119 protein-coding genes (2 of these 119 running past the window's edge) are annotated in these 110477 nt (G+C 64.4%); 65 read left to right on the top strand and 54 right to left on the bottom strand.

What is annotated here, in order from left to right:
* The 3 genes from K1X15_RS18180 to K1X15_RS18170 form a co-directional block, all read right to left on the bottom strand.
* Positions 1 to 88, bottom strand: partial view of an SDR family oxidoreductase gene (locus K1X15_RS18180; RefSeq protein WP_220304986.1) — the 5' portion only. It extends 842 nt beyond the left edge of the window; 88 of the gene's 930 nt are visible here — the first part of the coding sequence; it begins with the start codon at positions 86 to 88; its stop codon lies beyond the left edge, outside the window.
* Between the two features lie 70 nt (positions 89 to 158).
* Positions 159 to 752 carry a class I SAM-dependent methyltransferase gene (locus K1X15_RS18175; RefSeq protein WP_220304985.1) on the bottom strand — a complete coding sequence of 198 codons (594 nt, stop codon included), beginning with the start codon at positions 750 to 752 and terminating at the stop codon, positions 159 to 161.
* A 69-nt stretch (positions 753 to 821) separates the two neighbouring features.
* Positions 822 to 2012 carry an ABC transporter substrate-binding protein gene (locus tag K1X15_RS18170; protein ID WP_220304984.1) on the bottom strand — a complete coding sequence of 397 codons (1191 nt, stop codon included), beginning with the start codon at positions 2010 to 2012 and terminating at the stop codon, positions 822 to 824.
* Positions 2013 to 2248: 236 nt separating this feature from the next.
* Here K1X15_RS18170 and K1X15_RS18165 point away from each other — a divergent pair, with 236 nt between their 5' ends.
* The 7 genes from K1X15_RS18165 to pyc all read left to right on the top strand — a co-directional run bounded on the left by K1X15_RS18165 (position 2249) and on the right by pyc (position 12430).
* Positions 2249 to 3289, top strand: coding sequence for a glycine betaine ABC transporter substrate-binding protein (locus K1X15_RS18165; RefSeq protein WP_220304983.1), 1041 nt, complete (start codon positions 2249 to 2251; stop codon positions 3287 to 3289).
* Positions 3290 to 3524: 235 nt separating this feature from the next.
* The gene (locus tag K1X15_RS18160) at positions 3525 to 4553 is read left to right on the top strand and encodes an ABC transporter substrate-binding protein (RefSeq protein ID WP_220304982.1); all 1029 of its coding nucleotides are present in this window, start codon (positions 3525 to 3527) and stop codon (positions 4551 to 4553) included.
* A gap of 133 nt (positions 4554 to 4686) precedes the next feature.
* Entirely contained in the window at positions 4687 to 5556 is an 870-nt protein-coding gene (locus tag K1X15_RS18155; RefSeq protein WP_220304981.1) for an ABC transporter permease, read from the top strand.
* 1 nt (position 5557) lies between these two features.
* Complete coding sequence (locus tag K1X15_RS18150) at positions 5558 to 6610, top strand: quaternary amine ABC transporter ATP-binding protein (RefSeq protein ID WP_240549552.1); 1053 nt, start codon at positions 5558 to 5560, stop codon at positions 6608 to 6610.
* Positions 6611 to 6764: 154 nt separating this feature from the next.
* Positions 6765 to 8303 (top strand): putative bifunctional diguanylate cyclase/phosphodiesterase, encoded by a 1539-nt coding sequence (locus K1X15_RS18145; protein WP_220304980.1) that lies wholly within the window; start codon positions 6765 to 6767, stop codon positions 8301 to 8303.
* A 167-nt stretch (positions 8304 to 8470) separates the two neighbouring features.
* The gene (locus tag K1X15_RS18140; protein WP_220304979.1) at positions 8471 to 8887 is read left to right on the top strand and encodes a protein tyrosine phosphatase family protein; all 417 of its coding nucleotides are present in this window, start codon (positions 8471 to 8473) and stop codon (positions 8885 to 8887) included.
* 102 nt (positions 8888 to 8989) lie between these two features.
* Positions 8990 to 12430, top strand: coding sequence for a pyruvate carboxylase (gene pyc / locus K1X15_RS18135; protein ID WP_220304978.1), 3441 nt, complete (start codon positions 8990 to 8992; stop codon positions 12428 to 12430).
* A 448-nt stretch (positions 12431 to 12878) separates the two neighbouring features.
* Here pyc and K1X15_RS18130 read toward each other — a convergent pair whose 3' ends face one another.
* Together K1X15_RS18130 and K1X15_RS18125 are read right to left on the bottom strand one after the other, a co-directional pair.
* Entirely contained in the window at positions 12879 to 13172 is a 294-nt protein-coding gene (locus K1X15_RS18130) for a YkvA family protein (protein ID WP_220304977.1), read from the bottom strand.
* A gap of 73 nt (positions 13173 to 13245) precedes the next feature.
* Positions 13246 to 13644 (bottom strand): iron chaperone, encoded by a 399-nt coding sequence (locus K1X15_RS18125; RefSeq protein WP_220304976.1) that lies wholly within the window; start codon positions 13642 to 13644, stop codon positions 13246 to 13248.
* Between the two features lie 96 nt (positions 13645 to 13740).
* Between K1X15_RS18125 and ispG the strand changes: the two genes are divergently transcribed.
* Both ispG and K1X15_RS18115 read left to right on the top strand, forming a co-directional pair.
* Positions 13741 to 14982, top strand: coding sequence for a flavodoxin-dependent (E)-4-hydroxy-3-methylbut-2-enyl-diphosphate synthase (ispG, locus tag K1X15_RS18120; RefSeq protein WP_220304975.1), 1242 nt, complete (start codon positions 13741 to 13743; stop codon positions 14980 to 14982).
* A 132-nt stretch (positions 14983 to 15114) separates the two neighbouring features.
* Positions 15115 to 15951 carry an SH3 domain-containing protein gene (locus K1X15_RS18115; protein ID WP_220304974.1) on the top strand — a complete coding sequence of 279 codons (837 nt, stop codon included), beginning with the start codon at positions 15115 to 15117 and terminating at the stop codon, positions 15949 to 15951.
* Positions 15952 to 16034: 83 nt separating this feature from the next.
* On the opposite strand, the gene K1X15_RS18110 is transcribed toward K1X15_RS18115, so the two are convergent.
* From K1X15_RS18110 to K1X15_RS18085, 6 genes are all read right to left on the bottom strand, one after another.
* Positions 16035 to 17213, bottom strand: coding sequence for a GGDEF domain-containing protein (locus K1X15_RS18110; RefSeq protein WP_220304973.1), 1179 nt, complete (start codon positions 17211 to 17213; stop codon positions 16035 to 16037).
* A gap of 126 nt (positions 17214 to 17339) precedes the next feature.
* On the bottom strand, positions 17340 to 17777 hold the full coding sequence (locus K1X15_RS18105; protein WP_220304972.1) for a PACE efflux transporter: 438 nt from the start codon (positions 17775 to 17777) through the stop codon (positions 17340 to 17342).
* A gap of 128 nt (positions 17778 to 17905) precedes the next feature.
* Positions 17906 to 18544 (bottom strand): class I SAM-dependent methyltransferase, encoded by a 639-nt coding sequence (locus K1X15_RS18100; protein ID WP_240549551.1) that lies wholly within the window; start codon positions 18542 to 18544, stop codon positions 17906 to 17908.
* On the bottom strand, positions 18526 to 18993 hold the full coding sequence (locus K1X15_RS18095) for a YbaK/EbsC family protein (RefSeq protein ID WP_220304970.1): 468 nt from the start codon (positions 18991 to 18993) through the stop codon (positions 18526 to 18528). Before K1X15_RS18095 ends, K1X15_RS18100 begins: the two co-directional genes overlap by 19 nt.
* Positions 18994 to 19063: 70 nt before the next feature.
* On the bottom strand, positions 19064 to 19705 hold the full coding sequence (locus K1X15_RS18090) for an MOSC domain-containing protein (RefSeq protein WP_220304969.1): 642 nt from the start codon (positions 19703 to 19705) through the stop codon (positions 19064 to 19066).
* A 3-nt stretch (positions 19706 to 19708) separates the two neighbouring features.
* On the bottom strand, positions 19709 to 20611 hold the full coding sequence (locus tag K1X15_RS18085; RefSeq protein WP_220304968.1) for a polyprenyl synthetase family protein: 903 nt from the start codon (positions 20609 to 20611) through the stop codon (positions 19709 to 19711).
* 193 nt (positions 20612 to 20804) lie between these two features.
* Here K1X15_RS18085 and K1X15_RS18080 point away from each other — a divergent pair, with 193 nt between their 5' ends.
* The 4 genes from K1X15_RS18080 (at position 20805) to K1X15_RS18065 (ending at position 24090) form a co-directional block, all read left to right on the top strand.
* Positions 20805 to 21515 (top strand): biosynthetic peptidoglycan transglycosylase, encoded by a 711-nt coding sequence (locus K1X15_RS18080; protein ID WP_220304967.1) that lies wholly within the window; start codon positions 20805 to 20807, stop codon positions 21513 to 21515.
* A 138-nt stretch (positions 21516 to 21653) separates the two neighbouring features.
* Complete coding sequence (gene rpmF / locus K1X15_RS18075) at positions 21654 to 21833, top strand: 50S ribosomal protein L32 (protein WP_220304966.1); 180 nt, start codon at positions 21654 to 21656, stop codon at positions 21831 to 21833.
* A gap of 122 nt (positions 21834 to 21955) precedes the next feature.
* Positions 21956 to 23356 carry a class II fumarate hydratase gene (fumC, locus tag K1X15_RS18070; RefSeq protein WP_220304965.1) on the top strand — a complete coding sequence of 467 codons (1401 nt, stop codon included), beginning with the start codon at positions 21956 to 21958 and terminating at the stop codon, positions 23354 to 23356.
* A 2-nt stretch (positions 23357 to 23358) separates the two neighbouring features.
* On the top strand, positions 23359 to 24090 hold the full coding sequence (locus K1X15_RS18065; protein ID WP_220304964.1) for a phosphotransferase enzyme family protein: 732 nt from the start codon (positions 23359 to 23361) through the stop codon (positions 24088 to 24090).
* Between the two features lie 25 nt (positions 24091 to 24115).
* Here the strand turns inward: K1X15_RS18065 and K1X15_RS18060 are convergent, their stop codons facing one another.
* Complete coding sequence (locus K1X15_RS18060) at positions 24116 to 24595, bottom strand: VOC family protein (RefSeq protein ID WP_220304963.1); 480 nt, start codon at positions 24593 to 24595, stop codon at positions 24116 to 24118.
* Between the two features lie 189 nt (positions 24596 to 24784).
* Here K1X15_RS18060 and K1X15_RS18055 point away from each other — a divergent pair, with 189 nt between their 5' ends.
* Positions 24785 to 25237 carry a hypothetical protein gene (locus K1X15_RS18055; protein ID WP_240549550.1) on the top strand — a complete coding sequence of 151 codons (453 nt, stop codon included), beginning with the start codon at positions 24785 to 24787 and terminating at the stop codon, positions 25235 to 25237.
* A 21-nt stretch (positions 25238 to 25258) separates the two neighbouring features.
* Here K1X15_RS18055 and K1X15_RS18050 read toward each other — a convergent pair whose 3' ends face one another.
* Complete coding sequence (locus K1X15_RS18050) at positions 25259 to 25516, bottom strand: hypothetical protein (RefSeq protein ID WP_220304962.1); 258 nt, start codon at positions 25514 to 25516, stop codon at positions 25259 to 25261.
* Positions 25517 to 25720: 204 nt separating this feature from the next.
* Complete coding sequence (gloB, locus tag K1X15_RS18045; RefSeq protein ID WP_220304961.1) at positions 25721 to 26488, bottom strand: hydroxyacylglutathione hydrolase; 768 nt, start codon at positions 26486 to 26488, stop codon at positions 25721 to 25723.
* Between the two features lie 101 nt (positions 26489 to 26589).
* Between gloB and K1X15_RS18040 the strand changes: the two genes are divergently transcribed.
* Positions 26590 to 27321 (top strand): class I SAM-dependent methyltransferase, encoded by a 732-nt coding sequence (locus K1X15_RS18040; protein WP_220304960.1) that lies wholly within the window; start codon positions 26590 to 26592, stop codon positions 27319 to 27321.
* Between the two features lie 64 nt (positions 27322 to 27385).
* Here K1X15_RS18040 and K1X15_RS18035 read toward each other — a convergent pair whose 3' ends face one another.
* Positions 27386 to 28048 carry a TlpA family protein disulfide reductase gene (locus tag K1X15_RS18035; protein WP_220304959.1) on the bottom strand — a complete coding sequence of 221 codons (663 nt, stop codon included), beginning with the start codon at positions 28046 to 28048 and terminating at the stop codon, positions 27386 to 27388.
* A gap of 19 nt (positions 28049 to 28067) precedes the next feature.
* On the opposite strand from K1X15_RS18035, the gene argH reads away from it, so the two are divergent.
* The 3 genes from argH (at position 28068) to lysA (ending at position 31627) form a co-directional block, all read left to right on the top strand.
* The gene (gene argH, locus K1X15_RS18030) at positions 28068 to 29516 is read left to right on the top strand and encodes an argininosuccinate lyase (RefSeq protein ID WP_220307604.1); all 1449 of its coding nucleotides are present in this window, start codon (positions 28068 to 28070) and stop codon (positions 29514 to 29516) included.
* A 71-nt stretch (positions 29517 to 29587) separates the two neighbouring features.
* A complete protein-coding gene (locus K1X15_RS18025) occupies positions 29588 to 30307 on the top strand; it encodes a gamma-glutamylcyclotransferase (protein WP_220304958.1) in 720 nt (239 codons plus the stop codon).
* A gap of 60 nt (positions 30308 to 30367) precedes the next feature.
* The gene (gene lysA, locus K1X15_RS18020; RefSeq protein ID WP_220304957.1) at positions 30368 to 31627 is read left to right on the top strand and encodes a diaminopimelate decarboxylase; all 1260 of its coding nucleotides are present in this window, start codon (positions 30368 to 30370) and stop codon (positions 31625 to 31627) included.
* 3 nt (positions 31628 to 31630) lie between these two features.
* Here the strand turns inward: lysA and K1X15_RS18015 are convergent, their stop codons facing one another.
* Together K1X15_RS18015 and K1X15_RS18010 are read right to left on the bottom strand one after the other, a co-directional pair.
* The gene (locus K1X15_RS18015; RefSeq protein WP_220304956.1) at positions 31631 to 32041 is read right to left on the bottom strand and encodes a response regulator; all 411 of its coding nucleotides are present in this window, start codon (positions 32039 to 32041) and stop codon (positions 31631 to 31633) included.
* Positions 32042 to 32051: 10 nt separating this feature from the next.
* The gene (locus tag K1X15_RS18010; RefSeq protein WP_220304955.1) at positions 32052 to 33035 is read right to left on the bottom strand and encodes a DUF3426 domain-containing protein; all 984 of its coding nucleotides are present in this window, start codon (positions 33033 to 33035) and stop codon (positions 32052 to 32054) included.
* A 211-nt stretch (positions 33036 to 33246) separates the two neighbouring features.
* Between K1X15_RS18010 and K1X15_RS18005 the strand changes: the two genes are divergently transcribed.
* From K1X15_RS18005 to K1X15_RS17990, 4 genes are all read left to right on the top strand, one after another.
* Positions 33247 to 33909, top strand: a complete 663-nt coding sequence (locus tag K1X15_RS18005) for a cell division ATP-binding protein FtsE (protein WP_220304954.1) — start codon at positions 33247 to 33249, stop codon at positions 33907 to 33909.
* Positions 33902 to 34831 carry a cell division protein FtsX gene (locus tag K1X15_RS18000; RefSeq protein WP_240549549.1) on the top strand — a complete coding sequence of 310 codons (930 nt, stop codon included), beginning with the start codon at positions 33902 to 33904 and terminating at the stop codon, positions 34829 to 34831. Before K1X15_RS18005 ends, K1X15_RS18000 begins: the two co-directional genes overlap by 8 nt.
* 69 nt (positions 34832 to 34900) lie before the next feature.
* A complete protein-coding gene (locus tag K1X15_RS17995; protein WP_220304953.1) occupies positions 34901 to 35704 on the top strand; it encodes a lysophospholipid acyltransferase family protein in 804 nt (267 codons plus the stop codon).
* A gap of 127 nt (positions 35705 to 35831) precedes the next feature.
* Entirely contained in the window at positions 35832 to 36173 is a 342-nt protein-coding gene (locus K1X15_RS17990; protein ID WP_220304952.1) for a hypothetical protein, read from the top strand.
* Here K1X15_RS17990 and K1X15_RS17985 read toward each other — a convergent pair.
* The 10 genes from K1X15_RS17985 to K1X15_RS17940 all read right to left on the bottom strand — a co-directional run bounded on the left by K1X15_RS17985 (position 36161) and on the right by K1X15_RS17940 (position 43226).
* A complete protein-coding gene (locus K1X15_RS17985) occupies positions 36161 to 36745 on the bottom strand; it encodes a gamma-glutamylcyclotransferase (RefSeq protein WP_220304951.1) in 585 nt (194 codons plus the stop codon). The genes K1X15_RS17990 and K1X15_RS17985 overlap by 13 nt on opposite strands.
* 136 nt (positions 36746 to 36881) lie before the next feature.
* A complete protein-coding gene (locus tag K1X15_RS17980; protein WP_220304950.1) occupies positions 36882 to 37853 on the bottom strand; it encodes a DUF2125 domain-containing protein in 972 nt (323 codons plus the stop codon).
* A 180-nt stretch (positions 37854 to 38033) separates the two neighbouring features.
* The gene (locus K1X15_RS17975; protein ID WP_220304949.1) at positions 38034 to 39005 is read right to left on the bottom strand and encodes a prephenate/arogenate dehydrogenase family protein; all 972 of its coding nucleotides are present in this window, start codon (positions 39003 to 39005) and stop codon (positions 38034 to 38036) included.
* Positions 39002 to 40096: a histidinol-phosphate transaminase gene (gene hisC / locus K1X15_RS17970; RefSeq protein ID WP_220304948.1), complete on the bottom strand. Its 1095-nt coding sequence runs from the start codon at positions 40094 to 40096 to the stop codon at positions 39002 to 39004. Before hisC ends, K1X15_RS17975 begins: the two co-directional genes overlap by 4 nt.
* Before the next feature lie 149 nt (positions 40097 to 40245).
* Positions 40246 to 40461 (bottom strand): hypothetical protein, encoded by a 216-nt coding sequence (locus K1X15_RS17965; RefSeq protein ID WP_220304947.1) that lies wholly within the window; start codon positions 40459 to 40461, stop codon positions 40246 to 40248.
* 4 nt (positions 40462 to 40465) lie between these two features.
* A complete protein-coding gene (locus K1X15_RS17960) occupies positions 40466 to 40648 on the bottom strand; it encodes a putative motility protein (protein ID WP_220304946.1) in 183 nt (60 codons plus the stop codon).
* 95 nt (positions 40649 to 40743) lie between these two features.
* Positions 40744 to 41427, bottom strand: coding sequence for a rhomboid family intramembrane serine protease (locus tag K1X15_RS17955; protein WP_220304945.1), 684 nt, complete (start codon positions 41425 to 41427; stop codon positions 40744 to 40746).
* Between the two features lie 38 nt (positions 41428 to 41465).
* Positions 41466 to 42062 carry a cob(I)yrinic acid a,c-diamide adenosyltransferase gene (locus K1X15_RS17950; protein WP_220304944.1) on the bottom strand — a complete coding sequence of 199 codons (597 nt, stop codon included), beginning with the start codon at positions 42060 to 42062 and terminating at the stop codon, positions 41466 to 41468.
* A 41-nt stretch (positions 42063 to 42103) separates the two neighbouring features.
* Positions 42104 to 42304, bottom strand: a complete 201-nt coding sequence (locus tag K1X15_RS17945; protein ID WP_220304943.1) for a twin transmembrane helix small protein — start codon at positions 42302 to 42304, stop codon at positions 42104 to 42106.
* A gap of 7 nt (positions 42305 to 42311) precedes the next feature.
* Positions 42312 to 43226, bottom strand: a complete 915-nt coding sequence (locus K1X15_RS17940; RefSeq protein ID WP_220304942.1) for a LysR family transcriptional regulator — start codon at positions 43224 to 43226, stop codon at positions 42312 to 42314.
* Positions 43227 to 43349: 123 nt separating this feature from the next.
* Between K1X15_RS17940 and K1X15_RS17935 the strand changes: the two genes are divergently transcribed.
* Both K1X15_RS17935 and K1X15_RS17930 read left to right on the top strand, forming a co-directional pair.
* Positions 43350 to 44312 carry an NAD-dependent epimerase/dehydratase family protein gene (locus K1X15_RS17935; protein WP_220304941.1) on the top strand — a complete coding sequence of 321 codons (963 nt, stop codon included), beginning with the start codon at positions 43350 to 43352 and terminating at the stop codon, positions 44310 to 44312.
* Between the two features lie 14 nt (positions 44313 to 44326).
* Complete coding sequence (locus K1X15_RS17930) at positions 44327 to 44698, top strand: DUF4260 domain-containing protein (RefSeq protein ID WP_220304940.1); 372 nt, start codon at positions 44327 to 44329, stop codon at positions 44696 to 44698.
* A gap of 79 nt (positions 44699 to 44777) precedes the next feature.
* Here K1X15_RS17930 and gluQRS read toward each other — a convergent pair whose 3' ends face one another.
* The gene (gluQRS, locus tag K1X15_RS17925; protein WP_220304939.1) at positions 44778 to 45644 is read right to left on the bottom strand and encodes a tRNA glutamyl-Q(34) synthetase GluQRS; all 867 of its coding nucleotides are present in this window, start codon (positions 45642 to 45644) and stop codon (positions 44778 to 44780) included.
* A 20-nt stretch (positions 45645 to 45664) separates the two neighbouring features.
* Here gluQRS and K1X15_RS17920 point away from each other — a divergent pair, with 20 nt between their 5' ends.
* The 5 genes from K1X15_RS17920 (at position 45665) to K1X15_RS17900 (ending at position 48271) form a co-directional block, all read left to right on the top strand.
* On the top strand, positions 45665 to 46339 hold the full coding sequence (locus K1X15_RS17920; RefSeq protein ID WP_240549548.1) for a DNA-3-methyladenine glycosylase family protein: 675 nt from the start codon (positions 45665 to 45667) through the stop codon (positions 46337 to 46339).
* Positions 46336 to 46998, top strand: a complete 663-nt coding sequence (locus K1X15_RS17915) for an alpha/beta hydrolase (RefSeq protein WP_220304938.1) — start codon at positions 46336 to 46338, stop codon at positions 46996 to 46998. Before K1X15_RS17920 ends, K1X15_RS17915 begins: the two co-directional genes overlap by 4 nt.
* Before the next feature lie 89 nt (positions 46999 to 47087).
* A complete protein-coding gene (locus K1X15_RS17910) occupies positions 47088 to 47645 on the top strand; it encodes an HNH endonuclease (protein ID WP_220304937.1) in 558 nt (185 codons plus the stop codon).
* Positions 47646 to 47729: 84 nt separating this feature from the next.
* A complete protein-coding gene (locus K1X15_RS17905; protein WP_220304936.1) occupies positions 47730 to 47987 on the top strand; it encodes a type II toxin-antitoxin system ParD family antitoxin in 258 nt (85 codons plus the stop codon).
* Positions 47987 to 48271: a type II toxin-antitoxin system RelE/ParE family toxin gene (locus tag K1X15_RS17900; RefSeq protein WP_220304935.1), complete on the top strand. Its 285-nt coding sequence runs from the start codon at positions 47987 to 47989 to the stop codon at positions 48269 to 48271. The genes K1X15_RS17905 and K1X15_RS17900 overlap by 1 nt, the downstream gene beginning before the upstream one ends.
* Here the strand turns inward: K1X15_RS17900 and K1X15_RS17895 are convergent.
* Together K1X15_RS17895 and K1X15_RS17890 are read right to left on the bottom strand one after the other, a co-directional pair.
* Complete coding sequence (locus K1X15_RS17895) at positions 48268 to 48765, bottom strand: disulfide bond formation protein B (RefSeq protein ID WP_220304934.1); 498 nt, start codon at positions 48763 to 48765, stop codon at positions 48268 to 48270. The genes K1X15_RS17900 and K1X15_RS17895 overlap by 4 nt on opposite strands.
* 83 nt (positions 48766 to 48848) lie before the next feature.
* Positions 48849 to 49679: a DUF72 domain-containing protein gene (locus K1X15_RS17890; protein WP_220304933.1), complete on the bottom strand. Its 831-nt coding sequence runs from the start codon at positions 49677 to 49679 to the stop codon at positions 48849 to 48851.
* A 133-nt stretch (positions 49680 to 49812) separates the two neighbouring features.
* Here K1X15_RS17890 and K1X15_RS17885 point away from each other — a divergent pair, with 133 nt between their 5' ends.
* Positions 49813 to 50625 carry a thermonuclease family protein gene (locus tag K1X15_RS17885; RefSeq protein WP_240549547.1) on the top strand — a complete coding sequence of 271 codons (813 nt, stop codon included), beginning with the start codon at positions 49813 to 49815 and terminating at the stop codon, positions 50623 to 50625.
* Positions 50622 to 52100: a M48 family metalloprotease gene (locus K1X15_RS17880; RefSeq protein ID WP_220304931.1), complete on the top strand. Its 1479-nt coding sequence runs from the start codon at positions 50622 to 50624 to the stop codon at positions 52098 to 52100. The genes K1X15_RS17885 and K1X15_RS17880 overlap by 4 nt, the downstream gene beginning before the upstream one ends.
* A 116-nt stretch (positions 52101 to 52216) precedes the next feature.
* Here K1X15_RS17880 and K1X15_RS17875 read toward each other — a convergent pair whose 3' ends face one another.
* The 6 genes from K1X15_RS17875 to K1X15_RS17850 form a co-directional block, all read right to left on the bottom strand.
* On the bottom strand, positions 52217 to 52414 hold the full coding sequence (locus K1X15_RS17875) for a Flp family type IVb pilin (RefSeq protein WP_220304930.1): 198 nt from the start codon (positions 52412 to 52414) through the stop codon (positions 52217 to 52219).
* 44 nt (positions 52415 to 52458) lie between these two features.
* Positions 52459 to 52866: a (deoxy)nucleoside triphosphate pyrophosphohydrolase gene (locus K1X15_RS17870; protein WP_220304929.1), complete on the bottom strand. Its 408-nt coding sequence runs from the start codon at positions 52864 to 52866 to the stop codon at positions 52459 to 52461.
* Positions 52863 to 53612 (bottom strand): GNAT family N-acetyltransferase, encoded by a 750-nt coding sequence (locus K1X15_RS17865; protein WP_220304928.1) that lies wholly within the window; start codon positions 53610 to 53612, stop codon positions 52863 to 52865. The genes K1X15_RS17870 and K1X15_RS17865 overlap by 4 nt, the downstream gene beginning before the upstream one ends.
* Before the next feature lies 1 nt (position 53613).
* Positions 53614 to 54849 carry a bifunctional glutamate N-acetyltransferase/amino-acid acetyltransferase ArgJ gene (gene argJ, locus K1X15_RS17860; RefSeq protein WP_220304927.1) on the bottom strand — a complete coding sequence of 412 codons (1236 nt, stop codon included), beginning with the start codon at positions 54847 to 54849 and terminating at the stop codon, positions 53614 to 53616.
* Positions 54850 to 54926: 77 nt separating this feature from the next.
* A complete protein-coding gene (locus K1X15_RS17855; protein WP_220304926.1) occupies positions 54927 to 56918 on the bottom strand; it encodes a BCCT family transporter in 1992 nt (663 codons plus the stop codon).
* A gap of 117 nt (positions 56919 to 57035) precedes the next feature.
* Complete coding sequence (locus tag K1X15_RS17850; protein WP_220304925.1) at positions 57036 to 57266, bottom strand: putative antibiotic biosynthesis monooxygenase; 231 nt, start codon at positions 57264 to 57266, stop codon at positions 57036 to 57038.
* A gap of 99 nt (positions 57267 to 57365) precedes the next feature.
* Here K1X15_RS17850 and K1X15_RS17845 point away from each other — a divergent pair, with 99 nt between their 5' ends.
* Positions 57366 to 57992, top strand: coding sequence for a TetR/AcrR family transcriptional regulator (locus tag K1X15_RS17845; RefSeq protein ID WP_240549546.1), 627 nt, complete (start codon positions 57366 to 57368; stop codon positions 57990 to 57992).
* Between the two features lie 94 nt (positions 57993 to 58086).
* On the opposite strand, the gene K1X15_RS17840 is transcribed toward K1X15_RS17845, so the two are convergent.
* Entirely contained in the window at positions 58087 to 59019 is a 933-nt protein-coding gene (locus tag K1X15_RS17840) for a peptidylprolyl isomerase (protein ID WP_220304924.1), read from the bottom strand.
* Positions 59020 to 59431: 412 nt separating this feature from the next.
* On the opposite strand from K1X15_RS17840, the gene secA reads away from it, so the two are divergent.
* Positions 59432 to 62134, top strand: a complete 2703-nt coding sequence (gene secA, locus K1X15_RS17835; RefSeq protein ID WP_220304923.1) for a preprotein translocase subunit SecA — start codon at positions 59432 to 59434, stop codon at positions 62132 to 62134.
* A 12-nt stretch (positions 62135 to 62146) separates the two neighbouring features.
* Positions 62147 to 62788 carry a DNA methyltransferase gene (locus K1X15_RS17830; protein ID WP_220304922.1) on the top strand — a complete coding sequence of 214 codons (642 nt, stop codon included), beginning with the start codon at positions 62147 to 62149 and terminating at the stop codon, positions 62786 to 62788.
* 6 nt (positions 62789 to 62794) lie between these two features.
* On the opposite strand, the gene K1X15_RS17825 is transcribed toward K1X15_RS17830, so the two are convergent.
* The 5 genes from K1X15_RS17825 to K1X15_RS21660 form a co-directional block, all read right to left on the bottom strand.
* On the bottom strand, positions 62795 to 63517 hold the full coding sequence (locus K1X15_RS17825; protein WP_220304921.1) for a hypothetical protein: 723 nt from the start codon (positions 63515 to 63517) through the stop codon (positions 62795 to 62797).
* Between the two features lie 109 nt (positions 63518 to 63626).
* Positions 63627 to 64649: a L,D-transpeptidase family protein gene (locus tag K1X15_RS17820; protein ID WP_220304920.1), complete on the bottom strand. Its 1023-nt coding sequence runs from the start codon at positions 64647 to 64649 to the stop codon at positions 63627 to 63629.
* A gap of 166 nt (positions 64650 to 64815) precedes the next feature.
* Entirely contained in the window at positions 64816 to 65769 is a 954-nt protein-coding gene (locus tag K1X15_RS17815; RefSeq protein WP_220304919.1) for an acetyl-CoA carboxylase carboxyltransferase subunit alpha, read from the bottom strand.
* 156 nt (positions 65770 to 65925) lie between these two features.
* The gene (locus tag K1X15_RS17810) at positions 65926 to 66834 is read right to left on the bottom strand and encodes a site-specific tyrosine recombinase XerD (RefSeq protein ID WP_220304918.1); all 909 of its coding nucleotides are present in this window, start codon (positions 66832 to 66834) and stop codon (positions 65926 to 65928) included.
* Entirely contained in the window at positions 66831 to 67046 is a 216-nt protein-coding gene (locus K1X15_RS21660) for a hypothetical protein (RefSeq protein WP_420828346.1), read from the bottom strand. The genes K1X15_RS17810 and K1X15_RS21660 overlap by 4 nt, the downstream gene beginning before the upstream one ends.
* Positions 67047 to 67214: 168 nt before the next feature.
* Between K1X15_RS21660 and K1X15_RS17800 the strand changes: the two genes are divergently transcribed.
* From K1X15_RS17800 to K1X15_RS17790, 3 genes are read left to right on the top strand one after another with little or no spacing between them, the layout of a single operon-like run.
* A complete protein-coding gene (locus tag K1X15_RS17800) occupies positions 67215 to 67793 on the top strand; it encodes a shikimate kinase (protein ID WP_220304917.1) in 579 nt (192 codons plus the stop codon).
* Between the two features lie 11 nt (positions 67794 to 67804).
* A complete protein-coding gene (gene aroB / locus K1X15_RS17795; protein ID WP_220304916.1) occupies positions 67805 to 68920 on the top strand; it encodes a 3-dehydroquinate synthase in 1116 nt (371 codons plus the stop codon).
* A complete protein-coding gene (locus tag K1X15_RS17790; RefSeq protein ID WP_220304915.1) occupies positions 68917 to 70215 on the top strand; it encodes an HlyC/CorC family transporter in 1299 nt (432 codons plus the stop codon). Before aroB ends, K1X15_RS17790 begins: the two co-directional genes overlap by 4 nt.
* Here the strand turns inward: K1X15_RS17790 and K1X15_RS17785 are convergent, their stop codons facing one another.
* Positions 70216 to 70485 (bottom strand): BolA family protein, encoded by a 270-nt coding sequence (locus K1X15_RS17785; RefSeq protein WP_220304914.1) that lies wholly within the window; start codon positions 70483 to 70485, stop codon positions 70216 to 70218. It abuts the gene before it with no gap.
* Positions 70486 to 70526: 41 nt separating this feature from the next.
* On the opposite strand from K1X15_RS17785, the gene K1X15_RS17780 reads away from it, so the two are divergent.
* The 5 genes from K1X15_RS17780 (at position 70527) to K1X15_RS17760 (ending at position 75864) form a co-directional block, all read left to right on the top strand.
* The gene (locus K1X15_RS17780) at positions 70527 to 71150 is read left to right on the top strand and encodes a J domain-containing protein (RefSeq protein WP_220304913.1); all 624 of its coding nucleotides are present in this window, start codon (positions 70527 to 70529) and stop codon (positions 71148 to 71150) included.
* A gap of 230 nt (positions 71151 to 71380) precedes the next feature.
* Positions 71381 to 72364, top strand: a complete 984-nt coding sequence (cobS, locus tag K1X15_RS17775) for a cobaltochelatase subunit CobS (RefSeq protein ID WP_220304912.1) — start codon at positions 71381 to 71383, stop codon at positions 72362 to 72364.
* A gap of 170 nt (positions 72365 to 72534) precedes the next feature.
* Positions 72535 to 74424, top strand: coding sequence for a cobaltochelatase subunit CobT (gene cobT, locus K1X15_RS17770; RefSeq protein WP_220304911.1), 1890 nt, complete (start codon positions 72535 to 72537; stop codon positions 74422 to 74424).
* Positions 74421 to 75410, top strand: coding sequence for an esterase-like activity of phytase family protein (locus tag K1X15_RS17765; RefSeq protein ID WP_220304910.1), 990 nt, complete (start codon positions 74421 to 74423; stop codon positions 75408 to 75410). The genes cobT and K1X15_RS17765 overlap by 4 nt, the downstream gene beginning before the upstream one ends.
* Positions 75411 to 75477: 67 nt before the next feature.
* Positions 75478 to 75864, top strand: a complete 387-nt coding sequence (locus K1X15_RS17760) for a VOC family protein (RefSeq protein ID WP_220304909.1) — start codon at positions 75478 to 75480, stop codon at positions 75862 to 75864.
* A 56-nt stretch (positions 75865 to 75920) separates the two neighbouring features.
* Here K1X15_RS17760 and K1X15_RS17755 read toward each other — a convergent pair whose 3' ends face one another.
* Together K1X15_RS17755 and rpmB are read right to left on the bottom strand one after the other, a co-directional pair.
* Positions 75921 to 76607, bottom strand: a complete 687-nt coding sequence (locus tag K1X15_RS17755) for a queuosine precursor transporter (RefSeq protein WP_220304908.1) — start codon at positions 76605 to 76607, stop codon at positions 75921 to 75923.
* Between the two features lie 196 nt (positions 76608 to 76803).
* Positions 76804 to 77088: a 50S ribosomal protein L28 gene (rpmB, locus tag K1X15_RS17750; protein ID WP_220304907.1), complete on the bottom strand. Its 285-nt coding sequence runs from the start codon at positions 77086 to 77088 to the stop codon at positions 76804 to 76806.
* Between the two features lie 240 nt (positions 77089 to 77328).
* Here rpmB and K1X15_RS17745 point away from each other — a divergent pair, with 240 nt between their 5' ends.
* Entirely contained in the window at positions 77329 to 78111 is a 783-nt protein-coding gene (locus K1X15_RS17745; protein WP_220304906.1) for a DUF3108 domain-containing protein, read from the top strand.
* 368 nt (positions 78112 to 78479) lie between these two features.
* On the opposite strand, the gene K1X15_RS17740 is transcribed toward K1X15_RS17745, so the two are convergent.
* Positions 78480 to 78812, bottom strand: a complete 333-nt coding sequence (locus K1X15_RS17740) for a nuclear transport factor 2 family protein (protein WP_220304905.1) — start codon at positions 78810 to 78812, stop codon at positions 78480 to 78482.
* Between the two features lie 505 nt (positions 78813 to 79317).
* On the opposite strand from K1X15_RS17740, the gene K1X15_RS17735 reads away from it, so the two are divergent.
* From K1X15_RS17735 to K1X15_RS17715, 5 genes are all read left to right on the top strand, one after another.
* Positions 79318 to 82284, top strand: a complete 2967-nt coding sequence (locus tag K1X15_RS17735; protein ID WP_220304904.1) for a helicase-related protein — start codon at positions 79318 to 79320, stop codon at positions 82282 to 82284.
* A gap of 2 nt (positions 82285 to 82286) precedes the next feature.
* Positions 82287 to 82697, top strand: a complete 411-nt coding sequence (locus K1X15_RS17730; RefSeq protein WP_240549545.1) for an RNA-binding S4 domain-containing protein — start codon at positions 82287 to 82289, stop codon at positions 82695 to 82697.
* Positions 82698 to 82851: 154 nt separating this feature from the next.
* A complete protein-coding gene (gene fdxA, locus K1X15_RS17725) occupies positions 82852 to 83190 on the top strand; it encodes a ferredoxin FdxA (protein WP_220304903.1) in 339 nt (112 codons plus the stop codon).
* 367 nt (positions 83191 to 83557) lie between these two features.
* Complete coding sequence (locus K1X15_RS17720; protein WP_220304902.1) at positions 83558 to 84124, top strand: CarD family transcriptional regulator; 567 nt, start codon at positions 83558 to 83560, stop codon at positions 84122 to 84124.
* A 117-nt stretch (positions 84125 to 84241) separates the two neighbouring features.
* Positions 84242 to 84574 (top strand): DMT family transporter, encoded by a 333-nt coding sequence (locus K1X15_RS17715; protein WP_220304901.1) that lies wholly within the window; start codon positions 84242 to 84244, stop codon positions 84572 to 84574.
* Here the strand turns inward: K1X15_RS17715 and K1X15_RS17710 are convergent.
* From K1X15_RS17710 to K1X15_RS17700, 3 genes are read right to left on the bottom strand one after another with little or no spacing between them, the layout of a single operon-like run.
* Positions 84543 to 85118, bottom strand: coding sequence for an AAA family ATPase (locus K1X15_RS17710; protein WP_220304900.1), 576 nt, complete (start codon positions 85116 to 85118; stop codon positions 84543 to 84545). The genes K1X15_RS17715 and K1X15_RS17710 overlap by 32 nt on opposite strands.
* On the bottom strand, positions 85115 to 85762 hold the full coding sequence (locus K1X15_RS17705; protein WP_220304899.1) for a glutathione S-transferase family protein: 648 nt from the start codon (positions 85760 to 85762) through the stop codon (positions 85115 to 85117). Before K1X15_RS17705 ends, K1X15_RS17710 begins: the two co-directional genes overlap by 4 nt.
* Positions 85759 to 86592 (bottom strand): methyltransferase domain-containing protein, encoded by an 834-nt coding sequence (locus K1X15_RS17700; protein ID WP_220304898.1) that lies wholly within the window; start codon positions 86590 to 86592, stop codon positions 85759 to 85761. The genes K1X15_RS17705 and K1X15_RS17700 overlap by 4 nt, the downstream gene beginning before the upstream one ends.
* Before the next feature lie 45 nt (positions 86593 to 86637).
* Here K1X15_RS17700 and K1X15_RS17695 point away from each other — a divergent pair, with 45 nt between their 5' ends.
* The 6 genes from K1X15_RS17695 (at position 86638) to K1X15_RS17670 (ending at position 90369) form a co-directional block, all read left to right on the top strand.
* Positions 86638 to 87453, top strand: a complete 816-nt coding sequence (locus K1X15_RS17695) for a ComF family protein (RefSeq protein ID WP_240549544.1) — start codon at positions 86638 to 86640, stop codon at positions 87451 to 87453.
* Between the two features lie 38 nt (positions 87454 to 87491).
* On the top strand, positions 87492 to 87746 hold the full coding sequence (gene grxC / locus K1X15_RS17690; protein WP_220304897.1) for a glutaredoxin 3: 255 nt from the start codon (positions 87492 to 87494) through the stop codon (positions 87744 to 87746).
* A 6-nt stretch (positions 87747 to 87752) separates the two neighbouring features.
* Complete coding sequence (locus tag K1X15_RS17685) at positions 87753 to 88580, top strand: carbon-nitrogen hydrolase family protein (RefSeq protein WP_220304896.1); 828 nt, start codon at positions 87753 to 87755, stop codon at positions 88578 to 88580.
* A 67-nt stretch (positions 88581 to 88647) separates the two neighbouring features.
* Positions 88648 to 89070 carry a DUF1178 family protein gene (locus K1X15_RS17680; RefSeq protein WP_220304895.1) on the top strand — a complete coding sequence of 141 codons (423 nt, stop codon included), beginning with the start codon at positions 88648 to 88650 and terminating at the stop codon, positions 89068 to 89070.
* Positions 89067 to 89420 (top strand): MmcQ/YjbR family DNA-binding protein, encoded by a 354-nt coding sequence (locus K1X15_RS17675; RefSeq protein WP_220304894.1) that lies wholly within the window; start codon positions 89067 to 89069, stop codon positions 89418 to 89420. Before K1X15_RS17680 ends, K1X15_RS17675 begins: the two co-directional genes overlap by 4 nt.
* 85 nt (positions 89421 to 89505) lie before the next feature.
* Entirely contained in the window at positions 89506 to 90369 is an 864-nt protein-coding gene (locus K1X15_RS17670) for an aldo/keto reductase (RefSeq protein WP_220304893.1), read from the top strand.
* 272 nt (positions 90370 to 90641) lie between these two features.
* Here K1X15_RS17670 and ilvD read toward each other — a convergent pair whose 3' ends face one another.
* Entirely contained in the window at positions 90642 to 92495 is a 1854-nt protein-coding gene (ilvD, locus tag K1X15_RS17665) for a dihydroxy-acid dehydratase (RefSeq protein WP_220304892.1), read from the bottom strand.
* A 627-nt stretch (positions 92496 to 93122) separates the two neighbouring features.
* Positions 93123 to 93620 carry a hypothetical protein gene (locus K1X15_RS17660; RefSeq protein WP_220304891.1) on the bottom strand — a complete coding sequence of 166 codons (498 nt, stop codon included), beginning with the start codon at positions 93618 to 93620 and terminating at the stop codon, positions 93123 to 93125.
* A 384-nt stretch (positions 93621 to 94004) separates the two neighbouring features.
* Between K1X15_RS17660 and K1X15_RS17655 the strand changes: the two genes are divergently transcribed.
* On the top strand, positions 94005 to 94541 hold the full coding sequence (locus K1X15_RS17655) for a dihydrofolate reductase family protein (protein WP_220304890.1): 537 nt from the start codon (positions 94005 to 94007) through the stop codon (positions 94539 to 94541).
* A 672-nt stretch (positions 94542 to 95213) separates the two neighbouring features.
* Here the strand turns inward: K1X15_RS17655 and K1X15_RS17650 are convergent.
* A complete protein-coding gene (locus K1X15_RS17650) occupies positions 95214 to 95819 on the bottom strand; it encodes a hypothetical protein (RefSeq protein ID WP_220304889.1) in 606 nt (201 codons plus the stop codon).
* Between the two features lie 168 nt (positions 95820 to 95987).
* Here K1X15_RS17650 and K1X15_RS17645 point away from each other — a divergent pair, with 168 nt between their 5' ends.
* Positions 95988 to 96359 (top strand): hypothetical protein, encoded by a 372-nt coding sequence (locus K1X15_RS17645; protein WP_220304888.1) that lies wholly within the window; start codon positions 95988 to 95990, stop codon positions 96357 to 96359.
* 207 nt (positions 96360 to 96566) lie between these two features.
* Positions 96567 to 97403, top strand: coding sequence for a hypothetical protein (locus K1X15_RS17640; protein WP_220304887.1), 837 nt, complete (start codon positions 96567 to 96569; stop codon positions 97401 to 97403).
* A 61-nt stretch (positions 97404 to 97464) separates the two neighbouring features.
* Here the strand turns inward: K1X15_RS17640 and ubiG are convergent, their stop codons facing one another.
* On the bottom strand, positions 97465 to 98202 hold the full coding sequence (ubiG, locus tag K1X15_RS17635) for a bifunctional 2-polyprenyl-6-hydroxyphenol methylase/3-demethylubiquinol 3-O-methyltransferase UbiG (RefSeq protein ID WP_220304886.1): 738 nt from the start codon (positions 98200 to 98202) through the stop codon (positions 97465 to 97467).
* A gap of 182 nt (positions 98203 to 98384) precedes the next feature.
* Here ubiG and K1X15_RS17630 point away from each other — a divergent pair, with 182 nt between their 5' ends.
* The 8 genes from K1X15_RS17630 to K1X15_RS17595 all read left to right on the top strand — a co-directional run bounded on the left by K1X15_RS17630 (position 98385) and on the right by K1X15_RS17595 (position 110025).
* Positions 98385 to 99650, top strand: a complete 1266-nt coding sequence (locus K1X15_RS17630) for an aspartate kinase (RefSeq protein WP_220304885.1) — start codon at positions 98385 to 98387, stop codon at positions 99648 to 99650.
* A gap of 72 nt (positions 99651 to 99722) precedes the next feature.
* A complete protein-coding gene (gene ptsP, locus K1X15_RS17625) occupies positions 99723 to 101993 on the top strand; it encodes a phosphoenolpyruvate--protein phosphotransferase (RefSeq protein WP_220304884.1) in 2271 nt (756 codons plus the stop codon).
* A 443-nt stretch (positions 101994 to 102436) separates the two neighbouring features.
* On the top strand, positions 102437 to 103513 hold the full coding sequence (prfA, locus tag K1X15_RS17620; RefSeq protein WP_220304883.1) for a peptide chain release factor 1: 1077 nt from the start codon (positions 102437 to 102439) through the stop codon (positions 103511 to 103513).
* On the top strand, positions 103447 to 104394 hold the full coding sequence (gene prmC / locus K1X15_RS17615; RefSeq protein WP_338033499.1) for a peptide chain release factor N(5)-glutamine methyltransferase: 948 nt from the start codon (positions 103447 to 103449) through the stop codon (positions 104392 to 104394). The genes prfA and prmC overlap by 67 nt, the downstream gene beginning before the upstream one ends.
* A 346-nt stretch (positions 104395 to 104740) precedes the next feature.
* On the top strand, positions 104741 to 105331 hold the full coding sequence (locus tag K1X15_RS17610; protein ID WP_220304882.1) for a DUF4167 domain-containing protein: 591 nt from the start codon (positions 104741 to 104743) through the stop codon (positions 105329 to 105331).
* A 131-nt stretch (positions 105332 to 105462) separates the two neighbouring features.
* Entirely contained in the window at positions 105463 to 106614 is a 1152-nt protein-coding gene (locus K1X15_RS17605) for a glycosyltransferase family 87 protein (RefSeq protein WP_220304881.1), read from the top strand.
* A 179-nt stretch (positions 106615 to 106793) separates the two neighbouring features.
* On the top strand, positions 106794 to 109409 hold the full coding sequence (gene clpB / locus K1X15_RS17600) for an ATP-dependent chaperone ClpB (protein WP_220304880.1): 2616 nt from the start codon (positions 106794 to 106796) through the stop codon (positions 109407 to 109409).
* 274 nt (positions 109410 to 109683) lie between these two features.
* Positions 109684 to 110025 (top strand): VOC family protein, encoded by a 342-nt coding sequence (locus K1X15_RS17595; protein WP_220304879.1) that lies wholly within the window; start codon positions 109684 to 109686, stop codon positions 110023 to 110025.
* Positions 110026 to 110027: 2 nt separating this feature from the next.
* Here the strand turns inward: K1X15_RS17595 and K1X15_RS17590 are convergent, their stop codons facing one another.
* Positions 110028 to 110477 carry the 3' end of a M23 family metallopeptidase gene (locus K1X15_RS17590; protein ID WP_220304878.1) on the bottom strand. Its footprint extends 1515 nt past the window's final position, so the window shows 450 of its 1965 coding nt (coding positions 1516-1965); its start codon lies beyond the right edge, outside the window; the stop codon is at positions 110028 to 110030.

Here is a 110477-nt window from a genome sequence, read left to right as displayed (position 1 = left end):
CGGTCTCGTAGCCGAGGCCACCGGTGGCTCCGGTAACGACGGCAGTCTTGCCGGAAAGGCTGGGTATGTCGTGTTCTGAATAGGCCATCGCACAAGTCCTCAATAAGAAACCAGTGGTCTCTAATTAGGAGAACGATGGTCTTCTGTCAAGTGTGCGGCTAGGCGGGCCTGCGCGACTGCACCCAATACCAGCCTGTCGGCACATTGTCGTAGCCGGTGCCGTCCCGTTCGGTGATGGACAGCTCGGACCAATCCGCTGCCGCCGCGTAGTGCGCCAGCAGTTCGTCACGATCTGGGTAGTTGTAGTAACGACCAAGGCCGTCGCGGCCTTCGCCGCTGCCTGCCTTGAAGCTGGCGACCAGCCAGCCGCCGGGTTTGAGCGCGCGGAAGATGCGGGCGAGATCGTCAGTCAGTTCGGCACGTGGTGCATGCAGCAGGCAGGCACAGGCCCAGACGCCGTCATAGGCCGCGACATCGTCCAGTTCGTGAAAGGCCATGATTTTTACTGCTACGCCCAGCCGCCGTTCGGCCTCGATCGCCAGTTGCGGCGATGCGTCCGAGGCCGTCACGGCAAAGCCGGCAGCCAGCATGGCCGCCGCATCCCGCCCATTGCCTGTGCCCAATTCCAGCACGGAGCCGCCTGGGGGCAAGAGCGCCATGAATCCCGCCAACTGTGGCGTCGCGCCTTGCGCATGCTGCGCATAGGTCGCGGCGTTGTCGGCGTAGAACTTGAGGGTTTCTGGATCGGGCATGCTGTCCTCCAAACAAAAAGCCCGGGATTGCTCCCGGGCCTCTGCATTCAGTTCAGCACTGGATCCAGCTTACTGAATCAGGCCCTTTTCGACGAACGAACCACCTTCAACGGCCAGTTCGACGATGATGCCGTCGACGTCGCCGGCTTCGTCGAAGTCCAGCGCGCCACCGGCGCCTTCATAGTTGATGTCGGTGCCAGCCGCGATCAGTTCCTTGGCCTTGGCCCATTCACCCGGACGGATGATCTCGCCGGGAGCCGAGGCGACATCGCGCAGCGCAGCCGAGAGGCCTTCGCGCGAGGCCGAACCGTTTTTCTCGATGGCAAGGGCCATCAGGAAGGCGGCGTCATAGGCCTGGGGTGCATAGGTGGCATTGGCCTCGAAGCCTTCGCCGCCAAAGCCGTTGTAGATATCGACCGATTCACCGCTCGGGGCGCCAGCGCGGGTGGCGATCAGGCCTTCGACAGCCGAGGCGTCGATGCCGTTGAGGAGGTCGTCGCCGACCATGCCGTCACCGCCCACATAGGTGGTGAAATTGCCGCTCTCGACAGCCTGGCGCAGGATGGTGTTACCCGAAGCATTGGCATAGGCGAGGATGACGAGGTTCTGGCTGGCAACCAGGTTGCCCAGCTCGGCGCGGTAGTCGGCCTTGCCTTCTTCATGGGCGAGGTTGGCAGCAACGGTGCCGCCGCCGGCTTCATAGGCCGCGGCCAGCGCGTCGGCAAAGCCCTTGCCGTAGTCGTTGTTGACATAGGTGATGGCAATGTCGTTGACGCCCTTGGCGAGCAGCAGATTGGCCATCTTCACGCCCTGCAGGGCGTCGGACGGAGTGGTGCGGTAAACGAGGTCGTTGTCTTCCAGCGTGGTCAGGGCCGGGGCCGAGGAGGCCGGGGAGATGAAGACCACGCCACCCGAGAGACCCGAGCCGTTGAAGGCGCCAATGGTTTCGCCGGTGCAGAGCGCGCCGACCACGCCGGTGACGTTGTCGGTGTTGATCAGGCGGTCGGCGGCAGCGGCAGCGGCCGTGGCATCGCAGGCGCCGTCAGCGGAGAGGATCTTGAGCTCACCGCCCAGGACGCCGCCCTGCTCATTGACCTGCTTCACGACCAGCTCGGCGCCGGCAAAGATCGGCGGGGTCAGGGATTCGATCGGGCCGGTGAAGCCGCCGATGAAACCGATGGTGGCGCCGCTGTCCTGGGCCAGGGCGGCGATGGTCAGGGTGGTGGCGGCGACCGCCAGGGTCAGGGTTTTCTTGAACATGGATGTCCCTCTGTTTTCTCGTTGCGCGCCGGGTGGTCTTGCTGACCTCCTTCTTGCGGCGCGGCAACTGGCAAGGGGGCACGATGCGCGCCCCGCTGGAGGGGACTGTTGCATAATCGGGGCGGCGATGTCACCGGGATTTGCGCGCCAATTCTTCCTGTCGTTGCGGTTGCTTAACGTCAGGGGGTTGGGCATAGACTCGCACCCGGTCCGGCGGGGACCGGCAAGGGGCCGAGATGAAGACAGTTCGCCACCTCATCGCTGCACTCTCACTGGTGGCGCTGGCGCAGCCGGCGCTGGGGCAGATCACCGTGCTCGACACCGCCCAGGACAGCCAGCCGGACAGCACGGCCACCGAACAGGCCGACACTTCGGCAGTCCAGCCACCCTGCGGCCGGCGGCCCATCAGCATTGCGCGGATGAGCTGGCCCTCCGCGGCGCTGCTGGCGGAAATCCACGCGCGCCTGCTGACGGCGGAATTCGACTGCGAAGTCAGGGTGGTGCAGGGCGATCTGGCGGCAACCGCCTCCTCGATGGGTTCGACCGGACAGCCCCAGGTGGCGCCGGAAATGTGGATCAACCGCATTGCCGATCTGTGGAACGGGGCCATGGAAGGCCAGCAGCTGCGCAGCGCCGCCCCCACCTATACCGAAAGCCAGTTCGAGGGCTGGTATATGCCCGCCACGCTGGCTGCCACGCTGACGGCGACCCCGACCGCGGCCGGGCTGGCCGAACTGCTGCCGCAGGTGCAGGCCGGGGCGCGGGTGCGATTCATTTCCTGTCCTATCGACTGGGCCTGCTCGGTGATCAACCGCAATTTGATCGCCGCCCATGGACTGACCGCTCTGGTCGAGCTGATCGAACCGGCGAACCGGCTGGAAATGGACCGGCTGATTGCCGAGGGGCTCAACCGGCGCGAGCCGTTCCTCTTCTACTATTGGCAACCCAATGCCATCCTCGCCCAGCTCGATTTCACCCCCATCGACATGGGTGCCTATGACGAAGCGGCCGCGCAGTGCCTTGCCGACCGCAGCTGCGCCGATCCCCAACCCTCGGCCTTTCCGCCCGACAGCGTGGTCATTGCCCTGGCGGAGCGCCTGTTTGTCGATACCCCGGTGATCGCGGCCTATTTCCAGCGGGCCAGCCTGCCGCTCGGCGAAATGGATGCGCTTCTGGCCCGGCTCAACGAACCGGGTGCAACGGTGGAGACCGTTGCGGACCATTTCGTGTCCGAGCGCGCGGACCTCTGGCAGGGCTGGGTGGCGGCGCCGTTCTGATCCGGAGCAGAATTCCGGACATTTTTTCGACTTGCAGCCAGTCGATTTTGTATATGCGCGCTTCTTGAGCAGTCAAGACGTTGGGTTGTGTCGATTTCCCTCGCAAGTTTTCCAGTCAGACGGGCGAAGAAAAGTGCGCCGACAATTTCTGTTATTGGTCAAATATTGCCAGATTTGACACACAATTCTGCCATCTTTAAGGTCCGCGGCATCCACAACCGCAGGAGTTGACCTGATGATTTTGAAATCCGGTGGCATTGCCGCCGCGATGGCTGTTGCCTTTTTGTCGGCCGGCAGCCTTCCCGCCCTTGCCCAGGATGCAGATGCCGCCCAGTGCGGTACCGATCGCACCATCGACATCGCCGAGATGACCTGGCCCTCCGCTGCAGCCCTGGCGCATATTCATGCGACGATCCTGGAAAAAGGATATGGCTGCGACGTCGAGATCGTGGCCGGTGACACGGTGCCGACCTCGTCCTCGATGATGAGCCGCGGCACCCCGGCCGTTGCACCAGAACTCTGGACCAGCGCCATCGAGGATGCCTGGGCCGACGCCATTGCCGAAGGCACCGTGGTGGAGCTGTCCGACGCCATCACCGATGGGACCGTCGAGGGCTGGTTCATCCCCGAATATACCCAGGAAGCCAATCCGGAGCTGACCTCGGCCAAAGCCGTGATCGCCCATCCCGAGCTTTTCCCCGATCCGGAAGAGCCCGATCAGGGGCGCCTCTATTCGTGCCCGCCGGGCTGGGCCTGCGAACTCTCGACCTCGGCGCTGTTCGAAGCCTTCGACATGGAAGAGAACTGGAACCTGTTCTCGCCCGGTTCGGGCGGTGCGCTCGATGCCTCGATCGCCCGTGCCTTCACCCGCGAAGAGCCGATCCTGTTCTACTATTGGGGTCCCACCGCCATTCTGGGCAAGTACCCGGCCGTGCAGCTCGATATCGGTGAGACGGACATGGACGTCTATCAGTGCAACACCGATCCGGAATGCGATGAGCCGGCCGGCGTGACGGCCTATCCGTCCAGCCCCGCCGTCGTTGGTGCTGCCGCCTGGATCCAGGAAGAAGCGCCCGTGGTGGCTCAGTACTTCTCGAAGGTCGGCCTCACCAATGCGCAGATCTCCGAACTGCTGGTCTATGGCGACGAGAACCAGGCTGATGCCGAGGCGACCGCCGAAAACTTCCTCAAGACCAAGCAGGATGTGTGGACCCAGTGGGTCCCGGCCGAAGTTGCCGACAAGGTGCTGGCCGCGCTCGGTTAATTCCGCGTTCAGCTTTCCTCACGGCGGCCGGGTTCCGACCCGGCCGCTTTGCGCGTCCGATCCCCAAACCAACCCTTGCTGGCTTCGGGATCGCACGCTGCTTCCGGTTCTCTTTTCCGTAGAAAGAGCAAAGATGTTTCCAGAACTGATCGATACCCGCCCCTGGCGCCGCGCCATCGATGATGGCCTCAACTGGGTCGTGCGCAATTGGGGCGACGAATTCGAGGCCGCGGCCTATCCGCTGCTGATGCTGCTCAAATCCATCGAAGACCTGCTGATCGCGACGCCCTGGTGGCTGATCATGGCGATCCTGGTGGGCATTGCCTGGCTGGCCACCCGCCGCTGGCAATTGCCGGTCATCGTCCTTCTGTCGCTGGTGTTCCTGGGGGTCATGGACCTTTGGGAGGACGCCATGACCACCATGGCGCTGATGATCGCGGCGACGTTGACCGCCATCGTCATCTCCATCCCGATCGGGGTGTGGATGAGCCGGTCGGCCCGGGTGCGGCAGGTGATCACGCCGCTGCTCGACCTGATGCAGACCCTGCCCAGCTTCGTCTATCTCATCCCCACGGTGATGATCTTCGGCCCGGGCAAGATCCCGGCGCTGATCGCCACCATCGTCTATGCGGCGCCGCCACTGGTGCGCCTCTCCGATCTGGGGCTGCGCTCGGTCGATCCGGCGGTGATGGAAGCCAGCCGGGCCTTCGGCACCACGCCCCGGCAACGCCTGCTGGGGGTGCAGATTCCGCTGGCGCTGCCGACCATCCTGGCGGGGATCAACCAGACCACGATGATGGCGCTCTCCATGGTGGTGATCGCCTCGATGATCGGGGCCGGTGGCCTGGGTTACCAGGTGCTGCAGGGCATTGGCCGGCTGGAAGTCAGCCGCGGGCTGTTTGCCGGCCTCGGCATCGTGGTCCTCGCCATCATCTTCGATCGCATCACCCAGAGTTTCGGCAAGCAGTTGCAGGCCCGTATCGGCCTGGCGGAGGCGCGCTAACATGCATGACATGAAACAGGATACCGGCCTCGCCATCCGCATGCGCGGGGTCACCAAGATCTTCGGGGACAATCCCGAGGCGGCGCTCGAACTGCTCCGTCAGGGCAAATCCAAGACCGAGGTGCAGGCCGAGACCAATCATGTGGTGGGGCTGGACGATGTGTCGCTCGACATTGCGCGGGGCCAGATCTTCGTGGTCATGGGCCTGTCGGGCTCGGGCAAGTCGACGCTGATCCGCCACGTCAACCGGCTCATCGACCCGACCGCGGGCGAGATCATTGTCGAAGGCAATGACGTGCTCAAGATGAGCCTTCCAGAGCTCAGGACCTACAGGCGCAACACCGTGGCCATGGTGTTCCAGAAGTTCGGCCTCTTGCCGCATCGCTCGGTGATCGACAATGTCGCCTATGGGCTGGAAGTGCGCGGCGTTGCCAAGGCCGAGCGCATGGAAAAGGCCGCCAAGTGGATCGAGACGGTGGGCCTTGCCGGCTATGAGCAGAGCCGGCCGCGTCAGCTTTCGGGCGGACAGCAGCAGCGGGTGGGCCTCGCCCGCGCGCTGGCGCTGGACACTGACATCATCCTAATGGACGAGGCGTTTTCTGCGCTCGATCCGCTGATCCGCTCGGGCATGCAGGACCAGTTGATCGAGCTGCAGAAAAGCCTGGGCAAGACCATCCTGTTCATCACCCACGATTTCGACGAGGCGCTCAAGATCGCCGATCGCATTGCCGTGCTCAAGGACGGGGCCGTGCAGCAGGAGGGCAAGCCCGAGGATATCGTGCTCAAGCCCGCCAATGAGCATATCGAGGAATTCGTGCGCGAGGTGAACAAGGCCCGCGCCATTCATGTGCGCACCATCATGGAGCGGGGCGACTTCGAGGACTGCGAATACAAGGTGCCGGCCGATGCCCGCTGCGAGGACGTGCTGCCCTATTTCGCCGAGCATCAATGGGTGGGTGTCACCAATGATGCGGGCAAGCAGATCGGCCGGGTGACGGCCAAGCGCATCATCACGGCCCTGGCCCGCTACACGCCGGGGGTCGGCGAGGGCTGAGGCGGAAACGCTTCGTCAACCGTGAAGGCAAGGGGCGCCCGCGCTGTCATCGCATTGTCGCATGCAATGCATAGCGTGGCGCCCCTCCGCCGGGGCCATGGCTAATTTCTCCTAGAATTTCAGTCGTTTAGCATTGATTCAGACTTGTTCTGGCATGGTGCGCGAAAGCGTCGATCATCCAGGCTATCCCATGCAGGTCCGTCCCATCTTCGCGCTCGTCAACCAGGCCTATGGGTGGCTGCGTCTGACCATAGGCATCCTGGCGGCCCTGCTGTTCGCCCTGAGCCTTGCCCTGGTGTTCGGCCTGGGAAGCCAGGGGGCTATCGCCTGGACCATGGCGGGGCTCGCCATTGCCCTTCCCGTCGTGCTGCTGGCCGCGCAGAACCTGATGCGGCAGCGCATGGCCGAGGCGCAGCTGGCCGTGACCGAGGCGCTGGCGTCGGCCCATCGCGACGCGCTGACCGGCACCTTCACGCGCTCCTATTTTCTGGATGAGCTCAATCGCTTCGCCCGTCAGGGTACGTTGTCGGCGCTGGGCTATCTGCAGATCGATATGGACAATCTCAAGGTGCTCAACGACAGCGCCGGGCATGGCGCGGGCGACGCGGCGCTGGTGGCCCTGGTGCGCGACATGCGGGCCCTGATGCCCGGCGCCATCATCGGGCGGCTGGGTGGCGACGAATTCGGCGTCCTCATTCCCGGGCATGACAACAAGCCGGCGCTGTGCCGGCTGGGAGAACGGCTGCTGCGCCAGCTGGGCGAGCCGCACAATATCGCCGGCCGCATGACGCGCCTGTCGGCCACGATCGGGGTGGCGCTGGCCCCGCTCGACAGCGACGATCCCAATGAGCTGATCGCCATTGCCGATCTCGCCCTCTACAAGGGCAAGCAGGGAGGACGCGGCTGCGTGGTGCCGTTTGACCCGGACATGCTGGGCGACGAGCGCCATCGGCGCTTCGTCGAGCGCGAACTGCGCGCCGCCATCCTGATGGACGAGCTGGAGCTGCATTACCAGCCGGTGTTTGACAGCAAGACGCTGGAGGTGCGCTCGCACGAGGCGCTGGTGCGCTGGCGTCATCGGGTGCGGGGGACCATCGCGCCGGGCCAGTTCATCGGCGTGGCCGAACAGAGCAATCTCATCGACCGGCTGGGGGAATGGGTGCTGCGCCGGGCCTGCGCCGACCTGCCGCGGCTCAAGGGCCCGGTTGCCGTCAACGTCTCGCCGGTGCAGTTGCGGCGGCCCGACTTTGTCGAGAGCTTTTCCGACATCCTGCTCGAAACCGGCACATCGCCCGCCAGCATCATCGTCGAGATCACCGAGAATGCGCCGCTGGCGGCCGGCAGCATGGAGATGGACAATCTCGCAGCGCTGCGGGCCATGGGCATCCGCGTCGCCGTCGACGATTTCGGGGCCGGGCATGCCAGCTTGCATTATCTGCGCGATTTCGCCTTCGACATCATCAAGATCGACCGCACCTATGTCGCCGATTTCTCGGCCAATCCGGTCAATGCCATGATCGTTTCGGCCGTGTGTGACATTGCCCGGTCGCTCTCGCTCGAGGTGGTGGCCGAGGGGATCGAAACCGAGGAGCAGATGCAGATGCTGATCGCGGCCGGCTGCACGGCGCTGCAGGGCTATCACCTGGGGCGTCCGGGCCCACTGGCCGTTCACAAGGTGACCTGCGCTGCCTGAGAGGCTGCGACAGTTCCATGACAGGTTTGCGCCGCTGCCAGTTGCGTCCGGCGCAACGCCGTGGCTATAACGGGCCAATGCGTGCCGGCGCCAGGCCTGTGGCGAGACGCCGGATGTGAGCACCACGTCCGGGGACGGGCCGCAAGGGTTTATGGGAGTGACAAGCCTTGGAATTGAAGCGGATCAACGATCACGTCAGCGTCTCGGGACAAATCCAGCCGGATGACGTGAAAACGCTCAAGGACCTGGGCTTTGTCGCCATCGTCAACAACCGGCCGGACGGCGAGTCGCCGGACCAGCCGGCTGGCGCGGAAATAGAAGCGGCCGCCAGGGCCGCCGGGCTGACCTATCATGCCATTCCGCTGGGACGGGACGGGGTCAATCCCGATCTCGTCAATGCCACCAAGGCCGTGCTTGAGGGGAGCGACGGCAAGGTATTCTGTTTCTGCCGGTCGGGCACGCGCTCGACCACGCTGTGGGCGCTGAGCCAGGCGGGGGACGCCCCGGCCGACCAGATCATCGCCCAGGCGGCTGAAGCGGGATACGACATGAGTCACCTGGCCGGCTATCTCGGTCAGAACTGATATCACGCTTTCGACGGTTGGACGGGCAACCGTCCGTTCCGTCGGCTTTTGCTGAGCCGGACCCAAGCGGTCCTTGCCCCCTCCTGCTCGGAACGGACATCGATGCCCATCAAGAAAATTCTCGTCGCCAATCGCAGCGAAATCGCCATTCGCGTCTTCCGCGCCGCCAATGAACTTGGCCTCAAGACCGTGGCGGCCTATGCCGAAGAAGACAAGCTGGCCCTGCACCGGTTCAAGGCCGACGAGGCCTATCTGATCGGCAAGGGCAAGGGCCCGGTCGAAGCCTATCTCCAGATCGACGAATATATCCGCATCGCACGCATCTCGGGCGCCGATGCCATCCATCCCGGCTATGGCCTGCTCTCGGAAAGCCCGGAATTCGTCGATGCCTGCGAGGATGCCGGCATCATCTTCATCGGCCCGCGGGCCCAGACCATGCGCGATCTTGGCAACAAGGTTGCCGCGCGCAACATGGCCATTGCCTCGAACGTGCCGGTGGTCCCCGCCACCGAAGCGCTGCCCGACGACATGGACGCGGTCAAGAAGATGGCCGCCGAGATCGGCTATCCGCTCATGCTCAAGGCCAGCTGGGGCGGCGGCGGGCGCGGCATGCGCCGGATCATGGATGAATCGACGCTGGTTCACGAAGTCAGCGAAGGCAAGCGCGAGGCCAAGGCGGCCTTCGGCAAGGACGAGATGTATCTCGAAAAGCTGATCGAGCGCGCCCGGCATGTGGAAGTGCAGCTGATCGGCGACGATCACGGCAACCTCGTGCATCTGTTCGAGCGCGACTGTTCGGTGCAGCGCCGCAACCAGAAGGTGGTGGAGCGCGCGCCTGCACCCTATCTCAGCGACAAGGTCCGCAAGGATCTGACCGACGCCGCGGTGCGCCTCGGGCAGGCGGCGAACTATCGCGGTGCCGGCACGGTCGAATTCCTCATGGATGCCGATACCGACAAGTTCTACTTCATCGAAGTGAACCCGCGCATCCAGGTGGAACATACCGTCACCGAGGAAGTGACGGGCATCGACATCGTCAAGGCGCAGATTCACCTGCTCGACGGCGCCGTGATCGGCACGCCGGAATCGGGCGTGCCGAGGCAGGAAGACATCAAGCTCAACGGCAATGCCATCCAGTGCCGGGTGACCACCGAGGACCCGGAACAGAATTTCATTCCCGACTATGGCCGCATCACCGCCTATCGCGGGGCCACCGGCTTCGGTGTGCGCCTCGATGGCGGTACGGCCTATTCTGGCGCGGTCATCACCCGCTATTATGATCCGTTGCTGGAAAAGGTCACCTGCTGGGCGCCCTCGGCTGACGAGGCCATTGCCCGCATGCATCGCGCCCTGCGCGAGTTCCGTATTCGCGGCGTGGCGACCAATCTGGCCTTCCTCGAAAACATCATCACCCATCCCGACTTCCTCGAGAACCGCTACACCACGCGCTTCATCGACACGACGCCTGATCTCTTCAACTTCAAGCCGCGCAAGGACCGCGCGACCAAGCTTCTGAGCTACATCGCCGACGTGACCGTGAACGGGCATCCGGAGGTCCGCGACCGGCCGCGCCCGCCCGCCGATGCCGCCGCACCGATCGTGCCGGAATTCCCGCCGCTCGCGGTGGTCGAGGGCAGCCGCCAGGTGCTCGATCGTGACGGCCCGGCCGGGCTGGCGAAATGGATGAAGGACCAGAATCGCGTCCTATTCACCGACACCACCATGCGCGACGCGCACCAGTCGCTGCTGGCCACGCGCATGCGTTCGTTCGACATCACCCGCATTGCCCAGGCCTATAGCCGCGGGTTGCCGAACCTCTTCAGCCTCGAATGCTGGGGTGGGGCGACCTTCGACGTTTCCATGCGCTTCCTCAACGAGGACCCGTGGGAGCGCCTCGCCAAGGTGCGCGCCGGGGCGCCCAATATCCTCACCCAGATGCTGCTGCGCGGCTCCAATGGGGTGGGCTACACCAATTACCCGGACAATGTGGTCAAGTTCTTCGTCGCCCAGGCGGCCAAGGGCGGCGTCGACATCTTCCGGGTCTTTGACTGCCTCAACTGGGTCGAGAACATGCGCGTCTCGATGGACGCGGTGATCGAGGCCAACAAGGTCTGCGAGGGCGTGGTCTGCTATACCGGCGACATGCTGGACCCTGACCGGTCCAAATATGACCTCAAATATTATGTTGCCCTGGCCCGCGAGCTGGAAGAAGCCGGCGCCCATGTGCTGGGCATCAAGGATATGGCGGGCCTGCTGAAGCCTGCCGCGGCCAAGAAGCTGATTTCGACGCTCAAGCAGGAAATCGGCCTGCCGATCCACCTGCATACCCACGACACTTCGGGGGCTGCTGCGGCGACCGTGCTGGCGGCGGTCGATGCCGGGGTCGATGCGGTGGACGCGGCGATGGATGCGCTCTCGGGCACCACCTCGCAGCCGACGCTGGGTTCCTTGGTTGCGGCCATGGCCGATACCGATCGCGATCCGGAACTCGACGCCAAGGCGATCCGCCAGATTTCCTTCTATTGGGAGGCCGTGCGCACCCAGTACCGGGCCTTTGAGAGCGATCTCAAGGGCGGTGCTTCGGAAGTCTATCTGCACGAAATGCCGGGCGGGCAGTTCACCAATCTCAAGGAGCAGGCGCGCTCGCTGGGTCTGGAGACCCGCTGGCACGAGGTCGCGCAGACCTATGCCGACGTCAACCAGATGTTCGGCGATATCGTCAAGGTGACGCCCTCGTCCAAGGTGGTCGGCGACATGGCCCTGGCCATGGTCTCGGCCGGCATTACCCGCGCCGATGTCGAGAATCCGGACAAGGACATTGCCTTCCCCGACTCGGTGGTGGGTTTCTTTGCCGGCGATCTCGGCCAGCCGCCGGGCGGCTTCCCGCAGGCGCTGCAGAAGAAGGTGCTCAAGGGCAAGCAGGCGCTGACCGAGCGGCCCGGCTCCTATTTGAAGGATGTCGACCTCGAGGCCGAGCGCAAGAAGATCGCCGAAGAGGTGGGGCAGCCGGTCGATGATTACCGGCTCGCGTCATACCTCATGTATCCAAAGGTCTATTCGGATTTCGAAAAGACCCAGGATCGCTATGGCCCCACCGAAGTGCTGCCTACGCCGGTCTATTTCTATGGGCTCAATGAAGGCGATGAACTGCTGGTCGATATCGAAAAGGGCAAGACGCTGGTCGTCACCTATCAGGGCCGCGCGCCGACCAATGAAAAGGGCGAGGTGCGCTGCTTCTTTGATCTCAACGGGCAGCCGCGCACCATCGTGGTGCCGGATCGGCTCAAGGCCGGCGACGTCAAGGTCCGCGCGAAGGCGGCTGCGGGCGATCCGAAACAGGTCGGCGCCCCCATGCCGGGCGTCATCTCGACCCTGGCGGTCAAGGAGGGCCAGGTGGTCAAGGCCGGCGACGTGCTCTGCTCGATTGAAGCCATGAAGATGGAAACCGCCATCCATGCCGAAGCCGATGGCACGGTGGCGGAACTGCTGATCAAGCCGGGCGACCAGATCGACGCCAAGGACCTGCTAGTGCGGCTGGAGTAGAGGGGTTCTGGGTGACCTTCTACCCGGTCGATCCACGCGTGAGGGTTGCGGAGGTTTCTGACCTTCCGACCCCCTCGGGGGGTGATGCTGCGTTGCGCCTGGTCTGCGATAGTAGCGGCACGGAGCTTGCGTACAACGCGGACGGAGGCACGGACCGGGCGACTGTCACATTCAAAGGTTGTTTGCTTCATCATTTGGGGTGGCCGAATGACGAAGCTCGGCAGGCCCATCCACTAATGGATCATGGCTTGGGGTACTGTGGCGTTTTTGAAGTGAGCAATTCGGGTTGGCTACGATCGGTGGTCGAGGGGAATTCAATCCATCCTGGCCACGGGTCAGCCAATTATGAACGCTTTCGCCACTTCATCTTTGCCTTTGCTGACCAAACATTCGAGTGCCTAGCGGAAAGCTACGATTGTTCAGTCGATCGGGGCGCGGCGCTTTAGCCTCAGCGGCGGCGGGCCTTGCCGTCCACCGTCTTGCCCCGCTGGCCGGCATAGGCCGGCACCGGCAGCCGGCTGACGATCCAGCTCACCATCAGCGGCACCAGCACGATGTCGTCCACCCAGCCGAGAAGCGGGATGAAGTCGGGCAGCACGTCGAACGGGTTCACCAGATAGAAGGCGACAAACAGCGTTGCGGCCTTCAAGTGGACAGGCGTCTCCGGTGCCCAGAAGGCTTTCCAGAGCTGAACGACTTCCTTGCGGAAAAGGACGAGGCGGGAGAGGAGCATGGTCATCATGATCCATAGATGGCCCCGGCCTAGCCTGGTTCAAGATTGGCGGGATCACATTTGTGAGGCCGGCCTTGCCGCCTCACGTCTTGCGCCTTGCGGCCTTGCGCGCTTCGGCCTTGGCCAGGTTCTCGGCCAGCCGCGCCTTAACGATGCGGGCGATCAGGTCGTCCGGGGGCAGGGCGTCGGGCGGAAACTGCAGCGTGCCCTTGGAGGTGCGCCAGGGTGCGATCTCCTCTTCCATGCCTGTGAAGACGGCATTGCCCATGGGAAAGAGCGAACAGTGCTTCTTGAAGGCGCAATAGCTCACCACCGGGCCATGGAAGCCGATGCCCGGCATACCATAGGTGATGATCTCCTCGGCCTCGAGGGCGGCGGCGCGGATGGTCTGGCGCAGATGCGCGATCGCATCCTGGAAGGGCGGTGACAGGCCCGCAATATAGGCGTCGATACTAGCGCTGGCCTGGTCTTGTTCGGGCATGGGCGTCCTCCTTACCCAGGGCGTCACGCTATTGTTCAGTTGCCAGCGTCAAATGGAAGTCCTATCTCGGGGGCACTGGAACAAAGAGGTTTGCACATGGCGGGTCCTTCAGCGCGCAGGCAATCGGTGGGCGTCAATGTGGGCGGCGTCATGGTGGGCGGCGGCGCCCCCGTGGTCGTGCAGTCCATGACCAATACCGACACCGCCGATATCGACGCGACCGTCCGCCAGGTCATGCAACTGGCCCGGGCCGGCTCGGAAATCGTGCGCATCACCGTCGACCGCGACGAGAGCGCCGCTGCGGTGCCGATCATCCGCGACCGCCTGTTGAGCATGGGCTATGACGTGCCGCTGGTGGGCGATTTCCACTATATCGGCCACAAGCTCCTCACCGACCATCCGGCCTGCGCCGAGGCGCTGGCGAAATACCGCATCAATCCGGGCAATGTCGGCTTCAAGGCCAAGCGGGACACCCAGTTCACCACGTTGATCGAGCTGGCGCTGAAATATGACAAGCCGGTGCGCATCGGGGTCAATTGGGGATCGCTCGACGAAGAACTGCTGACGCGGCTGATGGACGAGAACGCGGCTTCGGATGCGCCGATCTCGGCGGCGGCGGTGCAGCGCGAGGCGATCATCCAGTCGGCCCTGCTCTCGGCGGCCCGCGCCGAGGAGATCGGCTTGCCGCGCAACAAGATCCTGCTTTCGACCAAGGTCAGCGACGTTCAGCACCTGATCGCGGTCTATCAGGACCTGGCCGCGCGCTGCGACTATGCCCTGCATCTGGGATTGACCGAGGCGGGCATGGGCTCGAAGGGCATTGTCGCCTCGTCGGCGGCGCTGGGCATCCTCCTGCAGCAGGGCATCGGCGACACGATCCGCATTTCGCTCACCCCTGAGCCGGGCGGCGATCGCACGACGGAGGTCAAGGTCGCGCAGGAATTGCTCCAGACAATGGGTTTCCGCCAGTTCCTGCCGGTGGTGGCAGCGTGCCCCGGTTGCGGACGCACCACCTCCACCACCTTCCAGACGCTGGCCAAGGACATCCAGGACCATCTCAACACCTCCATGCCCGAATGGCGCGAGCGCTATCCAGGCGTCGAGACGCTGTCGGTGGCGGTCATGGGCTGCATCGTCAACGGGCCGGGCGAATCCAAGCATGCCAATATCGGCATCTCGCTGCCCGGCACCGGCGAGACCCCGGCCGCCCCGGTCTTTGTCGACGGCGAAAAGGTCGCGACCCTGCGCGGCGCCGATGTCGCGGAGCAGTTCAAGGTCATGGTCGCCGACTATATCGAGGCCAAGTTCGGCGCAGGGAAGCAGAGCGCGGCGGAATAATTCTGGCGCGAAAGCAGCGCAACTCCTGACCTGCAGACGCCGACAGGCCGCTCACGGTCTGGTGAGGCAGGAACCCTTCTGGACGCGAGGGATTGGCCCTTCACGGGGCGGATCAATCCAGGAGGAAAAAACATGAACCTCGCCAAAACCCTTTGCATCGCGCTGGGCGCAAGCCTGGTCGGGATTATGGCCGCTCAGGCCGCCCAGTCCACAGCCGCCCTCAATGTGCGTTCTGGACCCGGCACCAATTATCGTGTCGTGGATGCGCTCTATGAGGGCGAGAGTGTCGATGTCGAACGCTGCCAGTCCGGCTGGTGTCGCGTCAGCCATAACGGTCCGGACGGTTGGGTTTCAGCGCGCTATCTCACCGATCGTGGCGCCGGAGGCGGCCAGCAGAATTCCAATTCCGGAGCGAGCGTCTCGGGTAATGCAAGCGCAACCGTAGCTCTGAATGTGCGCTCGGGCCCGGGCACCGGCTATCGGGCGGTCGACGTGCTCGATCGGGGTGAACGGGTGCAGGTCGAGCGCTGCCAGTCCGGCTGGTGCCGCATCAGTCACAGCGGCCCCGATGGCTGGGTGTCGGCCCGCTATCTCAGCAATGCCGGTGGCAGCAATGATAGCCGGAATGACGAGCCGGACATCAATTTCAGCTTCAACGTGCCGGGCTTTTCGTTCTCGATCGGCAATGGCGGCGATTTCCGTCCGCGTCCGGGCCGGCCCAGCGGCGAAGTCTGCTTCTATGAGGACGACAATTATCGCGGCGCCAGCTTCTGTGCCCGTCCGGGGCAGCGCGATGCGAGCCTCGGCAATTTCAATGACCGCATCTCGTCCATCCGCGTCCGCGGAGACGCGCAGGTGCAGGTGTGTGAAGACTATAACTTCAACGGGCGCTGCGCCGTGCTGGACCGCAGCCGGTCGAGCCTTGGTGGACGGAACAACGACATCATATCGTCCTATCGCATCCGCTGATCGTAGCGATCCTCAAGAAAGCCAGCCGCACGCGGCTGGCTTTTCTGTGCGCGGTCGAAGGCTTTGGAGTGGGGAGGACGTTGTCAGCCCAGGGTGAGCTTGTCGCGTCCCTCGCGCTTGCTGGCATAGAGCAGGGCGTCGGCGCGGGCATAGAGCCCCTCGAGGTCTTCGCCGTCATTGCAGGTCGTGGCCCCGATGCTGATGGTGACGCTGCCGTCGGCGGCGAGAACGATGTCGCCGATGCGCCGCCGCATGGTCTCGAGAATGGGCCCGGCCTGGTCAAGATCGGTTCCGTAGAGCAGCAGCGCGAATTCCTCGCCGCCCAGGCGGGCCGCCATATCCATGGGGCGGCGGGCGGCATCGCCGATCACCTCGGCCACCAGTCGGAGGGCTTCGTCCCCGGCGGTGTGGCCGAAGCGGTCGTTGAAGGCCTTGAAGTGATCGATATCGACCACCGCCAGCACCAGCCCGTCGCCGGTGCGGCCGGCATGGGCCAGGGCCGCGCTGGCGTGGCGCTGGAACAGGCGCCGGTTGGCCAGGTCGGTCAGCGGGTCGAACTGGGCCTGGTGCTGCAGGATGGCGCCGAGCAGGAACTGGCGGCGGTCGGCATGCTCGCGCAAATAACTGCCCACCGCGCCCACCGGCACGGCCATGGCCATCACGGCCAGCAATGCCGCCTGTCCCTGCCACAGGGATTGGGGAAGGATCGCAAGTCCGGCCAGGGCGGTGAAGCCAACCATGGCGAGGCTGCCCGCCAGCGCCTGGTAGAAGCGCATGCCAAGGGGCAGGAAGGCCGCCATGACCACCACGATCTGCGCCGTCTCGGCCGCTGCTATGCCATTGGCCTTGTAGATCGCCGAGGTCAGCGCCACGCCAAGGCAGAGCAGCAGATAGACCCCCAGCGCCTTCCACTCGAGCAGGTCATGCGCCCGCATCTGCGGCAGGAGACAGCATACCAGCAGCCCCAGCACCACCCAGCGGGCGCCCAGCAGGACCCAGATGTCGGCGGCGGGCGGCCAGCGTCCGTAAAGATCGAGCCGGACGAAATCGAAAACGGCAAAGACCGACCAGATGGTGAGCGCTGCCACCACGATGACCAGCACCGGTCGCCGGGCCTGGGTGATCACCTGTTGCCGGTAGAGTTCCTCGAGTTCGGGCTCGAAGCGCAGCCAGCGAAAGCCGCGCTGCATCTGCCGCTCACAGGCTTCTCCGCCCGCCGTGCCGGAGCCGGTATAGGGCGCTGCTGCGTGGGTGTTGAGCACGGTTCGAGGGCCTCGTAGCGGCCGGACCGGCCACATTCATGGCGCCAACATATCAGCGGGAGCGTTGCGAACGCGTAAAGGCGGCGGCGACGGCCTGCGCCCGGCCCGCCCACGCGGGCGCAGCCGCTATCGCGCGGCGTCCTGCGCCTGCCACTCGGGCAGGGGGAACACCCGGTCATAGGCCCAGTTGAAGAGCAGCGCATAGCCCATGTAGAAAAGCGCGAAGGCCAGGTCCATCAGCAGCGCCTCCCAGAGCGTGATGCCCAGATAGAGCGCGATCAGCGGCATCAGCATCAGCAGGAGGCCGATTTCGAACAGCACCGCATGGGCGATGCGCCAGGGCAGGGACTTGAGCGTCGTGCCGGTCATCGCCTTGAGAGCATGGTCGAAGCCGAGATTATAGACATAGTTCCAGGCCATGGCGACGCTGGCGCTGCCGATGACGATGACGGCGCTGTCGCCGGCATGCAGGTGAAAGACCAGGGCGCCCAAGGGTGTCGCCAGAAGGATGCCGATGACCTCGAAGGCAATGGCGTGGCGGATACGGTCGACAGGGGTGCGCATGGAAGGCTCCATCAGTTCCGGGCCGTCCCGAACGCTGATCCCGTAATGGGGGAGGTCGTCCTCGCTTGCCGGGAAGATATAGAGCTGCCCGCCGGGCCGGGCAAGCGCCTGCCGGCATATCCGCCTTTCTAGGGATGCAGGACAAACACGCCGGAGCGGACGGGCTCCCTGCCGCCCATGTCGGGCACGGCATATTCGGCCAGCAGCGTCAGCCGATCACGCGGCAGGCTGCGCCGGAACGGGTCGCCCACCAGCACCTTGGCGCCACGCCGGGCCGTCTCTGCCAGAATGGGCAGCGTATGGGCGACGACCGCGGCGTCGTAAAAGATGTCGCCGGCCAGGACCACGTCGCTCTCGGGTTGACCCGGTCCATCCCAGAGCGCGATCTCGGCGTGATTGGCGGCCGCATTGAGCTCGAGGGCAATTTGGGCCACCGGGTCGGTGTCGATGGCCCAGACCCGCGCTGCGCCCGCCCGGCTGGCGGCGATGCCGACAAGGCCCGACCCGGCCCCGAAATCGAGCACCGATTGCCCTTTCACCAGTTCGGGATGGTCGCGCAGATACATGGCCAGCACGGCGCCGCCGCCCCAGGCATAGGCCCAATAGGGCGGGGTGTCCTCCAACCCTTCGCTGGCAAGCCAGCCATGCAGGCCGCTCTGCGGGCTGGGCATGTGCAGGGCGATCTCGGGAAAGAAGGGCAGCGGTGTCAATGGCAGGCGCTCGCCGATAAAGGCCCGGGCCCGACCGCTCAGTCCGGTATCTGGCACGCATCCACCCATCTGTTGCCGCAGAGCTGGGACAGGCGCTCGACCGTGAGTTTCACCGAGGAATGGGTGTCGCCGGCAGCCGGTATGACCAGATCATAGATCTTGAGCGAGGCGTCGAGATAGATCGGCAAGGGCGCGGGCAGACCGAAGGGGCAGACCCCGCCCACCTGGTGGCTGGTCAGGCGCAGCACGTCCTCGGCGCCGAGCATGCGTGGCCGGCCGCCAAAGGCGGATTTCGATTTCTGGTTGTCCAGCCGGGCGTCGCCGCGCGTGACCAGGAGGATCTCTTCGCCGTTCACCCGGATGCAGAGGGTCTTGGCAATCTGCCCCGGCTCGACGCTATGAACCGAAGCGGCCAGTTGCACGGTGGCGGTGGAATCGCTGGTGACGATCACCTCCAGGTCGGGCGCGCGGGCGGCAAGGTCGGTGCGGACGGTCTCGAGGCTCATCAGGAAAGTCTTTCGGCAATTGCTTTCAGCACAGGCAGGGCAGGGTGCTTTTTGGCGAGGACGCGGTCACTCACAACAGTTTGGCCAGCCGCTGTTCATAGTCGGCGCGCATCTTGTAGTGCACAGGGGTCTTGAGGACGCGCTGCATCAGTTCGGGCTCGATCTCCCGCTCGCCCTCCAGCGCCAGCAACTGGCTGACGGTGATCCGGTCGCCATCGAAGGGAATGTGCAGCACCGGTTCGCCGGTGCGCACGGTGCCCGGCTCGATGACGCGGCAATAGGCGCCCGGCCGGCCGGCCTTGAAGAACTGCTTCACCCAGGCCGGATTGCCCATGCGGGCGGCAAAGACGCTGCAGGGGGTGCGGTGGGAGGTGACTTCGAGCACGACCTCATCGATCTCGAAGCGGTCGCCGACGCAGACGCTGCGGCCTTCGACGCCGCCAATGGTGAGGTTCTCGCCAAAAGTGCCGGGCACCATCTCGCGCTCAAGGGCCGTGGCCCAATAGTCGTAGTCGTCGGCGAAATAGACATAGACTGCCTGATCGACGCCGCCATGGTGCTTGCGATTGATGATGGCGTCGCCCTCCAGGCCCTGCCTGGTGATGGCCACTTCCACCGCGTCGGGCACGGGTTCCTTGTAGATGCCGGTCATGGTCGACTTGGCAGGGACGGGCCGGGGCTCGCCGATATTGACGCTTTGCAGAATGGCCATGGCCTATTTCTCCCGGCTGGCAAAGAAACGCGCGGTGGCGCGCAGGCCGTCGGCCCGGGGTCCAAACGTGCGAAGGGCCGAAAGGGCTTCATTGACAATTGCGTCGAGCATGGCGCGAGCTCCCTCGATCCCCAGCCGGCCTACGATGGTCTGCTTGCCAAGGGCCGCATCCTTGCCGGTCGCTTTGCCCATGGCCTCGGGGGTAGCGGTGACGTCGAGAATGTCGTCGGCCAGCTGGAAGGCGCGGCCGGCCGCCTCGGCATAGGCGGTGAGCGCGGACAAGGCCCGCGGATCGGCGCCGCCCAGAATCGCGCCCAGGCGCACCGAGGCGCGGATCAGCGCGCCGGTCTTCATGGCCTGCATGGTGGCAATGTCGCCCTCGGAAAAACCGCCCAACTCGCCCTCGATATCGCGCATCTGTCCGCCCACCATGCCGCCGGCGCCGCTGCCGGCTGCCAGCTCGGCCACCAGGCGTATCCGCGTTTCGGCATTGGGGTGGCAGGCAGGGTCGGCCAGCACGGCAAAGGCATGGGTCAGCAGCGCATCGCCCGCGAGGATAGCGGTGGCCTCGTCATAGGCCTTGTGCACGGTCGGGCGACCGCGCCGGAGATCGTCGTCGTCCATGGCGGGCAGATCGTCATGGATCAGCGAGTAGCAATGCACCATTTCGACGGCCAGCCCGGCATTGAGGGCGGCTTCCCGGGGCACCGAAAAGATCGCCGCGGCCTGACGCACCAAGAGGGGGCGCAGGCGCTTGCCGCCTTCCAGACTGCCATGCCGCATGGCGGCGACCACGCGCTCGGCCGCCGGGCCGGGGCCAGAGAGCCGCGCGCCGGAGAGATAGTCGGACAGCCCGGCCTCGATGGCCCGGGCGCAATCGGCGCTGTCTGCGGAAAAGTCATACATGGGCCTGTTGCTAGCCCGGCGACGAGGGCGGAGCAATACCTCATTCCGCCCTGGATCACCCCACCCTCATTCCCCATCAAGGGGAGGGAGGCGCAGGAGCGGGCACCGGTGTTCACCGTCTCCCTCCCCCTTGTGGGGAGGAACCAAGGGTGGGGGTCTTGGCCTTGTCCAAGCTTGCCGTTACACACCCGGCATGGCCCGGCGCAAGAAAACCCTATGGCGGTATGTCCGCATTCCCCTCGGTATCCTCGCCGTATTGATCGCCATTCCGCTGGTGCTGACGCCGCTCTACCTCGTCGTCCAACCGGTCTCGGTGCCCATGCTGGCGCGCCTGCTCACCGGCCAGACGGTCACGCGGGAGTGGCGCGACATCGATGCGATTTCCGATCGCTTGAAGGCGTCGGTGATCCTTTCCGAAGACGGCCAGTTCTGCCGCCACTGGGGTGTCGATCTGGCGGCGCTGAAGGACGAGGTCGAAAACTATCTTGCCGGGCGCGAGACACGGGGTGCCTCGACCCTTACCATGCAGGTGACGCGCAACCTGTTTCTGTGGAACCAGCAGAGCGTGGTGCGCAAGGCGCTCGAAGTGCCCCTGGCCTTCTATATCGACCTGGTCCTGCCCAAGAAGCGGATCATGGAAATCTATCTCAACATTGCCGAATGGGGGCCCGCGGGCGAGTTCGGCGTTGCCGCCGGGTCGCTGCGCGCCTTTGGCCGCGAACCGCAAAATCTCGACTGGCAGACGGCAAGCCTTCTCGCCGTCACCCTGCCCAATCCCGTGGTCCGCAACCCGGCGCGGCCAACTGCCGGTCTGCTGCGCGTCGCGGCAATCGTGGAGAACCGGGCCCGCCAATATGGCGAGCGGGCCAATTGCGTGGGCACCAATGGACAATTGGCGCTCTAGGAAGGATAGAACCGAAATCCGAGCAAGAATCCCCTAGCCAATCCTTTCGTTCTCCTCTATAGACCCCACCAATCCTGACAGAGACGTGTCTCTGGCCGCTTTCGGCGGCGCAACGATTTTGAATTCGGAGTACCGACCATGGCAGTGCCAAAACGCAAGACCTCGCCGATGAAGCGCGGCTTCCGCCGTTCGGCCGACGCAATCGCCAACCCGACCTATGTCGAAGACAAGGATTCGGGTGAGCTGCGCCGTCCGCATCACGTTGATCTCAAGACCGGCATGTATCGCGGTCGCCAGATCCTCGCGGCAAAGAAGTAAGCCGAAAGGCGAGCGGGCGCTGATGCGCTTTTTCTGATATTTCGACGGCCGGCCCCCAAAAGGGTCGGCCGTTTTGTTTTTCCCGCCGCCACGAGAAGCGGCCAACCGGAGCAGAGGCACAGATGAGCACGCGCGTCGAATCGGACACCATGGGCACGATCGAGGTTCCGAACGATAAATATTATGGCGCGCAGACCGCCCGGAGCCTCATGAATTTCGATATCGGCGGGGAGAAGATGCCCACCGAGATCATCACCGCCTTCGGTATCCTCAAGAAGGCGGCGGCGCTGGCCAATCACAAGCTCGGGCTCATGGATGAAAAGACAAGGGACCTGGTGGTTGCGGCCGCCGACGAGGTGATCGCGGGCAAGCTCAGCGATCACTTCCCGCTGGTGGTCTGGCAGACCGGCTCGGGCACCCAGTCCAACATGAATGTCAACGAGGTCATTTCCAACCGCGCCATTGAAATGGCCGGCGGCACCATGGGCTCGAAAAAGCCCGTGCATCCCAATGACCACGTCAATATGAGCCAGAGCTCCAACGACACCTATCCCACCGCCATGCATATTGCGGCGGTCGAGGCGGTGGAGGGCTATCTCTACGAGCGCGTGATGCTGCTGCGCGATACGCTCAACGCCAAGTCCGAAGAATTCATGGATGTGGTCAAGATCGGCCGCACGCATCTGCAGGATGCGACGCCGTTGACCCTGGGCCAGGAGATTTCGGGCTGGGTGGCGCAGATTGACTATGCGCTGGCCGCCATCAAGGCCACCATGCCGCAATTGAAGGAACTGGCGCTGGGCGGCACCGCCGTCGGCACCGGGCTCAACGCGCATCCCGACTATGCCGTCACGGTTGCCGCCGAGATTGCTGCGCTCACCGGTCGCGATTTCAAGAGCGGGCCGAACAAGTTCGCGCTGCTCGCCGGGCACGACGCCTTTGTCGGTACTTCGGGCGCGCTCAAGCAGCTTGCCGTGGCCTTCATGAAGATTGCCAATGACGTGCGCTGGCTGGCCTCGGGTCCGCGGTCGGGCCTCGGGGAAATCACCATTCCGGAAAACGAGCCGGGGAGCTCGATCATGCCGGGCAAGGTCAACCCGACCCAGTCCGAAGCCATGACCATGGTCGTCGCCCAGGTCATGGGCAATGACGCCGCGATTGGTTTTGCGGCAAGCCAGGGCAATTTCGAGCTCAACGTCTTCAAGCCTGTCATTGCCTACAACTTCCTGCAGTCGGTGCGCCTGCTGGCCGATGCGGCAAAGTCGTTCAACGACAATTGCGCCATTGGCATCGAGCCCGATCGCAAGCGTATCAAGCAGCTGGTCGACCAGTCGCTGATGCTGGTGACCGCGCTCAACCGCAAGATTGGCTACGACAATGCCGCCAAGATCGCCAAGACGGCCCACAAGAACGGTTCGACCCTGAAAGAAACCGCCATTGCGCTGGGCCTGCTGACGGCGGAAGAATTCGATGCCGAAGTGAAGCCGGAGCAGATGGTCGGGCCGCTCAAGCTCAAGAAGTAGCGATGGGCTGGGAGGCGCTGGCGCATTGGGGCGACGATGCCGAGCGCGTCGAGCGTCTCAGCGGCGGCGTTGCCAATGATGTGTGGCGCCTGCGCGTCAATGGGCAAATGGCCGTTGGACGCCTGGGGAGACGAAGCGACGCCGATCTCGCCTGGGAAACTACCCTCATGCTGCATCTCGACCGGCACGGGCTAAGTGTGCCGGTCCCCTTGCCCACCCTGGACGGCCGGCTGTTTGTCGGCGGGCTGGTGGTGATGCGCTATGTCGTGGGCGAGCCGCCTGAGACCGAGGCCGACTGGCATAGGGTCGCCGAAACGCTGCGCCAGCTTCACGCGCTGACGACCGACTGGCCGCAGCGCCCCGGCTGGAAATCATCCATTGACCTGCTCACGAGCGATAAAGGCACCAGGATCGATCTCAATGCCATGCCTGCCGAAGGGGTGGCTCGCTGTCGGGGCGCCTGGGCCCGCCTTGCCGGACGGCCCACGGCCGTGGTTCACGGCGATCCCAATCCGCGCAATATCCGCGTGACCGACGAAAGGGTGGCGTTGATCGACTGGGACGAAGCCCATGTCGATGTCCCTGAGCTCGATCTCGACCTGCCCCATAATGCGGCCGGCTTAGCGCCGGCCGAGGCCGACATGGTCGCCCAGGCCTCCGCCGCCTGGGAAGCTGCGGTCTGCTGGAAGGACGACCATGCGGTCAGCCAGCTTGCACTGGTTCGGCCGGCCTGAGTGTCCGGACTGACCGGGGACGGGCCTAGCCTTTTGCAGCCGCCTCGATCTTCGCCACGTCGATCTTGCGCATCTCCATCATGGCGTCGAAGGCGCGTTTGGCGGTCTCGCCGCCCTTCTGCATGGCCTCGGACAGGGCGCGCGGGGTGATCTGCCAATTGATGCCCCACTTGTCCTTGCACCAGCCGCACATGCTTTCCTCGCCGCCATTGCCGACAATGGCGTTCCAGTAGCGATCGGTTTCTGCCTGGTCCTCGGTGGCCACCTGCATGGAAAAGGCTTCCGTGTGCTTGAAGGCCGGGCCGCCATTGAGGCCGATGCAGGGAATGCCCATGATTGTGAATTCCACCGTCAGCACCGCGCCGGCCTTGGTGGACGGGTTGTCGCTGGGCGCCCTGTGCACCGCCGTCACATGAGTGTCGGGAAAGGTTCGGGCGTAGAAATTGGCGGCCTCCTCGGCCTCCGTGTCGTACCAGATGCAGACAATGTTCTTGGCGTTTTGCATTTGTGTTCTCCTCAGATTGCCGGCCGCTTGACCCGGTTCCCTTGCAGTCGGATCAACGGTCCTCAGGACTGCGACGTTTCATGGCGTGCCAATTGAACATGCCTCTTGGCGGTCTTTCTCCCCGGTGGTCCCCTTCCGCCCGTTGTAAAGCTCTGGCATGGTGGCACGAACTGAGCGGAGGCCTGACCCATGAGCGAGACCGTCATCCTGCCAACGGGCCGTGCACAGCACTCGCGCGGCAATGGCTTCATCGTGCCCCTGCTGGTCGTGCCCTTCGTGCTCTACAATCTCGTGGTCTTCCTGTTCTTCGGTGGCAACCCGGTCAATTGGGGGGCGGGCCTGTTCTCCATCCCCATGCCCTCGGGCATGCCCTGGGCCATCACCGCGGGCGATTTCCTGCTCGTGGTGGGCATATTGCTCCTGTTCTTCGAAGTGCTCAAATCCACCAATACGGCGCGCAGCTCGATCATCGAGCATATGCTCTCCATGGTGGTCTTCGTGGCGTTCCTGGTCGAGTTCCTGCTGGTGGGCGCGGCCTCGAGCTCGGTCTTCTTCCTGCTGATGGTGATGAGTCTCATCGATGTGGTGGCCGGCTTCACCGTCTCGATCACCAGTGCCAGCCGCGACGTGTCGATGAACTGACTCGACAGCCCGGCTATTCCCTCAGGCGACGACTGTCTTGCGATAGCCCTGCGGCATGCGGCGCTGGGTGAGGCGTGCGGTCTGTCCATAGGCCCCCACGGCGCCTTCGGCGGTGCCGATGCGACGCGTGCGCTGGATCGGCAAATGGGCGCGGGCGGCGATCAGCTGGCTGACAAAGGCTGCTGTCGGGGCGGAAAAGGCCAGCGAGGGGCGCGCACCGGCGGGGCCCACCAGGACCAGTTCCGTGCGACCTGTCTCGTTCTGTGTCGCTTCTGACATCGCGTGTACCATTCCGGGCCGCCCTGTCCCGAAATGGAACAGAACCCACGGCGCCATACCCGCTTAGGGGCAAGCGCCATGCCAGATGGTAACACTCTGTTAACGAAGTTCGATCCGTCAATGTGATTGGTTCACAGGCAAGTGCACACAAAAAGGGGTCGCCCAAATGAGCGACCCCGTCCTGGTCAGCGTTATGCCGCGTGGTCAGAAATTGTCCTTGCCCTTGCGGATGGCTGCGAACACCTCTGAAGGGTCGGCGCCCTCGAGGCCGTAGTGCCGGGCCAGTTCCGGCATATCGGCGCGCAGGAACGGATTGGCCCTCTTGTCCTCGCCCAGGCTGAAGGGGATGGTCGCCTTGCCGGCGGCGCGCAACTGGTCGACCTCGGCGGCACGGGCCTTGAGCGCCTCGTTGTCCGGGTCAATGGAGAGCGCAAAGCGGGCATTGGACTGGGTATATTCGTGCCCGCAATAGACCAGCGTCTCGTCGGGCAGGTCGCGCAGGCGCTTGAGGCCCGCCCACATCGGCCCGGGCGTCCCCTCGAACATGCGGCCCACGCCCAGCGAGAACAGGGCATCGGCCGAAAACAGATGCCCGCCTTCGCGATTGTAGAACACCACATGGCCCAGCGTGTGGCCCGGCATGGCCATGACCTCGAAGCGGGTTTCGCCCAGGGTGATGGTGTCGCCATCGCCCACCAGTTCGTCCAGCCCCTCGATCTTATCGGCCTCGTCGCGCGGACCGACGACGCGGGCGCCAAAGGCGGCCTTGAGCTCGGGGATGGCCTCGACGTGATCGACATGATGGTGGGTGATGAAGATATCGGTCAGCGTCCAGCCGCGATGCAGAAGGGCGTTGCGGATCGGCCCGGCCTCCGGCGCGTCGATGGCAGCCGTGCGGCCGGTGGCTTCGTCATGTACCAGATAGCCGAAATTGTCGCTGCGGGCGGAAAACACATCCACGATCAGGCCCATCGGTCATCTCCTTTTCTCGATTTGCCTGCAAGCTAGGGAGCGGGCCCGCCAATGACAACCTCGGATTGGACAAGTTCACGCGCCTTTGGCACTGTCCGGCCATGACCAGCGATGTCACCCGCCTCATCGGTTTCTACAAATCCCCGCTCGGGCGCCTGTCGCGGGCGCTGGTGCGCGAGCAGGTGATGGAACTGGCCGGCGACCTCAAGGGCCGCCGCGTGTTGGGGCTGGGCTTTGCGACGCCCTATCTGCGTTTTGCGCTGGAGCCGGCCGAGCGGGTCCTCGCCTTCATGCCCGAACGGCAGGGCGCCTCTGCCTGGCCGCGCGAGGGCCCGTCCCGTACGGTGCTCTGCGACCCGCTGGAAATGCCGCTCACCGATGCGGCCATTGACCTGACCGTTGCCATCCATGCGCTCGAACACGTCGCCGACGCCGAAGAGCTGATGCGTGAGCTCTGGCGCGTCACCGCCCCGAACGGGCATCTGCTGCTGGTGGTGCCGCGCCGCCGGGGCATCTGGGCGCAGCGTGACAACACGCCGTTCGGCCAGGGCAATCCCTATTCGGGCGGACAGCTCGACAAGCTGCTGCGCGACCACAGCTTTGTTCCCGAGGTGTGGCGTGATGCGCTGTTCCTGCCGCCCTTCCAGTCGCGGCTGGTGATCAAATATCCCAGGTTCTTCGAGCGCTTCGGGCGGGTATTCGGCCCGGCCATGAGCGGGGTCATCTGCATCCGCGCCCGCAAGGAGGCCTTCCCCGCTGTTCCGCGCCGCAAGAAGGCCGAGCGCTTTGTGCGCCTGCCGGGGATGAGCACGGCAACGGCGCGCAGCGGCTAGTGCGGGACGGTCGGGAGAGCTACGCTCGAATGGCGGGTGACACGCATCACGGCGTTTGCCGCTGTTATCCCCGCAATCCGATCAGGGCCTTGATGACCGCCTCGCCGTCCGGCGTGTGCCATTCGGCCGGCCCTTGCAGCACCGCCAGTTCGCAGCCTTCCGGGTCAAGCAGAAGCGTTGCGGGCAGGCCGATGGCCACCGCTTCGCGCTTCAGCCGCTCGAATGCCGCAAAGCTGTTGTCGGCATAAAGCGGCAGGTTCTGGAACTGGCCTTCGTCGAGAAATGCCTGGGCCTTTTCGAGCCCATTGGCGCCGATATCGAGATTGATCGGCAGGACCATGAACCGGTCGGAATTGTATTGCGCTGCGATGGCGTCGAGCGCCGGCATCTCCTCGCGGCAGGGCACGCACCAGCTGGCCCAGAAATTGACGAGGAGTGCCTTGCCGGCGAAGTCGGCCACGGTTCGATCGGCGCCGGTCGCGTCCTTGAAGGCCAGGTCGGCATAGCCCCGACCCTCCCCGGTGCCGTTGAGCGCGGCCAGTTCGCCAACGGCGGCGGCGTCGATCACCTGGGCCGCGGCGGCCTGTACCGGACATTCATTGGCGGTGCCGGCATTGCCCAGCATCAGCCATGCCGCTATAGACCCAGCAACGATCACCACCCCCGCCGCGACGGGCACCGCCCAGGCAAAAGCGGATCGGGGGATTCTCTGGCGGGTATTTTCCATGGTGTCTCCGGACAAGGCTCTGAGCAACAAGATGTGGGGCGGTCGCTTCGCCGAGGCGCCCGACGCCATCATGGAGGAAATCAACGCCTCCATCGGCTTCGACCAGCGCCTTTACCGCCAGGATATTGCCGGATCGAAGGCCCATGCGACAATGCTTGAGGCCACGGGCATTTTGACGCGAGACGACCGCGACGCCATCCTCAGCGGTCTAGACGAGGTGCTGGCCGAAATCGAGAGCGGCCGGTTCAAATTCTCGCGGGCGCTTGAAGACATCCATATGAATGTCGAAAGCCGGCTCAGGGAAAAGATCGGCGATGCCGCGGGGCGCCTGCACACCGCGCGCTCGCGCAATGATCAGGTGGCCACCGATTTCCGCCTCTATGTGCGCGACACTATCGACACCCTGGTCGGCCAGATCCGCGGCCTGCAGCTGGGTCTGGTCACCCGGGCGGAGGACGAAGCCGAGACCATCCTGCCCGGCTTCACCCATCTGCAGAATGCCCAGCCGGTGACCTTCGGCCATCACCTGCTGGCCTATGTCGAAATGCTTGGCCGCGATGCCGGCCGGCTCGAAGACGCGCGCAGGCGCCTCAATGAAAACCCGCTGGGCTCGGCGGCGCTTGCCGGCACACCCTATCCGATCAACCGCGACATGACCGCTGCGGCGCTGGGCTTCGACCGCCCGACGGCCAATTCGCTCGATGCTGTCTCGGACCGCGATTTCATCCTCGAAACGCTCGCCGCCGCCTCCATCTGCGCCATGCATCTTTCCCGCTTTGCCGAGGAAATGGTGATCTGGTCCTCGGCCCAGTTCGGCTTCATCAAGCTTTCCGACAAGTTCACCACCGGCTCGTCCATCATGCCGCAGAAGCGCAATCCAGACGCCGCCGAATTGGTGCGTGCCAAGATTGGCCGCATCCTGGGGGCGCTCAATTCGCTGCTGGTGGTGATGAAGGGCCTGCCGCTGGCCTATTCGAAGGACATGCAGGAGGACAAGGAAGTCGCCTTCGACGCCCTCGATGCCCTCTCCCTGTCCCTGGCCGCCATGACCGGCATGGTCAAGGACATGGTGCCCAATCGCGAGCGCATGCATGCCTCGGCCTCGGCCGGCTTTTCGACCGCCACCGACGTCGCCGACTGGCTGGTGCGCGAGCTCAACATTCCCTTCCGTGACGCCCATCACATCACCGGCCAGATCGTGTCGCTGGCCGAGCAGAAGCATTGCGGGCTCGAAGGGCTGACCATCGAGGATTTCAAGCTCATCGATCACCGTATCGACAGCCGCATCCACAAGGTGCTCACGGTCGAGGCCTCGGTCGCCGCCCGCGCCTCCTATGGCGGCACGGCCCCGGCCAATGTGCTGGCCCAGGCGGCGCGCTGGAAAACCGCCCTCACCGGCGAGAGCCACGAACCGCGCCCGCTCAAGGCAAAGAAACATGGCAGCCATGGTGACGGCGGTATTGCCTAGCGCGCGGCCGTGGGCCACGATTCTGCTCCTCCATCTGGGGAGGGGATGCCCGAGGGGCGGGTGAGAGATAGATGCCGAGACGATCCCGACAGATGCGCCTGACTGCCCGTCATGTCGCCTATCTGCAGCCCGAGGAGACCTCCGAGGCCCTTCCCCCGCCGCCACCCGGCCTGCGCGAAGCCACTCCGAATGATCATGCCGCGACCATCCAGACCCTGTTCGATGGCCCCGATCATCACGACGAAACCTGGGTGTTCGCCTATGGCTCGCTGATCTGGAAACCGGCCTGCGACTATGTCGAAATCCGCACGGGCCTGCTGCATGGCTGGCACCGGGCCTTTTGCCTCGGATGGAATACCCGCTTTCGCGGCAGCGAGGACAGTCCCGGCCTGATGCTGGCGCTCGACCGCGGTGGGGCCTGCAAGGGCGCGCTCTATCGCCTGCCGCCCGACCGGCGCGACGATTGCCTCGTCAAGCTGTTCGAGCGCGAAATGGGTTGGTTGCCGACCGCCTTCCCGCCCCGCTGGGTGACGGTGCGGACCGGCGAGCGGGCCATTCGGGCCCTGACATTCTGCATCGACCGTCAATCCGGCCGCTATGTCAGCGGCTTAAGCGAGGCCGAAATCGCCGATGTGCTGGCGCGGGCCGTCGGCACCCGCGGCTCCATGGCCGAATATCTCCATGCCACGGTCGACCACCTGGAGCAGATGGGCATTCACGATCCCTATCTGTGGCGGCTCCAGCATCTGGTCGCGGAGCGTATCGAAGCGGCTTATGAGGCGGATCGATAAGTCTGGCTTTCGTTTTCGCCGCGCTTGGCTTAGGGAAAGGCCGCAACCAGCGGGGCAGAAATGGTTCATCACTTTCAACATCGCGACGGCGTGCTTTTTGCCGAGGACGTCAATCTCAATGACCTCGCGGACAAGGTGGGGACGCCGTTCTACGTCTATTCCAGCGCCACGCTGCGCCGGCATGTCCGGGTGGTGCGCGAGGCCTTTGATGGCATTCCCATGCTCATGGCCTATGCCATGAAGGCCAATTCCAATCAGGCAGTGCTCAAGCTCATGGCCGCCGAGGGTTGCGGCGCCGACGTGGTGTCGCTGGGCGAACTGGAGCGGGCCCTGGCCGCCGGCATTGCCCCGGAAAAGATTGTCTTCTCCGGGGTCGCCAAGACCGCCGCCGAAATGCGCCGGGGTCTCGAGGTCGGCATCAAGTGCTTCAACCTCGAAAGCGAGCCCGAACTGGAGCGACTCTCGCGGGTCGCGGGAGAAATGGGCAAGACCGCCCATGTTTCGGTCCGCATCAATCCCGATGTCGATGCGCGCACCCATGCCAAGATCTCGACCGGCAAGTCCGAGAACAAGTTCGGCATCCCCTTCAAGCGCGCCCGCGACGTCTATGCCCGCATTGCCGAACTGCCCAATGTCAAGGCGGTGGGCGTCGACATGCATATCGGCAGCCAGATCACCGACCTCGAGCCCTTCGGCAATGCCTTTGGACTGATGGCCGAGCTGGTCGCGGCGCTGCGTGCGGATGGCCATGAGATCGAGCATATCGATGTCGGCGGGGGGCTCGGCATCCCCTATAATCACGACCAGGAAGCCCCGCCCCACCCGGAGGCCTATGCCGCCGTCGTCCGCGACAAGGTCGGGCAACTGGGCTGCTCGCTGGTCATCGAGCCGGGGCGGCTGCTGGTGGGCAATGCCGGCATCCTGGTCACCCGGGTTGAATATGTGAAGGAAGGGGCGAGCAATTTCATCATCGTCGATGCGGCGATGAATGACCTGATCCGCCCCACTCTTTATGAAGCCCATCACGACGTTGAACTGGTGAACCAGTCCAATCTACCTCCGATCACCGGCGACATTGTCGGGCCTGTTTGCGAGACCGGGGACTATCTGGCCAAGGGTCGCACCATACCCGGGGTCAAGGAGGGCGACCTGCTGGCCGTGATCAGCGCCGGCGCCTATGGGGCGGTCATGGCCTCGACCTACAATTCGCGGCCCTTGATCCCCGAAGTGCTGGTCGATGGCGATCGCTGGCATGTCGTCCGCCCGCGCAAGTCGCTTGCAGAGCTGATCGCTCTCGACAGCGTGCCCGACTGGCTTTGAGGCCTACTGGCCCTGCGACTGCCGGGCGAGCGACACCACCTCGACCGGCCGACCATTGAGAGCGTCGTCCACCTTGGCCAGCAGATCGGCCAGGGTGAAGGGCTTGGCGATAACGTCATAGATGAGCGCGTCGAGGCCGTGGGCGCGCTCGCGCTGGTCGGCAAAGCCGGTCATCAGCACGATGGTGACGTCGGGATAGGCCGCGCCGACATGGAGGGCCAGCGCGATGCCGTCCATGACCGGCATCTTGATGTCGCTCAGCAACAGGTCGAACCGGCCACCTTCGGCGTCCATGGTCTCGGCGGCGAGCCCGCCATCGTCTTCGGCCACCACCTCATGGCCCTTCATGGTGAGGGCGCTGACGACAAAGGCACGGACCGAGGGATCGTCTTCGGCAACGAGGATGCGGGCCATGGGCGCCCTCCTAGTGATGTTCGCCCGCTGCCGGCACCGGCGCATGGTCCGGTTCGGCGGCTGGCTCGTGAGGATCGGCGGCCGGGGCCGCATCGGTATGCGCCGGAGGCGCGGAATGGTTCGGTTCGGCCGATGCCGGCGGGGTTTCGCCCGCGGGTGCTGGTGCGGCCGCATCCGTCTTTCGCTCGCCCGCACCCGCGCCCATGCCGGCAAAGCTCAGGCGGACACGCACCGCCTCGCTGGGCGGCAACGACAGCCTGGTGTCAAAGGTTGCGCGTTCACCCGCCATCAGGTCCCGCACCCGCGGCATGACACTCCACTCATAAACGGCGTGTCCGGACGCATCGAGCAGGCTGATCACGACCGGCGGTACAGGTACCGGGCGCGACGAGCGCCCGACGATCTGCGCGGACACGGTCAGCACGTCATTGCCACCGGAAAGCGACTTGAGCGTGGCGAGGTCGGAAAAGTCCAGGCCCACGACATTGACCCCGAGCCCGACCGCCTCATAAAGCCCGGCCAGGTCCGGATAGCGCTCCACGATCTGCTCCCGGCCGAACCAGGCGCCCCCGACCAGTCCGGCCAGCATCACCACGCCGGCAATGCGCGCGGCCCGGCGCAGCCGCGCCAGCGGCAGGCTGGAAATCATTGCGTTCTGGCGTCGCAGGAAGGCCGTCTGCTGTTTCTGCAGCTCGGCGGCGTCGATCCCGGACAGGGGCCCGGTCGCGGCCGGCATCGCCTTGCCGCTGGCAGCGGCTGCGGCGCTTTCCTCGGCCGCCATGGCCTCGTCCAGCGCATCCTCGGCCAGTGCATCGAAAATCCGGTCCGCCTGTTCGGTGTCCTGGCCCTTGGCGGGTTTTGCCGGCTCGGGCGCCGTTGCGTCCTGATTCCAGGCGCGGTGGCAATGGGCGCACTGAACCTTGCGGCCAGCCGAACCGATGGCCTCATAGGTCACCTGGTACTTGGTCTGACAATGCGGACAGGTGATGATCATCAGGCGGCGCGCAATTCCCGGAATGGTTGCCGACCCTATCCCTGCCGGGGTTAAAACTCCTCAAACCGGGCCGCGATCAAAATTGTGCCGCTTTCCCACGGCCAAAAGCGGCCCCATGCCGCTGGGCGGCGCCCGCGCTGCTATGATGCGGAAAAGGCTGATTCGCCTTCATGCCGCCAAAGCCAACGGACGAGCTGGGGAGCACCCGTTCTTGATCGAGTTTTCCGATGTGGGCCTGCGCTACGGCAACGGCCCCGAGATTCTGAGGGATCTCACCTTTTCCATCGAGCCGGGCTCGTTCCACTTCCTGACCGGACCATCCGGCGCCGGCAAGACCAGCCTGCTGCGTCTGCTGCTCTTGTCCATCAAGCCGAGTCGCGGCCGCGTCACCATGTTTGGCGAGGATGTGGGCAATCTCGATCAGGACAGCCTGCTGCAGATGCGCCGGCATATCGGCATCGTGTTCCAGGAGTTCCGGCTCCTTGATCACCTGACCACCTTCGAGAATGTGGCCCTGCCACTGCGTGTCCTGGGTCAGCCCGAGAGCGAATATCGGCCAAACGTCATCGAGCTGCTTGAGTGGGTGGGGCTGGGCGAGCGCATGCATGCCCTGCCGACCCTGCTGTCGGGGGGCGAGAAACAGCGCGCCGCCATTGCCCGTGCCGTCATCGCCCGTCCCAAGGTGCTGCTGGCCGACGAGCCCACCGGCAATGTCGATCCGGACCTGTCGAGCCGCCTGGTGCACCTGTTTGCCGAGCTCAATCGCACCCTGGGCACCACCATTATCCTGGCGACCCACGAACTGCCCTTGCTCGATCGCTTCCCCTATCCGCGCATGGTGCTCAACAAGGGGGAGCTGACCATCCATGATTAGGCAAATGCTCTCCCTTCTGCCCCGGCGCGGCGGCGCAGCCCCCATCGTGCCCGAAAAAAGCGTGGCCGGCCGCACCTTGCTGCTGCTCATCACCATCATGGCCTTCCTCTCGGCGGTGACACTGGGCGGGGTGGTCCTGGTGCAGAAATCGGCTATTGCCTGGTCTGCCGATGTGGGCCGCGAGTTGACCATCCAGATCCGGCCGGTCGAGGGCGAGGTGATGGAAAGCAACCTGCGCACGGCGGTGTCGCTGGCCCAGTCTACCCCTGGCGTGGCCAGCGCGCGGGCGCTGACCATCGAGGAAAGCCAGGCCCTGCTCGAACCCTGGCTGGGGGCCGGGCTCGACCTTTCGGCCATTGCCATCCCACGCCTGGTCGTGGTGCAGCTGTCTGACCCGGCCGAGGCCGATACCGAGCAATTGCAGCGCAATCTCTCGGCCATCAAGGGTGCCAGCCTCGACACCCATGCCGCCTGGCGCCAGCAGCTCAACACCATGGCCGGTACCGTCGTGCTGTCCGGGCTCCTGGTCCTCGGCCTGATCGGCGTCGCCACGGTTCTTGCCATCATCTTCGCCACCCGCGGCGCCATGGCCAGCAATCGCGAAATCGTCGATGTGCTGCATTTCATCGGCGCCTCCAACAAGTTCATTGCCGGGGCGTTCCAGGGCCGGTTCCTGTCGATCGGCCTGCAGGGTGGCTTTCTCGGGGCTATCCTTTCCATCCTGTTCTTCCTGCTCATCGGCACGGCCGCGGGCAGCGTGCTCCCCAGTGAAGCGACGGCGCAGGTCGGAGTGCTGTTCGGCCAGTTCCTGCTCGGGTGGGACGGCATGGTGTTCATCCTGGCCGTCGTGCCGGTGATCGCGGCGCTGACGGCGGTGACGTCGCGGATGACGGTGCGCCGCTATTTGAGCGAAGCATCGTGACGCCGCGGCCTCGCCAAGCCGGCCTGACGCGGCTATGAGAGAAGTCTAGCCGGAAAGGCGGGGGAGCCCATGTCGATCAAGGCTGCAACCCAGGCAGTGCGCACCGCGCTCTTCTACGTGGTCTTTCTCGGCCAGACGGGCATCCTCGCCATTCTCGCCGGAACCGTGGGCATCCTCTTCGGGCGCACGCCGTTCGGCTGGGCCATCGCCCGCTTATGGTGCTGGTCCAATGTGCACTATCTGCATTTTCTCACCGGCATGGGCACCCATGTCGAGGGCGATGAACACATTCCGCCCGGCGGCTGCATCATCGCGTCCAAGCACCAGTCCGACTGGGACATCTTCGCGATCTTTCCCCATACCGGCCGCCCTGCCTATATCGCCAAGAAGGAGCTGATGCGCATTCCCTTCTTCGGTTGGGCCGCCCGCTCGCTCGACTGTATCGAGATCGACCGGCAGAAAGGGGCGCAGGCGATCCCGGCGATGATCAACCAGGCCCGCGACGCCATCGACCGGGGCTGTCGCATCGTGATCTATCCCGAGGGCACCCGCAAACCGGTGCTGGCCGATGCGGAATATCGCCAGGGCATCGTGCGCATGTATACCGCACTCAATGTTCCTGTGGTGCCGGTGGCCCTCAATTCCGGACTGTTCTGGGGTCGCAACAGTCTCATCATCTGGCCCGGCGTCGCCCGCGCCCGCTTCCTGCCGGCCATCGAGCCGGGCCTTGACCCCGAAACCTTCCGGTCCCGGCTGCATGACGCCATCGAAACCGAATCGAACCGGCTGACGCTCGAGGCCATCGACCAGGGCATAGGCCGCCCGCTCGATGACCGCCTGCGGGCCCGGCGTGATGCGCTGCGGGGCGCATAGACCCACTAGATATTGACGAACCACTCGAACACATCCACACATATAGCGTGTCGCTAGGGTGCAGCTTGACACTGCATAAAGTTTGTTCTAATTTTGTTCTTCTTCTGGGACGCAGGGGAACGGGAATATGGTGCATCGGGACAATCTTGGGCGCGGAGCCGTGCGCAAGGCCGGGCTGTCGCACTGGCAGGGCCAGTCGGGACGCGACTATGGCCTGAATGCGGAAAGCCTCGACGATTTCGCCATGCGGGAATCGGATCTCTACGTCATCGCCAAGGGCAGTCACGTGCTCTGGGTGGGGTCGACCGAGGACCTTGTTGCCGACCCGATGAGCCGGACGCGCTTCCGCGTCGCGCTGGACTGCGGCACCAATGTGTTCCGCATGGATGCCCCTGAAAACCGGCTCTCCACCATCTGGGACCTGGAACAGGCCGTGCCGGCCAGCGAGCCGGTGGCTCAGGCCGCCTGACCCTCGCCGGACGGCTGCTCCCCTTCTTCCTGAAGCTGCCGCGCCAGGGCCATGAGCGCCTTGTCCTCTATGCCCAGTTGCAGCAGGTGGGTGGCGGTATTGATCACATAATCCACATTGCGGCCGGAAATGCCGACGCCGGCCCGGATCATGGCCAGTTGCTGCTCAACGCTCAATGGCCCGGCGAATTGTTCATGGGCCTCATCGACCACATAGGTCAGCGCCCGCACGCGTCTTCCGTCGGCCAGCGCCACCGGCCGCCACACATCGCGATAGACCGAAGTGACCAGTTCGCGCGCATCGAGATAGGCCCGCACCTCATCCCAGGCGCTGGTGCAGACCTCGAACGCCATGCCGCGGCATGAGCCACCCCGCGTCAACCCGAACACGAGGCCCGGCGTGTCGCGGGTACCACGATGGTGGTGGGAAATGATCGAGAGCGAGCGGTGCGCCCCGCGCAACAGGCCAAGCTGCGCACTCAGGAATGAAAAGCCCGGATTCCAGATCAGGGACCCGTAGCCGAACACCCATCGCGTGTCCTGGCCGTCAGATATCGCGTCGTCATTGGTCATGCGCAACCACCTTCCCCGCTAGGCTAGCGAGCCCGACCATGCCGGGCAAGGGCATCGGGCGCCTGCCAGCTCATGCGGGGATATGTGGCTGGGCCGGGGCTCAATGCAAACCCGCTTCTGGCAAGGCGAGGCCCGGTCAGAACAAGGGTGCCAGCGCCGCGATGGGTACCAGGCCCGAGGAGAGCGTACCCCCGGCAAAGTTGAGCTGGTTCTTGTGGCGCCCGTCCTCGCCCGGCACGCCCAGCACCAGGGTGCGCCAGGGCTCTTCGAGATAGGGGCCGATGCGATCGGCGACACCGAGCGAATCGATGGCGATCGATCCGGTCGGATAGCCCTGGGCATCGAGCGCCAGCTCGCCGGTGGCGTTGAGGTCGGCGGTTCCGTCATTGGCGCGGACACCGACAATGCGCAATTGCCCACCGGCCTGCTGCCAGTCAGGCAGCAGCGGCACGGCGCCCCAGTTGCGGATGTCATCGGGCAGGGCGGTCAGTTCCACTTCCACCTCGGCATCGGTCGGAGCCAGGCCGATGCCCGGCACTTCGACCGCCTGGGCGCGCATATAGCCCGCCAACGCCGCTCGCCCCGCTTCGGGATCGTGCCGCTCCGGCATGTCGAGCAGATGCAGCTCCACCTGCGGCGCCCGGGCGATCTGGCTCTCCCCGAACAGCTGGTCCGTCCAGTCCAACTCGCTGGCAAGAATTGAAAGCCGGGCAATGCGCCAGTTCTCGAGGCGGAGGCTCGCCTCCAGGGCGCTCCAGGCGATATCCTGCCTGAGGCCGGTGAAGGCATCGGACAGGCGAGCCGGCCCTTGCGCCGAGGCCACGACATGGGTCGGACGCCAGACCATGACGCTGGCCCTTAGGCCGGGCACCTCGACCATCAGGTCTCCCGAGACGAGGCTGGCATTGGCGCAATCCACATCGAACCGGAACGGGAAGCCGCCGATATCGAGAGCGCCGCATTGCAGCTGCGGCGCCGTCTCGCCATCCGCCAGCGCCAGTGCTTCGACCTGCTGGCGAACCTGTGCAGCCAGGACAAACCAGGCCGCCGACCAGGCCAGGACGACAAGCAGGACGACGGTGCCAAGAATGATGATTCGCTTTTTCATGGAGCCTTCTTATCCTTGCCGGCCATGCTCAGCCACTCGAGCGTGGCTCCCATCATCCTGACCGCTTCAGTTGTGTCACCGGAGCGATTTGTGCCCAACGCGCCAGCCACTCGAGCACAGCTCTCATGGCCTTGACCGCTCAAATCGCTCCACTGGAGCGATTTGCCCTGCGGGACGCGGTCAAGCATCATCGCCGCCGCCATGCTCGCGCACGAAGGACGGTTCGGGGGCCGGTGGAGCCTCGTGCGGGCGGCCGAAATCGGGCGCGGCCGTTTCCTGCCCGGCATTGATGATCGAGCGGCGAATGGCGCGCGTGCGGGTGAACATGGCTTCGAGCGCCGCCCCATCGCCATTGCGGACCGCCCGCTGCAGCACCGAGAGGTCCTCGTTGAAGCGGCCCAGCATTTCGAGCACGGCGTCCTTGTTGGTGAGGAAGACGTCGCGCCACATGACCGGATCGGAGGCGGCGATGCGGGTAAAGTCGCGGAAGCCGGAAGCGGAAAACTTGATGACCTCGGACTGGGTGGCCGTTTCGAGATCGGCCACCGTGCCCACGATATTGTAGGCGATGAGGTGAGGAATGTGGCTGGTAATGGCGAGCACCATGTCATGATGGGCTGCGTCCATGCATTCCACCATCGAGCCCATGACCTGCCAGAAGGCAACGAGCTTGTCAGTGTCGGCCTGCGGCACGCCCGTCGTGGGGGTCAGCACACACCAGCGCCCGGCAAACAGCTCGGCAAAGCCGGCCGAAGGCCCTGAATGCTCGGTGCCGGCGATGGGATGGCCGGGAATGAAGCTGATGCCCGCCGGCACATGCGGGCCAACGACCTTGACGACATGTTCCTTGACCGAGCCGACATCGGACAGGATCGCGCCCTGTTCCAGATGCGGCCCGATCGCCGCGGCCAGGGCCCCATAGGCGCCGACCGGCGCGCAGAGAATGACCAGGTCGGCCCCGCGCACGGCTTCGGCGGCATCAAGCGTATAGATATCGCCCAGCTCGAGCGCGCGCGCTTCATCGAGCGTTTCCTGGCGGCGGGTGGCAATGGAGATGACCTCCACCAGGCCCTGTCGCCGTGCCGCCAGTGCGATGGACGAGCCGATCAGGCCGATGCCGATCAGGGCGAGCTTGCGGAAATGCACACTCATTGGGCGCCCTCCATGGATTTGAGCACCTCGGCGACGCCGCGCATCGCCTCTTCCGAACCGATCGAGATCCTGAGGCCGTTGTGGATGCCGTAGGACGCACCGATCTCGCGCACGATATAGCCCGCCGCTGCCAGTGTTTCGAAGGCCCTGGCCGCCAGTTCCGGCGTTTCGAACAGCACCATCACGAAATTGGCCTGGCTGGGAATGACCCGCATGCGGTTGGACTGCAATTGGGCCGTCAGCCAGTCGCGCCATTGCGCATTATGGGCCTTAAGGCGCTGGTTGAAGGCAATGTCGCGCGTGGCGGCAGCCCCGGCCAGTTGCGCGGGCAGGTTGACGTTGAACGGCCCGCGGATGCGGTTGATCGCATCCACGACATGGCCCGGCCCCACCATCCAGCCGATGCGGGCGGCGGCCAGTCCCATCTTGGAGAAGGTACGCACCATGACGACATTTTCGTGGGCCTCGACCAGGTCCAGCCCCACCGAATAGTCGGCAGCGGTCACATATTCGGCATAGGCACTGTCAATGACGAGGAGAATGTCGGGCCGGAGGCCGGCATGCAGCCGCGCCACTTCGGCCACCGACAGATAGGTGCCGGTGGGATTGTTGGGATTGGCGAGCCAGACGATGCGGGTGCGCGGCGTGATGGCGGCCAGCAGCGCATCGACATTGGCGGTGTAGTCCACCTCGTCGACCGTCACGATCTCGGCGCCGGCGGCCTTGGTGATAATCGGATAGACCGAGAAGCCATAGCGGTTCATGACTGCTTCGTCGCCATGGCCCAGATAGGTCTGCGCCAGCAGGTGCAACAGATCGTCCGAGCCATTGCCGCAGACTATGGCGTTAGGGTCGATGCCATGCACTTCGCCCAGGGCTTCGCGCAACAGGCGGGACGAACCCTCGGGATAGATTTCGAGGTGATCGGCAGCAGCAGCGAACGCCGCCACCGCCTGAGGGCTGGCGCCAAGCGGGGATTCATTGGCCGAAAGCTTGATTGCCTTGCTGCCGGGCGCACCGGACTTGCCGGGCAGATAGGGCGCAATATCGAGGATTCCGGGCTGCGGTATTGGACGCTTTTGATCGGACATCTGAGATTTCTAACCGGCAGGAAAAGCCGCGCGGACCATAGTGAAAGCCGGCCCCGATGGCAAAGCCTCTCTGCTCGCGCCAGCGTCAATATCCGCCCGGCCCTTCGCCGGGGGATTTGCCCTATCGGGCCGGCTCGAGCATGGGCCTACTAGACCAGCAAATCGACTTCGGCACCGTTGACCGGGGGTTCGGCGGGCTTGGTGGTGGGGAGGGGGGACGCGGCATTGTCCGCCTGGGCCTGCATCATCTCGCCGCGCAGGCGCGCGACTTCGAGCAGATGGCCCGATTGCGGCACGTTCTTGTCATAGACGATGCGGTTGATCATGACGGATGGGGCAATGCCGATGCCGGTTCCCGTCGCCATTGGCTCAGGCCTGCTTGTCGACCTTGAGACCCTGGCCCGGGGGCGGGGCGCTCAGCGCGGTCTGCATCAGGGAATTGAGCAGGTCGGCCTGCATCTCATGAGCCTTCTTGAAGACCGCGATCTGCACGGAATTCTGCGTCATCGCGGTGCGCGCCGTCAGCAAGTTCGTGGAGAGGTCGGTGTTCAAGGGGCCGGTCCTGGCACATTGCGGGTGCCACGACACTAGTTAAGCCGGGTTAACGCTTTGTTGGCTCGGGCGGAGAAATTGTCCTCAAAGGCGGGTCAACGCCCGCCCCAGAGGGGAACGCTGCGACGCTTGAGGAGTGGCGCCAGCACGAGTCCGGCGGCAAACCCGCCCAGATGGGCCCACCAGGCGACGGGCTCGTCCGAGCCGATGACCACATAGAAGAGTTGGGTGGCGATCCAGAAACCGAGCATCCAGAAAGCCGGAACGGGCAGGGGGATCAGCCAGACGATGCGGGCGAGCACGAAGACCCGGGCATGAGGATAGAGCACGATATAGGCGCCCATGACCCCGGCCACGGCGCCCGAGGCGCCGATCAGCGGGCCATTGCCTTGGAGGTTGAACAGCAAATGGGCCAGGGCCGCACAGACCGCGCAGGCGAGGTAGAAGACGAGAAATTTCGTGTGCCCCAGTGCGTCCTCGATATTGTCGCCGAAGACCCAGAGGAACAGCATGTTGGTGAGCATGTGCAGCCAGTCGGCATGGAGGAACGCGTAGGTGACCAGGTTCGCCCAGTCGGGCAGCCAGGCCACAGGCTGCGGATAGAGGTCGCGCACCACGATGGGGACCATGCCGAAATCGATGGTTGCCTGGTCGAAGGCCGCCGGTGGCAGGGCCGACTGGACGAGAAAGACCAGCGCCGTCACCGCCATCAGCCCGTAGGTGACGACGGGGAATTTCACATGGCGAATCGGATTGGTGTCGTGCAGGGGCAGGAACATCGTGTGGCGCTCTCCCGTGCCCCGTCGCCGGTCAGCGATCAGTCGGCCTTCTTGACGTCACCATAATTGCCCGGAACCCACAAGACGTCCTTGCTGCCATTGGCATTGGCGACGCGCCCGAGCACGAATAGCAGGTCGGAGAGGCGGTTGAGATAGCGCAGGGCCTCGGGGCTGGTGTCGGGCTCGACCTCGACCAGGGCCGCGACCAGCCGCTCGGCGCGGCGGGTGACGGTACGGGCAAGGTGCAGGGCCGTCGAGAGCGGCGTGCCACCGGGCAGGATGAAGCTGGTGAGCGGGGCCAGATCGGCATTGAAATGGTCGATCTGGCGTTCCAGCCAGTCGGTCTGCACCGGGCGCACGCGCAGGCTGGGATATTGCGCATCCGGATCGTCGGCGCCGGGCGTCGCGAGGTCCGAGCCGACATCGAAAAGGTCGTTCTGGATGCGCGCCAGCACCGTATCGATGCGGGGCTGGGTGGTGGTCGAGAGCCGCGCCTGGCCGACAAAGGCATTGGCTTCCTCGGTGGTGCCATAGGCCTCGACGCGCAGATCGTGCTTGGAGCGACGGGGGCCGCGCACGAGCCCGGTGGTGCCATCGTCACCGGTGCGTGTGTAGATCTTGTTGAGCTTCACCATGGCCGCCCGCCTCCCTCAAATCGCTGTTCTGCGTGCTGGTTTCAGCCCTGGCCGCGCCCGAACAGGAACAGGGCGCCCAGCAGCAGCGCCAGCGCCACGGCCTGGCCGATGACGCGCAGGCGCATCAGGCGCTGGCTGGTATTGCCGGGGCCGCCCTTGAGCATGTTCCAAAGGCCCATGCCGAGCACGATAACGACGAAAAGCAGCGCCAGGGCGATGCCGATATTGAACAGGGTCTGCATGTCAGCCTTAACGGATGGAGGACGCGATTGGATCGCCGGATATATAGGCGGTGAGGCCGTCCGCTACAGCATCATAGATGGCACGGATTCGGTGCGAGGTGAACAATTCCCTGTGCGTGGTCAGCCAGATCGGCAGCGGCGGGATGGCGAGATCGATGGGCAGGATCACCAGGCCCGGGGTGCGGCGCGCCAGGTTTTGCTGAGCAAACCCTATGCCCATGCCAGCCTTGAGCAGCTCCCACAAATGGGTCTGGTCGTCGGACCGCACCATGAAATGGTCGCGGGTGATATTGAAACCGAGCGCCCGGGCATGGGCGATGATAGCATCGGACCGGTCGAAACCGAGAATGTCGTGGGCCCAGAGTTCGGCGACGCTGGTCGGCCGGCCGCGGCGGGCCAGGTAGCGTTCATGGGCCACCGGAACCAGCGGAATATCGCCCAGATGCCGTGTGACCAGTTCGAGCTGGGTGGGACGGAACATGCGTATGGCGATGTCGGCTTCCCGCATCAGCAGGTTCTCGGCCGAATCGGAAGGGACTGTCTCGATGGCGATGCGTGGGTGGAGCGTGCGGGCGGTGGCGAGAATGTCGGGCAGGACATAATTGGAGATCATGGTGCTGGCAGTCAGCCGCACCGTGCCGCCACTTTCGTCTTGCGCCCCGGCGGCGAGGATGGCCGCCTCGGCCAGCGCGGCCTGGGCGGACTTGATGGGTTCATAGAGGCGCAGGGCAGTGGGGTTGGGCTTGAGGCCGGTTAGGCTGCGCTCGAAGAGGCTCAAGCCCAGATCGGCCTCCAGCGTTTCGATATGCCTGCCCACTGTCGGCTGGCTGAGCCCGAGATGGCGGGCCGCCCCCGAAAGCGAGCCTTCGGAAATGACCGCGGCAAAGCTGCGCCAGAGCGCCCAATCCGGCTCCCTATTCATTTGTGAATATCAAACCCAGAAATACGGCCAATCGATATTCATCAGTGTATCGACGATCTTGGGCTCCGGCAAGAGCGTGATCGGCAAGCGGGTCACGCCAGGACAAGTGCAAGGAGCAATGAGATGTCCAAGGGCAAGGTGACGGTGCTGGGCAGCAATGGCCATATCGGCAATGCGGCGATGATCGCGTTTCGCGACGCAGGCTGGACGGTGACAGGACTGGGACGCGCCAATCGGCGGCCGGTGGCCGGCACGGCTTTCGTGGCGGGCGACGCCGATGAGGTGGCGGTGGTCCGCGCGGCGATCGCCGATGCTGACATCGTCTTTCAGGGCCTGCATCTGCCTTACGACCAGTGGGGCAATGGCCGGGCGGAAAGGCAGCTTCAGGTGGTGCTCGATGCCATGGGCTCTTCGGGCAAGACGCTGCTCTTTCCGGGAACCATCTACAATTACCGCGCCAGCGACCGCGCGATCGCGCCAGGCTTGCGCCAGAGCGCGGAGAAGCCGCGCGGGGACATTCGCATCCGGCTTGAACAGATGCTGCAGGCAGCGGCAGAATCTGGAAATATCCGGGTGATCATCCTCCGTGCTGGCGACTTCTACGGTCCGGGCAATCGCGACGACTGGTACGATGCGGCCATGTTCATGAATTTCGCCAGGGGGACGATCCACCATATGGGCGACCTCCAGACCCGCCACAGCTGGGCCTATCTGCCCGATCTGGCACGGGCCTTTGCAGTGGTCGCGGAACAGCGCGACGGGTTCGGGCGGTTCGAGAATTTCCACTTTGCCGGGCACTGGGTGAACCATGGACAGATCATGGCGGCGATCCAGTCGGGACTGGGCCGCCGGCTGAAGGTGGCGCCGCTGCCCTGGTGGATGCTGCGGGCCATGGGCCTGGTCAATCCGGTGATGCGCGACATCTATCGCATGCGCTATCTCTGGCTCAACGAGATGGAACTGGTCGATCCACGGCTCGATGCGCTGCTGGGCCCCGGTTTCGGGACGCCGTTCGAGGCGGCCGTGGCGGCAACCGTTACCGAATTGGTGGCCGCGAAACACACCGCAGCCCGCAAGGCAGCGTGAACGGAGGGCGCAGGATGACGGACATGATCGCCTGGCAGCGGGTCGAGGGGGCGCTGGTCTTCGGCGCGAGCCTGGTGCTCTTTGCCCTCGCCGGCGCCGACCTGCCCTGGTGGGCGGCGCTGGTGCTGTTCTTTGCGCCTGACCTGAGCTTTGCCGCCTATGGGCTCGGACCGCGGATCGGGGCGCGGGTGTATAATTTCGTGCATGTCTATGCCTTTGGCGTGGTCCTGCTGGCCCTGGGCGGGCTCGTCGCTTCGCCAATCCTCGCGGCGCTGGGAGCGCTCTGGCTGGGGCATTCCGGCTTCGACCGCCTCATGGGCTATGGTCTCAAATCCGAAAGCTCTTTCCAGGACACGCATCTGGGGCGGATCGGGAAGAAGCGCTAGAGCGCCTTCCGCAAAAGTGGACACCACTTTTGCGGTTCGAAAGCGCGGCAAAACAAAGAGATAGAGCTCCCGTTCTGAGTCAATCAGAACGGGAATTGCTCAAGAACCCCACCGCCCGTCGAACATCTTCGGGCGTCCATCCCTGGGCGCGCAGATCCCTGAGGCTTTGCGAGCCCTTCGACTTGGCGAGCTTCTCTCCGTCGTCGCCGAGCAGCAGGCGATGGAAATGGTAATAGGGCGTGGGCAGGCCGAGCAGCATCTGCAGCAGCACATGGATATCGGTGGCCGCTTCAAGGTCGCGGCCGCGGGTGACATGGGTAATCCCCTGGTCGGCGTCATCGACCACGATGCTCAGGTGATAGCTGGTGGGCGTGTCCTTGCGCTGCAGCACCACGTCGCCCCAGCGTCCGGGACGGGCATAGCGGATTTGCGGCCGGTCGAGAATGGTGGGACCGATGACCGAAAAGGTCAGCATGCCGGTGCGCTCAAGCGCGCGCTCGGTGTCGAGCCGGAACTGCACCGGATCGCCGCGCTCCAGCCTTTCGATGCGGTCCGCATTGCTCAGATGCCTGCAGGTGCCGGGATAGAGCGGGGCGCCATCGGGGTCGGTGCCGATGGCATTTTCGGCGATTTCGGCGCGGGAGCAGAAGCAGGGATAGAGGAGGTCCATGTCACGCAACCGGTTGGCTGCCGCGGCATAGATGTCGAAGCGTTCGGACTGGACCAGCACGGGCTCGGGCCAGGAGAGGCCCAGCCAATCGAGGTCCTCGAAGATGGCTTGGGTAAATTCGGGTTTACAGCGGGCGGTGTCGATGTCTTCGATGCGCAAAAGCGCCGTGCCGTCCAGTTGCGCGGCCGCCTGCCAGGTCGCCAGAGCCGAGAGGGCATGGCCGAGATGGAGAAAACCATTGGGGCTGGGCGCAAAGCGAAGCAGGGGTTGGGTCATGAACCGGAACGGAATGGGTTTTGAACGGCAATAGCATTTCGGCCTCGCCCGGAACACCGGCTATCGACACCCCCGAGGGTGTCGCTTGGCATCTAGAGGCGCTCATCAGCCTGCAACCGCATCTGGCGCCTATGCTCGAGACCGTTGGCACCGTGCTGCCACGCGTCAATCCCAAAGGCTTTGCCGGCATGGCCAAGGTCATTTGCGGGCAGCAGATCTCGGTCGCCAGTGCCGCAGCTATCTGGGGACGCTACAGCGCCATTCCGGGATCGCTCGAACCGGCAGGCTATCTCGATCTGACTGAGGAAACCGTGCGGGCCTCGGGCTTTTCGCGCGGCAAATACCAGACCCTTCGCGCCGTGGCCCAAGCCATCGCCGCGGGTGAGCTGGACCTTGACCACATCGACAGCCTCCCCGCCGAAGAGGCCATCGGCCAGCTGGTGGCGCTCAAGGGCATCGGACCCTGGACGGCCGAGGTCTATCTCCTGTTCTGCGCCGGGCATCCCGACATCTTTCCCGCAGGTGATCTGGCGCTGCTCAAGGCCGCCCATCACGGCCTCGGGCTTGACGCCCGTCCAAGCATCAAGGAGATGATCGGGCTGGCGCAGGACTGGTCTCCGCATCGCTCGGCCGCGGCCCTGCTGTTCTGGCGCTATTTCGCGGCGCTCAAGCAAAGGGAATCCAGCCTGCTATGACGACCAAGCTTTCCGGCCCGATGCTCGCCCCCGCCAATGGGCAGGCGCCCGATGCCGCCGTGGTCCTGCTGCATGGCTATGGCAGCGACGGCAATGACCTGATCGGACTGGCGCCGCATTGGCAGCCCCTGCTGCCCGGCGCGCTGTTCGTGTCGCCCCATGCGCCCATCGGCACGCCCATGGGCGGCTATCAGTGGTTCCCCATAGACTGGACCGGCGACCGCCTGGCCAGCCGCCAGACCGGTGTCGTCAATGCGCGCCCAGTGCTGGTGGATTTTCTCAACGACCTCTGGACCCAGACGACGATCACCCCCGATCGCACTCTGCTTACCGGCTTCAGTCAGGGCGCGATGATGGCCTTGCATGTGGGCACATCTCTGCCGGCCGCGCAGAGCTTGATGGGCATTATCGGATTTTCGGGGGCCTTCCTGGCGCCGGAGGGGTTTGGCGGGGACGCTCTGGCCCGGCCTCCGATCTGTCTTATTCACGGCGACCAGGACGACGTGGTCGATCCCAACCACAGTGCCGAGGCCGAGAGTGTGCTCAGCCATGCCGGGTTCGACGTGCATTATCATGTCAGCCGCGGCGTGGCCCACGGCATTGCCCCCGACGGGCTGGCCTTTGCCAGTGAGTTCATCGCCCGGGTCAGCGAAAAATAAGCCTGTCGCCCCCGCTTCACACGCCCGACACAAAGGGCTTAGTATAAAGGGGCTATGGACTTACGCGATTCCCGTTTCGGGAGACTCAAGTGACTATCCATGTGTCGCCTGAGGCTTGTCCCGCCCTTGTGCTGAACGCCGATTTCCGGCCGCTCAGTTACTATCCGCTATCCTTGTGGTCGTGGCAGGACGCCATCAAGGCGGTGTGCCTGGACCGGGTGAACATCGTTTCGCACTACGACACGGTCATCCATTCGCCCAGCTTCGAAATGCGGCTGCCCAGCGTCGTGTCGCTGCGCGATTATGTGAAGCCGGCGCGGCATCCGGCCTTCACCCGCTTCAACGTCTTCCTGCGCGACCGCTTCCAGTGCCAGTATTGCGGGTCAACCCATGATCTGACCTTCGATCATGTCATCCCCCGCTCCAAGGGCGGGCTGACCACCTGGGAGAATGTCGTGGCGGCCTGCGCGCCCTGTAATCTCAGGAAGGCCAACCGGCTGCCGAGCGAGATCAAGATGTTCCCGCATCAGAAGCCCTATGCGCCGAGTGTGCATGACCTGCACAATAATGGCCGGGCCTTCCCGCCCAACCATCTGCACCAGAGCTGGCTCGACTATCTCTATTGGGACATCGAACTGGAGCCGTGAGGGCGGGGCAGCGCGCCTCGCGCATACCTTGCGGCAATATCGGTCAATAACTATTATTGAATCTCCGGATAATGGAGGTTCGCCATGGCTATCAGCGCCGATCTGGGCGAAGTGCTCGAAAAGGTCGTCAATGACCTGGTCGAAAACGGCCGCTACAATTCCAAGAGCGAAGTCCTGCGTGAAGGCGTCCGTCTGGTGCAGGAGCGTGAAGCGCGGCTGCGGGAGTTGGAGGCAAGCCTCGAAGCGGCTCAGGTCGAGGCTGAAAGGGACGGCTGGCTCGATGCGGAAGCGGTTTTTGACGAACTGAAGGCGCGGTACGCCACCGGGCGAAAAACGGCCTGATGCGGGTCGTCTTCTCGCCCAAGGCTTTGCGAGACCTGTGCGCGATCGGTGATTTCATCGGCCTTGAAAATGCCAGTCGAGCTGCAACATTCGTTGCAGAGTTGGAGCTGGCCTGCAGGTCGCTGAGCAGCGAAAGCATGCGCTATGCACTCTTGGAAAAGCCCAAGGGCTATCGGCGAATGCCCATCGGCAACTACTTGGTGCTCTACCAAGTCACTGCCAGCGACGTTCGGGTTGTCCGCGTGATCCACGCGGCAAGGGATATGAACGAGCTGGACCTCTAGCCCTTGCGCCGCGCGTGAAACAGCATCGCGCCCAGCAGCAGCACAACAATGGCTGCCGAAATCAGGGCGTTGTACCCGGCCAAGGAAAGTCCGAGAAAGCGGAACTGCACGACGTCGCAGCCGATGACGCGCTGCATGTCGTTGAGCGCGTCGAGCGAAAAGCTCTCACCCACACCAGTGCAGGCGGTCGGGCCGGGCCAGAACCCCCATTCGACGCCCGAGTGATAGCCGCCCAAATAGGCGCCCCAGGCAAAGAGCGCAGCCACGATGCCCATGGCCAGGTACCAGACCGGTAGCGGCAGGCGGTTCCACAGGATCAGGACCAAGGCCAGGAGCGGCAGGCCCCAGTAATAGGGCAAGCGCTGTTCGAGGCAGAGTTCGCAGGGCTGCAGCCCGCCGATGAATTGCGAGCCCAGTGCGCCCAGGATGGTGGCAAGGCCGAGAACAAAGGCCAGGCCGGCGGCGATCTTGTCATAGGGGCGGGCAGGGGTCATGGCGGGAACTCGATGTGACGCTGTGATGGGCAAGGCCAATAGGGGCAGGATCGGGCAAAATCCAGCAGCAAACGTGTCTGTGATCAATCGTCCGGCAGCGTGAGGCCGAGGGCCTGCCGCAGGGCAATGGCATTGGCGGGAGCGTGTAATTTGTCCTCGTGGACGAAATAGGCGAAGACGTCGCGACAGGCACTGCGCCAGCCATTAATGGTTTCGGCCCAATCCTTGATGTCGGCCTCGGCATAGCCATCGGCATCGGGACGGGCCGGGCCCTGCAGGCGGCAATAGGCGAAGTCGGCAGTCAGGTCGCGCGCCGGATGCTCGGCAGTGTCGGCAATGACCCGGGCGATATTGTGCTGCTTGAGCAGGGCGTTGACCTCGGGCGTGTCGAAGCTCTTGTGCCGCGGCTCTATGGCATGGCGGATGCGGGAGACGCCACTGGCGTCCAGAAACGGCTCCTGCCTGGCCGCATCGGCCCGACCGGCCAGAGTAAGGTAGCTCTCCACATCCGTGGGCAGGAGGTCGAGAAAGGCCGGAAAGCTTTCCGGGTCGAATGCCAGGTTGGGCGGCAATTGCCAGACGAAGGGGCCGAGCCTGCTACCCAGGGCGAGGGGGCCGGAAGCGAAAAAATTGGCCAATGGCTCGGCGCAATTCTTGAGCCGCTTGATATGGGTCACCAATTGCGGGCCCTTGACCGAGAACTGGAAGCCATCGGGCGTCTCACCGGCCCAGCGGGCGAAGCTCGCCGGTTTCTGGTTGGCCCTGAAGGTGGCGTTGATTTCGATACTGGTCAGGCGGCTGGCGGCGTAGGCCAGCTCCTTTTTCTGCACGAGGCCTTGCGGAAAGAAGGTGCCGCGCCAGGGTTCGAAAACCCAGCCGGCGGTGCCGGTCCTGACCGTTCCAATGGTGCTCATGCCATCCTCCCAAGTTGGCCAGCTTGGCCGGGCGGGCCGGACTTGGCAATGGCGCGGGCCCGCATCAGGGCGGTAATCTTTTTTTGCCGCATTTGGGTGCATGGTGAACGCGACGTTTCGAAGGGCCCGCCGCTTGCGCCGTACCACCATCGCTTCTGTGACCGCCGCCATCCTGGTGGGCCTGGAACCGGCCTCTGCGCTGGCCTGCGAGGGGCTGCGCATGGTCCGGGGCGGGCTGGTCACGCAGGTTACCGACGGGGATACGGTGGTGCTTGATTCGGGGCAGGTCGTGCGCATGATCGGCACCCAGGCGCCAAAACTGCCGCTGGGGCGAGACGGGTTTGCGGCCTGGCCGCTGGCATCCGAAGCCAAGGCCGAGCTGGAAAGGCTGGCGCTCAACAAGCAGGTCAGTCTGGGTTACGGCGGCGAAGAGATCGACCGCTATGATCGCGCCCTGGCTCATCTGTTTGTCGAGGACGGCGAAGGCGCCCCCGTCTGGGCCCAGCTCCATATGGTCCAGCAGGGGCTGGCGCGGGTCTACTCGTTTCCGGATAACCGGCAATGCCTTGATCAACTCTTCGCGGGCGAAGCCCAGGCACGCGTGGAGCGGCTTGGAATCTGGGCCGATCCCTATTACAGCGTGCGTGCGGCGGATCGTCCCTCCCAATTGCTGGAGCGGGCGGGGAATTACGAGCTGGTCGAAGGCCGGGTGCTGCTGGCTGACCGAAGCGGCTCGCGGATCTATCTCAATTTCGGCCGGTTCTGGAAGGAAGACTTCACCGTGGTGATCGAAGCCCCGGCGCTGAGGCTCTTCAGCCAGGACGGGCTTGATCCGCTGACGCTGGACGGCGCGCTGGTTCGCGTGCGCGGATGGGTGGACGACCGGGATGGTCCGCGCATCGAGGTCACCCATCCCGAGCAGATCGAGGTTCTGGCGAGGCAATGACCGCGCAATTGGGCAAAAGCGTATTGCGGATCGGGGTCCTGGCCGTCAGCCTGCTGGCGCTGTCAGCCTGCACCTCGTTGATGGGTTCCAGCATCAATGTTGCGCGCACGGGCGACAATCCCGCCCCGGCGGTCGTGCCCGAGGGCACGGACCCGGACGATGCGGTGCTGGGCCTGCGCGAGCATCCGCGCATCATTGCGGCCTATGGCGGCGTCTATGAGGACCGGCAGGCCGAAATCATGGTGGCCCGTATCGTCGGACGCCTCCTGGCCGCGGCAAACCAGCCCAATGCCAAGTTCCAGGTGACCATTCTCGATACGTCCGAAGTCAACGCCTTCGCGCTGCCCGGGGGCTATATCTATGTCACGCGGGGCATCCTGGCCCTGGCCTCCGACACCAGCGAGCTGGCAGCCGTGCTGGCCCACGAAATCGCCCATGTCACCCTGCGCCATGCGCGGGCGCGGACCGATCGCACGCGGCAGACGCAAATCGTGGATCGGGTCATTACCGGCATTTTCGGCGGCGACACCTCGAGCGACGCCACCGCCAACCGCACGCGCGAGCAATTGGCCGCGTTCAGCCAGAACCAGGAGCTCGAGGCCGACAAGGAAGGCATCAAGTTCGCCGGCAAGGCGGGCTATGATCCGCAGGCAGCGGCCCGTTTCCTGGGGGTGATGAGCCGCTTCGCCGCGTTTTCGGCGGGCGCCAGCAGCGGCAATGACGGTTTCCTGTCCTCGCACCCCTCGACACCGGCACGCATCGAGACGGCGCTGAGCACGGCGCGCGGCATGTTCGGATCGACCGAAATCGGCGAGACGGACCGGGATGCCTATCTCGCAGCCATTTCGGGCCTCAGCTTCGGGGACAGCCCGGCGCAGGGTTCGATCGTGGGCCAGCGCTTCATCCACCCGGCCAACAAGTTCACCTTCACCGTGCCGCAGGGCTATACGCTGCAGACCTCGCAGAGCGCGGTGGTGGGCGTGGCCGGAGATGGGGAGGCCGTGCGCTTCGACAGTGCGCAGGTCCAGCCCAACATGTCGCTGACCGACTACCTCAAATCGGGCTGGATCGCCGGGCTCAAGGCCGACACGGTGACCGCGCAGAGCTTTAACGGCCTCGACATGGCCTCGGGCCTGGCCCAGACCGACCAGTGGTTCTTCCGCGTCGCGGTGATCCGGCTTGATGGCGATGTCTATCGCTTCATCTTTGCCGCCAAGAGCGACAGCCCGCGCTTCCGGCAGGGGGCCGAGGCCACCATCGAGAGCTTCCGGCGCACCAATGCCAGCGATCTGAGCCAGATCCGCCAGCTTTCCATTCGCCTCGTCACGGCACGCCCGGGCGACACGGCGGACCGGCTGGCCCAGCAGATGGCCAATATTTCAGGTGCGCGTGACTTGTTCTATATCCTGAACGATCTCTATCCGGGTGACCCGGTGGTCGCCGGGGAGCGCTACAAGGTCGTGGCCCGGCCCTGAGGCAAGGCGGCTAGAGCGCTTTCAGCAAAAGTGGACACCACTTTTTATGGTTCGAAAGCGTGACAAAACAAAGAGATAGAGCTCCCGTTCTGAGTCTATTCAGAACGGGAATTGCTTTAGAGCCGATCGACCGAATTGTCGATGGCGCCGACGGCACCGGTCGAGCCCGAGCCAAACATGTTGGCAACGCCGTCACCCACGAGGGTGAAGCTGGCGACCAGGGCTACGGCGATGAGCGTGCCGAGCAAGGCATATTCGATGGCAGTGGCACCGCTTTCATCGGCGGCAAAGCGCCTCACAATCTGCCTCAGCATGGTCGCTCCGTGCATCCAAGGCCATCCGGCCGTCACCAAACACGTCACAGCAGATCGCAAAGGGCCGCGATCAGCGGTTCATCCGCCGGGGGCATGGGATAGTCGCGCAGCGCCTGCGGACGGACCCATTTGAGGGCAGTATGCTCGCGCGAGACCGGCGTGCCCTGCCATTTCCGGCACACATAGAGTGGCATCAACAGGTGAATGCTTTCGTAAGCGTGGCTGGCAAAAGAGAGCGGCGCAAGGCAGGCCTCGCGGGTCTCGATGCCCAGCTCCTCATCGAGCTCGCGGATCAGCGCGGCCTCGGGTGTTTCCCCATGCTCTACTTTGCCGCCCGGGAATTCCCAGAGGCCCGCCATGGACTTACCTTCCGGGCGCTGGGCGATGAGGACGCGCCGGTCGGCGTCGACAAGGGCGCAGGCAACAACGAGCAGGATTGGTTTTGCGGTCAATCGGGCGCTCCGGGAATGCGATAGGCGTAGTCGTACTGATGGGCAAAGCCCAGAGACTGGTAGAGCGCCTTGCCCGCTTCATTGTCGGCCTGGACATTGAGCGCGGCAATGGCGGCGCCCTTGTCGCGGGCCCAGGCGAGCCCGGTGCGCATCATCGCCGCGCCCAAGCCCTGCCGCCGCCGGGTCGGGTCGGTGATGACATTGCCGGTGATGACGATGCCATTGGAAATGGCCATGAGGCCGGAGGCGACCGCCTCGCCGTTACGACGGACGACGATGCCGCAGGCGGGTACCGCCATGACCGCAAGCAAGGCGCGCATGCGGCCCATCATGGCGTCGTCATGCCCCTGCAGCTTCTGCTGGGCCGTTAGGAACTCCGGATCGTCGAGGGGCAGCGTCCTGCCCTCTGCGTCGGGTTCGTGAACGCCGAGCGGCATGGCGTAGAGATGGGAGGCGTCGATCTCGACCCAACCGGCACGATCGAGGGCCTCGTTGAGCGCGGGCGCCGATAGCGGGGTGATGCGAAACACCGGCTTGGCGCCGTTGACGATCAGCCAGGAACTGGCACTGATGATCCGCAGGTCGACATCGGCGTCGTCATTGGGGTCAAAGCATTGAGCGGAATTGGCGCGCTTGGTGTAGCCGCCGGCGGCGCGGCGCACCCAGTTGCCATCCCATTTGACAATGATACCCGGCCAGGCCTCGAGGCCTGCCCGTTCGAAAGCTTCGACCGTGGGCAGCGCCATGTCAGCTCCGATAGTCGCCATTGATGGTGATGTAGCCATGGGTGAGGTCGCAGGTATAGACCGTGGCCTTGCCGTCGCCGAGGCCGAGGCTGACGGTCAGTTCCAGCTCCTCGCCCTTCATATAGGCGCTGGTGGCCTTTTCGTCGTAGCCGGCGGCGCGTTCGCCATCCTTGGCGACCAGCAGGTCACCGAAGCGGATGGCCAGCCGGTCGCGGTCGGCCGACTCGCCGGCCTTGCCCACGGCCATGACTACGCGGCCCCAATTGGCGTCCTCGCCGGCAATGGCGGTCTTGACCAAGGGGCTATCGGCAATGGCCTTGGCGATGCGGAAGGCGCTGTCATCCGAAACAGCGCCCTCGACATGGATGGAGACCTGCTTGGTGGCGCCTTCGCCATCGCGCACCACATGGATGGCCAGTTCGAACAGGACGTCGCAGAGAGCTTCCCCGAAGATTTCTGCGCGGGGGTCTTCGAGGCTCAGGATCGGCTCGACCGCCGCCTTGCCGGTGGCAAAAGCCAGCAGCGTGTCGGAGGTCGAGGTGTCGCTGTCCACGGTGATGGAATTGAAGCTGGTCTGGCTGTGCCTGGCCAGCAGGGCCTGCAGCACATCGGCGGCGATCGGCATGTCGGTGACGACAAAGCTGAGCATGGTGGCCATGTCGGGCGCGATCATGCCCGAGCCCTTGGCAATGCCGTTGATCCTGACCTCGACCCCGTCGATCTCCAGCACGGCGCCCGAGAGCTTGGGATAGGTGTCGGTGGTCATGATGGCCTTGGCCGGCTCGATCCAGGGCGTACTGCCCAGGCGCGTCGCGGTCTCGTCGAGCACGCCGGCAAATTTGGACGCATCGAGCGGCTCGCCGATGACGCCGGTGGAGGCGAGAAAGATCTCGTCGGTTGAACAGCCGAGGGCCTTGGCCGCGATTTCGGCGGTCTGCTGCACGCTGTCCTTGCCCTTGACCCCGGTAAAGGCATTGGCATTGCCCGAATTGACCACAAGGCCCCGCGCCTTGCCGCCGGGCAGGTTGGCGCGGCACCAGTCGACGGCGGCCGAGGAGCATTTCGAGCGGGTCAGCACGCCGGCAGCGACCGTGCCCTCATCGAAGGCCATCAGCAGCACGTCGGTACGGTTCTTGTACTTGATGCCGGCTTCGGCCGTGGCAAAGCGCACGCCTTCGATGGCGGGCAGCTCCGGATAGGACTTGGGAGCGAGGGGAGAGACCGGATGGGCAGCCATGAGCGGAACCTTGAACGGGCAAATCGATGTTGAAACGGGTGTGCCCCAAAGCTGGCGCGGGTGCAATGTACAACCGTTCAACCGCCTCCTGAATGCTCCGGCGCGGCGTGCAGGATCTGCGATTCCGGGGAATGGGTCAGGTGCAGGTAGCGCTCGAACTGCACCAGGATGTCGGCAATGATCTGGTCGCGATGCATGCCCATGATGTCATAGCCGCGGCCGCCGCTGGAAAAATAGGTGCGCGCCTCGTAGCGCCGGTCGGCGGTGCCCGTGCCGAGCGGGGCGATGCTGGCAAGGGGCGTGGTGGCGACGCTGACGCCATAGACGAAATCGCGGACCCCCTCGGCCGGGGCGCGCAGGGCGATGGCGCCGCCATCCTCTTCGACCACCTCGGCGGCCCGCCCGCGGCTGGCGAGTTCGCCGGCAACCTGTTCGAGCGCGGGGCGTGCATCCTTGACCAGGAACTGCTCGACATCGCGCTGGCTGGGCGCGCGCAGCATCAGGCCCAGGCGGCGCTGCCAGGTTATGCCCGCGGCCGGTTGGGCCGGGGCGAAGGCTGGCGCCGGGCGGGCGGCCTGCTGCGCCAGATCGGCCCGCATGCCCACAAAGAGCGACCAGACCAGCGCCAGCATGACGAAGCTGAACGGCAGGGCACTGGCAATGGTGGCCGATTGCAGGGCGCCCAGGCCACCGGCGAGCAGCAGGCCGGCGGCCACCACGCCTTCCATGACGCACCAGAAGACGCGCTGGCCGGTTGTGGTGGCGGTCTCCCCGCCGGCGGCGATGGAATCGACGACCAGCGAACCGGAATCCGAGGAGGTGATGAAGAAGATCGCCACCAGCAGGATGGCCAGGGTGGAGGTGATGGCCGGGAAGGGCAGGAACTGGAAGAAGTGGAACAGGCCCACAGAGACATCGCTGGCAATGGCCTGGCCCAGTTCGCCTGCGGCAATGCCGGTATCGACGAAGATGGCGGTATTGCCGAAGACGGTCATCCAGAAGAAGGTGAAGCCGGCCGGGATGAAGAGCACGGCGGTCACGAATTCGCGCACGGTGCGGCCGCGGGAGATGCGGGCAATGAACATGCCCACGAAAGGTGACCAGGAGATCCACCAGGCCCAGTAGAACAGGGTCCAGGCATCGATCCAGGGCGTGGGTTCATAGGCATAGATGTTGAAGGTGCGCAGCACGAGCGTATCGAGATAGAGCCCCAGATTCTGCACGAAATCGCGGAAGAGGTCCGCCGTTGGGCCGACGATGAGCACGAAGACCATCAGGAGGATGGCGACCACCAGATTGGTCTCGGAGAGGATGCGGACGCCCTTGTCGAGGCCGGTGACCACCGAAATGGTGGCCAGGGTGGTGATGACCGCGATCAGCGGCAATTGCACGATGGGCCCCACCGGCATGCCGAGCAGATAGTTGAGGCCGGCATTGATCTGGCTGACGCCCAGGCCCAGCGAGGTAGCGATGCCGAACATGGTGCCGACAATGGCGAAGATGTCCACGGCATGGCCGATGGGGCCGTTGATCCGCTCCTTGAGCAAGGGGTAGAGCCCCGAGCGAATGGTGAGCGGCAGATTGTAGCGATAGCCGAAATAGGCCAGCGACAGGCCAACGACCGCATAGATGGCCCAGGCATGGATGCCCCAGTGGAAGAAGGTGACGCTCATGGCCTCGCGCATGGCTTCCACGGTGCGCGGCTCGGCCGTGGGTGGAGCCATGAAGTGGGTCATGGGTTCGCCCACCGCGTAGAACATCAGGCCGATGCCCATGCCGGCGGCAAAGAGCATGGCGATCCAGGAGGGGAAGCGGAAATCGGGGGTGGAGTCGTCCGGGCCCAGCTTGAGCCGCCCATAGCGGCCCAGGCACAGCAGCAGCACGGCTATGAGAAAGATGCCCACTGCCAGCAGATAGAGCCAGCCGAAGCTGGTGAGGATGCCGGCCTGGAGGGTGCTGAAGAAGACGCCGGCGCCACTGGGAACGAGGATACCGATGGCAAGGAAGATGCCAATGATGATCACCGAGCCAAAAAAGACCGGCGGATTGATCACGAAGCTCCTGAACATCGCTCCCTCCGCTTCCCATGCACTCATGAAGTAAAGCACGGGGAGCGGCAGGGTTCCAGACAGGGGCGCCAGGGGCGGCGGAACGTTCGCCGCCGCCGCCCCTTTCTGGCCGTCAGATCAGGCGGTGGCCGTCTTGCGGCCGGCGATGAAGGCGCCGAAGCGCTTGTTGATGAAGGGTACGACCACCAGGACAATGGTCGCCGACATCATGGGAACCAGGATGACGCTGCGCTGCCAGATGTCCCAGCCCTGGGTCAGTGGCATCAGCACGTAGAGATAGAGCGTCACCACCGGATAGACGGCCAGGGTCATCAGCAGGGTGAGGCGAAGGCGGGCGGAGAGCGGCATGGGTAACTCCAATCGAAACGGCACGTTCCGTTATATATCGAAACGAGCCGTTTCGTTCAAGTCTTTTCGCGGCGATTATTTTGAGCCATATAGGGAGGCATGAGCAAAGCCACCGAACCCGTCCAGGACAATGACGACATGGCACGCCGTTCCATCGGTGCCCGCCGCAATCCGGCCAGCCAGGAAGCCATCCTGGACGCGGCCGAGGCGGTGCTGCGCGAGGCCGGCATTGCCGGCTTTTCGATCGAGGCGGTGGCGCGGCGGGCGCGGGCGGGCAAGCCCACCATTTATCGCTGGTGGCCGCATCGCACGGCGCTGATGCTCGATGTCTACAAGCGCTTCAAGAACAGTCGAAGCTTTCCCGATACCGGGACCCTCCGAGGCGACCTCGTCAGCTTTCTCGAGCATCACCTGCTCGGCTTCTGGAAAGGCAATCTGTGCGGAACGGTTTATCGGGCCTTGGTGGCCGAAGCCCAGACCGATCCGGAAGCGGCCAAGGTGCTGATCGCCTACCAGGCCGAGCGCAAGGCGTTTTCGGCCCGGATCGTGGATCGCGCAAAGGCGCGCGGAGAAGTGCCGGAAGCGACCGATTCCGCCCTTCTGGTGGATCTTGTGGTGTCCTATGCCTGGCACCAATTGCTGCTCGACCAGCTCGAAGAGGCCATGACGCATGCGCCGGCCGTCGTCGATGTGATCCTCGGGGGCGTGCCAGGCTACAGGGGGTAACTCGTCCCGGCGACGCCCTGGGCGTGCGGATGGCTGGTTTAGACGAAAAAAAGCCCGGCACGCTGGCCGGGCTCTTTGGTTCATGGTGACAGGTCTATTCCTGCTGGGCCGCCGCGCCGGCGGCTGCAGCCTCCTCGGCCGCTTCCTGGGCGTCGAACTTGGCCTTGAGCTCGGGATCGGTGATCTCGATTTCGAGGCCGGACATCAGCTCGTCCACCTTTTCGGTGAAGGTCTGCATCAGCAGCTGGTTCTGGATCTGCGGAGCGACCTGCTCGAAGGGCGGCGGTGCAGACTGACGCTTTTCGGCCAGCTTGATGATGTGCCAGCCAAATTGCGACTGCACCGGTGCCGAGACGTCGCCGGCCTCTGCCAGGGCGAAGGCGGCTTCCTCGAACGGCTGCACCATCATGCCCTTGCGGAAAAAGCCGAGATCGCCGCCATTGGCAGCGCCCGGGTCGATGGAATGCTCGCGGGCGAGGGTGGCGAAATCGGCGCCGCCATCGATCTGGGCCTTGAGGTCATTGGCCTCCTGCTCGGTCTCGACCAGGATGTGGCTGGCGCGGACCTCATCGACGGGCTGGAATTCTTCGACAAAGGCGTCGTATTCGGCGCGCACGGCTTCCTCGGTGACCGAAGCGGCAATGGCCTCGGCGAAATAGGCGCGCCTGAGGGCGCGTTCCTCGAGATATTCCTTGCGCTGGGCGAAGATCTCGGTCTGGTCCATGCCGGCGTCGCGGGCGGCCTTGGACATCACCTTCATGTCGATCAGGATGCGCACCAGGAAGGCGCGGCGCTCTTCGGGCGGCATCTGGGCCAGGTCCTGGGCCATGTCCTCGGCGGCAAAGGCCAGGTCGCCCTCGGTGATGGTTTCACCGCCCACCGTGGCCACCACGGTCGAGGGGTCGGCGGCAGCCTGTTCGGTGGCCGGCGCGGCGGTGTCCTGTGCGATGGCCGCGACCATCGGGGCGGCAACGAGCAGGGCGGCGAGGCTGGCGGCGCGCAAAAGGCGCTGGGTCGGGTTCGACATGGGGATAGCGTGTCTCCTTGGCCGGCCAGATGAGCAAGCGCCGGCGTGGTCAGAATTTGTCCGGCACCCCGCTCGCATGGCAAGGGGGCCAAAATGTGCCAGCCCGAGAGGTGATCACCCAGTTGTCATCCGCGACCACCATGCCCGCCGGGCCACAGGGTCCGGAAGGTGTGGCCCATTTCGGATACGTTGACAAGCCTCACCCCCACTCTTACATCTCACCCGCTTTTCATGAGCATGGGCCCGTCGCTGCGCCCGATAAGCGCACGGGGACCATGCAACAATTCCGCACTCGGGAACCGAGAGGGGTTCCCCAAGTTGTGACGAGGCGAAACGGGGCCCGCCAGCGCCCGCATCTGCAGGCCGCCCGCTCCCACAAGCCCCGCCGCTCACAAACAAAGGACCACAAACAATGGCACTTGCTTCGCTTGCCCGGAAAATCTTCGGGTCACCGTCGGACAGGCAGGTCAAGCGGTATCAGGGCAAGGTGGCGGCGATCAATGCGCTCGAACCCGAGCTGGTCAAGCTTAGCGATGACGCGCTCAAGGCCCGCACGGCAGAGTTCAAGACCCAGCTCGAACAGGGCGCCAAGCTCGAGGACCTGATCGTTCCGGCCTTCGCCACGGTGCGCGAGGCGTCCAAGCGCGTCCTGGGTATGCGGCATTTCGACGTGCAGCTGATCGGTGGCATGGTCATGAACGACCGCTCGATTGCCGAGATGCGCACCGGCGAAGGCAAGACGCTGGTGGCAACGCTGCCCATGTATCTCAATGCGCTGACCGGCAAGGGCGCGCATCTGGTGACCGTCAATGACTACCTGGTCAGGCGCGACGCCCAGTGGATGGGCCAGATCTACAATTTCCTGGGCCTCTCCTATGGCGTGATCGTGCATGGCATGAACGATGCCGAGCGCAAGGCCGCCTATGCCGCCGACATCACCTATGGCACCAATAACGAGCTGGGCTTCGACTATCTGCGCGACAACATGAAATATACGCGCGCCCAGATGGTGCAGCGCGGCCATGAATTCGCGATCGTGGACGAGGTGGACTCGATCCTGATCGACGAGGCGCGTACGCCGCTGATCATTTCGGGCCCCTCCGAGGACCGGTCCGAGCTCTATATCAAGATCGACGGGCTGATGCCGATCATCGGCGAAGGCGATTTCGAGGTCGATGAAAAGCACCGCGCCGCCACCTTTACCGACCAGGGCGTGGAAAAGCTCGAGGCAGCGCTCAGCGAGGCGGGCCTGCTCAAGAGCGGGTCGATGTATGACGTGGAGAACGTCGCCCTGGTGCATCATGCCAATTCGGCGCTCAGGGCCCACAAGCTGTTCCGCAAGGACAAGGACTATATCGTCCGCGACGACGAAGTGGTGATCATCGACGAATTCTCGGGCCGCATGATGCCGGGCCGCCGCTATTCGGAAGGCTTGCACCAGGCGCTGGAGGCCAAGGAAAAGGTCAAGATCCAGTCCGAGAACCAGACCCTGGCCTCGATCACCTTCCAGAACTATTTCCGCCTCTACAAGAAGCTGGCCGGCATGACCGGTACGGCGGCGACCGAGGCCGAGGAATTTGCCGACATCTACAGCCTGGGCGTCACCACGGTGCCGACCAACCTGCCGATCCAGCGCATTGACGAGGACGACGCCATCTTCCGCACGGCGGAGGAGAAGTTCGACGCCATTGCCGAGCTGATCAAGGAGTGCCAGGACCGTGGCCAGCCGGTGCTGGTGGGCACGACCTCGATCGAAAAGAGCGAGATGCTCGCCGATATCCTGCGCAAGAAGAATGTCGGGCAGATGAACGTGCTCAATGCCCGGCATCACGAGCAGGAAGCCTATATCGTGGCCGATGCCGGCCTGCCGGGCGCCATCACCATTGCCACCAACATGGCTGGCCGCGGTACCGACATCCAGCTGGGCGGCAATCTCGAAATGCGCATCCAGCGCGAGGCGAGCGAGCTCGAGGGCGAAGCGCGTGAGGCCAAGATCGCCGAGATCAAGGCCAAGATCGCCGAGGACAAGGCCAAGGCGCTGGCCGCCGGCGGCCTCATGGTGATCGGCACCGAGCGGCACGAAAGCCGGCGCATCGACAATCAGCTGCGCGGCCGTTCGGGCCGCCAGGGCGATCCCGGGCACTCCAAGTTCTTCCTGTCGCTCCAGGACGACCTGATGCGCATCTTCCCGGTCGACAGCATGGATTCCATGCTCGGAAAGCTGGGGCTGGAACAGGGTGAGAGCATCACCCATCCCTGGGTCACCAAGGCGATCGAGCGGGCTCAGGGCAAGGTCGAGGCGCGCAATTTCGACATCCGCAAGAACATCCTCAAATATGATGACGTGATGAATGATCAGCGCAAGGTGATCTTCGAACAGCGTCTCGAATTCATGGACGAGGAGGATGTGAGCGAGACCATCACCGAGATGCGCCACGACGTGGTGGGCAATATCTCGGCCAAGGCCATGCCGGCCCGCTCCTATCCCGAGCAATGGAATACCGAGCAGCTTGCCGCGGCCGCCAAGACCTATCTCAATATCGATGTCCCGGTGGCCGAGTGGGCTGCCGAAGAGGGCATCGATGCCGAAACGGTCGAGCAGCGTATTCGCGACGCTGCCGATGCGCTGATTGCCACCAAGGAAGAAAAATACTCGGCCTCGATCATGCGCCAGGTGGAAAAGTCCATCCTGCTGCAATCGGTGGACGGGCTGTGGCGCGAGCATCTGGTCATGCTCGACCACCTCTCGAAAGTGGTGGGATGGCGCGGTATCGCCCAGCGTGACCCGCTCAACGAATACAAGCAGGAAGCCTATGAGCTGTTCCAGGCCATGCTGGGCAATCTGCGTGAGCTGGTGACCACCCAGATCAGCCATGTGGAACTGCAGATCCGCCAGCCCGAGCCGCCCCCGCCGCCGGCGCTGGACCTCTCCAAGCTCACCGAAACCCATATCGACCCGCTGACCGGCGAGAACGATGCGGCCGGTGACGACGTGGCCAGGCGCGACGGCCTGCCGCCTGTCGATCCCAAGCTGCTGGTGGGCGTCTCGCGCAATGCGCCGTGTCCCTGTGGCTCGGGCAAGAAGTTCAAGCACTGCCACGGCGCGTTCGCCTGAGGAAAGAGGTCAATGCCAGCCCAGCTCGACCGGGACTGGATTGCCCTCGATGGCCGGCTTGAGCCGATAGACTTTGCCGGCTTTGCCGATGACCGATCTCCGCCAGAGCTGGCGGAGATCGTACTTGACGCCTATTCGCGCCCTGGAGACTGGGTCCTGGACCCCTTTGCCGGCTTGGGAACGACGCTGATCGTCAGCCAGCGCATGGGTCGGCCGGCCATCGGCTTTGAGCCCAATCCGGAGCGCTCCGACTGGGTGAGCCGCAGACTGTCGCCGCCCAGCAGGATCATAGCGGCGCCCATCGAGACCATGGACGCGCATGACCTTCCCCAGTTCCAGCTGGCCTTCACCAGCCCGCCCTATCCGATGGTGCGGCTGGAAGACGATCCCTGGGGTCCCAGCTATTTCGAGGATATGACCGCCATATTCGCGGGCATCGGCCGCGCCATGGTGCCGGATGGACACGTGATCGTGGAGGTCTCCAATATCCTGACCGGAGACGGCTATCGCCCGCTGGTCGGGCAGATGGCCGAAGCGTTGGGCAAGGTCCTGCGGCTCGAGCGGGAGATCGTGCGGGTCAATACCTCGGACTGGCCGGCAGGGCCGGGCGTCGGACACAGCGCTCTGCTGGTTTTCCGGCCCCTTGCGAGATAGGCCCGCTCAGCAGGTGACGCGGATTTCCGCGTAGCCGGTGAGGCCTTCGTCGCCGCCCGAGGTGACGGCAATGGTGCAGGCGCTGCCGGGCAGGGGCGTGGTGCCGCCCGAGGCCACCGACGTGCCGTCGCGCAGCGTGATATAGCCATTGTCGACAAAATTGACGCTGACTTCTGCGGGCTGGCCGCAGATGGGATAGGTGTCGCCTGCCGCCACGAGGAGACGCATGCCCTCGGGCAGGCAGTCCTCTCCGCCCGGACCCGTGGACGATGCGTCACCGCTGGCCGCGGCGACGGGCGCTTCAGGCATCGGAACGGTGTCGCTACGGGCGCTCTGCTCGAGCGCGGAGAGGCGCTCGCCCAGCACGGCCAGGTCGGGATTTTCGCCGGAACCGTTGCGGGCATAGAGGTCCAGGCTGACCCGCAATTGCGCCAGCTCGGTCGAGAGCCGCAGGATTTCCCGCTGGCTTTCGCCATAGGTCCAGATGGCGGCGGCGATGGCCACCAAGCCCACGGCAATAGCCAGGGTGCCCAATAGCAGCGGCCAGGCGCCTGCCAATCCGCGTCTTTGCTCCGGCCGGGATCCTGAAGGCGGCGCAGCGGGGGGCGGCTGGGTGGATTTGTCGCCTGGGTCTTCGCGAGCGGGCGTCTCCGGTGCGACGGGCCGCATGTCCGGTGTCAGCTTGATCCGGGCGCTGTCTTCAGGCTGCGCGCTCTGGGGCTGATCCACGGCAGGTCTCCCGATATTGGGCCGGTTCGGCCCGGGTTTGAACCAAGTGAGGCCAGAGTTGGGCCATAGCAAGGCCGATGGTCATTCGGTTCGGTCCGGCCTTGCCCTGTTAGGGGCGCTGCGTGGAGGGCGTGGGCAGGGTCGTGGTGGTGCCGGTCTGGGCCTCGGGCCGGCCCTGGCCGCCGAAGATGCCGCCAATGCCCGAGCCGATGCCGGAGAAGAAATTGTTGACCGCAGCACCGCGCTCCTTGAGCGCTGCCTCTTCGGCGGCCTTCTTCTCGGCGGCCACCCGCGCGGCCTCGGCCTTGTTGGCAAGATCGGCCTCGTCGGCCTGCAGCTTGGCCGTCAGCGCCGGGTTGGAGACCGTGGCCGGGCAGGGGCCCGCGGCATTGAGGGGCGCCGAGCCGGCCGGGTTGAAGATGTACTGCTTTTCGCAGACGTCCCAGACCGGCGGGGTCCTGGTCATCTCGAAATAGTCATAGCCTTCCTTGATGTCCTTCCAGAAATCGAGGTGCGGGCTTGTGGCATGCTTGGCGAGATTGGCCGTGGTCATGCGGAAGGGGAAGATCTGCAGCTGGAAGCTGGTATTGCCGCCCTTGAAGGCTTCGCGGGCCAGCGCATAGATCTCGGCAATGCCGGCATCGGTCATGGCGTAGCAGCCGCGCGAGGAGCAATCGCCATGGACCATCAGGTCCGAGCCGGTGCGGCCATGCACGCGGTCGAACTTGTTGGGAAAGCCGGTATTGAAGGCCAGGTAGTAGTTCGAGCGCGGATTCATCAGGCCCGGCGTGATCGTATAGAAGCCTTCCGGGCTCTGCCGGTCGCCTTCCTTGAACTTGGGGCCGAGATCGCCCGAATAGGCACAGATCTCATAGGTCTTGAACAGCCGATAGGCGCCCGCGCCGGTCGCCTTCCAGACCTCGAGCACCGATTCTTCCTTGAAGATGCGCACCACCATGCCCTGGCCGGGGGAGGACCCCATATTGCGCAGGCCCTGGATCACCCCGCCCGAGAGCGGAATGTTGTGGCGATTGTCGCCACCCTTGACGAAATTTGAGCAAGCGGCGAGGCCCACGGCCAGCCAGAGCAGGATGACAACGGCGCCGAGGCGCTGGAAAAAGGTGGCAGTCAAGAAATGCAGCCCGTCACAAAAATGGCCCGGCAGGCGGGCGAATCCTTAGCGCAATATGAGCTGCTACGGTGAAGGAAGCCTTTACCATGGCGCGTTTTGCACTGGAAGCGGGGGCAGATCACGCGGATGTGTGGGACTGGGCCGCGAATGGCCCGGCCGGCACGTCCTAGAGGGTCGTGCCGATGGCCAGGAATTTTTCGCGACGATGTTCGCGGGTTTCGAGCCGCGACTTGCCGGCAAAGTCCTTGAGGAAATTGTCGATGGCGCCGCGGGTGGCATCCATGATGACGCCGTGATGGCGATGGGCGCCGCCGGCCGGCTCGGGGATGATGGCGTCAATGACGCCGAAGCCGAGCAGGTCCTGGGCGGTGATCTTCTGGGCCGTGGCCATGTCCTGCGCCTTGGCGGCGTCGCGGAACAGGATCGAGGCGCCGGCCTCGGGCGAGATCACCGAATAGATGGAATTTTCCAGCATCAGCACGCGATTGGCGGTGGCAATGGCGATGGCGCCGCCCGAGCCGCCCTCGCCGATGATGATGGCGATGTTGGGCACGCCCAGTTCCAGGCCCTTTTCGGTGGACCGCGCAATGGCCTCGGCCTGGCCGCGTTCCTCGGCGCCGATGCCCGGATAGGCGCCGGCGGTGTCGACGAAGGAAATCACTGGAATGGAAAAGCGGTCGGCCATGTCCATGATGCGGACGGCCTTGCGATAGCCCTCCGGATTGGCCATGCCGAAATTATGCTTGAGACGGGTTTCGGTGGAATTGCCCTTCTCCTGGCCGAGCACGGCGACAGGCACGCCGTTGAAACGGCCGAAGCCGGCCTGCAGCGCGGCGTCTTCGCCGAACTTGCGGTCGCCGGCGAGCGGGGTCCATTCGGTAATGAGCGAACGCACGTAATCGGAAAAGTGCGGGCGCTGCGGGTGGCGGGCCACCTGCGTCTTCTGCCAGGGCGTGAGCTTGCGGTAGATCTCGACCAGCGCCTCGTCGGCGCGGGCAGACAGCCGGTTCACTTCCTCATCGATGGACACGGCCTGGTCGGTCTGTGCCAGCGATTTCAGTTCGGCGATCTTGGCTTCGAGATCGGCGACCGGCTTTTCAAAATCGAGATAAGACTGCATCCCACCGCCCGTAAGGGTCATTGTTCTGGCAACAGGCTCGACGGCCCATGCGTCATGGCCCGCTGCTCTTGCGCCTTAAAGTGGCCGGAAAGTGGCGATGGAGCAATGGCAAGTCAAGCTTTGGGCGCGAAATGGTTGGGATTTCGTATTTCCCGGTCAGCCTTCGGCCAGCGGATGGTGGCTTTCCACCAGATTGCGCAGCTTTTCGTCCAGCACGTGGGTGTAGATCTGGGTTGTGGAAATATCGGCGTGGCCGAGCAGCATCTGCACCACCCGGAGGTCGGCGCCCCCGGCCAGGAGATGGCTGGCAAAGGCGTGGCGCAGCACATGCGGGGCGACCCGGGCCGATGAAATTCCGGCGCGGGCGGCGAGCGCCTTGAGGTCGCGGGCGAAGACCTGGCGGCTGAGATGGCCGTCCTCGCCCTTGGCGGGGAACAGGAAGAGGCCGGGCTCCAGCGTGGCGACCCAGGCCCGTACCGCATCGCGGGCGCGATCGTTCATGGGGACCACGCGGTCCTTGTTGCCCTTGCCGGTGACGGTGATGAATGCTGAATCGCGCATGACGGCGGCACGGCGCAGGCTCACCAGCTCGGAGACGCGCAAGCCCGTGGCATAGAGCATTTCGAGGAGAACGTAGAGACGCTGGGCGCTGGCCTGTTGTTGCGCGCTCGCGGGGGTGCTGGCCTCGGCCTCGGCAAGGGCGAGCAGCCGGTCCACTTCGGCCACCGAGAGCACCTTGGGCAAGGCCCGGCGCGCCTTGGGGCTGGCGACAATGCGCGTGGGATCGTCGCCCCGCAGGCCATCGGCGCAGAGGAATTTGTGGAACTGGCGCACGGCCGACAGGCGGCGCGCGCTGGATGCGGCGGACAGTCCCTCGGTGTTGAGATCGTCGAGCCAGGCGGTGACCGTGCCGCGGGTGCTGGTCAGAAGGGTCTGGCCCTGCGCGGCGACGAAGCCTGCATAATGGGCAAGATCACGGCGATAGGCCTCGATGGTGTTGGCGGCGGCGCCGCGCTCGGCGCTCATCATTTCGAGGAAGCTGGCGATCAGGTGCCCGCCGCTCATTGCGTGTCGTTGTCCCCGGAGGTGACATTGGGCTGGGGCAGGTTGCCGCCGGGCCGGGCCGTGTCGGTGTCGCCGAGCAGGTCGCGGCTCGGTATGCGCTGGCTGACCTCCTTGGGCGTCGGCTCGACGAAGGCCACCAGCGCGAACATGCCGGCAAAGACCAGTCCACCGAGAAAGATGAGGATGATGAGAAAGCGGATCAGCGAGGGCATGTCGGGTTCCAGGGAGCCGTGTTGGCCTGAGCCTAGGGAAAAATGGTTGCGGTTCTGTTGTGCCTTGCAGTGTTGCCGAAACTGGCCTGCGGGATCAACCGCGCCGCCGCGTGCTTGACAGGCCGGGCCGGGACCGGTTGATAGCGGCATGATCGGAGGGCGCGTCAGGTGAGCAAAACGGATGGCGGGTCGCGGCAGGGCCGCGCCCGGGCGCTGGCCGGTCGGCTGAACGGACGTCCGCTGGTACTGGTGGGCATGATGGGCGCCGGCAAGACCACGGTCGGCCGCCGCCTTGCCGCGCGGCTGGGACGCCAGTTCATCGATAGCGACGAGGAAATCGAGCGCGCCGCGCAGATGAGCATTCCCGAGATTTTCGAGCAGCGCGGCGAGGGCGAGTTTCGCGCCGGCGAGATGCGTGTGATATCGCGCCTGCTCAAGGAGAAGGACATTGTGCTCGCCACCGGCGGCGGCGCTTTCGTCAATCCCGAGACGCGGGCGCTGGTCAAGGCCGGTGCCCTCTCGGTCTGGCTCAAGGCCGATCTGGACGTGCTGTTCGAGCGGGTCTCGCGCCGCTCCAACCGGCCGCTGCTCAAGACCGCCGACCCCAGGGGGACTCTGGAAAAGCTGATTGCGGACCGCTACCCGATCTACGCCGAGGCCGATATCACGGTGATGAGCCGTGACGTGCCTCAGGACAATGTTGCCGCCGACGTGATCACGGCTTTGCTCGACCATCTCAAGAACTGACAGGCAGGACCATGGCCGGAATCGACCACAAAGTTCATGTCGCGCTGGGAGACCGCGCCTATGACATTCTCATCGGTCCAAAGCTGATCGATGAAGCCGGTGCCATTCTGCGCGAGACATTCCCGGGGCGGCGCTATGGCATCGTCACCGACGAGACCGTGGCCGCAGCGCAATTGCCGCGCCTCGTCGCCGGGCTCGACGCGGCAGGCCTGTCCTATGATGTCATAACATTGCCGGCCGGCGAGAGCACCAAGAGCTATGCCATGCTCGAAAAGGTGGTTGAGGGCCTGCTGGCGGCCAAGCTGGAGCGCGGCGACCTGGTCATTGCGCTGGGCGGCGGGGTGATCGGCGATCTGGCGGGCTTTGCGGCCTCGGTGACGCGGCGCGGCATGGATTTCGTGCAGATTCCCACCTCGCTCCTGGCGCAGGTGGACTCGTCGGTGGGTGGCAAGACCGGTATCAATTCGCCCCATGGCAAGAACCTGGTCGGCGCTTTTCACCAGCCCAGGCTGGTGCTGGCCGACCTCTCCGCCCTCGATACACTGGCGCCGCGCCAGTTCGCGGCCGGCTATGCCGAAGTGGTCAAATATGGCCTCATCGATGATCCGGAATTTTTCGAGTGGCTCGAAGCCAATCGCGCCGAGATCTTTGCGGGCGGCCCGGCCCGTGGCGAGGCGATTGCCCGCTGCTGCGCGCACAAGGCGCGGGTGGTGATCGAGGACGAGAAGGAAACCGGGGTAAGGGCCCTGCTCAATCTCGGGCACACTTTCGGCCATGCGCTCGAAAAGGACACGGGCTATTCCGACCGTCTGCTGCATGGCGAGGGCGTTGCCATCGGCATGGTGCTGGCGCATGGCTTTTCCAACCGTCTGGGCCTGGCGCCGGGGCAGGATGTGGGCCGGGTGGCGGCACATTTGAAGCTGGCGGGCCTGCCGACGCGGCTTAGCGACATTCCGGGCGAACTCGGTTCGACCGATGTGCTGATGGCTGCCATTGCCCAGGACAAGAAAGTGTCGCGCGGCGCGCTGACCTTCATCCTCACCCGCGGCATCGGCCAGGCCTTTATCGAAAGACAGGTCGACCCGGACGCGGTTCGGGCATTCCTTGATCAGGCGCGCGCATCATGAGCATTTCCCTGTGGCTGACTTCGGCCGGCATCCTGCTGCTGCTGGCGATGAGCTTTTTCTTTTCCGGCTCGGAAACGGCACTGACGGCGGCCTCCCGAGCCCGCATGCATCAATTGGCGCGCTCGGGCGACAAGCGGGCGGTGCTGGTCGAGACCCTCACCGGCGAAAAGGAGCGGCTGATCGGGGCCATTCTCCTTGGCAACAATATCGTCAACATCCTGGCCTCGACCCTGGCGGCAAGCGTGCTCATCGCGCTGTTCGGCCAATCGGGCATTGCCTATGCCACCATCGCCATGACGGCGGCGGTGGTGATCTTTTCCGAGGTGCTGCCCAAGACGCTGGCACTGATGCGCCCCGATGGTTTCGCGCTGGGCGTGGCACCGGTCATCCGCATCGTGGTGTTCGTCTTTGCACCGGTGACGCTGGCCGTGCAGGCCATCGTCAACACCATCCTCAGGGTCTTCGGGATCGATGCCAGCCATGTCAGCGCCATTTCCGGCCATGACGAAATCCGCGGCACGCTGGACCTGCTGCATTCGGAAGGCGAAGTGGTCAAGGGCGACCGCGACATGCTGGGCGGCCTGTTGGACCTGCGCGACCTGGTGGTCAGCGACGTCATGGTGCACCGCACGCAGATGCTGGCCCTAGACGCCACCATGAGCGCGGACGAACTGGTCAAGGCGGTGCTGGACAGCGCCTATACCCGCATCCCGCTCTACCAAGGTGAGACGGACGACGTCATCGGCATCATCCACGCCAAGGACGTGCTGCGGGCGCTGATGGCGGTCAATGGCGACGCATCGCGCGTCGACATTCGGCAGATCATGACAAAGCCCTGGTTCATTCCGCAGTCGACGCCGGTTCAGGTGCAGCTGACCGCGTTTCTCAAGCGCCATTCGCACATGGCGCTGGTGCTCGATGAATATGGGGTGCTCGAAGGGCTGGTGACGCTCGAGGACATCATCGAGGAAATCGTCGGGGACATTTCCGACGAGCATGACGAGCCCGATGACGAAGCCGTGTTCGGCATCGACAAGCAGGATGACGGCAGCTTCATCGTCGATGCCAGCATCGCCATCCGCGACATCAACCGCCTGCTCGACTGGGACTTGCCGGACGAACACGCCAATACCGTTGCGGGCATCGTCATCAATGCCGCCAAGCTCATTCCCGAGCCGGGGCACCAGGTCGAGGCGCATGGCTTCAGCTTCCTGGTGCTGGAGCGGGACCGGCAGCGCGTGTCGAAAGTGAAGATCACCCCGGCGATGCAGGGTGGCGAAACCGCCGCCAGTTGACTATATGGAGCCGGGCGGCAGCACCTCGATGGCGAGGGCATGAACGCTTGCCTTCAATTCATCGTCCAGCGCCTGCATTACCGCGCGGTGTTGCGCAACGCGGCTCATCCCGTCAAAATTGCGGGTCGCGATTCTGACACGAAAATGAGTTTCACCACCTTCGCGCCAACCGGCATGGCCGTGGTGCAATTGGGACTCATCGATCACCTCCAGGTGGAGGGGTGCGAATTGCTGGGTGAGCTTGGCGTGGATCGTGTCCGTCATGGACATGGGTTTTCGCCTCCAAATCGGTAGAGATCTAACTAGGCACAATGAAACTGCAATCCAAGCTCTTCGATAATATTCGCATCCGTTCGCGCCGCGAGGAAAAGGCCGAGCCGGTAACGGTGACCTGCGACTGGGAAGGCTGCGAGGAGCCGGGCGAGTTCAAGGCCCCCAAGGGGGTGCGCTCGGAAGGCCAGTACCACAATTTCTGCCTCGAGCATGTGCGCCACTACAACAAGGCCTTCAACTACTTTGCCGGCATGAGCCCGGAAGAGCTGGACGAAGCCCTGCACACCCCGCCCAAGGCCGAGTCACGGTCGAGCTTTGCCACCGGCAATCCCGGCACGGCACGGGCTGCCGGGCGCAATGCGGCAAAGCCGGGTGACAAATATGGTGATCCGTTCGGGGTGTTTGCGCGCTACCGCTATCAGCAGTCCAAACGGCCGGCGACCGAGCGCGTCAAGCCGCTCAACGAGCCGGATCGACGGGCGCTGGAGACCCTTGGCTTCACCAAGCATGCCAAGTCCGACGAGATCAAGGCCGCCTACAAGGCGCTGGTCAAGAAGCACCATCCGGACGTCAATGGTGGAGATGCCTCGTCCGAGGAGCGCCTGCGCACGGTGATCGCGGCCTATACGCATCTGAAGAAACAGGGGTTCGTGGTGCGGTAGCGTTCTGCGCGTTGCATCACCCCACCCTCATTCCCTCCCCATCGAGGGGAGGGAGGCGCAGGGCCGAGGTGTTGGTGTTCATCGTCTCCCTCCCCCTTGTGGGGAGGGATCAAGGGTGGGGGTGTTCGGCACCCCTGCTTCACCGATCCAAGGCTACCCGCCCCGTCACAATGCTGCTATAGAGCCACCGCCTTCGATGAATTTTCTTCCGCATTTCCAAGAGCCCGACCATGACTGAATTCGCCAATCTGCCTGACACCGAATACAAGGCGCGCGACCTTTTCGGCATCGATACCGACATGGTGGTCAAGGGCTACAAGGAGCGCACGGACCACGTGCCGCCGATCGACCCGGACTACCTGTTCGACCGCAACACCACGCTCGCGATCCTGGCCGGCTTTGCCTATAACCGCCGCGTCATGGTGCAGGGCTATCACGGCACCGGCAAGTCGACCCATATCGAGCAGGTCGCGGCGCGCCTCAACTGGCCGCTGGTCCGCGTCAATCTCGATAGTCACGTGTCGCGTATCGACCTCGTCGGCAAGGATGCGATCGTCCTCAAGGACGGCAAGCAGATCACCGAATTCCGCGACGGCATCCTGCCCTGGGCGGTGCAGAACAATGTCGCGCTGGTGTTCGACGAATATGATGCCGGCCGCCCGGACGTGATGTTCGTGATCCAGCGCGTGCTCGAACAGTCGGGCCGGCTGACGCTGCTCGACCAGAACCGCGTCATCGTGCCCCATCCGGCTTTCCGCCTGTTCTCGACCACCAATACCATTGGCCTGGGTGACACCTCGGGGCTCTATCATGGCACCCAGCAGATCAACCAGGGCCAGATGGACCGCTGGAGCATCGTGACGACGCTCAATTACCTGCCGCATGACAAGGAAGTCGGCATCGTGCTCGCCAAGAACAAGAGCTATGGCGAGACCGAGAAGGGCAAGAAGCAGATCGCCAATATGGTGCGCCTGGCGGACCTGACGCGCTCGGCCTTCATCAATGGCGATATTTCCACCGTCATGAGCCCGCGCGGCGTCATCACCTGGGCGGAAAATGCCGTCATCTTCGGCGGCGATATCGGCTTTGCCTTCCGCCTGACCTTCCTCAACAAGTGCGACGAGCTCGAACGCCCGGTAGTGGCCGAGTTCTACCAGCGCGTGTTCGGCGAAGACCTGCCGGAAAGCTCCGCCAACCTGGCGGTGATGGCCTAACTCGCAAGGCCCCCTCACCCGCCGCTGCGCGGCGACCTCTCCCCCAAAGGGAGAGGTGAAGTGGGCACCGAGCGCGCCACAACGTTACCTCTCCCCCTGGGGGAGAGGTCGGCCCAACGGGCCGGGTGAGGGGGCCTTATCCTTCTCCGGCCAGAAGCGAATTGACGACCATGGCACAACCACCGCGCAGCAAGCCCAACAAGCCCGACCAGACCCAGGCCTTCAAATCGGCCATGGGTGCGACGGTGCGCGCCATCGGGGGCAAGGCCGACCTGGAGGTGAGCTTCACCGCGGACCGGCCCCTGCTCACCTCGGACAAGGCCCGGTTGGCCAATCTGCCGCGCCTGCCGACCAAGCGCGACATCGCCATTGCCCGCGGCCAGGGCGATGCCATGGCCATGCGGCTCGCCAGCCACGATCCGGAAACGCATCGCAAGCGCTCGCCCATGGACCCGCAGGCGCGCGCCGCCTTTGATGCGCTGGAACAGGCGCGCGTCGAATCGCTGGGCTGCATCCGCATGCCGGGCATGACCGGCAATATCCATGAAATGCTGGAAGACCGGCTGTTCCGCGCCAATTTCGCCGAAGTGGACGACAAGGGCGACGCCCCGCTGGCCGAAGCGCTGGGACTGATCCTGCGGGAGAAGCTGGCCGGGGTCGACGTGCCGCCTTCTGGCCATGCGCTGGTCGATCTGTGGCGCGGCGAAATCGAAGCCAAGGCAGGCACCTCGCTCGAAGGCCTGCTCGAGGCCTATGAGAGCCAGGAGGATTTCTCCAAGGCGGCCCGCAAGGTGCTGCGCGATCTCAATCTCATTGCCGAAAGCGACATGGAGGATCCCTCCGAGAGCGACGAGGATGCCGCCGAGGACAACCAGCCTGAACAGGCCCAGGGGTCGGACGAGGCACCCGAGCAGGGCGACGGCGAAAACGAGCAGGCCGATTCGGACGAGGACCAGCAGGCCGGCGAAAGCGAAGACACCGGCGATGTCGAAGGCATGGAGGCCGACATGGCCGATGCCGACGAGGATGCCGAGGCCGAGGCGGGCGAGGATGCGCCGATGCCCCCGCCCGCCAAGGATGGCGGCGAGCGCTTATCCAACCAGTTCAACTACAAGGTGTTCACGCAGAAATATGACGAGATCGTCAAGGCGGCCGAGCTGTGCCCGCCCGACGAGCTCGACCAGTTGCGTGCCCTGCTCGACAAGCAGCTCGAAAACCTCGCGGGTGCCGTGGCACGGCTGGCCAACAAGCTGCAGCGGCGCCTGATGGCCAAGCAGAACCGCAGCTGGCAGTTCGATCTCGAAGAGGGCCTGCTCGATACGGCCCGTCTCACCCGCGTGGTCACCGATCCGCTGCAGGCGCTCAGCTTCAAGGTCGAGAACGACACCGACTTCCGCGACACGGTCGTGACCCTTCTGATCGACAATTCCGGCTCGATGCGCGGCCGCCCGATCACCATTGCGGCGATCTGCGGAGACATTCTCGCGCGCACGCTGGAGCGTTGCGGCGTCAAGGTCGAAATCCTGGGCTTCACCACCCGCGCCTGGAAGGGCGGCAAGAGCCGCGAGGCCTGGCTCGAAGCCAATCGCCCGGCCAATCCCGGTCGCGTCAATGACATTCGCCATATCATTTACAAGGCCGCCGACGAGCCCTGGCGCCATGCGCGGCGCAATCTGGGCCTCATGATGCGCGAGGGCCTGCTCAAGGAAAATATCGATGGCGAGGCGCTCGAATGGGCGCGCAAGCGGTTGATGGCCCGCCCCGAGCAGCGCCGCATCATGATGGTGATTTCCGATGGCGCGCCGGTCGACGACTCGACGCAGTCGGTCAATGCCGGCAATTACCTCGAGGCCCATCTGCGGCAGGTGATCGAAGATATCGAGACCCGCTCGCCCATCCAGCTCGTGGCCGTGGGCATCGGTCACGACGTGACCCGCTATTATCGCCGCGCGGTGACGCTGCTGGATGCCGAGGAACTGGCGGGGGCGCTGACAGACGAACTGGCGGCGCTGTTCGACGAGGAAATGCCGGCCCAGAGCCGAAGGCGGGCCCGGGGATGATGGTGCGGTCTGCCCTTGCCGCCGCCCTGCTGCTCCTGGCTTCTCCAGCCGGGGCGGTGGAGGCGACGGTGAGCGCCGCGCCGGTGACCCGGTTCAAGGGGGCCGAACTCGACCAGCCGGTCGAAGGGCTGATCTTTCGTGGCGGATTGACGCTGCAGAGTCCCGACGACACCTTTGGCGGCCTGTCGAGCCTTGCCCAGACGGGGCCGGACCAGCGCGTCACTTTCATTTCCGACCGCGGCAATTTCATCGCCGGGCAACTGGCCTATGACCAGTCGGACCGGCTCTTTGGTTTCATCGGCGTCACCATAGAGCCGATGCGCAATTCCGGCGGCGAGGTGCTGCCGCGCCAATATGCCAAGGATGCGGAGGGCGCCGACACGATCTGGCGCAATGGCGAACCCGCGGCCATCCGAGTGAGCTTCGAACACCTGACGCGCGTCGCCGATTTCGCCATCAGCGACGGCAAGCCCGCAGGGGCGGCGCGCGAGATCGGCATACCGCAATGGCTGAGCGATCTGCGGACCAATGGTTCACTGGAAGCCGCCTGCGTGGCGCCGCCGGCCTCGCCCATCGCGGGATCGACCCTGCTGCTCACCGAGGAGGCGCTGGATGAAAACGGCAATCACCGCGGCGAATTGCTCGGGGCCCGGGACAAGGGGCCGATCGGCTATGTCAACAGCCCCATCGTCAACCCGACCGACTGCAAGTTCCTGCCCAATGGTGACCTGCTGGTGCTCGAGCGGGGCGTGTCGCTCTTCGCCTTCGTGATGAACCTGCGGCGCGTGCCGGCGGCAGAAGTGCGGCCCGGCAATCTGATGCAAGGGCAATTGCTGCTCTCGGCCCAGGGCGGCGAGATCGACAACATGGAAAGCCTGCTGGTGCACCGGACGCCGGGTGGCGAGACCCGCATCCTCATCGGTTCGGACAATAACTTCAATGACTGGCAGCGCACCCTGCTGCTCGAGTTCGCGCTGCCCGAATAATTCTTGACCGGCGTCAACCCGCCCCCGCCCGCTTCGTGCAGCAATGACACATTCGGGAGGTGGTGCCATGCCGCATTTCGTTCACATCGATATTGCCGCGGACGATCCGCAGCGCGCGGCCCAGTTCTATGCGGAGGTATTTGACTGGCCGATCATCAAGCTCGATGGACCCATACCCTATTGGCTGCTCGGCACCGGACAGGATGGTACGGGGATCGGTGGCGGCATTGCCCAGCGCGACAGGCCCTGGCAATCCATGACACCGACCATCGAGGTGCCCTCGGCCGATGACTACGCCAGGAAGATCACCGAGCGCGGTGGCAGCATCATCGTGCCAAAAACCGCCATGCCTGGCGTGGGCGACCTCATCACCTGCAAGGATCCGGAGGGCAATGTCTTCTCCATCCTGGAGCCGGCCGCAGACAATGCCTTCATGCCGCCGCGGGGCTCCTGAAGGCAAAACACCGGCCCACGAATGGACCGGTGCCAGCAATCATCGCGATTGGCGTTTCAGGCCAGGGCGCCGAGCGGCGGCAGGGGCTTGAGCTTGCCCATCAGCGCGCGATAGGGCGCCAGCAGCAGCAGGGCGGCCAGGAACTTGACCAGGAAGTCGCCACAGGCCAGCGAGAACCAGAGCGGCACTTCGGGGCCGACGCCCAGCCAGGGGGCGGGGAAGCCCAGCGAACCGTCCTCGAGGCCGAACAGGGCATCGATGCCCGCCAGGGCCGGGGCGAAGGCGATCGTAAAGAAGATCGTGGTGTCGAGCACCGAGCCGAACAGTGAGCCGGCCAGTGGCGGCAGGAACCAGGCCTTGGCCGCACGCAGGCGCGAGAAGATGGTGATGTCGAGCAATTGCCCGATCACGAAAGCGGCGGCCGAGGCCACGGCGATGCGCTGGGTGGTGGCCGAGCCGCCCTCGGGGTTCCAGGGCAACGGGTGGTAGCTGAGATAGAACGAGCATCCAAGGCCGACCAGGAAGCCGACCAGCACCACGAGCCGCGCCTTTTGCGGGCCGTCATAGCGGTTGGTCAGGTCGGTGACCAGGAAAGCGAAGGGGAAGGTGAAGGCGCCCCAGGTCAACAGATCGGCCAGGTTGACCGGACCGAGCTGGAACTGGAAGGGGTAGAGCACCAGGATATTGGACGCGGCGACGACCACGACCATGGCGGCCACGGCCGCGAGGAAACGAGACAGCATCTGACTGCACTTTCTGTGTGACCGCTGACCGGCAACAGACCGGGGCGGGGTTTGATATCGGGCTGAGATAGCATCTCACCCCTTCTGCGTCACCCTCGGATGGCCTCGAGGGCGCCACGGCGCATTTGTTGCACCGCCAAAACAAAACCGCGTGGCAGTTGCCCACCACGCGGTCGAAAATCTATCGGAAGATCGATCAGGCGGCGAGGGCCGCGCGGATTTCCTTCTTGAGGCCCAGGGCCAGCGGGGACAGGTCGGCGTCATCCTGCTTGAGGAGGAACGCGTCCAGGCCACCGCGATGCTCGACGGTGCGCAGGGCCGAAGTGGTGATGCGCAGCTTGACCGGACGGCTCAGCGCGTCCGAGATCAGGGTGACGTTCACCAGATTGGGGAGGAAACGGCGGCGGGTGCGGTTGAGGGCGTGCGAAACATTGTTGCCCATCATAACGCCCTTGCCGGTCAGTTCGCAGCGACGTGCCATTGGTCTAGATCCTGTTTGTGTAAAGGTCCTCACGTGGCGGGAAGTCCGCAACGGGCCTCATTTGTCATGAAATCTCGCGGCTCTTTAGAGAAAAGCCCCTCTCGCGTCAAGCCAAAGGCCGATTCAAACGCGTGCGAGCGCCTTGCTTCGGCCCCGAGGGGGCGTCACTTTGGGGATATTCCGTGATTCGTCCCGCGCAGCCGGCTTCGCGCGCGAGACCCTGCAGCCGAGAAGACGACCGTGATCCGCACTGCCCTAGTCCTGCTTGCCGCGCTTGCCCCGCTTACCCTGGAGACGGCGCAGGCGGCGCCCGTGGATGCGCGGGCCAGCTATGTCGTCACCGTGGGCGGCATCAATGTGGCCCTGGTCGATATCGACCTGACCGACGATGGCGCGCGCTACGGGCTCGACCTGTCGGCGCGGGTCGCCGGGCTCGGCAGCGTGGTGGCCAGTGGCACGGCGACGGCCGCGGCCTCGGGGTCCTCGGCTGGCTCGAGCCTGCAGTCGCAAAGCTTCAAGCTGGAGACGCGCGCCAATGGCGAAGTCTTCTCGGCCAATGTCGGCTACCAGAACCGCAATGTCAGCGCCTTCCAGGTCGAGCCGCCGGTTCTCGACAGCTATGATCGGGTGCCGCTGGAGCGCGCGCAACTGACCGGGGTGGGTGATTTTCTCTCCGCCTTCGTGCTCAAGGGCGGCGCGCTGGATCGCCACCTGTGCGACCGTACGCTCAAGATCTTCACCGGCGTCGAGCGCTTCAATATCCGTCTCGACTTTCTCGACAATGACGAGGCCACTTCGCCACGCACCGGCTATCAGGGACCGCTGGTGGCCTGCTCGCTCAAGTACCAGCCGATCTCGGGGCATTTCGAGAGTTCGGAGATGACGAGCTATCTCGCCGAGACCAGCCGCATGATCCTGTGGTACGCGCCCCTGGGAGAGACCGGCTATTTCATTCCCTATCGCGTCAATATCGGCACCTCGATGGGCGATCTCTCCATGGTGCTGACCCGCGCCGACAGCTGAGGCGCTGTCCCGGTTTCGGACGGTCAAAGCGTTTTTTGACAATTTTGCGGGGCCATGGCCCCCGGAACGCGCCGCCTGCCGGTTAACGGACGGGCGGCATTTGCACTTTGTTCCGGTAAGACGGCGGCAGGAAAGCGGCTCGGAGCGCCCAAATTAACCCCATCTTCACAGCGGTGAACGGGAATTTGCCTGTATCTGCAACATCTTGGATGCGCTGGTGGGGTGAGGCCGCCCGGGCCACCACATCTGGTAGAGAACAAAGCCGCATTCGTGATTCTCGCCCGATTCAGTCCCTGTTCGTTCCGGGTTTGGTTCGAAGGTTAAGCAGGGACACGAAGTCGGGCGGATAGTGTGCCGGAATGGGGCAGCTAGAGCGTTTCGAGGCTTTCTATGCGCGCCGCGTTATCGAGCCTGAAGGCCTGGCGCAGGACGGCCGGGCTGCCCGGGAACGTGCCCGATACCTCAAAGGTCACCACGGTGCGCCTGTCGTGCGTCTCGGCACCGAGGATGCGATAGCGGGGGCGGTAACGTTGCTCGACCGATCGGAGCCAGTGGCCGATTTCAGTCGGCCCCCGATAGGTGTGGCCTTCATCCGTCACGGTGGCGGCCGGCGCAAATATCGTGGCTGCGTCGACATTGCCTCTGCGCTCGAAATAACGAGCGAGCGGCTGGGGGAGGGTGAAGGGAGAAAGGTCCGTCATCGCGACTGTCCTCGGGATTGAAACTGGCCCGATGGTGCACCCGCGCGATGACAGGCTCTGTCAGTGGCCGCTGTCCCATCCCGGCACGTCAACGCAGTTTTTCCTCAAGACACGCAGGAAAACATCAGGACTCCTCGGTGTGACGCGGTGAAGACAGAAAAAATATCAGAAAAACATGGGTTTACGTCTTATTCAGGTTTGGCCCATTCCGCCGGAAATTAACCCCATGGCAACCAGTCTGAACGGTTCCGGGCCGCAAAGCGCCGCCGGGATGGTCTGTTTCGGCGCCCAGTGTCCGGCCTTGTATAGAATCGGCAGTCCCGCCCCCCACATCTAGCCGTGAACAAACCGGGATTCAGTGAGTCGCGCCGATTCGGTTCTGTTTCGTTCCTCCTTCGTTCCGGCCGTTAAGTCCTGTGGCCCTGGCAGGGCGGAACTGTCCTTTGACGGGACAAGCGCGCAATGCCTCTCGCAAGCGGCGCAGTGACACCCTAAATAGGGGGCGATGAGCTTTTTTCCCTCCCAGTCGGTCAAGGCGATCCTTGGGCCGACCAATACCGGCAAGACCTATTATGCCATCGAGCGCATGCTGGCCCATCCCACCGGGATGATCGGCCTGCCGCTGCGTCTTCTGGCGCGCGAGGTCTATACAAGGGTGGTCGAGCGGGTGGGCGAGCAGGCCGTGGCGCTGGTCACCGGCGAAGAGCGCATCGTGTCGGCCAAGCCGCGCTACTGGGTGGCAACGGTCGAAGCCATGCCCATGGATATCCATGTCGATTGCGTGGCGGTGGACGAAATCCAGACCGCGATCGATTTCGACCGCGGTCATGTGTTTACCGACCGCATCCTGAAGGCGCGCGGGCTGCAGGAAACCTTGCTCCTGGGCTCGGCTACCATGGCCGGGGTGGTGCGCAAGCTGGTGCCGCAGGCCGAGATCATCGACCGGCCGCGCTTTTCCCAGCTCACCTATGCGGGGTCGAAGAAACTGTCGCGGCAGCCGGCCCGCTCGGCCATCGTCGCCTTCTCGGCCCGCCAGGTCTATGCCATTGCCGAATTGATCCGGCGCGAGCGCGGCGGGGCGGCGGTGGTGATGGGGGCCCTCAGCCCGCGCACCCGCAATGCCCAGGTCGAGCTCTACCAGAATGGCGATGTGGACTTTCTCGTGGCCACCGATGCCATCGGCATGGGGCTTAATCTGGACATCCACCATGTCGCCTTTGCCGACGACACCAAGTTCGATGGCCACCAGAGCCGGCCGCTGACGCCGTCCGAACTGGGCCAGATCGCCGGGCGCGCCGGGCGGCACCGCCACAATGGCACTTTTGGGGTCACGGGCGGCACGGAAGGGTTCGACGAAGAACTGGTGGTTGCCCTCGAAACCCATGACTTCGAGCCGGTCAAGGTCGTGCAGTGGCGCAATTCCAACCTCAATTTCGGCTCCATCGAGGGGCTGCGCCATTCCCTGGAGCTGGCGCCGCAGGATCGCACGCTGACCCGCGTGCCGATTGCGACCGACCAGCAGGCGCTGGAATTTCTGGCGCGAAATGAGGCCGGCGCGCTGGCGCGCGGTCACGATGCGGTCAAACTGCTCTGGGAATGTTGCCAGATTCCCGACTATCAGGGGATTTCACCGGCGGCTCATGGCGAGATCGTCACCCGTATTTATTCCGATTTGAGGCGAATTGGAGCGGTCAAGGCAGACTGGATTGCCGAGCAGGTCCGGTTTTGCGACAATGCAGAAGGTGACATCGATACACTCAGTAATCGGATCAAGCAGATCCGGACCTGGACCTTTGTCGCCAACCGCAAAAACTGGCTTGAAGACCCCACCTATTGGCGCGAAAAGACGCGAGACATTGAGGACCGCCTGAGTGACGCTCTGCACGAGCGGCTCACCCAGCGCTTCGTGGACCGGCGCACCAGTGTGTTGCTCCGCCATCTGAAAGACAAACGTATGGTATCTCCCGAAATTACCGAGCGCGGCGAAGTGCGGCTGGAAGGCCATCTCATCGGCACGCTCGAAGGCTTCCGCTTCACCCTGGCCCGCAATGATGGCGAAATGGACGCCAAGGGATTGCGCGGCGCAGCCGACTCGGTGGTGGCCCCGGAGATACACCATCGTGCCGAGAGATTGGCCGGTTCGCCAAATGAAGAATTCGTGTTGGCAACCGACGGGCGCCTGCGCTGGCGCGGCGAGATCGTGGCCGAGCTGGCCGAAGGCGACAGCCTCTATCGCCCGCGAATCATCATGCTGGCCGACGAGACGCTGACCGGCCCGGATCTGGAAAAGGTCCAGGACCGCCTCTCGCTCTGGCTGCGCCATCACATCAATACCGTGCTCGAACAGGTCATGGCGCTCGAGGCGCCGGCCGATCTCGAGGGCACGGCGCGCGGCCTGGCCTACCAGCTGTTCGAGCATATCGGGCTTCTGCCACGCAACGCCGTGGCCGACGAGGTCAAGGGGCTCGACCAGGATGTGCGCGGCAAGCTGAGAAAGCTCGGCATCAAGTTTGGCGCCTATCACATCTACCTGCCGCTTTCGTTGAAGCCGGCTCCGCGCGAACTGGCGCTGATCCTTTATGCGCTCAAGCATGGCGGCGTGCGCCAGCCGGGCGTCACCGACATTCCCCATATCGTGCTTTCGGGCCGCACCTCCTTTGTCGTGGACCCTGAGGTCGATACGCGGCTTTACGAAATTGCCGGCTTCAAGGTCGCGGGCAGCCGGGCCGTGCGCGTCGATATTCTCGAGCGCCTGGCCGACATCATCCGCCCGCTGATCGCGCTCGATGCCTCTCGTCCCTATGCCGGTGACCTTCCGGCCGGCGCCGCCGAGGGCAATGGCTTCCGCGTCACCGTGGAGATGACCAGCCTCCTCGGTTGCTCGGGCGATGATTTCGCCTCCATCCTCTCCTCGCTGGGCTATCGCGTGCGCCGCACGCCCAAGGCCCCGGCGCCGGTGGTGCCGGCCGAGGCTTCCGAGGAAAGCGAGGCCCTCGAACAGTCTCTGGAGGCGGCGCCTGCCAGTGTCGAGCCGGTCGATGAAGCCGCTGCCGCGAGTGAAACGGTCGGCGAAAGTGCTGTCTCTGAAGGCGTGGTGCCCGATGCGGCGCCAGCCGAGGCCGCGGCGACGGAACCGGCCGAGCCGGAATTCGACGAGGTCTGGTTCCCCGGCGGGCGACGCCACAATGACAATAATCACCGCGGGCGGCAACCACGCCGCGGCGAGGGCGATGCCGAGGGCCAGCAGGGCCGCCGCAACGACCGGCCGCGCCACAATGGCAAGGGTCCCCGGCGCGGCGATGGCGAAGAACGCACCCATGGCGGCAAGCCCGGGCATGGCAAGGGGCGCCCGGACAAGGCGGATCGCGGCGAACGTCATGACCGTCGGCCGCCGCGCGAGGAGCGCAAGCCGGTGTTCGATCCGGACAGCCCCTTTGCGGCCCTCGCCGCCCTGCGCGGCAAGTCGGAATAGAATTGGCCGGGGCGGTCGAGACACCGATCCGCAAGGAGCGGCTCGACCGGTTCCTGTTCTTTTCGCGCGCCGTCAAGTCGCGCACGCTGGCGCAGAAAATCATCGAAAGCGGCGCGGTTCGCGTCAATTCCGAGAAGACGGAGCGTACCGATTTCAAGGTCGGCGCAGGCGATGTGCTGACCATGTCGCTGCACAACCGCATCGTGGTCTGGCGCATCCTTGATTGCGGCACGCGGCGCGGGCCGGCCAGCGAAGCGCAGGGGCTCTACGAGGACATGTCACCGCCGCCGGTGCCGCGCGCGGAGCTGTCGCCCTATGATGCCGCGATCGCGCAAAGACCGTCCGGAGCGGGGCGTCCAACCAAGAAAGAGCGGCGGGATACCGACCGATTGCGTGGTGAAGACGAGGATTAGGCAAGTCTTCCGGTCGGGCGGCAGACTGCGCCAAACCGTCCCTCGTGACGGCCTTGCGAGGAAGCGGAAAACGGTTTAGCACCGGACCCGTTGAGACAGGCGGGTTGACCTGCACCCAAGGGTCCGTCCGCACTTAGATGGGATCGCCTCCTAGATGACCTATATCGTCACCGACAATTGCATCGCCTGCAAATATACCGACTGCGTGGAAGTGTGTCCGGTGGACTGCTTCTATGAAGGCGAGAACATGCTGGTGATCCATCCGGACGAGTGCATCGATTGTGGCGTGTGCGAGCCCGAATGCCCCGCCGAAGCCATCAAGCCCGATACCGAAAGCGGGCTGGACGAATGGCTTGAGCTCAACCGCAAATTCTCCGCCTCCTGGCCGAACCTGACCGAGCGGCGCGACCCCTTGCCCGAGGCAAAAGAGCGTGATGGCGAGGACGGCAAGCTGGCCAAATACTTCACTGAGGCGCCCGGCGAGGGCGACTAGGCCCGGCGCCCTGGCGGGCCCGAGACGTTTTTGCAAGCCGCGACAAGGCTTTGTCACGTTCTGGACATATCAGGCTGCCCGGTGGGCGGCCGATTGGTGCTGCCTGATTCGTAACTTTTGATTCTGCTGAAAAATTGTGCTATGGTGTCACCATATGCAGTTGAGCCCATCACCCAGCCCGTGCCGCAAGGCACGATTTTTTTGACACCAGACAGAGTGGATGCATGCCGTTCCGGAAAAGCGGACCCGGGGCGACATGGGGTTTGACTGTGCTTAAGCGCCCGGGTCGGGCGCCAAACGAGTAGGAATGGCCGGTCCTTGCCGCAAGGAACCAGCCATTTGGGGCGTCAACAAGGAGTTCCAGCATATGGTAGCCAAGAAGCAGCAGCAGCGGCTCGGGTTCAAGACGGGTGAGCATGTCGTTTACCCGGCCCATGGCGTCGGCATGATCGTCGCCATCGAAGAGCAGGAAGTCGCTGGCCTGACCTTGGAGCTGTTCGTGATCAGCTTCGAGCAGGACAAGCTGACCCTTCGCGTGCCTGTCGCCAAGGTCAAGTCCGTCGGCATGCGCAAGCTGGCCGAAGACGATGAAGTCAAGAAGGCGCTCGATACCGTCACCGGCCGTGCCCGCGTCAAGCGCACCATGTGGTCGCGCCGCGCCCAGGAATATGAAGCCAAGATCAATTCGGGCGATCTGATCGCGATTTCCGAGGTGGTCCGCGACCTCTACCGCTCCGAGGAACAGCCCGAGCAGTCCTATTCGGAACGCCAGCTGTTCGAGCAGGCCATGGACCGCATGAGCCGCGAGATCGGCGCGGTGCGCAAGCTGACCCTCACCGAAGCGGTGCAGCTGATCGAAAAGCAGCTTGCCAAGAGCCCGAAGCGCACCAAGGCCGATGCGGCCGAAGCCGAAAGCGACGAAGAGGCGGCATAAGCCGTTCCTTCCGATTGATGATGAAAAGGCCGGTGGCGACACCGGCCTTTTTCACGTCCGGACTGTCTTGCAGGCTTCACGCTTCGGGTTCACAAGATGCCGCCGCCGGAGCCCCTCATGTCCAATTATGTGTTTCTCGCCATCGCCATCATCGCCGAGGTGATTGCCACCAGCGCCCTCAAGGCATCGCAGAGCTTCACGCAAGTACTGCCGTCGATTCTGGTGATCGTGGGCTATGGCGTGGCCTTCTATTGCCTGTCGCTGACGCTCAGGACCATTCCGGTCGGCATCGCCTATGCCATCTGGTCGGGCGCCGGCATCGTGCTTGTCTCGCTGATCGGCTTTGCTCTTTATGGCCAGAGGCTCGATGCCTGGGCCATTGTCGGCATTGGGCTGATCATTGCCGGGGTGATGGTCATCAACCTTCTGTCGAAGTCGGCGGTGCACTGAGCCGATAGGCTCCAGAGGCGAAAGCCGCAATCGCCGCTGCGACCGCCTCGGCGCGATCCAGTCCGCCTGCGTCGAGCGCATGGCGCTCATAATCGCCCAAATCGGCGAATTCGGCGTGCAGGGAACGGACCACAATGGGGTCGGTGAGGCTGTCGCCACCGCGCTCCTCGCAGCGCGACACCGCCTCATCGGCTGAGGTACGCAGCACCACATAGTGGAGCGGCAGGCCGAGTGTCCGGAAGGCCGGCAGGGCCCAGGGCCGGATGACGCCATCGAGCACCACGAAATAGCCGTTGCGGGCATAGGTGCCGGCCACGCCCGCGGCAATCTCCATGACCATCTGGTTCTGGCTGTGCGACTGGGGCAGCCAGGGGTCGATCTTGCCGGTCTTGATATAGCCCCAGAAATCGTCGGAATGCAGATGCACCTTGGGCAGGCCCGGCAGATGCGCCAGCGCCTCGGCGGTGGTGGTCTTGCCAGAGCCGGGATGGCCCGACAGGATCAGGATATGGCCGGCGAATGGATCGAGGCGCGCGCCAGTCATTCGGTCACGCGCAAGGGTTCGTAGGACACCATGACGTGCTCGGCAAAGGCCGGCCGCCGGACGAGGGCGGCATAGTAGCGTTCGATCGCCGGCCATGCGGGACGGGCGATGTCGATGTCGAAATAGCGATAGAGCACATGGCCGAACTGGATATCGGCCAGGGTGAAGTCATCGCCCGCCAGATATTCACGGTCGGCCAATTGCCCTTCGGCAATTTTCAGCAGGCACGCCAGTCTGGCCAGCGCCTCGGCGATGGCCCGCGGGTCTTGTTGCGATGGCGCGGTGCGCACGACCTGCCAGAAGACCGGGCCGGTAAAGCCCAGGGCGACATTGAGCTTGGCCCATTCGGCCCATTTGTCCACTCGCGCCCGACGGGCGGGATCGGTCGGCCAGAAGCTGTCCGGGCCATAGCGGGCGGCCAGATAGCGCAGGATGGCGCCGGTCTCCCAGATCGGTTCATCATCGCCATCCTGGAGTACCGGAACCAGCCCGTTGGGGTTCATGGCGAGAAATTCGGGCGTGTCATTGCCGCCATGGACATGGCCAATGTCGTGACGCAGGTGGGCAAGGCCCAGCTCGCCGACACACCACATCAGCGCCTGCACATTGGACGAGGTCCTCCGGCCCCAAATGGTCAGCGTCATGGTGTCGATCCGCCCAGCACATCCTTCATGCTGACCGTGGCACTGCCAGGGCGCAGCGGCTTTTGCTGGCTTTCATGCGGCACCCAGCCGGCCAGCCAGATGATCTCCAGCGTGGCCCGCACGCGGCCATCGGGGTCACTGTCGCGGCTGGCATAGGCCTCGGCTGCGGCGGCGAGCAGGCTGCGCGTGGCGAAGCGGCGCGGCCGGTCGGCGAGTGGGTTGGAGGCCCCCAGCGCCTTCAGTTCCGCCATCAGTGCGAAGGGCGTACCATAGCGGACGCGATGGGTTTCCACGTCGGCGACGGGGAGGGCGAAGCCTGCCCGTTGCAGCAGGGCGCCGGCATCGCGCACCTGCGCCATGGGGGCAATGCGCGCCGAAGCGCCGCCAGAAACGGCAAGGTCGGCCGCCAGGAAAGCCTCGCGCAATTCGGTCAGGGTTTCCCCGCCGAGGAACGCGGCCAGCAGCAGCCCGTCCGGCTTCAACGCCCGACGCAGGCGCGCCAGATGGCCCGGCACGTCATTGACCACCTGCAGGTGCAGGAGCGAAACGATCAGGTCCTGTTCGCCTTCGGGTAGAGCCGGATACTCCTCGCCCGCAAAGGCCTCTATGCGCACCGCGCTCACCGGGCCATTGGCGGTCACCAGGGTCTGCGGCAGTGTGCCGGCGTCCGGACCGATCAGCACGGCGCGGGCAAAGTCGCGCTTATAGGTGCTAAGGCGATCGGCGAGGTCCTCGAGCACCAGATCGCGCACGAAATTGTCGGGGCCGCTGCGGCGGGCGCGGTTGCGGGCGATCTGCTCGGCGTCGAACAGGCGGGGCGGTGTGGTCATCAAAGAGGCTTTCGCCGGCGCCGGGGCTTTCGCCCGGCGGAGATCATGGGCAATATTGCTCTTATGGAGAGCGGGGAAGGGGAAGTCAAAGACATCGGCCTTATCACCCTGCTGGGGCGCGGGTTGACCGGACTTGGCCGGACCGTGCTCGACCAGCTCTACCCGCCGGGCTGTGCCGCCTGCGCGGCGCCCCTTACCGGAAGCGACGTATTGTGCCCCGCCTGTTTTGGCGATCTGCGCCAGATCAGCGCGCCGTTCTGCCCGGTGCTGGGCATTCCCTTCGAGACCGATCTGGGCAGTGAGACGCGGTCCGCCGAGGCGCTGGCCGATCCGCCGCCCTTCGCCCGGGCCCGCGCGGCGGTGCGCTATGGCACGGTTGCGGGTACGCTGGTGTCGCGATTCAAATATGGCGACCGCCCGGAGCTGGCGCGGTTTTGCGCCGGGCTGATGGCCAGGGCAGGGCGCGAATTCTGGGATGCGGGTCCGCTGATCGTGCCGGTGCCCTTGCATGCCAGCCGCCTGCGCCTTCGCCGCTACAACCAGTCCATGCTGCTGGCGCGGGAACTGGGACGGCTGACCGGCCTTGGTGTCGATCCGCATCTGGTGATCCGCCACAAGAGGACCCGCCAGCAGGTCGGGCTTTCCGGCGACGGGCGGCTGCGCAATGTGCAGGGAGCGTTTTCGGTTCACAACCTGTTCATGGAGCGACTCCAGGGCAGGCCCGTCGTGCTGGTCGATGACGTCTATACGACCGGGGCCACGGTCAAGGCGGTGACGCGAGTGCTGAGGCGCGCCGGTGCCGGAGAGGTGAATGTTCTCACCTTTGCGCGCGTTGTCATCGGCGAGGAACTGCCCATATAAAGGGGCAATAGCCCTGATTTTTCGGAGCCGCACTGCCCATGGCCAAGGTCGAGATCTACACCACGCCCACCTGTCCCTATTGCCACGCCGCCAAATCGCTGCTGCGCGACAAGGGGGTGGATTACCAGGAGATCACGGTTCTCGACCCCGACCTGCGCCAGCAGATGACCCAAAGGGCCAATGGCCGCCGCACCGTGCCGCAGATCTTCATCGGCGACACCCATGTGGGCGGCTATGACGACATGGCGGCGCTCGACCGGCGCGGCGGGCTCGATCCACTGCTGGGGCAATAATTAGGCATGAAAATCGCCGCCATCCAGATGTGCTCCGGCCTCGACCCCGAGGCCAATCTTGCTGCGCTCGAACCGCTGCTGGCCGAGGCGGCAGCCGCGGGCGCGCGCTATGCGCTGACCCCCGAAGTCACCCTGATCTTTCCGGAAAACCGTGACCAGCTCAAATCGGTGGCGGCCCCCTTCGAGGGGCACCCGCAGCTGGCGCGCGTCGGCGATCTTGCGCGACAGCATGGCATGCACGTGCATATCGGCTCGCTGCCGATCCCGCTCGAGGACGGGCGCTTTGCCAATCGCTCGGTGCTGTTCGGGCCGGATGGGGCGCAGGCCGCCACCTATGACAAGATCCACCTCTTCGATGCCGACATTGCCGGGCTCAATGCCTATCGCGAAAGCGCCACCTACAAGGCGGGCGAGCGCGCCGTGACGGCTGCGCTCGGGGATTTTACCCTGGGCTTTTCCATCTGCTACGACATGCGCTTTCCGCGCCTCTACAACAGCCTCGCCAATGCCGGGGCAACGCTGATGGCGGTGCCGGCGGCCTTTACCGTGCCAACCGGCCAGGCGCATTGGCATGTGCTGTTGCGGGCCCGGGCCATCGAGACCGGCTCCTATGTGATTGCGGCCGCGCAGGGCGGGCATCATGCCAATGGCCGGGCGACCTATGGTCATTCGCTGATTATCGACCCCTGGGGCAAGGTGATCGCCGAGCTCGATCACGACCGGCCCGGCGTCGTGGTGGCGGAGATCGATCCGCAGGCCGTCACCGAGGCCCGCGGGCGGGTGCCGGCGCTGGCCAATGCGCGTGACTTCGCGGCCCCGGATTTGCAGGGCTGATCCGATCCTCTTATATGAAGTGAGAAAGGGCGCTGCCCCGCGCCGCCAGCAAAGACCAAGAAGAGCCGTGATCCAATATTCGCTTCAATGTTCGCAAGGGCATCGCTTCGAGGCCTGGTTCAGGAACGCCGCCGCCTATGACGAACAGCAGGCGCGCGGCATTGTCTCGTGTGCCCAGTGCGGCGATGCCCGGGTCGAGAAGGCGCCGATGGCGCCCAGCGTTGCCCGCACCGATGCCGAGCGCGTGCCGCTCAGCGCCGCCCATCCCGATGCCGCAAAGATCCGCGCCATGCTGCGCGAATACCGGCACAAGGTGATCAGCGAAGCCGAGAATGTCGGCGACCGCTTTGCCGAGGAGGCGCGCAAAATCCATTTCGAGGAGACCGAGGCGCGCGGCATCTATGGCCAGGCCAGCCGTGACGAAGTGGCCGGCCTGATCGAGGATGGCGTGGAGTTCCTGCCCCTGCCCGATGTGGGCGAGGACAATTGAGCCTGTTTCTCCGCGATGGCTTCGATGCCGCGCTTTCAGCGCTGCCGGGGGTGAGCTTTGTCGACCAGTGGGAAGCCCGTGTCGCCAAGGTGGGCGGCAAGGTGTTCTGCCTGCTTTCGGACAGTGCGCCGCATCGACTGGTCTTCAAATGCGGCGAGGAGAGCTTTGATATCCTGACCGCGCTCGATGGCGTGACGCAGGCCGCCTATTTCGCCAAGCGGCAATGGGTGAGCGTCGCGGCAGGCTCCGAGTTGAGCGATGACGACGTCCTGGCCTATGCCACGCGCTCGCATGCGCTGGTCGCCAAGGGGCTGACCAAGAAGCTGCGCACCGAATTGGGCATTGTCTGACGGGGTTGAACCTTCCGGTCGTCGCGGCGTTGGCCGGTATGCGCCCTCCTCGCAGACAGCCGTCCCAAATTCACGGAGTAAAGACATGACAGAACTCGACGCTTCCCGGTCGGGCACCTTTGCCATTGGCGGTGACCTCACGGTCAACCGGCTCGGCTTTGGCGCCATGCGTATCACCGGCAAGGGGATCTGGGGGCCGCCGGCCGACCGCGACGAGGCCATGCGCGTGCTGCGGCGCCTGCCCGAAATCGGCGTCAACCTCGTCGATACCGCGGAGAGTTACGGTCCCTATGTCAGCGAGGACCTGATCGGGGAGGCGCTGGCGCCCTATGACAAGGGGACCATCATTGCCACCAAGAGCGGCTTGACCCGCACCGGGCCGGATCAATGGCACCAGCTGGGGCGGCCCGAATTCCTGCGCCAGGGCGTCATGACCAGCCTGCGGCGCTTGCGGCTGGAGCGGCTCGACCTCTGGCAATTGCACCGCATAGACACAAAGACGCCTCGCGACGAGCAGTTTGGCGTCATTGCCGAGATGCAGCAGGACGGTCTTATCCGCCATGTCGGCCTGTCGCAGGTGAGCGTGGCGGATATCGAGGAGGCCGGCCGCCACTTCAAGGTGGCGACGGTGCAGAACCGCTATAATTTCGCTCATCGGCAGAGCGAAGCGGTGCTCGATTATTGCGCGCAGAACGGTATCGGCTTCATCCCCTGGTTCCCGCTGGCCGGCGGTGACCTGGTCGAAGGACATGCGGAGGCCCGGGCGGTCATGGACAGGCATGGCGCCAGTGGCAGCCAGATCGCCCTGGCCTGGTTGCTCAAGCGCTCGCCGGTCATGCTGCCCATTCCGGGCACGGGCAAGCTGAAGCATCTCGAGGACAATGTCGCGGCGGCAAATATTGCGCTCAGCGACGAGGATTTCGCCACGCTGGACGCCATTGGCCGGTAATGTGGGGAGGTTCGGGTCGGCCCGATAGGGAGGGTGGAATCCCCGCTATCGAGCCTGACCAGGCCAGCAGGCCTTGGCAGGCCGCTGGTTGGCTGCGGGCGATGTAGCACCGGGCGCGGCGGTTGTCACGCGAATGTCGCAAGGGCGGTTTGCCTCATGCTGTCGCGGTTCCGTCCTCGGGCTTGACCCGAGGACCACGCGTCGCTTGCGAGTTGTTGATCGTGGCCCTCGGGTCAGGCCCGAGGGCGGAACTGTGGTGTGAGGGGTGCCCCTCAGTGCCACAACTCGTCGATTGCCTTGGTGTCGCGCACCGCGCCCTTGGCGGCCGAGGTCACCAGGGCCGCATAGGCTTTCAATGCTGTCGTCACCTTGCGCTTGCGCGGCTGGGCGGGCTTCCAGCCCAGCCTGTCCTGCTCGGCGCGGCGGGCGGCCAGCTCGGCATCGCTCACCAGCACATTGACGGTGCGGTTGGGGATGTCGATCTCGATGATGTCGCCTTCACGCACCAGGCCAATGGCGCCGCCTTCGGCCGCTTCCGGCGAGGCATGGCCGATGGACAGACCCGACGTGCCGCCCGAGAAGCGTCCGTCAGTCAACAGTGCACAGGCTTTGCCCAGGCCCTTGGATTTCAGATAGCTCGTGGGATAGAGCATTTCCTGCATGCCGGGGCCGCCCTTGGGGCCCTCATAGCGGATGACGACCACGTCGCCTTCCTTGATCTCGTTGGAAAGGATCGCCTTGACCGTCGCATCCTGGCTCTCGAACACCCGGGCCGGGCCGGTAAACTTGAGGATGGATTCATCCACGCCGGCCGTCTTCACGATGCAGCCATCGAGGGCGATATTGCCCTTGAGCACGGCCAGGCCCCCATCCTTGGAGAAGGGATTGTCGGGCGAACGGATGGCACCATTGGTGCGGTCGGTGTCCAGCTCCTTCCAGCGGTTGGACTGGGAGAAGGCTTCCGTGGTACGCACGCCGCCCGGCGCGGCCATGTAGAACTGGCGCACGCTTTCCGAATTGGTGCGCGAAATATCCCATTTGTCGATGGCATCGCCCATGGTGGCGGCGTGCACCGTGGGCTCCTTGCGGTTGATCAAGCCGGCGCGGTCGAGCTGGCCGAGAATGGCGAAGATGCCGCCGGCGCGGTGCACGTCTTCCATGTGCACGTCCTGCTTGGCCGGCGCGACTTTCGACAGCACCGGCACCTTGCGCGAGAGCGCGTCGATATCGTCCATGGTGAAGTCGATGCCGCCTTCATGGGCCGCCGCCAGGATGTGCAGCACGGTATTGGTCGAGCCGCCCATGGCAATGTCGAGGCTCATGGCGTTCTCGAACGCCGCCTTGGTGGCGATGGAGCGCGGCAGCACGCTCTCGTCTTCCTGCTCGTAATAGCGGCGGGCGAGGTCGACGATCAGGTGCCCGGCTTCCTGGAACAGGCGCTTGCGGTCCGAATGGGTGGCCAGCGTCGAGCCATTGCCCGGCAGCGACAGGCCCAGCGCTTCGGTCAGGCAGTTCATGGAATTGGCGGTGAACATGCCCGAGCAGGAACCGCAGGTGGGGCAGGCGGCCTCTTCCACGGCCTGCACTTCTTCGTCGGTGTAATGGTCATCGGCGGCCATCACCATGGCATCGACCAGGTCGAGCGCCTGCAGCTTGCCCTTGACGATCGCCTTGCCCGCTTCCATCGGCCCGCCTGAGACGAAGACCACCGGAATATTCAAGCGCATGGCGGCATTGAGCATGCCGGGGGTGATCTTGTCGCAATTGGAAATGCACACCATGGCGTCGGCGCAATGCGCATTGACCATATATTCCACCGAGTCCGCGATGATGTCGCGGCTGGGCAGGGAATAGAGCATGCCGTCATGGCCCATGGCGATGCCGTCATCGACAGCAATGGTGTTGAATTCCTTGGCCACGCCCCCGGCCGCCTCGATCTCGCGGGCGACGAGCTGGCCGAGATCCTTCAGATGCACATGGCCGGGCACGAACTGGGTGAAGCTGTTCACCACCGCGATGATGGGCTTGCCGAAATCGCCGTCCTTCATGCCGGTGGCGCGCCAGAGGCCACGCGCGCCGGCCATGTTGCGGCCATGGGTGGTGGTGCGGGAACGATAGGCAGGCATGGCTGGTATCCTCGGTCAGGTGCCGGTGGGGCCGGTTTTGTTCACTGGCCCCTGTTTAGACCCATTCATACCCGCCAGCAAGGATTTTCCGTACCGTACCGTACGGTACGGGTGATTGGATCAATGACGTTCGGGCGAGAAGATGAAGCGACAGGGCAACAGGGCAAACGAGGGGCCGGCGGGGTGGAAACAAAGAGACAGAACAGGGGCGGTTTCGACGCTGTTTCGGTCGTTCCGTCATTGCGGCGCATCTCTGCAAACCCGCCACAAAACAGATCAGCCGATGCTCACCGCAGCTCATCCGATCCGTGCCGCACGGGGGGCGCTCTTACTCGATGCGACACCCTCCCCCTTGCGGGGAGGGGTGGGGAGGGGAAATCCCGAGCAGGATGCTGGTTACCAGTGCGCGGCGTACCCCCACCAGCTCCGCTAGGGCCTGACGGCCAAGCTGCGCTGCCTCCCCCGTCAAGGGGGAGGTGTCGCATCCAGTTTGTCGGTTGTTCGGAGACTTCTGTTTGAACGCGCGCGGCCGCTTCCGACGCCATTGTTGTCGTTAGAGCTGACGAAGCAGTTGCCCGAAACCTGCCGTTCTGCTGCCCCAGTAGAGCAGTCGAAGTACAACAGCACTCAATCCGGAGGATTGGCTTTCGCGTTGGAAATGACGCAGGAGCGGGTTTGTCCGCTCACTAAGCCATTCTCAAGTAGGCCCATGAACAGTATGCGATCCGGTTCGTCCCAGCTCGCTAGAATAGGCCCGACCACCTCATTGAAGTAAAGCTCCACTTCGGCCGTACCGTTGTTGCGGGATATGGCGTCAACGTGGGCCACAAACAGCTGAGCAGCGACAGGAGGGACGATAGTCCCCTTCCAAAACCGTCGGGCTGCTTCCGGCAAGCAGGCTTCAATTCCCTGCATAACAAATTCCAAACCCCGGGCCGATTGTATCGCGCCGCCGAGTGCAGGGGGTTGTCGGGCGGACCACAAGAACACAGCGCCCGCAGTCAACACGAGTGCAGCACCCATGCTGATCGCTATGAGAGGGGCCGGCCTCAACCCCTTCTGCCGCGCATCACCAACAGGAACAGATATGGCGTTTTTCTTGCCGAAGGTAACAGTCTGTCTCAATGCTCGCCCTCAATGATGAGCAAATGTGCTTCACATTAGTCGGTAGACTGTGCCGGCAAAGTCCCAACGTTTAATCAATTCCGGTGAATTGGCCGGGGACACTCTCCCGGCGGGATGGCAACTCTCTTTGCCGCCTCACTCAGAACCCCCCGGTCCGCAAGCCACCCCCAAATCGCTGGGCGGCAGTCGACCCCATTTCGGTCGGTTCCTGCATGGCTACCCGACTATAAAAGCAGTCATTAAGCATGAGCTTGCGCGTCACTAGAAAGGTTGCCGGCTGCGAAAAGACTGTCCTGAACATCGCATAAGCGGTCGCCGATCTTGCTGCCATTGGCTGACAGGAGGCAGGGATAGCTGCATCGACCTCAACAATGGAGATCGGCAATGCCCACAGGACATGTGTTTATCGGAGTAAGCCTGGATGGCTTTATCGCGCGGCGTGATGGCGATATCGAATGGCTCACTGGATTCTCGAGCCTCGGTGAGGACCATGGTTTTGATGCTCACATGGCTAAGGTTGACGGCATCATCATGGGGCGTGGAACATTCGAGGCTGTCAAAGACATCGAGCCGTGGTTCTACGAAAAGCCGGTGCTGGTGTTGAGCCGCACACTGGCAGGCTCCGATGTTCCTAATGCGCTTCGAGGCAGTGTTGAAATCATCAATGCTTCACCCAACGAAGCCATGATGATCGCAGAGGAGCGCGGTTGGCGTGGCGTCTATATCGACGGCGGCGCCGTTATCCAGTCTTTCCTTCGGGCCAGGCTAATCGAGGATATGGTGATCAGCCGCGTCCCTGTCCTGATTGGGGAAGGATTACCGTTGTTTGGCGCTCTCGATGATGATGTCGTGCTCAAGCATGTCGAGACCAAGAGCTTCCCGTCTGGACTGGTGCAGTCGCGCTATCGGGTCAAAACGTAATCAAAGACCATTGCGACGAAAGGTCGGGGCGGCCAGCGGAAGCAAGAGCATGACCAATTCTCGTTCGCTTGGCTTCCCCCACCTCCCCACCACGTCACCGCCGATTTGATTGAGTAAGCAGACCGGCGGCTCTCGGCAGGTCGCGGTTGCAGTCTGAATGGCCGAATTGGGACGCGTTGCTGTCGAAGTGCGGCGGCCGCCTGAATGGCCGCTTTTTCAGCTCCGCCACCCAGAGGCGGCCGGGCAGGAATCCACCCCATTTCCGCCTCGACGACGATCCGAAACAATCTTATCCCCGGGGCAGAAACGTCCCCCATGCTGCCCTCGACCTCGCCGACAACACGCGGTACCGACGAAGTGCCGGGTGAGGAGGCAGGCCGCACGGTGTCGATCGGGCGGAGGCGTGTATGCTGACCACCGGCCGGTTGCCGGCGGCACGGGCTTGAGATCGGGACCAAGCGCCATCGCGAGGCCCCACCGGCGGACCATTGCCGGACGCATCCATTCCGTGATCCGGGGCAACAACCCGCAAGGGGGCCGCTCGATGCGTGCGTCCGAAGTCCTGTTCGTGGGAAGTGGCTTTCGCCTCTTCTGAAACTTGGGGCGAAAGGGACTTTTCACCCTGCACCCGCAAGCCGCAAGGCCGGGCGGCACCTCCACCCCGCCCGTGGTTCAGAACTTGTAGCGCAGTCCCAGGGTCAGGGCATTTGATCCGTCGATATGCGCAATGGTGCCAAAGCCGCCGGAGCGGTGCTGGATGCGGCCAAAGGCTTCCCATTCGGGGTGGTCGTCATGCGACACGGCAATTTCGGGCGCCAGGTAATAGAGAATGGCGGCGCTTTCGCCGGCGGCGGCCGTGCGGGTGGTTTCCGCCCCGATCGTATCGGTCACCACCGAGAGCCCGCCGGTGATCGAGGGCGTTATGTTGATGGGGCCGATCTCGAATTCGCTCAGCCGGCCGACCAGTCCCGCCCAGGCCTCGGCGGAAACCGGGGTGCCGACGCGCACGCCCAGCCCGGCTTCGAGCCCGAGCTGGAAGCTTTCATAGGAATAGAAGAAGTGCTGGTAGCCGGCGCCCACAAACACATTGGATTCCAGGTCCCACCGCCCTGGCTGGATGGCGTCGCTGAAATTGCCCGAGGTAAGGGGGCCGCCGAAGACGAACAGGGCCTCGTCGGGTCTTTCGGCAGTGCCAGGGGCAATCTGGGCATAGGCGGGCGCGACAAGGCAAAGCCCAACCATGCCAAGCGCAGCGAGCGCCCGGGTGCAAGCAAACATCGGCAATCACTCAAGAATTGGTCAACTCGCCAATGTCCTCAGAGGCGATTTGGTTCACCCTCGGCCGTTCACGTTTTCCCTTCGGGCGATCACTTTTTTCGCGCGGATGCGCGGCGGGAACGGGAAAAAGGGGATCGGCGTTGATCTGGCAAATCATAGGAGGACACCATGCACGCCATTCCCGAGACCCTTCATGAGGGCATGAGTGTGGTCGACAGCGCCATGCATGAAATCGGCACCATCGAGACTTTCCGGGTCACCGATGAAGTGCCGGGCCAGCCCGAGGTGGATGCCGCCGGCGTCAGCCCGGTCTTTGAAGAGGAGCGCGAGACGCTGGCGGGCATTCTCGCCGATGTGTTCCGTCCCGATGACCAATTGCCGCGCGAAATGCAGGAAAAGGCGCTGCGCGAGGGCTTTGTCCGGCTCGATGCCGATGGCTTGTTCGCGGCCGACCGCTACATCTTCCCCGAGCAGATCGACCGGGTGGAAGGCGACCGGCTGGTGCTGGCGGTGCGGAAGGAGGACCTGCTCAAGGCGTGAGGGCGGCCCGGTGACGTCTTCTCCGGCCTATGGTTACCGCGAATTGTCGTTGAAAAACAATGCGAGGCCGCGCGTTTAACCAGGCGCATTTACCACGCGGGCGCTTGGCCGGCGCCCGATAGGTAGATGTGCGGATTTCGGCGCGGCCGCTCGCCGCGATCATCCCGGAATTGGTGGCAAGAGCCATCGCAATTTCGGGAGTTCGTCATGTTCTACAAGCGTATGATTTCGGTCGCGATCATCTCGGCCGTGTTGATGCCCACCCTGGCTTCGGCTGATGGCCTGTTGGGTGGGGTCCTGGGCGGCGGCGACGCCGATTCGGGTGTGCTCGGCATTGTCGGGGGCGCCGATAGCGGGGCCCTGGTGACCCTCAATTCGGGCAATGCCGGCGATAGCGGCCTGGTCAATGTCGGCCTGGGCGGCAGCGATGGCGTGGTCACCGCCAATGTCGGCGGCGGCTCGAGCCCCATCGTCGATGCCGTCGTGCTGGGGTCCGAAGGGGTCGTGGATGTGGATGCCAATCTCGGTGGCCTCGACGCCAATGTGAATGTCGGCGGCTCCAACGGGCTGATCGACATCAATATCGGCGGCGGCAATGGCGGTGGCGGCAATGGTGGCAATGGCGGCAATGGTGGCAATGGTGGGAACGGCACGCCCGGCACCAATGGGACCAATGGCAATAATGGCACCAGTGGCGGCACGGCGATCTTCACCAATCGCGGCCATGGCGGCAGCTCGGCGCCGGACATCACCGCGGCCTGTGCGGGCTACAATTCCAACCAATTGCTGGCGCTGTTCAACCAGAGCACGACCCGCGGCTGGAACCGGGCGAGCGGCATCCAGCTCATTCCGATCAAGGTCTGCGCCGATCTCCGGCGCCAGATGGCCAATTGGCTCGCCGGTAATGGCGAATATCACCGCCTGCTCGGCGCGGTGGCGCAGGATCCGCTGATCAACGCCGCGCTCAGCCGCACCCAATACCGTCCGGGCCATGTGCTGGGCGTGCACAAGCAGGGTGCGACGCTGATGGTCTACGTGTTCTGACCCTGCCTCCGGTCAGACCGTGGGGGACCGGCCGCCTGCCCGCGGCCGGTCTTCTGGCGCCTCAGGCGGGGCGGGTGGCCAGCACCATGTAATTGACCGCCATGTCGGGGGAGGTGCGCCATTCATCGGCCAGCGGATTGAAGGTCACGCCGGTCTGGTCGATGACCTTGAGCCCGTTGCGGCGCAACTGGGCGTTGATCTCCTCGGGGGTGAGGAATTTCTTCCAGTCATGCGTGCCCCGGGGCAACCAGCGCAGCACATATTCGGCCCCGATGATCGCCAGGGCCCAGGAGCGGGCCGTGCGGTTGAGCGTGGCGGTGAACATCAGCCCGCCCGGCGCCACGAGGTCCGCGCAGCTCTTCATGTAGAGCGGCACATTATCGACGTGCTCGACCACTTCCATGTTCAGCACCACATCGAAGCGCTCCCCCGCCGCGACCAGCGCCTCGCTGGTGGTGGCGCGATAGTCGATGGCCAGTCCGGATTGTTCGGCATGGATCCTGGCGATGGCGATATTGCGCTCCGCCGCATCAATGCCGGTGACGCTGGCGCCCAACCGGGTCAGCGGCTCGCACAAAAGCCCGCCCCCGCAGCCGACATCGAGAATGCGCAGCCCCTCGAAGGGCCGGATCGATTGCGCGTCGCGGCCGAAATGGCTGACCAGGTGGTCGCGGATATAGGCCATGCGCACCGGATTGAACTTGTGCAGCGGCTTGAACTTGCCCTTGGGGTCCCACCATTGCTCGGCCATGGCGGCAAACTTGGCGATCTCGGCATCGTTGACGGTGGTGGCTGTCATGATCGGGCTCCCGTTTGCCCTCATATGGCCCCGCGGAGGCGGTCGGGGCAAGGCGCGCCCTGTCGCAGGGGCGCTGCGATGGCCCGCCCCCATGCCCATTGATTGTGCACCGGCTTTGTGGCATGTCCGCGCGCAACAATTAAGCGTACCGCCGGGTTCGGCGGCCCAGCGGGGAATGTGTCTTGGCCCGTATCGTCGTCAAGTTCGGTGGCACTTCGGTTGCCAGTGTCGAGCGCATCCGCAATGCGGCGCGCCATATCAAGCGCGAGGTCGAGGCCGGCAACGAGGTTGCCGTGGTGGTGTCGGCCATGAGCGGCAAGACCAATGAGCTGGTCGGCTGGGTCAATGAAGCATCGAAGTTCCACGACGCGCGCGAATATGACGCCGTGGTGGCCTCGGGCGAGCAGGTGACGGCCGGGCTGATGGCCATCGTGCTCAGTGAAATGGGCATCCAGTCGCGCAGCTTTGCCGGCTGGCAGGTGCCCATCCACACGGACGATGCGCATGGCGCGGCGCGCATTACCGGGATCGACCCGACCGAACTCGACAAGCGCATGAAGGATGGCTGGGTGCCGGTCATTACCGGCTTCCAGGGCATTTCGCCCCATGGCCGCGTCACGACCCTTGGCCGGGGCGGATCGGATACGTCGGCCGTGGCTGTGGCGGCGGCGGTCAGTGCGGATCGCTGCGATATCTATACCGATGTTGACGGCGTTTACACCACCGATCCGCGCATCGTGCCCAAGGCACAGCGCCTGACCAAGATTTCCTTCGAGGAAATGCTGGAAATGGCCTCGCTCGGGGCCAAGGTATTGATGATCCGCTCGGTGGAAATGGCCATGGCGCACAAGGTGCGCCTGACCGTCCGCTCCAGTTTCGATGACCCGGACGCGCCGCAGATCGCGCCCGATGGCACGCCCGGCGTCCCGGGTACTCTCGTCTGCGATGAGGAAGAGATCATGGAAAAGCAGATCGTTTCGGGCGTGACGCTCGCCAAGGCCGAGGCCAAGATCACCCTGCGCGACGTCAAGGACAAGCCGGGCGTGGCCGCCGCCATTTTCGGCACCCTGGCCGACAAGGGCATCATCGTGGACATGATCGTGCAGAACATTGCCGATGATGGCGCTACCACCGATATCACCTTCACCGTTCCAGACAGCGAATATGACAAGGCCGTCCGGGCGCTTGAGGACAATGGCGGCCGTTTCGAATATGCGCGGCTCTCCGGTTCGCGGGGCGGCGCCAAGGTTTCGGTGGTGGGCGTGGGCATGCGTTCGCATGCCGGCGTTGCCGCCTCGATGTTCAAGGCCCTGGCCGACAAGGGCATCAATATCCAGCTCATCACCACTTCGGAAATCAAGACCTCGGTTCTGATCGACGAAGAATATGCCGAGCTTGCGGTTCGCGCTCTGCACACCTATTACGGTCTGGACAGACAGGACGCCTGACCGAAGTCGAGGGGACACGGGCCGCGTCCTGCCAACAAAGGGGGGCGGCTTTGCGGGCCGCCTTGGAGAGGCATGGTCACGACCATAGGCGGCCCCAGGGTGCTGCTGCGGCAATTGCGCGAGACGATGGCGGAGCCTCTGGCTTCGCAGGATCGTCTCGACAAGATCGTGGGCCTGATCGCCGAAAACATGCGTGCCGATGTGTGCTCGTTCTACGTGCTGCGGGACGACGGCGCGCTCGAGCTGTTTGCCACGCGCGGCCTCAAGGCCGAATCGGTGCACATGACCACCCTTCGCCTTGGCGAGGGCCTGGTGGGCCTCATCGCCGCCGAGGCCGAACCGCTCAGCCTTGATGACGCGCCCAGTCACCCCGCCTTCGCCTACCGCCCGGAAACGGGGGAGGAAAAATACAATTCCTTTCTCGGCGTGCCGGTGCTGCGAGCCGGCCAGACGCTGGGCGTGCTGGTGGTGCAGAATGCCGAGCGGCGGCATTATGGCGAGGACGAAACCGAGGCCATGCTGACCACGGCCACAATCCTGGCCGAGATGATCGCTACCAGCGATTTCGACAATCTGATCAAGCCCGGGTCGGATATCGACCTCAGGCGACCTCGCATGTTCAATGGCGTCAGCTTCACCGACGGGATAGCGCTCGGGACCGTGGTGCTCCACGATCCCCGCGTGGTGGTGACCAATTTCATCGCCGAGGACACTGATGCCGAAAAGCAGCGGTTGGACGCCGCCCTGGCCTCGATGCGCGTTTCCATCGACGCCATGCTCGATCATGGCGACATGCAGCCGACCTCGGATCACCGCGAAATCCTCGAGACCTATCGCATGTTCGCCAATGATCGGGGCTGGGTGAACCGGCTGACCGAGGCGATCGACAACGGGCTTTCGGCCGAAGCGGCGGTCGAGCGGGTGCAGAACGACACAAGGGCGCGCATGCAGCGCCAGACCGACCCCTATATTCGCGATCGACTGCATGATCTGGACGATCTGGCCAATCGGCTGCTGCGCGTGCTGACGGGCGACGGACAGACGCTCGGGCGCAAGGAGCTGCCGGACAACGCCATTCTGGTGGCCCGCAATATGGGGCCGGCCGAGCTGCTCGAATATGACCGCAAGAAGCTGCGCGGCGTCGTGCTCGAGGAGGGGGGCGCCACCGCCCATGTCGCCATTGTCGCCCGTTCTCTAGGGATCGTGGCGGTGGGGCAGGCGCAGTCCATCGTCTCCATGTGCGAGACCGGCGACGACATCATCATCGACGGGCCCCTGGGTCAGGTGCATTTGCGCCCGACGCCGGATATCGAGCAGACCTATGTCGACAAGGTCCGGATTTCGGCACGCCGCCGCGCTCACTACGCCGCCCTCAAGGACAGGCCGAGCGTCACCAAGGACGGCATCGAAATCACGCTCCTGCACAATTCGGGGCTGGTGGCGGACCTGCCCATGCTGGACGATACCGGTGCGGCCGGGGTGGGGCTCTTCCGCACCGAATTGCAGTTCATGATCGCCAGCCGACTGCCGCGCCTGGCTGAACAGGTCGATCTCTATGCCGAGGCGATGCAGATCGCCGGAACGCGCCCGGTGGTGTTCCGCCTGCTCGACATCGGTGGCGACAAGGTGGTGCCCTATCTGCGTTCGGCGGCCGAAGAAAATCCGGCCATGGGCTATCGCTCGATCCGGCTTGGGCTTGACCGGCCCGGCCTGTTGCGCACCCAGATCCGGGCGCTGCTACTGGCGGCGCACGGGCGGCCGCTCAAGATCCTTGTGCCCATGGTCACCGAAACCTTCGAGTTCCGCCAGACCAAGCTGGTGCTCCGCAAGGAGATCGAGCGGCTCAAGCGCGCCGGGCAAACGGTGCCGGAGAAGATCGAGATCGGCGCCATGGTCGAGGTTCCCTCGCTGCTGTTCGAGCTCGATCAATTGCTGCCCGAGGCCGATTTCGTATCGATCGGCTCGAATGACCTGGTGCAGTTCCTGACGGCAGCCGATCGGGCCAATCCGCGCGTCTCCAAGGCTTATGATCCTATCGCCCTGCCGCGCCTGCGCGCCATCCGCCTAGTCGTCGATGCGGCGGCGCGCCACGAAAAGCCGGTCACCATGTGTGGCGAGCTGGCGGGCAAGCCGATGGAAGCGCTGGCGCTGATGGCCATTGGCATGACGCGGCTTTCCATGGGTCCGGCCTCGATCGGTCCGATCAAGGAAATGATCCTCAATCTCGAATTGCGGCCGATCCAGGAGGCGGTGGCGGCCGCCCTCAGCGTTGGCGCCGATGGCCACTCGATCCGCGAGCTGCTCACCGAGTGGGTGGAAAAGCAAAACCTGCCGATGGGGTAGGGGCAAGCGCGTTTGGGTGGGGCTATCCACGCACCAGCCAGAGCCGACGCAAGAACAGCTCAAACAAAGTAATCCCCGCCCCCAAAACCATCCCCCATACTCCCCCCATCACTCCCGCGCGGACGGACTGCAGCGAACTTTGCGGGGGGAGCCGGGCGTAGCTGGGTCGCTCCAGTTGCGCGTCCAGGAAGCGGTCACCCTGCGACGAGCGTTCAATGGGGACCGAGACCTTTACGAAAAACCGGCGTCCCGAGGCGGCGACGTCTCTATTACTTAGTTTTACTGAGACGCACGCGCCTCGGGATACGTCCATTCAAACCGGAAGCTTCGGGCGGTCCGGGGCATTGCCATGCCCATATCGATCCTGCCGGCCGCCTGGACCCTTGCGCTTGCCGGTCCTGATCATTACAGCCAGCCTGACATCTGCCCCGAAAGACTTGACCATGCCCAGCCTCCCCCAGGACAAGCTCGACGCCCTCGAAACCCGCTTCCAGTATATTGAAGCGGCGCTGTCGGGTGGTGCCAGCCCCGACGAGCTGGCCCGGCTCTCCAAGGAGCATTCCGACCTCTCGGAGATCGTGGGTGAAATCGGTGCCTACAAGAAGGCGCTGCGCGACCGCACGGAGGCCGAGGCGCTGCTCAAGAGCGGCGACAAGGAAATGGCCGAGATGGCGGAAGCCGAGATCGAGGAACTCGACGCGGCCATCGAGACGCTCGAGCAATCGATCCGCATCCTGCTCCTGCCCAAGGACGAGGCCGACGAAAAGTCGATCATCCTCGAGATCCGGGGCGGCACGGGCGGCGACGAGGCGGCCCTGTTCGCGGGCGACCTGTTCCGCATGTATGAGCGCTATGCCGCGGGCCGGGGCTGGAAGGTGACGGTGATGGAGGAGAGTCCCGGCGAAATGGGGGGCTTCAAGGAAATCATCGCCAATGTCTCGGGCAAGGGCGTCTATGCCCGGATGAAATATGAGAGCGGCGTGCATCGGGTGCAGCGCGTGCCGGCCACCGAGGCATCGGGACGCATCCATACTTCGGCCGCCACTGTCGCGGTGCTGCCTGAAGTGGAAGATATCGACATCGAAATTCGCAACGAGGATATCCGCATCGATACCATGCGGGCCTCGGGTGCCGGCGGCCAGCACGTCAACACCACCGACTCGGCGGTGCGCATCACCCATATTCCGACCGGCATCGTGGTCACCTCGGCCATGAAGAGCCAGCACCAGAACCGGGCGCAGGCGATGATCGTCCTGCGCTCGCGCCTTTATGAAATGCAGCGCGAGGAGCGCGACAGCGCCCGTTCGGCCGAGCGCAAGGGGCAGGTGGGGTCCGGTGATCGCTCGGAGCGCATCCGCACCTATAATTTCCCGCAGGGCCGGGTGACCGACCATCGCATCAACCTGACGCTCTATAAGCTCGACAAGGTGATGACCGGCGAGGCGCTGGACGAATTGATCGAGGCACTGATCACCGAACACCAGGCGGCCCAGCTGGCGGCCATGGAGCAGGTGAACTGAGCGAGGCGCAGAGCATCGGGGCGCTGTGGCGCGGCTGGCGCGACGTCCTCGACCGGCTGGGCTTTGCGACCGCAGCGCTCGACGCCAAACTGCTCACCGGCCATGCGCTGGGCCTTGATGCGCTGGGACTGGCCCTGCGCGAGCGGGACGCTGTCCCGGCTGAGGCCGTCACACGGGTGGCGGAACTGCTGCAGCGGCGCATGAGCGGGGAATCGGTGGCCCGCATCATCGGCGAAAAGGACTTCTTCGGACTGACTTTCGGGCTCAACGCGGCCACGCTCGAGCCGCGGCCGGATACCGAATTGCTGGTCGAACTGGCATTGGAGCGCCTGCCGCAGGGCGGACGTCTATTGGATCTGGGCACCGGGACCGGCTGCATTCCCATCTCGATCCTTGCCAGCCGAGCGGACGCCACTGGCCTTGCCACCGATCTCAGCGCCGAGGCCCTGGCGATGGCGCGTGCCAACGCGACGCGGCATGGGGTGGAGGATCGCCTCGCCTTTGCGCAGGGCAGCTGGTTCGCGGCGCTGGCCTTTGCCCCTCCGGCTGGCCGGAGCGCAGAGAAGTTCGATCTCATCCTCTCCAATCCGCCCTATATCACCAGCGCCGTGGTCGAGACGCTCGCGCCCGAGGTGAAGGATTTCGACCCCCGCCTGGCGCTCGATGGCGGGCCGGACGGGCTGGCGCCCTATCGGGTCATTGCTGCCGAAGCCGCGCACTTTCTCCGGCCTGGTGGCTGGGTGATGGTGGAGATCGGTCATGACCAGGGGGCGAGCGTGCCCGCCCTTCTGGCCCAACAGGGCTTTGGCGAAATCGGCGTTCACAAGGACCTTAACGGCCTTGATCGTGTGGTCGTGGCGCACCACTTGGGGGATAACTAGACCATCCGGTTAAGCCCAAGCGCAGTTTGTGCTGGTCAAGCCGGAGCGAAGCGGTTAGTCTATGTGTGCTGTCAACGGCGCATCATGGGCGCCGCAGCGATCACACCCGATCCAAAATGCATTGAGCTGCGATATGCGGCACGGTTCCGGCGGGCCGGAACGACGCGAGGATGGGACGGACTTTTCCGTAGGTCGCTGCCGACCGCATTCGGTCTTCATGAAGCCAGACAAATCCCGCACGGTGCGCAGTTACCACCGCCGGGGTCACGGGCCGGATCGGGCCTCCTATACTCCGGTCAGCCCCATGATGTGACGCTTAACTTTTTGAGTTAGACAAAGCGACCCGATGAGACCTAATCAGAACAAGAACCGGCAGCGTGGCCGGAACGGCGGACGCAAGCATGTCAATCCGCTGTCGCGCAATTACGAGAGCAACGGCCCCGATGTGAAGGTGCGCGGCAACGCCGCCCATATCGCCGAGAAATATCTGCAGCTCGCCCGCGACGCCCAATCCTCGGGCGATTCGGTGATGGCCGAGAATTATCTGCAGCATGCCGAGCACTATTTCCGCATCGTCTCCTCCGCCCAGCAGGCCATGAATGGCCCGCGTGAAGGGCAGAGCCAGGACGAGGTGGATTTCGACGACGATGCCAATGACGTCAATTCCCGCTTCTCCTCGCCCCAGCCGCAACAGCATGTGCAGCAGGGCAATGAGAGCGAGCCAGAGGCACCGCAGGGCGAGGCTCCGGCCCAGCCCGTCGAGGAAACCGCCGCTGCCACCGAAGGCGAGGGCGAACAGGCACCGCGCAAGCCGCGGGAGCGCCGTCCGCGCCGCCGTCGTCCCGCTGGTGGCGAGGCCGGGGCCGATCCGGCCAATGCGCCGCAGCCCGACGTGCCGGAACTGCCCGCCTTCCTGACGGGCAATGCGGCCGAATAGGCCGAGCCAGAATGATGCAGATGCCGGGCCTTGAGCCCGGCATTTTTATCCCCGCTGCTGCAAACGGCCCCACACTGGCTTTCTCAACCCGGCCTTAAGTCCTTGTGACTAGCGTTCGGGTAAGCCCGAGTGTGTCAGTGCCAAGCCAGCGCCATCCTTTTCACATTGCCCTTTTGGGACTTTGCCTTGTCCATCTGGCCTGGTTTGCCTGGCAGCAGGTCGAGCCGACGCTGGGCATTGCGGGGCTCCTTTACGCCAATGGCACGCCGGTGGGCGGCGATTTCGTCAATCTCTGGTCCGCCGCACGGCTGGTGCTTGAGGGGCGGGCGGAGGACATCTACCGCTATAAGACCCTCATGGCCTATCAGGTGGGGTTGACGGGGGCGCCGATCGGGGTCCGGTTCTGGGCCTATCCGCCCCATTCCCTCCTGCTGGCGTGGCCCTTCGGCCTTGTCGGCTTTTACCCCGCCCTCGCCCTGTGGTCACTGCTCGGCCTGGCGGTGCTGGGATACGGCTGCCGGCGGCTGGGCCTGGGTGCGATGGAGACCGCCATCATTCTGCTCTCGCCCGCCTGTCTGCTGTGCCTCTTCTATGGCCAGACCGGCAATCTGGCGACAGGGCTGCTGTTACTGGCGCTCGCGCCCCGATTGGGCAGGGAGGGGGGAGCGGCGACGGCCGCGGCGCTCCTGACCATGAAGCCGCAAATGGGTCTGCTGCTGCCCTTGTTCTGGCTGGTCGAGCGGCGCTGGCGGGCGATCCTCCTCACCAGCGCGGTGACGCTGGTATTGGTGGGTCTGGCCTGGCTTGTTTTCGGATCCATCGTCTGGTCCGACTATGTCGGGGTGACGCTGCCCGGGCTCAGCCTGCTCGAGCGGCATGGCACCGGGCCCTTCATGTTGATGATCCCGTCGGTGTTCATGGCGTTGCGCATCCTCACTGGCGACGGGGATCTGGCCCTCATGCTGCATCTCGCCCTGGCCGTGCCTGTCGTGTTGCTGGCCGGCTGGCGTCTGCGGAGCGTGCAAGAGCCGATGCGTCGGGCGGGCGTGGTGTTGGCGGGAACAGCGCTGCTGACGCCCTATCTGCACAATTACGACCTGACCATGGTGGCTGTAGCCGCATTGGTGGCGTTGCGGCGGTTCGCGCCGGGCCAGCGCGGCGAGTTGGCTGTCTGTGTCTTTTCGGTTCTGGTGTTGGCGCTGCCACAGATGGTGGTGGGGCTCAATCTGGTCGGCCTGCCGATTTCCCCATTCGTCATTCTCGTCCTGCTGCTGCTGATTTGACCGGACGCAAGGTCGCCTTGCCCATGCCCACTATTGTGTGAGCCGACCCCTTTTGTTCCGGTCGGCAATACCTACATCTAACCCGAACGATGCGCCGATCCGGGCATTGTCCAAACGACGCTTCCGCCGTCGCGCCGGTGCCTTTGGGGCCGGGTGGCGGGCGAGACAAGGAGAGTTGCATGAATATCGAGAAATACAGCGAGCGCTCGCGCGGCTTCATCCAGAGCGCGCAGACAGCCGCACTGGGCAAGGGCCACCAGCAGTTTTCGCCGGTTCACCTGCTCAAGGTCCTGCTCGACGACGACCAGGGCATGGCCAATGGCCTGATTGAACGCGCCGGGGGTGATCCCAAGGCGGCGCGCGCCGGTGTGGAAGCGGCGCTGAACAAGATTCCCAAGGTCTCCGGCGATGCCGGCCAGCTCTATCTCAGCCGCGAATTGGCGCGGGTCTTCGACACGGCCGAACAGGCCGCCCAGAAGGCCGGCGACAGTTTTGTCACGGTGGAGCGGCTGCTGCTGGCACTGGTCATCGAGAAAGACACCGATGCGGGTAAAATCCTGAGCTCGGCGGGCGTGACCGCCCAGGGGCTCAACACCGCCATCGAGGCCATTCGCAAGGGTCGTACCGCCGACAGTGCCTCGGCCGAAAATACCTATGACGCACTCAAGAAGTACGCACGCGACCTGACGCAGGATGTGCGCGAGGGCAAGCTCGACCCGGTGATCGGTCGCGACGAGGAAATCCGTCGCACCATCCAGGTGCTCAGCCGCCGTACCAAGAACAATCCGGTGCTGATCGGTGAACCGGGCGTGGGCAAGACGGCCATCGCCGAGGGCCTCGCCATCCGCATCGTCAATGGCGACGTCCCTGAATCGCTCAAGAACAAGAGCCTGCTGGCTCTGGACATGGGCGCACTGATCGCCGGCGCGAAATATCGCGGCGAGTTCGAGGAGCGCCTTAAGTCGGTGCTCTCCGAGGTGCAGGCGGCCGAAGGGCAGATCATCCTTTTCATCGACGAGATGCATACCCTTGTTGGGGCCGGCAAGAGCGAGGGCGCCATGGATGCGTCCAACCTATTGAAGCCTGCCCTGGCGCGGGGCGAACTGCATTGCGTCGGCGCCACCACGCTCGACGAATACCGCAAGCATGTCGAAAAGGACCCGGCCCTGGCACGGCGCTTCCAGCCGGTCTTCGTCAGCGAGCCGACGGTGGAAGACACGATCTCGATCCTGCGCGGCCTCAAGGAGAAGTACGAGTTGCACCATGGCATCCGCATCGCGGATTCGGCCCTGGTCAGCGCAGCGACACTCTCCAACCGCTACATCACCGATCGCTTCCTGCCCGACAAGGCCATCGACCTCATGGACGAGGCGGCGGCACGCCTGCGCATGGCCGTCGACAGCAAGCCCGAGGCGCTGGACGAGCTTGATCGCAAGATCATGCAGCTCAAGATCGAACGCGAGGCGCTGAAGAAGGAGACCGACGAAGGCTCCAAGACGCGGCTCGATCGGCTGGAACAGGATCTGGCCGGCCTCGAGGAGCAGGCCCAGACCCTGTCGGCCAAGTGGCTGGCCGAAAAGGAAAGGCTGCAGGGATCGACCAAGCTCAAGGAAGAGCTCGATGCCGCCCGGTCGCAGTTGGAAATTGCGCAGCGCCAGGGTGATCTGGCCAAGGCCGGCGAGCTTGCCTATGGCGTCATCCCCGATCTCGAAAAGCGGCTCGCCGCCGCCGATGACGCGGATGGCGACGGCAAGCCCGACCCGGTCATGGCCAAGGAAACCGTCGAGGCAACCGACATTGCCCAGGTGGTGTCGCGCTGGACCGGCATTCCGGTGGACCGGATGATGGAAGGCGAGAAGGAAAAGCTCCTGCACATGGAAAGCTCGCTGGCTGCGCGGGTCATCGGCCAGGCCGAAGCGGTCAAGGCCGTCAGCAAGGCGGTGCGCCGCTCTCGCGCGGGCCTGCAGGATCCGAACCGGCCGATCGGCTCGTTCATGTTCCTCGGGCCCACGGGTGTCGGCAAGACCGAACTGACCAAGGCACTGGCGCAGTTCCTGTTCGACGACGAGACCGCCATGGTCCGGCTCGACATGTCCGAGTTCATGGAAAAGCACTCTGTCGCCCGCATGATCGGCGCTCCTCCGGGCTATGTCGGCTATGATGAAGGCGGTGTGTTGACCGAGGCCGTGCGGCGGCGGCCCTACCAGGTGATCCTTTTCGATGAGATCGAAAAGGCGCATCCGGATGTGTTCAACGTGCTGCTGCAGGTGCTCGACGATGGGCGCCTGACCGATGGCCAGGGCCGCACCGTCGATTTCCGCAATACGGTGATCATCCTCACCTCGAACCTGGGTGCCGAATATCTGGTCGAGCTCAAGGACGGGGAGTCGGTGGAGCTGGCGCGCGGCAAGGTGCTCGATGCAGTCAAGGCCGCGTTCCGGCCGGAGTTCCTCAACCGGATCGACGAGATCCTGCTGTTCCACCGTCTTGGCCGCGAACATATGGGCAATATTGTCGATATCCAGTTCGGGCGCCTCGAAGCCCTGCTCAAGGATCGCGACATCAGCCTGGAACTGACCCCTCGGGCCCGTGATTGGCTCGCCAATGAAGGCTATGACCCGGCCTATGGCGCCCGTCCGCTCAAGCGCGTCATCCAGCGTGAAGTGCAGGACGAGTTGGCAGAGGAAATCCTGTCAGGCCAGGTCAGCGATGGTGGGCGCGTGGTGGTCGATGCCGATGACAGCGGTATCGTGCTGCTGCCAGGCGGCAAGGCCGAAACCGGAGCGGCTGCATGAACAGGTGGGCACATGGTGGAGAAGGGCCGGTCTGACGACTGGCCCTTCCCTTGGTTGAGGGGGCGAGATAGGGCGGGGCGCCGAGGCTAATGACCACACTCGTCATGTGCTCATCGTGGCCGAACGCCGGCAATCCAGAGCCACGCCGGCCGCCATCAGGTCGTCGCCGGCCAACAAGAAACCGAAGGCGCTGCCAGGCAGACTTGCCAGGGATTCAAATCTGTCTTAGAACAAAAACGGAACATTGCTGGACAAGCGGCGATTGGAGAGCGTCATGGCCGAGCGTATCGACTATATCGAATTCCCCTCGGGTGACCGGTCTCGGACGAGCAGCTTCTTCCAGGAGGCCTTTGGCTGGGGTGTGACCAGCTATGGACCCGATTATGACGGGATCGAGGGTGCCGGCATCGGTGGTGGTGTTGATCAGGCAAGCGAGCGGGTTGCCGCCACCATGGCGGTGGTCAGGACCGATGATCTTGACGATGCCGAGCGCCGGGTGCGGGCTGCCGGCGGCGTCATCACCCGTCCGCAGTTCGACTTTCCGGGCGGGCGGCGCTTTCACTTCCGCGAGCCTGGCGGAAACGAACTGGCCGTCTATGTCGATCGGCCCGAATAGGGTCAGTTGCTCTGGGCGACTGAAACGGGGGCGGGTTCGCGTGCCATCAGGTCGTTGATCTGTGCAATGGTCTGGTTGAATTCGTCGCGATACTGAGCGGCCAGCACATTGTCCTTGGGCAGTTTGACGCTGAGCGGATCGACCAGGTTGCCGTTGATCTTGATCTCGAAATGCAGATGCGGCCCAGTCGACTGGCCAGTCGAGCCGACATAGCCAATGATCTGGCCTTGCCGCACGCGGGAACCGACGCCCAGTCCGTCGACATAGCGGGACATGTGGCCATAGGCGGTCTCATAGCCGTTGACGTGTTGCAGTTCGACCTTGTTGCCGTAGCCCGATTGCCACTTGTACCACTTGATCACGCCGTCACCGGCCGCATAGATCGGGGTGCCGGAGGGGGCGGCCAGGTCGACACCGGTGTGCAGCTTGCGGGTCTTGAAAATGGGGTGGAT

Origin of the sequence: Devosia salina (assembly GCF_019504385.1) — a bacterium.
GTDB classification, from domain to species: domain Bacteria; phylum Pseudomonadota; class Alphaproteobacteria; order Rhizobiales; family Devosiaceae; genus Devosia; species Devosia salina.
This window is presented reverse-complemented; position numbering and strand designations above follow the sequence as displayed.

Excerpts from the sequence above, each read along its gene's own strand:
- gluQRS (WP_220304939.1), bottom strand. The coding sequence starts at position 45,644 with ATGACCCAACCCCTGCTTCGCTTTGCGCCCAGCCCCAATGGTTTTCTC.
- K1X15_RS18085 (WP_220304968.1), bottom strand. The coding sequence starts at position 20,611 with ATGTATGACTTTTCCGCAGACAGCGCCGATTGCGCCCGGGCCATCGAG.
- K1X15_RS17700 (WP_220304898.1), bottom strand. The coding sequence starts at position 86,592 with ATGACCACACCGCCCCGCCTGTTCGACGCCGAGCAGATCGCCCGCAAC.
- K1X15_RS18105 (WP_220304972.1), bottom strand. The coding sequence starts at position 17,777 with ATGCGCACCCCTGTCGACCGTATCCGCCACGCCATTGCCTTCGAGGTC.
- K1X15_RS18115 (WP_220304974.1), top strand. The coding sequence starts at position 15,115 with ATGAACCTCGCCAAAACCCTTTGCATCGCGCTGGGCGCAAGCCTGGTC.
- K1X15_RS18165 (WP_220304983.1), top strand. The coding sequence starts at position 2,249 with ATGAAGACAGTTCGCCACCTCATCGCTGCACTCTCACTGGTGGCGCTG.
- ispG (WP_220304975.1), top strand. The coding sequence starts at position 13,741 with ATGGCGGGTCCTTCAGCGCGCAGGCAATCGGTGGGCGTCAATGTGGGC.
- K1X15_RS17670 (WP_220304893.1), top strand. The coding sequence starts at position 89,506 with ATGACAGAACTCGACGCTTCCCGGTCGGGCACCTTTGCCATTGGCGGT.
- K1X15_RS17995 (WP_220304953.1), top strand. The coding sequence starts at position 34,901 with ATGTCGATCAAGGCTGCAACCCAGGCAGTGCGCACCGCGCTCTTCTAC.
- K1X15_RS17655 (WP_220304890.1), top strand. The coding sequence starts at position 94,005 with ATGCCCACAGGACATGTGTTTATCGGAGTAAGCCTGGATGGCTTTATC.
- K1X15_RS21660 (WP_420828346.1), bottom strand. The coding sequence starts at position 67,046 with ATGCCCTCGCTGATCCGCTTTCTCATCATCCTCATCTTTCTCGGTGGA.
- K1X15_RS17865 (WP_220304928.1), bottom strand. The coding sequence starts at position 53,612 with ATGGCGCTGCCCACGGTCGAAGCTTTCGAACGGGCAGGCCTCGAGGCC.
- K1X15_RS17880 (WP_220304931.1), top strand. The coding sequence starts at position 50,622 with ATGACCGCGCAATTGGGCAAAAGCGTATTGCGGATCGGGGTCCTGGCC.
- K1X15_RS17610 (WP_220304882.1), top strand. The coding sequence starts at position 104,741 with ATGAGACCTAATCAGAACAAGAACCGGCAGCGTGGCCGGAACGGCGGA.
- K1X15_RS17755 (WP_220304908.1), bottom strand. The coding sequence starts at position 76,607 with ATGCTGTCTCGTTTCCTCGCGGCCGTGGCCGCCATGGTCGTGGTCGTC.
- K1X15_RS17765 (WP_220304910.1), top strand. The coding sequence starts at position 74,421 with ATGATGGTGCGGTCTGCCCTTGCCGCCGCCCTGCTGCTCCTGGCTTCT.
- K1X15_RS17930 (WP_220304940.1), top strand. The coding sequence starts at position 44,327 with ATGACGGACATGATCGCCTGGCAGCGGGTCGAGGGGGCGCTGGTCTTC.
- K1X15_RS17975 (WP_220304949.1), bottom strand. The coding sequence starts at position 39,005 with ATGAGTGTGCATTTCCGCAAGCTCGCCCTGATCGGCATCGGCCTGATC.
- K1X15_RS17915 (WP_220304938.1), top strand. The coding sequence starts at position 46,336 with ATGACGACCAAGCTTTCCGGCCCGATGCTCGCCCCCGCCAATGGGCAG.
- K1X15_RS17685 (WP_220304896.1), top strand. The coding sequence starts at position 87,753 with ATGAAAATCGCCGCCATCCAGATGTGCTCCGGCCTCGACCCCGAGGCC.
- prfA (WP_220304883.1), top strand. The coding sequence starts at position 102,437 with ATGCCCAGCCTCCCCCAGGACAAGCTCGACGCCCTCGAAACCCGCTTC.
- K1X15_RS17710 (WP_220304900.1), bottom strand. The coding sequence starts at position 85,118 with ATGACTGGCGCGCGCCTCGATCCATTCGCCGGCCATATCCTGATCCTG.
- cobT (WP_220304911.1), top strand. The coding sequence starts at position 72,535 with ATGGCACAACCACCGCGCAGCAAGCCCAACAAGCCCGACCAGACCCAG.
- K1X15_RS17840 (WP_220304924.1), bottom strand. The coding sequence starts at position 59,019 with ATGTCGAACCCGACCCAGCGCCTTTTGCGCGCCGCCAGCCTCGCCGCC.
- K1X15_RS17965 (WP_220304947.1), bottom strand. The coding sequence starts at position 40,461 with ATGGCGACGGGAACCGGCATCGGCATTGCCCCATCCGTCATGATCAAC.
- grxC (WP_220304897.1), top strand. The coding sequence starts at position 87,492 with ATGGCCAAGGTCGAGATCTACACCACGCCCACCTGTCCCTATTGCCAC.
- clpB (WP_220304880.1), top strand. The coding sequence starts at position 106,794 with ATGAATATCGAGAAATACAGCGAGCGCTCGCGCGGCTTCATCCAGAGC.
- K1X15_RS17830 (WP_220304922.1), top strand. The coding sequence starts at position 62,147 with ATGCCAGCCCAGCTCGACCGGGACTGGATTGCCCTCGATGGCCGGCTT.
- K1X15_RS17780 (WP_220304913.1), top strand. The coding sequence starts at position 70,527 with ATGAAACTGCAATCCAAGCTCTTCGATAATATTCGCATCCGTTCGCGC.
- K1X15_RS18000 (WP_240549549.1), top strand. The coding sequence starts at position 33,902 with ATGATTAGGCAAATGCTCTCCCTTCTGCCCCGGCGCGGCGGCGCAGCC.
- K1X15_RS17650 (WP_220304889.1), bottom strand. The coding sequence starts at position 95,819 with ATGTTTGCTTGCACCCGGGCGCTCGCTGCGCTTGGCATGGTTGGGCTT.
- K1X15_RS18015 (WP_220304956.1), bottom strand. The coding sequence starts at position 32,041 with ATGGCCCGCATCCTCGTTGCCGAAGACGATCCCTCGGTCCGTGCCTTT.
- K1X15_RS17715 (WP_220304901.1), top strand. The coding sequence starts at position 84,242 with ATGTCCAATTATGTGTTTCTCGCCATCGCCATCATCGCCGAGGTGATT.
- K1X15_RS17855 (WP_220304926.1), bottom strand. The coding sequence starts at position 56,918 with ATGTTCAGGAGCTTCGTGATCAATCCGCCGGTCTTTTTTGGCTCGGTG.
- K1X15_RS17980 (WP_220304950.1), bottom strand. The coding sequence starts at position 37,853 with ATGAAAAAGCGAATCATCATTCTTGGCACCGTCGTCCTGCTTGTCGTC.
- K1X15_RS18010 (WP_220304955.1), bottom strand. The coding sequence starts at position 33,035 with ATGATCATCACCTGTCCGCATTGTCAGACCAAGTACCAGGTGACCTAT.
- rpmB (WP_220304907.1), bottom strand. The coding sequence starts at position 77,088 with ATGGCACGTCGCTGCGAACTGACCGGCAAGGGCGTTATGATGGGCAAC.
- K1X15_RS18050 (WP_220304962.1), bottom strand. The coding sequence starts at position 25,516 with ATGTCAGAAGCGACACAGAACGAGACAGGTCGCACGGAACTGGTCCTG.
- K1X15_RS17785 (WP_220304914.1), bottom strand. The coding sequence starts at position 70,485 with ATGTCCATGACGGACACGATCCACGCCAAGCTCACCCAGCAATTCGCA.
- K1X15_RS17900 (WP_220304935.1), top strand. The coding sequence starts at position 47,987 with ATGCGGGTCGTCTTCTCGCCCAAGGCTTTGCGAGACCTGTGCGCGATC.
- K1X15_RS18175 (WP_220304985.1), bottom strand. The coding sequence starts at position 752 with ATGCCCGATCCAGAAACCCTCAAGTTCTACGCCGACAACGCCGCGACC.
- K1X15_RS17790 (WP_220304915.1), top strand. The coding sequence starts at position 68,917 with ATGAGCATTTCCCTGTGGCTGACTTCGGCCGGCATCCTGCTGCTGCTG.
- rpmF (WP_220304966.1), top strand. The coding sequence starts at position 21,654 with ATGGCAGTGCCAAAACGCAAGACCTCGCCGATGAAGCGCGGCTTCCGC.
- K1X15_RS18170 (WP_220304984.1), bottom strand. The coding sequence starts at position 2,012 with ATGTTCAAGAAAACCCTGACCCTGGCGGTCGCCGCCACCACCCTGACC.
- K1X15_RS18080 (WP_220304967.1), top strand. The coding sequence starts at position 20,805 with ATGGCCCGGCGCAAGAAAACCCTATGGCGGTATGTCCGCATTCCCCTC.
- K1X15_RS17890 (WP_220304933.1), bottom strand. The coding sequence starts at position 49,679 with ATGAGCACCATTGGAACGGTCAGGACCGGCACCGCCGGCTGGGTTTTC.
- fumC (WP_220304965.1), top strand. The coding sequence starts at position 21,956 with ATGAGCACGCGCGTCGAATCGGACACCATGGGCACGATCGAGGTTCCG.
- lysA (WP_220304957.1), top strand. The coding sequence starts at position 30,368 with ATGGTTCATCACTTTCAACATCGCGACGGCGTGCTTTTTGCCGAGGAC.
- K1X15_RS17850 (WP_220304925.1), bottom strand. The coding sequence starts at position 57,266 with ATGCCGCTCTCCGCCCGCCTTCGCCTCACCCTGCTGATGACCCTGGCC.
- K1X15_RS18155 (WP_220304981.1), top strand. The coding sequence starts at position 4,687 with ATGTTTCCAGAACTGATCGATACCCGCCCCTGGCGCCGCGCCATCGAT.
- ilvD (WP_220304892.1), bottom strand. The coding sequence starts at position 92,495 with ATGCCTGCCTATCGTTCCCGCACCACCACCCATGGCCGCAACATGGCC.
- K1X15_RS17640 (WP_220304887.1), top strand. The coding sequence starts at position 96,567 with ATGTTCTACAAGCGTATGATTTCGGTCGCGATCATCTCGGCCGTGTTG.
- K1X15_RS17815 (WP_220304919.1), bottom strand. The coding sequence starts at position 65,769 with ATGCAGTCTTATCTCGATTTTGAAAAGCCGGTCGCCGATCTCGAAGCC.
- K1X15_RS18095 (WP_220304970.1), bottom strand. The coding sequence starts at position 18,993 with ATGAGCCTCGAGACCGTCCGCACCGACCTTGCCGCCCGCGCGCCCGAC.
- hisC (WP_220304948.1), bottom strand. The coding sequence starts at position 40,096 with ATGTCCGATCAAAAGCGTCCAATACCGCAGCCCGGAATCCTCGATATT.
- K1X15_RS18060 (WP_220304963.1), bottom strand. The coding sequence starts at position 24,595 with ATGCAAAACGCCAAGAACATTGTCTGCATCTGGTACGACACGGAGGCC.
- K1X15_RS17595 (WP_220304879.1), top strand. The coding sequence starts at position 109,684 with ATGGCCGAGCGTATCGACTATATCGAATTCCCCTCGGGTGACCGGTCT.
- K1X15_RS18065 (WP_220304964.1), top strand. The coding sequence starts at position 23,359 with ATGGGCTGGGAGGCGCTGGCGCATTGGGGCGACGATGCCGAGCGCGTC.
- K1X15_RS17875 (WP_220304930.1), bottom strand. The coding sequence starts at position 52,414 with ATGCTGAGGCAGATTGTGAGGCGCTTTGCCGCCGATGAAAGCGGTGCC.
- K1X15_RS17735 (WP_220304904.1), top strand. The coding sequence starts at position 79,318 with ATGAGCTTTTTTCCCTCCCAGTCGGTCAAGGCGATCCTTGGGCCGACC.
- K1X15_RS17985 (WP_220304951.1), bottom strand. The coding sequence starts at position 36,745 with ATGACCAATGACGACGCGATATCTGACGGCCAGGACACGCGATGGGTG.
- K1X15_RS17760 (WP_220304909.1), top strand. The coding sequence starts at position 75,478 with ATGCCGCATTTCGTTCACATCGATATTGCCGCGGACGATCCGCAGCGC.
- K1X15_RS18150 (WP_240549552.1), top strand. The coding sequence starts at position 5,558 with ATGCATGACATGAAACAGGATACCGGCCTCGCCATCCGCATGCGCGGG.
- K1X15_RS17720 (WP_220304902.1), top strand. The coding sequence starts at position 83,558 with ATGGTAGCCAAGAAGCAGCAGCAGCGGCTCGGGTTCAAGACGGGTGAG.
- K1X15_RS17940 (WP_220304942.1), bottom strand. The coding sequence starts at position 43,226 with ATGAATAGGGAGCCGGATTGGGCGCTCTGGCGCAGCTTTGCCGCGGTC.
- K1X15_RS18160 (WP_220304982.1), top strand. The coding sequence starts at position 3,525 with ATGATTTTGAAATCCGGTGGCATTGCCGCCGCGATGGCTGTTGCCTTT.
- ptsP (WP_220304884.1), top strand. The coding sequence starts at position 99,723 with ATGGTCACGACCATAGGCGGCCCCAGGGTGCTGCTGCGGCAATTGCGC.
- K1X15_RS17740 (WP_220304905.1), bottom strand. The coding sequence starts at position 78,812 with ATGACGGACCTTTCTCCCTTCACCCTCCCCCAGCCGCTCGCTCGTTAT.
- K1X15_RS18125 (WP_220304976.1), bottom strand. The coding sequence starts at position 13,644 with ATGCCCGAACAAGACCAGGCCAGCGCTAGTATCGACGCCTATATTGCG.
- K1X15_RS18130 (WP_220304977.1), bottom strand. The coding sequence starts at position 13,172 with ATGATGACCATGCTCCTCTCCCGCCTCGTCCTTTTCCGCAAGGAAGTC.
- K1X15_RS18055 (WP_240549550.1), top strand. The coding sequence starts at position 24,785 with ATGAGCGAGACCGTCATCCTGCCAACGGGCCGTGCACAGCACTCGCGC.
- argJ (WP_220304927.1), bottom strand. The coding sequence starts at position 54,849 with ATGGCTGCCCATCCGGTCTCTCCCCTCGCTCCCAAGTCCTATCCGGAG.
- K1X15_RS17935 (WP_220304941.1), top strand. The coding sequence starts at position 43,350 with ATGTCCAAGGGCAAGGTGACGGTGCTGGGCAGCAATGGCCATATCGGC.
- K1X15_RS17945 (WP_220304943.1), bottom strand. The coding sequence starts at position 42,304 with ATGCAGACCCTGTTCAATATCGGCATCGCCCTGGCGCTGCTTTTCGTC.
- aroB (WP_220304916.1), top strand. The coding sequence starts at position 67,805 with ATGGCCGGAATCGACCACAAAGTTCATGTCGCGCTGGGAGACCGCGCC.
- K1X15_RS17905 (WP_220304936.1), top strand. The coding sequence starts at position 47,730 with ATGGCTATCAGCGCCGATCTGGGCGAAGTGCTCGAAAAGGTCGTCAAT.
- pyc (WP_220304978.1), top strand. The coding sequence starts at position 8,990 with ATGCCCATCAAGAAAATTCTCGTCGCCAATCGCAGCGAAATCGCCATT.
- secA (WP_220304923.1), top strand. The coding sequence starts at position 59,432 with ATGGCACTTGCTTCGCTTGCCCGGAAAATCTTCGGGTCACCGTCGGAC.
- K1X15_RS17705 (WP_220304899.1), bottom strand. The coding sequence starts at position 85,762 with ATGACGCTGACCATTTGGGGCCGGAGGACCTCGTCCAATGTGCAGGCG.
- K1X15_RS18090 (WP_220304969.1), bottom strand. The coding sequence starts at position 19,705 with ATGGCCATTCTGCAAAGCGTCAATATCGGCGAGCCCCGGCCCGTCCCT.
- K1X15_RS18025 (WP_220304958.1), top strand. The coding sequence starts at position 29,588 with ATGCCGAGACGATCCCGACAGATGCGCCTGACTGCCCGTCATGTCGCC.
- K1X15_RS18035 (WP_220304959.1), bottom strand. The coding sequence starts at position 28,048 with ATGGAAAATACCCGCCAGAGAATCCCCCGATCCGCTTTTGCCTGGGCG.
- K1X15_RS17955 (WP_220304945.1), bottom strand. The coding sequence starts at position 41,427 with ATGTTCCTGCCCCTGCACGACACCAATCCGATTCGCCATGTGAAATTC.
- K1X15_RS17895 (WP_220304934.1), bottom strand. The coding sequence starts at position 48,765 with ATGACCCCTGCCCGCCCCTATGACAAGATCGCCGCCGGCCTGGCCTTT.
- cobS (WP_220304912.1), top strand. The coding sequence starts at position 71,381 with ATGACTGAATTCGCCAATCTGCCTGACACCGAATACAAGGCGCGCGAC.
- K1X15_RS17950 (WP_220304944.1), bottom strand. The coding sequence starts at position 42,062 with ATGGTGAAGCTCAACAAGATCTACACACGCACCGGTGACGATGGCACC.
- ubiG (WP_220304886.1), bottom strand. The coding sequence starts at position 98,202 with ATGACAGCCACCACCGTCAACGATGCCGAGATCGCCAAGTTTGCCGCC.
- K1X15_RS17810 (WP_220304918.1), bottom strand. The coding sequence starts at position 66,834 with ATGAGCGGCGGGCACCTGATCGCCAGCTTCCTCGAAATGATGAGCGCC.
- K1X15_RS17645 (WP_220304888.1), top strand. The coding sequence starts at position 95,988 with ATGCACGCCATTCCCGAGACCCTTCATGAGGGCATGAGTGTGGTCGAC.
- fdxA (WP_220304903.1), top strand. The coding sequence starts at position 82,852 with ATGACCTATATCGTCACCGACAATTGCATCGCCTGCAAATATACCGAC.
- K1X15_RS17695 (WP_240549544.1), top strand. The coding sequence starts at position 86,638 with ATGGGCAATATTGCTCTTATGGAGAGCGGGGAAGGGGAAGTCAAAGAC.
- K1X15_RS18040 (WP_220304960.1), top strand. The coding sequence starts at position 26,590 with ATGACCAGCGATGTCACCCGCCTCATCGGTTTCTACAAATCCCCGCTC.
- gloB (WP_220304961.1), bottom strand. The coding sequence starts at position 26,488 with ATGGGCCTGATCGTGGATGTGTTTTCCGCCCGCAGCGACAATTTCGGC.
- K1X15_RS18145 (WP_220304980.1), top strand. The coding sequence starts at position 6,765 with ATGGTGCGCGAAAGCGTCGATCATCCAGGCTATCCCATGCAGGTCCGT.
- K1X15_RS17990 (WP_220304952.1), top strand. The coding sequence starts at position 35,832 with ATGGTGCATCGGGACAATCTTGGGCGCGGAGCCGTGCGCAAGGCCGGG.
- K1X15_RS17845 (WP_240549546.1), top strand. The coding sequence starts at position 57,366 with ATGAGCAAAGCCACCGAACCCGTCCAGGACAATGACGACATGGCACGC.